94 protein-coding genes, 1 tRNA gene and 1 pseudogene (2 of these 96 running past the window's edge) are annotated in these 115,343 nt (G+C 52.6%); 40 read left to right on the top strand and 56 right to left on the bottom strand.

The features are described 5' to 3' along the window. Positions 1-256, top strand: partial view of a molybdopterin cofactor-binding domain-containing protein gene (locus ACT3TF_RS06700; protein ID WP_444671843.1) — the end only. It extends 2,018 nt beyond the left edge of the window; 256 of the gene's 2,274 nt are visible here — the last part of the coding sequence; its start codon lies off the left edge, out of view; the stop codon is at positions 254-256. A gap of 54 nt (positions 257-310) precedes the next feature. Here the strand turns inward: ACT3TF_RS06700 and katG are convergent, their stop codons facing one another. The 6 genes from katG to ACT3TF_RS06670 all read right to left on the bottom strand — a co-directional run bounded on the left by katG (position 311) and on the right by ACT3TF_RS06670 (position 9,771). Beyond that, entirely contained in the window at positions 311-2,464 is a 2,154-nt protein-coding gene (gene katG / locus ACT3TF_RS06695; RefSeq protein WP_444671842.1) for a catalase/peroxidase HPI, read from the bottom strand. Positions 2,465-2,694: 230 nt separating this feature from the next. Beyond that, positions 2,695-3,699 (bottom strand): aldo/keto reductase, encoded by a 1,005-nt coding sequence (locus ACT3TF_RS06690; protein ID WP_444671841.1) that lies wholly within the window; start codon positions 3,697-3,699, stop codon positions 2,695-2,697. A gap of 25 nt (positions 3,700-3,724) precedes the next feature. Further along, the gene (locus ACT3TF_RS06685; RefSeq protein WP_444671840.1) at positions 3,725-5,491 is read right to left on the bottom strand and encodes an ABC transporter transmembrane domain-containing protein; all 1,767 of its coding nucleotides are present in this window, start codon (positions 5,489-5,491) and stop codon (positions 3,725-3,727) included. Between the two features lie 154 nt (positions 5,492-5,645). After that, positions 5,646-7,088: an NAD(P)(+) transhydrogenase (Re/Si-specific) subunit beta gene (locus tag ACT3TF_RS06680; protein ID WP_096277346.1), complete on the bottom strand. Its 1,443-nt coding sequence runs from the start codon at positions 7,086-7,088 to the stop codon at positions 5,646-5,648. 16 nt (positions 7,089-7,104) lie between these two features. Continuing rightward, the gene (locus ACT3TF_RS06675; RefSeq protein WP_096277344.1) at positions 7,105-8,676 is read right to left on the bottom strand and encodes a Re/Si-specific NAD(P)(+) transhydrogenase subunit alpha; all 1,572 of its coding nucleotides are present in this window, start codon (positions 8,674-8,676) and stop codon (positions 7,105-7,107) included. Between the two features lie 156 nt (positions 8,677-8,832). Beyond that, on the bottom strand, positions 8,833-9,771 hold the full coding sequence (locus tag ACT3TF_RS06670; RefSeq protein WP_444671839.1) for a LysR family transcriptional regulator: 939 nt from the start codon (positions 9,769-9,771) through the stop codon (positions 8,833-8,835). A gap of 162 nt (positions 9,772-9,933) precedes the next feature. Between ACT3TF_RS06670 and speB the strand changes: the two genes are divergently transcribed. Beyond that, positions 9,934-10,836, top strand: a complete 903-nt coding sequence (gene speB, locus ACT3TF_RS06665) for an agmatinase (protein WP_444625061.1) — start codon at positions 9,934-9,936, stop codon at positions 10,834-10,836. 26 nt (positions 10,837-10,862) lie between these two features. On the opposite strand, the gene ACT3TF_RS06660 is transcribed toward speB, so the two are convergent. Genes ACT3TF_RS06660 through ACT3TF_RS06640 form a run of 5 tightly spaced genes read right to left on the bottom strand, consistent with a single transcriptional unit; the run spans position 10,863 to position 16,119 of the window. Continuing rightward, a complete protein-coding gene (locus ACT3TF_RS06660) occupies positions 10,863-11,870 on the bottom strand; it encodes a Csu type fimbrial protein (RefSeq protein WP_444671838.1) in 1,008 nt (335 codons plus the stop codon). Next, entirely contained in the window at positions 11,861-14,188 is a 2,328-nt protein-coding gene (locus ACT3TF_RS06655; RefSeq protein WP_192535799.1) for a fimbria/pilus outer membrane usher protein, read from the bottom strand. The genes ACT3TF_RS06660 and ACT3TF_RS06655 overlap by 10 nt, the downstream gene beginning before the upstream one ends. Positions 14,189-14,235: 47 nt before the next feature. Next, on the bottom strand, positions 14,236-14,994 hold the full coding sequence (locus ACT3TF_RS06650) for a fimbrial biogenesis chaperone (RefSeq protein ID WP_444625060.1): 759 nt from the start codon (positions 14,992-14,994) through the stop codon (positions 14,236-14,238). Between the two features lie 51 nt (positions 14,995-15,045). Continuing rightward, positions 15,046-15,567 (bottom strand): Csu type fimbrial protein, encoded by a 522-nt coding sequence (locus tag ACT3TF_RS06645; RefSeq protein ID WP_444671837.1) that lies wholly within the window; start codon positions 15,565-15,567, stop codon positions 15,046-15,048. Between the two features lie 6 nt (positions 15,568-15,573). After that, positions 15,574-16,119, bottom strand: coding sequence for a Csu type fimbrial protein (locus ACT3TF_RS06640; protein WP_096277334.1), 546 nt, complete (start codon positions 16,117-16,119; stop codon positions 15,574-15,576). 559 nt (positions 16,120-16,678) lie between these two features. Here ACT3TF_RS06640 and ACT3TF_RS06635 point away from each other — a divergent pair. The 3 genes from ACT3TF_RS06635 (at position 16,679) to ACT3TF_RS06625 (ending at position 20,585) form a co-directional block, all read left to right on the top strand. Further along, positions 16,679-17,665 (top strand): TAXI family TRAP transporter solute-binding subunit, encoded by a 987-nt coding sequence (locus ACT3TF_RS06635; protein ID WP_444671836.1) that lies wholly within the window; start codon positions 16,679-16,681, stop codon positions 17,663-17,665. Positions 17,666-17,852: 187 nt separating this feature from the next. Further along, positions 17,853-19,022: a M20 metallopeptidase family protein gene (locus ACT3TF_RS06630; protein ID WP_444671835.1), complete on the top strand. Its 1,170-nt coding sequence runs from the start codon at positions 17,853-17,855 to the stop codon at positions 19,020-19,022. Positions 19,023-19,079: 57 nt separating this feature from the next. Further along, complete coding sequence (locus ACT3TF_RS06625) at positions 19,080-20,585, top strand: AbgT family transporter (RefSeq protein ID WP_441685629.1); 1,506 nt, start codon at positions 19,080-19,082, stop codon at positions 20,583-20,585. Positions 20,586-20,597: 12 nt separating this feature from the next. Here ACT3TF_RS06625 and ACT3TF_RS06620 read toward each other — a convergent pair whose 3' ends face one another. After that, on the bottom strand, positions 20,598-21,494 hold the full coding sequence (locus ACT3TF_RS06620) for a LysR family transcriptional regulator (protein WP_441685630.1): 897 nt from the start codon (positions 21,492-21,494) through the stop codon (positions 20,598-20,600). Beyond that, the gene (locus ACT3TF_RS06615) at positions 21,478-21,729 is read right to left on the bottom strand and encodes a PAS domain S-box protein (RefSeq protein ID WP_441685631.1); all 252 of its coding nucleotides are present in this window, start codon (positions 21,727-21,729) and stop codon (positions 21,478-21,480) included. Before ACT3TF_RS06615 ends, ACT3TF_RS06620 begins: the two co-directional genes overlap by 17 nt. 162 nt (positions 21,730-21,891) lie before the next feature. Here ACT3TF_RS06615 and mapR point away from each other — a divergent pair, with 162 nt between their 5' ends. After that, positions 21,892-23,313 carry a GntR family transcriptional regulator MpaR gene (gene mapR / locus ACT3TF_RS06610; RefSeq protein ID WP_441685633.1) on the top strand — a complete coding sequence of 474 codons (1,422 nt, stop codon included), beginning with the start codon at positions 21,892-21,894 and terminating at the stop codon, positions 23,311-23,313. Between the two features lie 2 nt (positions 23,314-23,315). Here mapR and ACT3TF_RS06605 read toward each other — a convergent pair whose 3' ends face one another. The 4 genes from ACT3TF_RS06605 to ACT3TF_RS06590 form a co-directional block, all read right to left on the bottom strand. Beyond that, the gene (locus tag ACT3TF_RS06605; protein ID WP_444671834.1) at positions 23,316-23,954 is read right to left on the bottom strand and encodes a hypothetical protein; all 639 of its coding nucleotides are present in this window, start codon (positions 23,952-23,954) and stop codon (positions 23,316-23,318) included. Between the two features lie 528 nt (positions 23,955-24,482). Continuing rightward, positions 24,483-25,889: a Na+/H+ antiporter NhaC family protein gene (locus ACT3TF_RS06600; RefSeq protein ID WP_441685636.1), complete on the bottom strand. Its 1,407-nt coding sequence runs from the start codon at positions 25,887-25,889 to the stop codon at positions 24,483-24,485. Positions 25,890-25,922: 33 nt separating this feature from the next. Beyond that, complete coding sequence (locus ACT3TF_RS06595) at positions 25,923-27,212, bottom strand: NAD(P)/FAD-dependent oxidoreductase (protein WP_444671833.1); 1,290 nt, start codon at positions 27,210-27,212, stop codon at positions 25,923-25,925. Between the two features lie 6 nt (positions 27,213-27,218). Further along, positions 27,219-28,040 (bottom strand): IclR family transcriptional regulator, encoded by an 822-nt coding sequence (locus tag ACT3TF_RS06590; protein ID WP_444671832.1) that lies wholly within the window; start codon positions 28,038-28,040, stop codon positions 27,219-27,221. A gap of 236 nt (positions 28,041-28,276) precedes the next feature. On the opposite strand from ACT3TF_RS06590, the gene ACT3TF_RS06585 reads away from it, so the two are divergent. Together ACT3TF_RS06585 and ACT3TF_RS06580 are read left to right on the top strand one after the other, a co-directional pair. Then, positions 28,277-29,551, top strand: a complete 1,275-nt coding sequence (locus ACT3TF_RS06585) for an O-acetylhomoserine aminocarboxypropyltransferase/cysteine synthase family protein (RefSeq protein WP_444671831.1) — start codon at positions 28,277-28,279, stop codon at positions 29,549-29,551. 179 nt (positions 29,552-29,730) lie between these two features. Beyond that, positions 29,731-29,817 carry a hypothetical protein gene (locus ACT3TF_RS06580; RefSeq protein ID WP_441685660.1) on the top strand — a complete coding sequence of 29 codons (87 nt, stop codon included), beginning with the start codon at positions 29,731-29,733 and terminating at the stop codon, positions 29,815-29,817. A gap of 99 nt (positions 29,818-29,916) precedes the next feature. Here the strand turns inward: ACT3TF_RS06580 and ovoA are convergent, their stop codons facing one another. Further along, on the bottom strand, positions 29,917-32,064 hold the full coding sequence (gene ovoA, locus ACT3TF_RS06575; RefSeq protein WP_444671830.1) for a 5-histidylcysteine sulfoxide synthase: 2,148 nt from the start codon (positions 32,062-32,064) through the stop codon (positions 29,917-29,919). Between the two features lie 628 nt (positions 32,065-32,692). On the opposite strand from ovoA, the gene ACT3TF_RS06570 reads away from it, so the two are divergent. Together ACT3TF_RS06570 and ACT3TF_RS06565 are read left to right on the top strand one after the other, a co-directional pair. Further along, the gene (locus ACT3TF_RS06570) at positions 32,693-34,000 is read left to right on the top strand and encodes an ATP-grasp domain-containing protein (protein WP_096277309.1); all 1,308 of its coding nucleotides are present in this window, start codon (positions 32,693-32,695) and stop codon (positions 33,998-34,000) included. 219 nt (positions 34,001-34,219) lie between these two features. Further along, positions 34,220-35,842 carry a BCCT family transporter gene (locus ACT3TF_RS06565; RefSeq protein WP_444671829.1) on the top strand — a complete coding sequence of 541 codons (1,623 nt, stop codon included), beginning with the start codon at positions 34,220-34,222 and terminating at the stop codon, positions 35,840-35,842. A gap of 91 nt (positions 35,843-35,933) precedes the next feature. Here the strand turns inward: ACT3TF_RS06565 and ACT3TF_RS06560 are convergent, their stop codons facing one another. Next, positions 35,934-36,362, bottom strand: coding sequence for a helix-turn-helix domain-containing protein (locus tag ACT3TF_RS06560; RefSeq protein ID WP_444671828.1), 429 nt, complete (start codon positions 36,360-36,362; stop codon positions 35,934-35,936). A 4-nt stretch (positions 36,363-36,366) separates the two neighbouring features. After that, positions 36,367-36,654, bottom strand: coding sequence for a type II toxin-antitoxin system HigB family toxin (locus ACT3TF_RS06555; RefSeq protein WP_444671827.1), 288 nt, complete (start codon positions 36,652-36,654; stop codon positions 36,367-36,369). Positions 36,655-36,955: 301 nt separating this feature from the next. Between ACT3TF_RS06555 and ACT3TF_RS06550 the strand changes: the two are divergent. The 5 genes and pseudogenes from ACT3TF_RS06550 to ACT3TF_RS06530 form a co-directional block, all read left to right on the top strand. Beyond that, positions 36,956-37,066: pseudogene (locus ACT3TF_RS06550) on the top strand (transposase); the annotation flags it as partial. 167 nt (positions 37,067-37,233) lie between these two features. Continuing rightward, complete coding sequence (gene dndB, locus ACT3TF_RS06545; RefSeq protein ID WP_444671826.1) at positions 37,234-38,310, top strand: DNA sulfur modification protein DndB; 1,077 nt, start codon at positions 37,234-37,236, stop codon at positions 38,308-38,310. Continuing rightward, entirely contained in the window at positions 38,307-39,830 is a 1,524-nt protein-coding gene (gene dndC, locus ACT3TF_RS06540; protein WP_444671825.1) for a DNA phosphorothioation system sulfurtransferase DndC, read from the top strand. Before dndB ends, dndC begins: the two co-directional genes overlap by 4 nt. Beyond that, positions 39,830-41,830 (top strand): DNA sulfur modification protein DndD, encoded by a 2,001-nt coding sequence (dndD, locus tag ACT3TF_RS06535; protein WP_444671824.1) that lies wholly within the window; start codon positions 39,830-39,832, stop codon positions 41,828-41,830. Before dndC ends, dndD begins: the two co-directional genes overlap by 1 nt. Beyond that, entirely contained in the window at positions 41,827-42,189 is a 363-nt protein-coding gene (locus ACT3TF_RS06530; RefSeq protein ID WP_444671823.1) for a DndE family protein, read from the top strand. Before dndD ends, ACT3TF_RS06530 begins: the two co-directional genes overlap by 4 nt. Positions 42,190-42,395: 206 nt before the next feature. Here the strand turns inward: ACT3TF_RS06530 and ACT3TF_RS06525 are convergent, their stop codons facing one another. From ACT3TF_RS06525 to ACT3TF_RS06500, 6 genes are all read right to left on the bottom strand, one after another. Beyond that, a complete protein-coding gene (locus ACT3TF_RS06525; protein ID WP_444671822.1) occupies positions 42,396-43,547 on the bottom strand; it encodes a DGQHR domain-containing protein in 1,152 nt (383 codons plus the stop codon). 11 nt (positions 43,548-43,558) lie between these two features. Beyond that, a complete protein-coding gene (locus tag ACT3TF_RS06520; protein ID WP_444671821.1) occupies positions 43,559-44,143 on the bottom strand; it encodes a hypothetical protein in 585 nt (194 codons plus the stop codon). Continuing rightward, positions 44,140-49,251 carry a DNA phosphorothioation-dependent restriction protein DptH gene (dptH, locus tag ACT3TF_RS06515; RefSeq protein WP_444671820.1) on the bottom strand — a complete coding sequence of 1,704 codons (5,112 nt, stop codon included), beginning with the start codon at positions 49,249-49,251 and terminating at the stop codon, positions 44,140-44,142. Before dptH ends, ACT3TF_RS06520 begins: the two co-directional genes overlap by 4 nt. Continuing rightward, entirely contained in the window at positions 49,232-50,566 is a 1,335-nt protein-coding gene (dptG, locus tag ACT3TF_RS06510; RefSeq protein WP_444671819.1) for a DNA phosphorothioation-dependent restriction protein DptG, read from the bottom strand. Before dptG ends, dptH begins: the two co-directional genes overlap by 20 nt. Next, on the bottom strand, positions 50,563-52,161 hold the full coding sequence (gene dptF, locus ACT3TF_RS06505; RefSeq protein WP_444671818.1) for a DNA phosphorothioation-dependent restriction protein DptF: 1,599 nt from the start codon (positions 52,159-52,161) through the stop codon (positions 50,563-50,565). The genes dptG and dptF overlap by 4 nt, the downstream gene beginning before the upstream one ends. A gap of 277 nt (positions 52,162-52,438) precedes the next feature. Then, positions 52,439-52,515, bottom strand: a tRNA-Arg gene (locus ACT3TF_RS06500). A 143-nt stretch (positions 52,516-52,658) separates the two neighbouring features. Between ACT3TF_RS06500 and ACT3TF_RS06495 the strand changes: the two genes are divergently transcribed. After that, complete coding sequence (locus tag ACT3TF_RS06495; protein WP_444671817.1) at positions 52,659-53,657, top strand: TRAP transporter substrate-binding protein; 999 nt, start codon at positions 52,659-52,661, stop codon at positions 53,655-53,657. A 92-nt stretch (positions 53,658-53,749) separates the two neighbouring features. Here the strand turns inward: ACT3TF_RS06495 and ACT3TF_RS06490 are convergent, their stop codons facing one another. Both ACT3TF_RS06490 and ACT3TF_RS06485 read right to left on the bottom strand, forming a co-directional pair. Next, a complete protein-coding gene (locus ACT3TF_RS06490; protein WP_444671816.1) occupies positions 53,750-55,135 on the bottom strand; it encodes an FAD-binding oxidoreductase in 1,386 nt (461 codons plus the stop codon). A gap of 211 nt (positions 55,136-55,346) precedes the next feature. Further along, positions 55,347-55,868, bottom strand: coding sequence for a TetR family transcriptional regulator (locus ACT3TF_RS06485; RefSeq protein WP_176483354.1), 522 nt, complete (start codon positions 55,866-55,868; stop codon positions 55,347-55,349). Positions 55,869-55,977: 109 nt separating this feature from the next. On the opposite strand from ACT3TF_RS06485, the gene ACT3TF_RS06480 reads away from it, so the two are divergent. The 5 genes from ACT3TF_RS06480 to fdhD all read left to right on the top strand — a co-directional run bounded on the left by ACT3TF_RS06480 (position 55,978) and on the right by fdhD (position 60,390). Continuing rightward, a complete protein-coding gene (locus ACT3TF_RS06480) occupies positions 55,978-56,400 on the top strand; it encodes a PACE efflux transporter (protein ID WP_096277297.1) in 423 nt (140 codons plus the stop codon). 262 nt (positions 56,401-56,662) lie between these two features. Then, positions 56,663-57,661 carry a TRAP transporter substrate-binding protein gene (locus ACT3TF_RS06475; protein WP_441686784.1) on the top strand — a complete coding sequence of 333 codons (999 nt, stop codon included), beginning with the start codon at positions 56,663-56,665 and terminating at the stop codon, positions 57,659-57,661. Position 57,662: 1 nt separating this feature from the next. Continuing rightward, the gene (locus tag ACT3TF_RS06470; RefSeq protein ID WP_096277295.1) at positions 57,663-58,187 is read left to right on the top strand and encodes a TRAP transporter small permease; all 525 of its coding nucleotides are present in this window, start codon (positions 57,663-57,665) and stop codon (positions 58,185-58,187) included. Further along, positions 58,184-59,446: a TRAP transporter large permease gene (locus ACT3TF_RS06465; protein WP_096277293.1), complete on the top strand. Its 1,263-nt coding sequence runs from the start codon at positions 58,184-58,186 to the stop codon at positions 59,444-59,446. Before ACT3TF_RS06470 ends, ACT3TF_RS06465 begins: the two co-directional genes overlap by 4 nt. Before the next feature lie 152 nt (positions 59,447-59,598). After that, positions 59,599-60,390, top strand: a complete 792-nt coding sequence (gene fdhD, locus ACT3TF_RS06460) for a formate dehydrogenase accessory sulfurtransferase FdhD (RefSeq protein ID WP_096282243.1) — start codon at positions 59,599-59,601, stop codon at positions 60,388-60,390. Between the two features lie 246 nt (positions 60,391-60,636). Here fdhD and ureG read toward each other — a convergent pair whose 3' ends face one another. The 6 genes from ureG to ACT3TF_RS06430 form a co-directional block, all read right to left on the bottom strand. Then, positions 60,637-61,272: an urease accessory protein UreG gene (gene ureG, locus ACT3TF_RS06455; protein ID WP_096277291.1), complete on the bottom strand. Its 636-nt coding sequence runs from the start codon at positions 61,270-61,272 to the stop codon at positions 60,637-60,639. A gap of 62 nt (positions 61,273-61,334) precedes the next feature. Continuing rightward, a complete protein-coding gene (locus tag ACT3TF_RS06450; RefSeq protein WP_096277289.1) occupies positions 61,335-62,048 on the bottom strand; it encodes an urease accessory protein UreF in 714 nt (237 codons plus the stop codon). Continuing rightward, positions 62,038-62,553 carry an urease accessory protein UreE gene (ureE, locus tag ACT3TF_RS06445; protein ID WP_096277287.1) on the bottom strand — a complete coding sequence of 172 codons (516 nt, stop codon included), beginning with the start codon at positions 62,551-62,553 and terminating at the stop codon, positions 62,038-62,040. The genes ACT3TF_RS06450 and ureE overlap by 11 nt, the downstream gene beginning before the upstream one ends. Before the next feature lie 148 nt (positions 62,554-62,701). Beyond that, positions 62,702-64,417, bottom strand: a complete 1,716-nt coding sequence (ureC, locus tag ACT3TF_RS06440; protein ID WP_096277284.1) for an urease subunit alpha — start codon at positions 64,415-64,417, stop codon at positions 62,702-62,704. Further along, the gene (locus ACT3TF_RS06435) at positions 64,414-64,734 is read right to left on the bottom strand and encodes an urease subunit beta (protein ID WP_096277282.1); all 321 of its coding nucleotides are present in this window, start codon (positions 64,732-64,734) and stop codon (positions 64,414-64,416) included. The genes ureC and ACT3TF_RS06435 overlap by 4 nt, the downstream gene beginning before the upstream one ends. A 23-nt stretch (positions 64,735-64,757) precedes the next feature. After that, the gene (locus ACT3TF_RS06430; protein WP_096277280.1) at positions 64,758-65,060 is read right to left on the bottom strand and encodes an urease subunit gamma; all 303 of its coding nucleotides are present in this window, start codon (positions 65,058-65,060) and stop codon (positions 64,758-64,760) included. 282 nt (positions 65,061-65,342) lie between these two features. On the opposite strand from ACT3TF_RS06430, the gene ACT3TF_RS06425 reads away from it, so the two are divergent. Together ACT3TF_RS06425 and fauA are read left to right on the top strand one after the other, a co-directional pair. Further along, positions 65,343-66,275 carry a helix-turn-helix transcriptional regulator gene (locus ACT3TF_RS06425; protein WP_096277278.1) on the top strand — a complete coding sequence of 311 codons (933 nt, stop codon included), beginning with the start codon at positions 65,343-65,345 and terminating at the stop codon, positions 66,273-66,275. A gap of 129 nt (positions 66,276-66,404) precedes the next feature. Continuing rightward, positions 66,405-68,546, top strand: coding sequence for a TonB-dependent alcaligin siderophore receptor FauA (fauA, locus tag ACT3TF_RS06420; protein ID WP_096277276.1), 2,142 nt, complete (start codon positions 66,405-66,407; stop codon positions 68,544-68,546). Positions 68,547-68,579: 33 nt separating this feature from the next. Here the strand turns inward: fauA and ACT3TF_RS06415 are convergent, their stop codons facing one another. Together ACT3TF_RS06415 and ACT3TF_RS06410 are read right to left on the bottom strand one after the other, a co-directional pair. Then, complete coding sequence (locus ACT3TF_RS06415) at positions 68,580-69,464, bottom strand: urease accessory protein UreD (protein WP_096277274.1); 885 nt, start codon at positions 69,462-69,464, stop codon at positions 68,580-68,582. A gap of 464 nt (positions 69,465-69,928) precedes the next feature. Continuing rightward, positions 69,929-70,567 carry a TetR/AcrR family transcriptional regulator gene (locus tag ACT3TF_RS06410; protein WP_096277272.1) on the bottom strand — a complete coding sequence of 213 codons (639 nt, stop codon included), beginning with the start codon at positions 70,565-70,567 and terminating at the stop codon, positions 69,929-69,931. Between the two features lie 201 nt (positions 70,568-70,768). On the opposite strand from ACT3TF_RS06410, the gene ACT3TF_RS06405 reads away from it, so the two are divergent. The 9 genes from ACT3TF_RS06405 (at position 70,769) to ACT3TF_RS06365 (ending at position 82,540) form a co-directional block, all read left to right on the top strand. Next, the gene (locus tag ACT3TF_RS06405) at positions 70,769-72,571 is read left to right on the top strand and encodes an ABC transporter ATP-binding protein (RefSeq protein WP_444671815.1); all 1,803 of its coding nucleotides are present in this window, start codon (positions 70,769-70,771) and stop codon (positions 72,569-72,571) included. A gap of 2 nt (positions 72,572-72,573) precedes the next feature. Beyond that, complete coding sequence (locus tag ACT3TF_RS06400; protein ID WP_225734247.1) at positions 72,574-74,334, top strand: ABC transporter ATP-binding protein; 1,761 nt, start codon at positions 72,574-72,576, stop codon at positions 74,332-74,334. After that, on the top strand, positions 74,334-75,275 hold the full coding sequence (locus ACT3TF_RS06395) for an ABC transporter permease (protein ID WP_444672022.1): 942 nt from the start codon (positions 74,334-74,336) through the stop codon (positions 75,273-75,275). The genes ACT3TF_RS06400 and ACT3TF_RS06395 overlap by 1 nt, the downstream gene beginning before the upstream one ends. Then, positions 75,275-76,222 (top strand): iron chelate uptake ABC transporter family permease subunit, encoded by a 948-nt coding sequence (locus tag ACT3TF_RS06390; RefSeq protein ID WP_096277264.1) that lies wholly within the window; start codon positions 75,275-75,277, stop codon positions 76,220-76,222. The genes ACT3TF_RS06395 and ACT3TF_RS06390 overlap by 1 nt, the downstream gene beginning before the upstream one ends. Further along, the gene (locus ACT3TF_RS06385; RefSeq protein WP_096277262.1) at positions 76,219-76,995 is read left to right on the top strand and encodes an iron ABC transporter ATP-binding protein; all 777 of its coding nucleotides are present in this window, start codon (positions 76,219-76,221) and stop codon (positions 76,993-76,995) included. Before ACT3TF_RS06390 ends, ACT3TF_RS06385 begins: the two co-directional genes overlap by 4 nt. A gap of 47 nt (positions 76,996-77,042) precedes the next feature. Further along, positions 77,043-77,963, top strand: a complete 921-nt coding sequence (locus tag ACT3TF_RS06380) for a siderophore ABC transporter substrate-binding protein (protein WP_444672021.1) — start codon at positions 77,043-77,045, stop codon at positions 77,961-77,963. Between the two features lie 242 nt (positions 77,964-78,205). After that, positions 78,206-80,308, top strand: coding sequence for a TonB-dependent receptor (locus ACT3TF_RS06375; protein ID WP_275542730.1), 2,103 nt, complete (start codon positions 78,206-78,208; stop codon positions 80,306-80,308). A gap of 304 nt (positions 80,309-80,612) precedes the next feature. Beyond that, entirely contained in the window at positions 80,613-81,071 is a 459-nt protein-coding gene (locus tag ACT3TF_RS06370; RefSeq protein ID WP_427046900.1) for a hypothetical protein, read from the top strand. Between the two features lie 107 nt (positions 81,072-81,178). Beyond that, positions 81,179-82,540, top strand: a complete 1,362-nt coding sequence (locus ACT3TF_RS06365) for a PepSY-associated TM helix domain-containing protein (protein ID WP_444671814.1) — start codon at positions 81,179-81,181, stop codon at positions 82,538-82,540. A gap of 103 nt (positions 82,541-82,643) precedes the next feature. On the opposite strand, the gene ACT3TF_RS06360 is transcribed toward ACT3TF_RS06365, so the two are convergent. The 14 genes from ACT3TF_RS06360 to ACT3TF_RS06295 form a co-directional block, all read right to left on the bottom strand. Further along, positions 82,644-83,222 carry an SCO family protein gene (locus tag ACT3TF_RS06360; protein WP_096277252.1) on the bottom strand — a complete coding sequence of 193 codons (579 nt, stop codon included), beginning with the start codon at positions 83,220-83,222 and terminating at the stop codon, positions 82,644-82,646. A gap of 27 nt (positions 83,223-83,249) precedes the next feature. Continuing rightward, positions 83,250-83,690: a copper chaperone PCu(A)C gene (locus tag ACT3TF_RS06355; RefSeq protein ID WP_096277250.1), complete on the bottom strand. Its 441-nt coding sequence runs from the start codon at positions 83,688-83,690 to the stop codon at positions 83,250-83,252. A gap of 122 nt (positions 83,691-83,812) precedes the next feature. Then, positions 83,813-84,157, bottom strand: a complete 345-nt coding sequence (locus ACT3TF_RS06350) for a hypothetical protein (RefSeq protein WP_096277247.1) — start codon at positions 84,155-84,157, stop codon at positions 83,813-83,815. A 158-nt stretch (positions 84,158-84,315) separates the two neighbouring features. Next, entirely contained in the window at positions 84,316-85,026 is a 711-nt protein-coding gene (gene urtE / locus ACT3TF_RS06345) for an urea ABC transporter ATP-binding subunit UrtE (RefSeq protein ID WP_444671813.1), read from the bottom strand. Next, positions 85,026-85,862, bottom strand: coding sequence for an urea ABC transporter ATP-binding protein UrtD (gene urtD / locus ACT3TF_RS06340; RefSeq protein WP_444671812.1), 837 nt, complete (start codon positions 85,860-85,862; stop codon positions 85,026-85,028). The genes urtE and urtD overlap by 1 nt, the downstream gene beginning before the upstream one ends. Continuing rightward, complete coding sequence (urtC, locus tag ACT3TF_RS06335) at positions 85,859-87,022, bottom strand: urea ABC transporter permease subunit UrtC (protein ID WP_096277241.1); 1,164 nt, start codon at positions 87,020-87,022, stop codon at positions 85,859-85,861. The genes urtD and urtC overlap by 4 nt, the downstream gene beginning before the upstream one ends. Positions 87,023-87,025: 3 nt before the next feature. Then, positions 87,026-88,636, bottom strand: a complete 1,611-nt coding sequence (urtB, locus tag ACT3TF_RS06330; RefSeq protein ID WP_096277239.1) for an urea ABC transporter permease subunit UrtB — start codon at positions 88,634-88,636, stop codon at positions 87,026-87,028. An 87-nt stretch (positions 88,637-88,723) separates the two neighbouring features. Next, a complete protein-coding gene (gene urtA / locus ACT3TF_RS06325; RefSeq protein WP_444672020.1) occupies positions 88,724-90,013 on the bottom strand; it encodes an urea ABC transporter substrate-binding protein in 1,290 nt (429 codons plus the stop codon). Positions 90,014-90,520: 507 nt separating this feature from the next. Continuing rightward, on the bottom strand, positions 90,521-92,014 hold the full coding sequence (locus tag ACT3TF_RS06320; protein WP_444671811.1) for a tripartite tricarboxylate transporter permease: 1,494 nt from the start codon (positions 92,012-92,014) through the stop codon (positions 90,521-90,523). Positions 92,015-92,067: 53 nt separating this feature from the next. Then, complete coding sequence (locus tag ACT3TF_RS06315) at positions 92,068-92,550, bottom strand: tripartite tricarboxylate transporter TctB family protein (protein WP_441686699.1); 483 nt, start codon at positions 92,548-92,550, stop codon at positions 92,068-92,070. A 138-nt stretch (positions 92,551-92,688) separates the two neighbouring features. After that, on the bottom strand, positions 92,689-93,687 hold the full coding sequence (locus ACT3TF_RS06310) for a Bug family tripartite tricarboxylate transporter substrate binding protein (RefSeq protein WP_444671810.1): 999 nt from the start codon (positions 93,685-93,687) through the stop codon (positions 92,689-92,691). 273 nt (positions 93,688-93,960) lie between these two features. Next, positions 93,961-95,289, bottom strand: a complete 1,329-nt coding sequence (locus ACT3TF_RS06305; RefSeq protein ID WP_441686701.1) for a CitMHS family transporter — start codon at positions 95,287-95,289, stop codon at positions 93,961-93,963. A 478-nt stretch (positions 95,290-95,767) separates the two neighbouring features. After that, a complete protein-coding gene (locus ACT3TF_RS06300; protein ID WP_444671809.1) occupies positions 95,768-96,505 on the bottom strand; it encodes a response regulator in 738 nt (245 codons plus the stop codon). Positions 96,506-96,615: 110 nt separating this feature from the next. Next, a complete protein-coding gene (locus ACT3TF_RS06295; RefSeq protein ID WP_441686703.1) occupies positions 96,616-98,295 on the bottom strand; it encodes an ATP-binding protein in 1,680 nt (559 codons plus the stop codon). Positions 98,296-98,437: 142 nt separating this feature from the next. Here ACT3TF_RS06295 and ACT3TF_RS06290 point away from each other — a divergent pair, with 142 nt between their 5' ends. The 5 genes from ACT3TF_RS06290 to ACT3TF_RS06270 all read left to right on the top strand — a co-directional run bounded on the left by ACT3TF_RS06290 (position 98,438) and on the right by ACT3TF_RS06270 (position 105,308). After that, a complete protein-coding gene (locus ACT3TF_RS06290; RefSeq protein ID WP_444672019.1) occupies positions 98,438-99,166 on the top strand; it encodes a DUF481 domain-containing protein in 729 nt (242 codons plus the stop codon). Positions 99,167-99,350: 184 nt separating this feature from the next. Then, the gene (locus ACT3TF_RS06285; RefSeq protein WP_444671808.1) at positions 99,351-100,907 is read left to right on the top strand and encodes a BCCT family transporter; all 1,557 of its coding nucleotides are present in this window, start codon (positions 99,351-99,353) and stop codon (positions 100,905-100,907) included. Between the two features lie 398 nt (positions 100,908-101,305). Further along, complete coding sequence (locus ACT3TF_RS06280) at positions 101,306-102,301, top strand: TAXI family TRAP transporter solute-binding subunit (RefSeq protein ID WP_441686705.1); 996 nt, start codon at positions 101,306-101,308, stop codon at positions 102,299-102,301. A 158-nt stretch (positions 102,302-102,459) separates the two neighbouring features. Next, positions 102,460-104,316 (top strand): TRAP transporter permease, encoded by a 1,857-nt coding sequence (locus tag ACT3TF_RS06275; protein WP_444625058.1) that lies wholly within the window; start codon positions 102,460-102,462, stop codon positions 104,314-104,316. Positions 104,317-104,390: 74 nt separating this feature from the next. Then, positions 104,391-105,308 carry a LysR substrate-binding domain-containing protein gene (locus ACT3TF_RS06270; protein ID WP_444671807.1) on the top strand — a complete coding sequence of 306 codons (918 nt, stop codon included), beginning with the start codon at positions 104,391-104,393 and terminating at the stop codon, positions 105,306-105,308. Here the strand turns inward: ACT3TF_RS06270 and gcvA are convergent. Beyond that, on the bottom strand, positions 105,277-106,164 hold the full coding sequence (gcvA, locus tag ACT3TF_RS06265; protein WP_444671806.1) for a transcriptional regulator GcvA: 888 nt from the start codon (positions 106,162-106,164) through the stop codon (positions 105,277-105,279). The two genes, ACT3TF_RS06270 and gcvA, sit on opposite strands and share 32 nt — an antisense overlap. Positions 106,165-106,288: 124 nt before the next feature. Between gcvA and amaB the strand changes: the two genes are divergently transcribed. From amaB to amaA, 3 genes are all read left to right on the top strand, one after another. Continuing rightward, a complete protein-coding gene (gene amaB / locus ACT3TF_RS06260) occupies positions 106,289-107,782 on the top strand; it encodes an L-piperidine-6-carboxylate dehydrogenase (RefSeq protein ID WP_444671805.1) in 1,494 nt (497 codons plus the stop codon). Between the two features lie 68 nt (positions 107,783-107,850). Next, positions 107,851-108,306: a hypothetical protein gene (locus tag ACT3TF_RS06255; RefSeq protein ID WP_444671804.1), complete on the top strand. Its 456-nt coding sequence runs from the start codon at positions 107,851-107,853 to the stop codon at positions 108,304-108,306. Positions 108,307-108,434: 128 nt separating this feature from the next. Next, on the top strand, positions 108,435-109,727 hold the full coding sequence (amaA, locus tag ACT3TF_RS06250) for an L-pipecolate oxidase (RefSeq protein ID WP_444671803.1): 1,293 nt from the start codon (positions 108,435-108,437) through the stop codon (positions 109,725-109,727). Positions 109,728-110,197: 470 nt separating this feature from the next. Here the strand turns inward: amaA and ACT3TF_RS06245 are convergent, their stop codons facing one another. From ACT3TF_RS06245 to ACT3TF_RS06225, 5 genes are all read right to left on the bottom strand, one after another. Further along, a complete protein-coding gene (locus tag ACT3TF_RS06245) occupies positions 110,198-111,505 on the bottom strand; it encodes a TRAP transporter large permease (RefSeq protein WP_444672018.1) in 1,308 nt (435 codons plus the stop codon). Then, a complete protein-coding gene (locus ACT3TF_RS06240; protein WP_444671802.1) occupies positions 111,505-112,044 on the bottom strand; it encodes a TRAP transporter small permease in 540 nt (179 codons plus the stop codon). The genes ACT3TF_RS06245 and ACT3TF_RS06240 overlap by 1 nt, the downstream gene beginning before the upstream one ends. A 71-nt stretch (positions 112,045-112,115) precedes the next feature. After that, positions 112,116-113,096, bottom strand: coding sequence for a TRAP transporter substrate-binding protein (locus tag ACT3TF_RS06235; protein WP_444671801.1), 981 nt, complete (start codon positions 113,094-113,096; stop codon positions 112,116-112,118). Positions 113,097-113,184: 88 nt separating this feature from the next. Next, a complete protein-coding gene (locus ACT3TF_RS06230; RefSeq protein ID WP_444671800.1) occupies positions 113,185-114,717 on the bottom strand; it encodes a class I adenylate-forming enzyme family protein in 1,533 nt (510 codons plus the stop codon). Positions 114,718-114,794: 77 nt separating this feature from the next. Continuing rightward, positions 114,795-115,343: the 3' portion of an enoyl-CoA hydratase/isomerase family protein gene (locus ACT3TF_RS06225; RefSeq protein WP_444671799.1), read on the bottom strand. It continues 204 nt past the right edge of the window; the window shows 549 of its 753 coding nt (coding positions 205-753); its start codon lies off the right edge, out of view — the gene reads right to left on this strand; it ends in the stop codon at positions 114,795-114,797.

The raw sequence follows: 115,343 nt of genomic DNA, 5'->3' as shown, positions 1-115,343 counted from the left end.
TGAAGATAGCCTACCCACCAGCAGGGAATGGGGCGGATATCCAGTGCTGCGTTTTTCGGATCTTCCAGCAATTGATGTCATGCTGCTTGATCGCCCGGAACTGCCGTCATTAGGCGTAGGAGAATCCACATCACTACCCGGCGCTCCCGCGATTGCTAACGCGCTCTTCGATGCAACAGGCGTACGCTTTACTCACCCTCCTTTTACCCCTGACGCCGTTCGCGAGACGCTAAAATCGGCTTTACTGCCACACTAAAAAAGCCCGCATTCTAGATGCGGGCTTGGCAAAACGAATTAAACCTCGTCGTGATTAAGCAATATCAAATCGATCCGCATTCATCACTTTCGTCCAGGCTGCGACAAAATCTTTCACGAACTTCTCGCCGTTATCGTCCTGGGCATACACTTCTGCGTAGGAACGCAGAACCGAGTTAGCGCCAAACACTAGGTCAATGTGCGAAGCGGTCCACTTGAGGGCGTCCGTTTGACGGTCGCGAATCTCGTAGGCATTGTTACCTACTGGCTTCCAGGTATTGCCCATGTCAGTCAAGTTGACGAAGAAGTCATTGGTCAACTGGCCTTCACGGTGGGTAAATACACCTTGCTGGGTACCGCCGTAGTTGGTGCCCAGTACGCGCATTCCACCGATCAGCACGGTCATTTCGGGGCCTGTCAGCCCCATCAACTGGGCGCGGTCCAGCAGCAGCTCTTCCGGCTTCACTGCATAGTCTTTCTTCTGCCAGTTGCGGAACCCGTCTGCCAGCGGCTCTAGCGGCTCAAACGATTCACCGTCGGTCATCTCAGCAGAGGCATCGCCACGCCCTTTCAGGAAGGGAACGCGAACATCATAACCTGCTGCTTTAGCGGCTTTTTCAATCGCCACACTGCCGGCCAGAACAATCACGTCGGCAAGGCTCGCACCGGTGTCGGCAGCAATCTGCTTGTATACTGCCAGCACTTTGGTGAGACGCGCAGGTTCGTTGCCTTCCCAGTCTTTCTGGGGCGCTAAGCGAATGCGAGCACCGTTGGCACCGCCACGCATATCAGAGCCGCGATAGGTTCGCGCGCTATCCCACGCAGTGCTAACCATCTCGCTGATGCTCAGGCCACTCTCAGCGATTTTCTGCTTAACCACTTCTTCGCTGTAGTCAGTGCTGCCCGCCGGAATCGGATCTTGCCAGATCAGGTCTTGGGCAGGCACTTCCGGGCCGATATAACGCGCTTTCGGGCCTAGGTCACGGTGGGTCAGCTTGAACCACGCTTTGGCGAAGGTCTGTTTAAAGTACTCGGGGTCCGCCATGAATTTTTCACAAAGCGCCCGGTAAGTCGGATCCATCTTCATCGCCATGTCTGCATCGGTCATGATCGGGTTGCGACGAGCAGAGGGATCGCTGGCATCAACCGGCTTATCTTCTTCTTTGATATTCACGGGCTCCCACTGGTGGGCGCCTGCCGGGCTCTTCTTCAGTTCCCACTCATAGCCAAACAGCAGGTCGAAATAGCCCATATCGAACTGCGTAGGGTTGGTCGTCCAGGCGCCTTCAATACCAGAGCTCACGGCATTGCTTGCCTTGCCGCCCATGGCCGGATTACCCCAGCCAAACCCCTGGCTCTCAACCGATGATCCTTCGGGCACGGCACTGAGCGCCCCCGCATCACCATTGCCGTGACATTTACCTACGGTGTGACCGCCGGCGGTGAGCGCGGAGGTTTCTTCATCGTTCATAGCCATACGAGCGAAGGTTTCACGCACCTGCTGAGCCGTTTTAAGCGGATCGGGCACGCCGTTAACGCCTTCGGGATTTACATAGATAAGCCCCATTTGCACCGCCGCTAGGGGGTTTTCCATGGTTTCCGGCTTTTCAACGTCGCCGTAACGCTCATCAGAAGGCGCCAGCCACTCTTTCTCATTGCCCCAGTAAATATCTTTTTCCGGATGCCAGACGTCTTCACGGCCAAACGAAAAGCCGTAGGAAGGGAGGCCCATGGATTCATAAGCCACCGTGCCAGCCAGAATCATCAGGTCGGCCCAGCTAATTTTGTTGCCGTACTTTTTCTTGATTGGCCATAGTAGACGGCGCGCTTTATCAAGGCTGACGTTGTCCGGCCAGGAGTTGAGCGGTGCAAAACGTTGGCTGCCAGTACCACCGCCACCACGGCCGTCGGCAAGGCGATAGGTGCCCGCTGAATGCCATGCCATACGAATCATCAGGCCGCCGTAGTGGCCCCAGTCGGCTGGCCACCACGACTGGCTGTCGGTCATTAGCGCATGAACATCTTGCTTCAGCGCGTCAAAATCGAGTTTTCTAACTTCTTCCCGATAGTCAAAATCAGCATCCATCGGATTCGTTTTGCGGTCATGCTGGTGCAAAATATCCAGATTAATACCTTCAGGCCACCAGTCTTTATTCGACGTGCCCGTTGAGGTGTTACCACCATGCATGACAGGACATTTACCACTCATAGCTTTCTCCCTTATTGCTTGTGCCTTGGTGGCGCTCGTCTGACCGACGACCAAGTCAACTGACCGTGAGCTTGCTCACGCTAGTACTGTGCGTAAAAAATGTAATGCGCTTACCCAGCACTTTCACCTAGCTCTGTTTTAAAGCAGAACTTCCATAGTCACAATTTGCTTTTTATTAAAATGTTAATAGCTTTTAACTATTTGTCGTCATCAACTTTCGCTAACCGCCGCTACGCTGTGAATTCTTCGGTGTCGATATCGGCTTGCTGCGCTTCGCCGTAGCGGGCACCTGCCACTTGGTCTGGTGTCATCATGGCATCCAGCTGTGTCAGGGTGATGTCATCAAGGCGCAGCGTTTGTGCTGCTAAATTTTCGCGCATATGGGCAGGCGTGCGCGTGCCCGGAATAGGGATTATGTCGCTGCCTTTTGCCTGCAACCACGCCAGCGCCAGCTGCCCTGGCGTGACGCTTAATGCCTGCGCCAACGTCGCAAGGCGCTCAAACAGCGCGACATTGTGCGGATAGTTCTCGGTGCTAAAACGCGGCATATTACGACGCATATCGCCCTCTTCGAGGCGCGCGGGGTCGTTAATGGCCCCGGCTAAAAACCCCCGCCCCAGAGGACTAAACGCGACCATCGCCGTGCCTGTCTCACGGCACGCATCAATCAGAGCGATTTCAGGATTGCGCGTCCACAGCGAGTATTCTGACTGCACCGCGGCAATTGGGTATTCAGCCACCGCGCGGTGCAAGGTTAGCGCAGAAACTTCAGACAACCCCACGCCACCAATTTTGCCCTCTTCCATCAAGCGCCCTAGCGCGCCTACGCTCTCTTCAACGGGGACTTGGTGATCCAAGCGGTGCAGGTAGTAGAGATCTAAATGATCGGTACGCAGCCGCGCAAGGCTCGCTTCGCACTGTTTGCGCAATGTTGCCGGGCGGCCGTCAATCACCCGCTTGCCCGACTCAGGATCCATCGCCATCCCGCATTTACTGGCTAGAAACAGCTGATGTCGTTTGCCCTCCAGGGCGCGACCGACCAAACGCTCATTGGCTGTAGCGCCATACATAGTAGCGGTATCGAAGTGGCGATAGCCCATATCAAAGGCCTCATCCAAAGCACGCAGGGCAGCACTTTCAGGCACGACGCTGCCGTAACCGTGAGAGAGGTTCATACAACCCAGGCCAATCGAAGGGGCATTAACAGCATTAAGACGTTGGAAAAAACTCGACATAGGAACTCCCGGCTTTAAAACAGTTTTATAACGTTTCACCGCCAAACTGCAATGCGGCTAAATGACGATAGAGCGGGCTGTTGGTGATTAACTCAGCGTGCGTGCCCGCCGCAATAAGTCGCCCGCCATCCAACACCAGTAATCGATCTGCCGCGATGACCGTGGCGAGCCGGTGGGCGATCACGATGCTGGTGCGCCCCACCATCAGCCGATCCAGCGCCTGCTGTACCAGTCGTTCGCTTTCGGCATCCAAGGCGCTGGTGGCTTCATCCAGCAACAGCACGGCGGGATTTTTTAGTAGCGCTCGGGCAATAGCGAGCCGCTGACGCTGGCCACCGGAAAGCTGCACACCCCCCGGCCCCAACGGCGTATCAAAGCCCTGGGGTAGCGCCTCGATAAACGCAAGCGCGCTGGCATCCTGAGCGGCGACCCGTAATTTGCCAAGATCAGCCTCGGCGTCGCCATAGCGAAGATTGTCCGCTACCGAGCCGCTAAACAGCACCGGCTCTTGGGCCACTAGCCCGATGGCACTGCGCAAAGCACTCAGATCTAAGCGACGAATATCAAGTCCATCGAGGGAAACATGCCCTTGGCTAGGATCATAAAAACGCAGCAGCAGTGCCAGCAGCGTGCTTTTCCCCGCTCCCGAGGGGCCGACAATAGCCACTCGCTCTCCTGGCTGGATATGTAAATCAAACGCCTCGAGCGCTGGCGTCGTCCTACCGGGATAGACGAAGCTAACGTTCGCTAATCTAATCTCGCCACGCGGTGGATTGGGTAACGCGTGAGGGCTTATGGGCGACTGGATAGCGGGCGGCGTATCGAGCAGTTCCAGCAGCCGCTCAGCGGCCCCTGCTGCACGCTGCACATCGCCCGCCACTTCGGCAAGCGTGGCAATAGAACCCGCTGCCAGCACGGCGTAGAAAATAAACGCCGATAGCTCGCCGGCGCTCATGGTGCCTGCTAATACCGCTTGGCCACCCTGCCAGAGCATCAGCCCAACGGCCGTAAACACGACTAGCATGGCAATGCCCGTCAGCCAGGCGCGCTGCTGCGTACGCTCTACGGCGCTGCCAAACGCCTGCTCGACACGCTGGCCATAGTGGCGCTTATCCTCAGCTTCATGGGTAAAGGCCTGAAGCGTTTGGATACCGCTCAGCGCCTCCTCCGCATAGCGGCCAAGTTCGGCCACGCGGTCTTGGCTGGTACGCGATAGCCGCCGCACTCGACGGCCGTACCACACAATAGGCAAAAGCGTGGCAGGAATGCCAATCAGCACCAGCGCCGAAAGCCAAGGCTGAGTGATCAGCATTAATACCACCGCACCGATTAACATCACGGCATTACGTAGCGCCAGCGATACGGAGGAGCCAAACAAGCTCTGTAGCACGCTGGTATCCGCGGTCAGCCGAGAGGCTATTTCACCGGCGGCACGCCCTTCACTCGCGCTTTCAAAGAAGCTGGGCTCGAGGGAAAGCAAATGGTCAAACACGCGCCGGCGCAGGTCAGCAGCCAAGCGTTCGCCAATCCAGGTCACTTGGTAGTAACGCAGTGCAGACGCTAGTGCCAGTACGGCCACGACGACCAGCATCAAGACCAATGCCTGCGCAAGGGCCCGCTCATCGGCACCGATAAAACCGCGATCAATCACTAAGCGCAGCCCATTGCCCAGCAGCAGCACACTGCCAGAGGCCAGTATCAGCGCCAGGCCGGCCAATGCTAACCGTAGCCGGTATGGGCGAAGGAGTCCCAGCAAACGCAGCAGCACACGGGGGTTAGAACGTTGATTCATAATAGTGAGTGCTCAGCAGCCAAGGCGGCTAATGACCATAGCAGGAGTGGCAATGGCCTGCACAGCACAAAAAAGCCCGCGAATAATCGCGGGCTTACGTGCAGACTGACGCAGCTAACGACGGATTAACGCCGCTTCACGTCCTCGCCTGAACCTAATCAATCAACGGCAGCAGCGTATTGAGACTATCGCGTGCATCGCCATAGAACATCCGCGTGTTGTCTTTGAAGAACAGCGGATTTTCAATGCCGGAATAACCGGTACCCTGGCCGCGCTTGCTGACAAATACCTGCTTCGCCTCCCACACTTTAAGCACCGGCATACCGGCAATGGGGCTATTCGGGTCTTCTTCAGCCGCGGGGTTAACGATATCGTTGGAGCCAATCACGATCACCACATCTGTAGAGGCGAAGTCATCGTTAATTTCATCCATTTCTAGCACGATATCATAAGGCACTTTGGCTTCAGCCAGCAGCACGTTCATATGCCCTGGCAAGCGCCCGGCCACCGGGTGAATACCAAAGCGAACGGTTTTACCCGACGCGCGCAGCTTACGCACTAAATCACTCACCGCGCTTTGTGCTTGAGCCACGGCCATGCCGTAACCCGGCACAATAATGACGCTATCAGCATCATTCAAGGCACTCGCTACGCCGCCTGCATCAATGGCCACCTGCTCGCCTTCAATCTCCGCCGCGGGCCCTTGCTTACCGCCAAAACCGCCTAAGATCACATTAATGAACTTGCGGTTCATCGCTTTACACATGATGTAGGAGAGAATCGCACCCGATGAACCTACCAGCGCACCCGTCACAATCAGCAGGTCGTTGGAGAGCGTAAAGCCGATAGCCGCCGCCGCCCAGCCGGAGTAGCTGTTGAGCATCGACACCACCACCGGCATATCCGCCCCGCCAATCCCCATGATCAGGTGATAGCCGATAAAGAATGCCAGCGCTGCTAACAGTATCAGCGTCCAGAAGCCGGCACCGTTCAGGTAAAGAATGGCTAACAGCAGCGACAGCACCGCCGCGCCCGCATTGAGCAAATGCCCACCGGGCAGTTGACGGGGTTTGCCATCGATTTTGCCCGCCAGCTTACCAAACGCAATCACCGAGCCGGTAAAGGTCACTGCGCCGATAAAGATGCCCAGCACTACCTCAACCTGCAGAAACATCAGCTCGTCAGGGGCTTTGGTAGCGACCAGCGCCGCAAACGCGGAGAACTGATCCAGCGAGGCCTCAGCGGCCCGCGCGGCCATTACCCGACGGCGTTCTAAATCGGCGCCCCACGCCACGAGTACCGCAGCCAAGCCCACAAAACTATGCAGTGCGGCGACTAGCTGGGGCATTTCGGTCATCTCGACCTTGCCCGCGACATAAGCGCCAATCCCTGCGCCGATCAGCATCATCGGAATCAGCCACCAGTAGCCGCCAATGCCTGGCCCAAAGGCGGTGAAAAACACCGCCAATGCCATACCGACGATGCCGTACCACACGGCGCGTTTAGCTTTTTCTTGGTTACTTAAGCCGCCTAGCGACAAAATAAATAGTACGCTTGCCGCGATTGCCGCGGCAGATACGAATCCTTGACCCAACATATCGTCTCTCCGCCGCTTAGGATTTTTGGAACATGGCCAGCATCCGGCGTGTCACCAGGAAGCCACCCACGATGTTAATTGACGCGATAAGCACTGAGATTGCCGCCAATACGCTAACCACTGCGCTGCCGGAACCAATCTGCAGAATCGCCCCCAAAATAATGATGCCCGAAATCGCATTGGTCACCGCCATCAACGGCGTGTGCAGCGAGTGGCTTACTTTCCAAATCACCTGGAAACCGATAAAGCAGGCTAATACAAAGACAATAAAGTGCTGCATAAAGGAAACAGGCGCGACCTGACCGAGCAGCAGCATCAACGCGCCACCGATGGCCAACAGCCCCACTTGGCGCGTGGTTTGCGCTTTAAAGCCGGCAATCTCGGCGGCTTTTTTCTCTTCAGGCGTGGGCTCTTTCTCTTTTTTCTTCGGCTTAGCCGCACCAATCGCTTTCACTTTGGGCGGCGGCGGTGGGAAGGTGATTTCGCCCTGATGCGTCACCGTAGCGCCACGAATCACATCGTCATCCATATTGTGATTAATCACGCCCTCTTTCTCAGGCGTTAGATCCGTCAGCATATGGCGAATATTGGTGGCGTAGAGCAAGGATGATTGCGTTGCCATGCGCGATGGGAAATCGGTGTAGCCGATCACTATTACGCCGTTATCGCTGACCACGCGCTCGTCAGGCTTGGTGAGATCGCAGTTGCCGCCTTTTTCGGCGGCTAGATCAATAATCACCGAGCCTGGCTTCATGGCCGCGACCATATCGTCCAGCCAAAGCTTGGGCGCGGGCTTGCCGGGGATCAGTGCGGTAGTGATGACGATATCGACATCGAGAGCCTGCTCACGGAAGCATTCAAGCTGCTTTTCGCGGAACTCAGGGCTTGAAGGTGATGCGTAACCACCGCTTTCAGAACCGTCCTGGCTATCCTCAAAATCAAGGAACACGAACTCCGCGCCCATGGATTCGATCTGCTCAGACACTTCGGGGCGCACGTCAAACGCACGGACGACTGCGCCCAGACTGGTGGCTGTACCAATCGCGGCCAACCCCGCCACGCCCGCGCCAATCACAAGCACCTTAGCCGGTGGCACTTTGCCCGCGGCAGTCACTTGGCCGGTAAAGAAGCGGCCAAAGTTATTGCCCGCCTCAATCACCGCGCGATAGCCCGCGATATTGGCCATGGAAGAGAGCGCATCCATCTTCTGGGCACGAGAAATACGCGGCACCATATCCATCGCCACAACGGTCGCGCCCTGGGCCTTACACTTCTCTAGCAGCGCTTCATTTTGGGCCGGCCAGAAGAAGGCAATCAGTGTTTGACCTTCACGCAGGCGTTCGGCCTCTTCATCAGAGGGCTCGCGGACTTTAATGACCACCTCAGCATCACGCCAGAGCGCCTCAGGCCCGTCCACCACCGTCACACCAGCATCGCGATAAGTGTCGTCATTAAAGCCCGCAGCAAGGCCTGCGCCAGTTTCAACTAGGCACTCATGGCCTAGTTTCTGGATCTGCTTTGCGCTCTCAGGGGTTAGCGCTACACGCGCTTCTCCCCGGGCACTCTCCTTCGGTGCGCCTATTTTCACTGGCGTTCTCCTTTTATTAATTGTCTACAGCGCCCCTTAAATGAACGTAATGCAACGCACATTCCGCTCAAGGCATAGCATCATTACTGACGGCTAGTTTTCTTTCAACCGTCTTTAATCTTGTCAGGACAACATTAAAAGCTAATATTTCTTTTATTAAGCCGCAGAAGGCCGGTGGCTGAATGCCTGAGCAAACGTCATAAGCTGCTGATAAAGCCAGGCAATGGCCGGATCGCTGGCATAGAGCCCATGCTGGATCAGGGTCATTTTTAACGCTGGCAATTCCTGAGGTGGTTCCACTAAGCGTACCGGCAGCATATCGACAAACCGTTCAGCCATTTGCCGCGGGAGCGTCATGATCGCCTCTGTTAGCGCCACCACCCGCGCGGCGGCAATATAGTTGAGATTCTTAGAAATCACATGCCGCGTTAAGCCGTGCTGCACCAAACAGCTGTCAATGTTACTGGGGCGCAAGCCGCTGATATCGGTCAGTTCCACATGCCTTTCGCGGGCAAATTGCACGATATCTAACGCCTCCCCTATGCGCTTATTGTGAGTCGCTGCCAAACAGACCAGTTCCTCATCCATCCAGGGCGTTTGTATTACGCCGCTAGGCAGCGCGCTTTGGCTATCCAATCCTACCACCATGTCGACATGGCGTTGTTCAAGACCTTCACCTAATACATCAGGGGTAATCAGCTCGATTGAAAAGCTAATGCCCGGCGCATAGGCCAATAGCTGGCTAAGAAAAGGCGGGTACATCACCTCTTCAAAGTAGTCCGTGGTGGCAAGCGTAAAGCGCCGCGCGCTCTCGGCAGGCGCAAATAAGGCAGGCGGCGCAAGGCCCTCACGCAGTAGCGCCAGCGCCTGCTGCACGACGGGCAATAGCGCCAGTGCGCGTGGGGTTGGCTGCATACCGTTTTCTGTGCGCACAAACAGCGGGTCGCCCAGCGACTCACGCAGGCGCTTAAGCGCGTGGCTCAGCGCTGGCTGGCTGAGATAGAGCGCTTCTGCCGCCCGAGTAACGTGGCGCTCGCGCATCAGCGTCTCAAAGACCAGTAGCAGGTTAAGGTCGAAATGGCGGAACGATCGCATAAATGACTGCTATTCATTTTATGAATGATTAAATTCTAAACATTCATTTAAATTATTACCAATTATTCCTTATCGTCTGCCCCATTCGCGACTATCAGCGATTTCCTGACCACAAGGAGAAGCACACCGGTGACTCACCACCACGCAATGTCTGCACAAACGATGCCCAGCCTCTATGGCGATGTGATTTCTACCTTTATGGGCGTAGCAAAAGCGACGGACCCCAAGGCAACCGACGCCGATGTCGTGGTAAGTGGCGTACCTTTTGACCTTGCCTGTTCGGGCCGTGCCGGCACCCGCATGGGGCCAAATGCTATTCGTCAAAGCACCGCTAATTTAATCTGGGAAGGCAAACGCTGGCCGTGGGACTTTGCGCTAGAAGAACGCCTAAGCGTGTGCGATGCCGGCAACGTTGACTATGCGTATGGCGAGCCAGAAAGCCTGGTAGACAATCTGGAAAGTCATGCCCATCGCTGGCTAAGCGCGGGTAAAAAAATGCTGACACTTGGCGGCGATCATTACATTAGCCTGCCACTGCTGCGCGCCCATGCTCGGGTACACGGCCCGTTAGCACTGATTCATTTCGATGCTCACACTGACACTTACGAGCAAGGCACGCGCTTTGATCACGGCACCATTTTTCACCACGCCCTAAAAGAAGGCCTGGTCGTGCCTGAGCACTCGCTACAAATTGGCATTCGTACCAGCTACGACCGCCGCAACCATCCTTATGAAGTGCTGGATGCTGACTGGGTCAACGACCATGGCCCTGCTGCGGTGCTGGAACGTATACGCGCCCGCGTTGGCCATCACCCGGCCTACGTTAGTTTGGACATTGATGGTCTCGACCCCGCCTACGCCCCCGGCACCGGCACGCCCGTTTGCGGCGGCATGTCGACTGACTTAATGTTGAAAGTCATCCGCGGCATGGTCGGTATGGATTTAATCGGCATGGACGTGGTGGAGGTTAATCCCGCTTATGACCACGGCGACATTACTTCGCTCGCCGCCGCCACGCTGGGATTAGAGTTTTTGTACACGTTAGCGGCGTCTAAGGGCGCTTGATTGCGGGGCTCCTGGGCAAAAGCGACTTAGAACGCAACATCAACAATAATCATATCGGTATAGGTGCCAGCCGGTGGCGTGCTTTGTCCCGGCAGTATCTCGGCACGATAAGTAAAACCTTGAGAGCTGCCGCTCGGCGTGCCAGGGTTTGTATCGGCTGTCGACGAGGCGCGTCGTTCGCTGCCACCATTTCCCCAGCGGCTGTTACCAGTCGTTCCTTTGTAAAGCTGGTAATTAAGGTATTGGCCGCCGCCTTCCATTCGTCGCACGTTACCCGCGGCATGCTGCCCGTCGCTTAACCCAACTGAATAGTCACTGCCTTTCGTGCAGGTAATGTCAATCGTGCGAGAGACTGTGTCAAAACCCGCTACAAGCGGCGCACTGCCGAAATCCAGGTCGGGGGCTTGAATCGCGCAGTCAGGAGTGACCATGATACTAAGATTGATGGTAGTAGTTCCTGTACCCGTCCTTGCTAGGCAAATTCCTAACAATCCAATGTCGCAGATTCGCCAATTCCAATTGATGGTCAGTGTGTCCGTATACATGCCGGCTGCAACATTGGTAGTGGGTAAGGTTCTAAATTCCATGGGAATATTAATGTTTTGGCCACCAATCAGACCAAGTAGATCAATCAGCACAGGATTAAAATAGTTATAAGCCGTACCGAGGAACATTTGCTCATTCTGTGATGCCAGAGCAAAGATGCGATAAGGGATTGCGTCGTTATTCTCGATGTTAACCAGCCGTCCTTGGTTAGTGCTGTTAAGCGTGGCACGAATCCTCTGGTTGGAGGTAACGGCTAGCCCTAGCAAAGCGCCTTGGCAAACAGCACCTGCACTGGGTTGAGCCGAGGTATTTTGAGGCGAGCTTTCGATAACAAAAGAATTGACACTACCAAAGGCTGCGCTAACGCTTGGACTTATCGTGCAAGCCCAGGCGTTAGGACTAACAATCGCTAAGGCTAGCAGTACGCAACCATATAGCCCGCCGTATTTAGACCGTGTTGGCGTACCTTCACGCTTCCCTAACGACATAATTGGCTTCCTAGGTGGTGTATTTCATCAGAGAGTACGTCAATGGCCAGTCTTAGCTCGCAGCTATCGCCGCTGGGCAGCGTTACGTGAAGTTGATTAGCGCTTTCTAAGTTTTCTAAATAGGTCTGACCATCCCAGCCTATTAGCGAAACTGCACCGCTGTTGGTTATGACACGGGAACCGAGAGGTAAAGGGTCACCCTGCGAGTCGACTAATACTAGCGTTGCTGCAATGACGCGCTTAACCGGAAAATTAAGTAAATAGCCGCTTCTTGCATTGACAGCGACGCGCTGTTCAACGTGCGCCACACTCAGGTTAGCGGGCAGTACTAAAGGGTCTATCTCATACTTTCCTGCGTAGTAGGCGCGTGCCCACGGGACGAGTAGGTGGCCGCTGTCTCGGGTGCTGCCGACCAACTGATTCTCGTAGCGTACTGGAACACCGGGTTGGCCATCGGTGCTGACCACAACAAATCCGTCGCGTACGTAGTTGGCAGCAAACCATTGGCTATCCATGCGTACTAGTGAGCCCCTGGCATCAGCATAGTGCACGGCATTTTGTTGAGTACCGAAAGTACCACCTCGCAACTCAGTAGCGGCCCCGCGCCAAGCTAACTCAGCTTGACGATAGTCGTTTTCGGAGCTGCGTTGCTCATAGGCTAGGTTCCAACCCCAACCGCCCTGTATCGGCGCTGTTTGAGTATATTGAGTGCGAGTGGACATGCCCCCTTCAGCATCTCGGCGAACGCTAGCGCTCAGCGTGCCAGGGCGGCGACTGAGCGGTAGCGTGACTTGTGCCAGAGCACTCCAATCTCCACCAACTTCTCGGTTAGCCGATAGCGAGAGATGCATACGCTCCCATAAAGGGCGGCTGTAGGTCAGATTAAGTAGACGCGAACGGCTATCTTGATCTGTTTTAATATCGAAGTAGCCACCAGCCAAAGAGCCTAAACGCCCCAAACTGAGGCCGGTGGTGAGTTGAGAGATCTCTCGCTGTGCTCTATAGTTTGAGTTACGTTGAATGCTGTTGGCTAAGTCGACGAACTCCGCCTGCTCCACCTGATGACGCAGCCCTATATTGAAGCCGCGACTGCGGTAGCGGTATCCCGTCGTATATGATGCTCCTGTAATTCCTTCGCTATAACTCTGTCGATAGGCGGACTCCAGCGTGCCGAGCCGCCATAGTTTAAAAGCGCCGCCCGCACCTGCGGTAGAAACATCGCTGGCTGCCTCTGCCTGAAGCTCGAGTGTGAAATAGTCATTAATACCACGTCGATAGCTACCGGTAGCTGCAATATTGCGGTAAGCAAAATCGCGCTGGCCAAAGTCTTTGCGTAGGGCACCGACACTAGCACTGTAACTAGTTAGCCCCGGACTTAACAATTCACTAGAAATATAAAAGGGCAGATTAGTAGATACTCGGCGACCCTGGCTATCCGTAGTGACTATTATCGCCTCACCCGCACCGGTCACCATTGGCATATTAGTTAGAGTGAATGGACCAGGGGCCAATGCCGTGGAAGATTGGCGCGTTCCATCAATAAATAGATCAAGGGTAGTAGGAACCGCCGTTTCCCCCGAGAATTCGGGCAGAGGGTATGTCACGAGATCCGGCCGAAGAGCGAAATCACGGGAAATTTGAATGCCCCCTAAGCGCACTGCGTTGGTCCAGCCTAACGGCCGAGTTATCACGTCACCTGCGGTGTAGTGAACCATTGTCTCTTGGTCAGCGTACTCCCAGCGGGTATCGAAACGTCGATAGCCTTCGTTAATGCCGCTTTCACCCGTCAAAGCTTGTCGGTAAATCCCCGTAGTGGTGAATGTTCCCGTGGTGCCGAAAAGGCGTGCCTCATGACCAAGACTCGCCGTAGTGCCTCCTCGCCGAGCACTGCTAACGTAGGCATCGTAATTGAATAACGCGCCTGGGCTTGCTTGCAACGGATAACGACTATTCGTGCGTGCGCTGGCGTGATACTGGCGGGATAGCCAGTGAGGAGGAACATTGATGTAAAGCCTTTGGGTCGGGCTGTGATATTGAACCTCTACATCGCTCAAACGACTTAGATTGATGACCTCCTCCTGGCCTGCTAAGCGCTCAGCGGGCAACCCGATATCAATCAACAATTCACGCTTAATCAGCAGAGAGTCATCTTTCTGGATAACGGCAATAACCCTCTGGGTAGGGTATTGATTGAGAACGATCTCTAAATATAGCGTCTGAACGGTATCGGCATTATCCGCAGTAGGAGGCGCTGGAAGTGTTTGGCTAAGCGCCGGCATTGATGTGATAGCGGGTAGCAGAGCGCTACAACACAACAATAGGCATACCCGAAAAAGCCGATTAAGGCGACAATTCATACAGGTGGCTATTTAGGTAAAACGCGATGGCTTTCACCCAATATTTGCGCATGTAGCTCGCCCATAGGCCTGACTCCTTGGGGTAGTAGCCAGCGGCGCGTACCGCCGGGCAGTACATAGCCAAGTAGACCTGCGGAAACTTCCGCGCGTGTTTCACCTTGTTTGAAGGCCACTTGGCTCAGGCGCACATGGTGTTGGCCAGTATTCTGAATTTCCAACTGCGCCTGCTCGCCCTGTTGAATAACCCGCCAGCTTAGTCCTGGGTAAAACCCGCTATTACTATGATTAGCTACGCGTTCTGGTGGAATGCCTCCTTCACCGTAAACGAAAAGCGGTAATGAGTAACGCATCTGTAACTTAACCGCAGCGCGTGGCGTATTCTGCACCTCATTACCGGGTGCTAGCGCAGGAATTTCATCGATGATAATTCGGTAGGCCTGCTCTTGACCAACGGGCGGCACTGCCTGCCGAATCAGGCGTACCATCTGCCGCTCGCCGGGAGCGATTGTCATCATTGGCGGACTCCCTACCACTGACTGCTGGGTCTGATACTGGTCATCCCCTCTTTCTTGTGACCACGCAAATATGCGCAGCTGCATATTGGCTGGCTGACTGCCTTGATTTTCGAGCCAAAGAGCACTGGCTTGCTGGTCGCTCTCGATAACAGGGTAAATGGGCCAGATCAACAAAGAGCTAGCCATTGCGGAAATCGGGCTCGCCAGCAGGCTTAGCAAAGCGAGAACGCCAATGACGTAACTGAAACGCATTATTCGCACTAGGTATTCCCTTTCGTTACTTATTATCCCGCCAATGAGACGTCACCACTCCAATGTGACTAATAATTCATCACTGTAACTGCCTGCAGGCAAGTTACCCGGCAGCATCAGCCTGCCCCAAATGGGCAAGGTGATATTGTCTGGTGTGGTCGAAGTATCTATGGAGACTGGTTGACTGACCCCGATGGCGTTCTGAAGTGCGGCATCTTGATAAAGCTGATAGGCGAGCGTCTCGTTTCCATTTACACGCTTGAGCTGGCGCTCTACGTCCCATTGCTGACCGCCATCAACTCGAAGCGTTAGCGGCGTTCCAGGCGTACAGCTCAACGTAAAGGCGCTTGACGTGACTAGTGATGCACTGCGCATGTCTTGGGAAAGTGCTGATGCAGTACCAAAAGCCAAACTACCTATCATGCCAAGGAGTGTTCCGTTAGACGGAATTTCTTGGTTAACTAAACAGCCCGGAGTAATGGTGGCCGATACCATAAAGGTGTCGGTTGGCGAGGCTTGAGAAAGCCCCGCTACCATCACTGCGGAACTGACAAGTTGCCAGCCTTTAATCATTCAACGCTACCAAGCGAGCTGAACTTGTAGGGTGTCCTCGTAGGTACCAGCAGGCAGGTTGCCTGGGCTACCAAAAGCTCGGCCATAAAGCGAAATAGTTTGAGCCGTATTCGTGAATGGGTCTAGCACGATGTCTCCATTGAGAGCTAGCAGATCAGTGCGGGCTGCATCGGTATATAACGTGTAGCCCACAAAAGTGCCGCCTTCAGTATTCTGCATTGCATGAGTTGCGGGAGCTGCATCACCATCATTCCCCCCTTCCACTAATGTAAATGTGGGCGCAACGCCCGGCGAGCAGAGTACTGTGATACCGCTGCCACCCGCTACTTCAGTATCGACTTGATCGAATAGTGCCGAATGGCTGCCAAATGCTAGGCTGCCGAAGTCGACTCCCGTGCCTTCAATGCCACCAACTGAGCATGTGGCCTCTAATGTGATAGAGGCATCAATGGTGCCGGTAACGCTTTGAGCGTTGGCTAAAGTGGATGTAACGAAAAGCGTCGCGGCCAAAGTACTCAGGCTAGCAGTGCGAGAGAAGTTCAATACAAGCATGGTGAGCTCCTGGGAAGAGATATTCCGCTGAACAAAATTATCAAGGCACAACTAGCTATGGCTGTCGATAGACAGCTAACAATGCTAGTGGTTACGACTTTTTATCAATTTTTCTTTAATAAAAAATAACTATAAACTAATTTTTATTAATATCAAAACAAAATAAAAATAGCGCATCTCGACAGTCTTTATTAGCTGCTTTTCTTAGTAAAAAAGCAGCGGTTTATAAACAAAATGCTGACAAAATTTACTATACAGACAACTTAAATAATAATAAAAAACCATAAGTAACAAAAAGCATCAAATCATAGATAAATCATTCAAGGACTGAATGCCGGGCTTTCCCGATCCGCATGACACACCCGAGCCTCAAACGGAGGCCATCTCAGATGGCCTCTGAGCTGACGCCACCCTAACGCCCAGCGCCTATCGAAGAAAATTTCTTATCCAAGCGGCAACTTTTCTATTAGTCGAAACGACAATTGCCATTGTGTGACATTAGAACGTTACTATGCCTTATGATGGCTCAGGCCAATACCACAACAAGGGCATAGTACTAATGAAAATTCAGCGTCCACAATCGTTTCGAGTCTTTGGACAACCATTAGCGGCAGCAATACTCTTAGCAGGCTTTTCGGCGCAAGCGATGGCTAGCGAATCCGTTAGCATTGGCGTGGCTCCAACGGCTTCAGGCTGGTATTTCGGCTATTCCGAGCTTTCCAGGCTTATTAGCAGCGACTCCCCTTTAGAAATTTCTGTTCGTGAAACAGGGGGCTCTCAAGAAAATACCATTCGTTTAGGTCGTGGTGAGATCGATTTTGCACTCGTAGATGCCCCCGGCGCCTACGAGGCTTATCATGGCGAAGGTCGCTATCAGAACAAAGCCATCGACGATATCAGAATGGTACTTTGGGTTGCCCCTTCCACCATGCATTGGGCAGTGCGTCAGGACAGCGGTATCGAAACGTTTGAAGACCTGGACGGCCAGCGCTTTAACCCCAGTAGCATTGGTGGCGGAGGCGAGTACATCACCGAACGCGTCTTCGATGCGCTTGAAATCACTCCCGACTATCAGCGTATGAGCATGTCGGATGCCTCCGATGCCGTTGTGGATGGCCGCATCATTGGATTCAGTTATAACGGCATTCCCCCCATTCCAGCCTTTACGGAGGTTCACTCGGCACGACCTTTGCGCGTGCTATCAATGGGTGATGAACAAGTAGCGACCGCAACGGAAAAATTGCCCTTCTTGTCTGCAGCGACTATTCCAGCAGGCACTTATCGGGACATGCCAGAAACGACCACGCTGGGCACCTATATCGGCGTCGCAAGCAGCGCTGATCTATCCGAAGATGCAGTTTACGAGTTCACACGTGCTTATTGGGAAAATATCGAGCGGTTAAGCCAGACCTTTGCTCCCGCCCAAGGGATGACGCCAGCCATCTCTGTTGAAAATACTACCTCCCCGCTTCATGCAGGCGCCGTGCGCTACTATCAGGAAATTGGCCTAGACGTACCCGCCGAGCTTCTACCGCCAGAGATGTAATAAACATCACCCCCCCTAGATTCATTTAACCTAGGGGGGGGTGATGTGTGGCCTGCTGAACGTAAAGCACTACCCACTGTTGCTCAAAAAGCAACGAACTTGTCACGCTAGCCTCTCCTTCCTGTCTGCTAAGTCGCTTAATTTATAGCCTCTAAAATAATGACGCTAATAACGGCAGGAACAGGCAATGCTTTCAAAACACGTTTTTTCAGAAAAACAGCTGCAAGATGCCACCGCGCTGCGGCATAGGCTTCATCAAAACCCTGAGCTTAAATTCCAAGAAACCGACACTGCCACGCTAGTTGCAAAGCAACTTCGTGCGCTTGGTTACACAGTTACAGAAGGCATTGCTATCACGGGTGTGATGGCTGAACTGGACACCGGGCGAGACGGCCCTGTGATTGCTTTCCGAGCCGATATGGATGCTCTTCCTATTCTGGAAGCTAACGCTTTTGATCACTGCTCCCAGCAGGAAGGCTTGATGCACGCCTGCGGCCACGACGGGCACACCGCCACGCTACTGCTTGCCGCCGAGGCCATTATGGCGATGCGTGATGAGCTATGCGGCTATATAAAGCTGCTGTTCCAGCCAGGAGAGGAAGGCGGCAACGGTGCAGACTTAATGGTCAAGGCAGGCGTGCTGGAAAAACCTAACGTATCCGCCGTATTTGGCTACCATAACCGCCCTGGCTTTCCAGCCGGCCAGCTATTCGTCAAATCCGGTTCGGCCATGGGCGGTAACGACACTTACAAAGTCATCATTAAGGGCGTTTCCGGGCATGCTGCAATGCCGCACTTGGCGGTTGATCCTATTTACGTAGGCGCATCACTGGTACAGCAGCTACAGGGATTGGTGGCTCGCCATAAGTCTCCGCTCGAAGCTGGCGTGATTACGGTAGCGTCTTTTCACGCCGGAGATGCCGCCAATGTTATTCCCGGCCATGCTGAGCTGCTGATCAATATTCGCAGTGACCGCCCCTCTTCACGTGAGGCGCTGACCGGCAAATTAGAGCAGGTGATACAGGGCCTATGTACAGCCCACGGCGCGCACTTCCAGATTGAGCATCTTCATCAAATTCCGCCGCTAGTTAACGATCCAGAATGGTCAGAAAGAGTGCTGGCAATAGCCGCGGAGCATGCGGTTAGCGACGATATCCAGCAGCTAGATTACATGCCTACCATGGGCGCAGAGGACTTTGCATTTTATCTACAAGAAGTGCCCGGCTGCTTTTTCTTTGTCGGTAACGGTGACAGCGCTTATCTACACAATGAAAAGTATGATTTCAATGACCAGATCTTACCGGTCGCTGCAGGCATGTTTGTGGCCCTGGCAAAAAGCGTGTTATCCCAGCGTTAGTGGCCTCTCGACACCCCATTAGATTAAAAATAATGTTTAATAATAAGGGCTAAAACGATGCAAGGCGTACTTTCTTCTATTGAGCGGGTGGGCAATAAACTCCCCCATCCGTTTATTCTGTTTGCCATTCTGGCCGCCGTGGTGGTGGTTATCTCCGCCATTCTCGCGATGTTTGGTGTTTCTGCCATCAACCCGCAAACGGGCGACAGCGTCGCCGTTCGCAACCTGCTTTCTGCAGACGGGATCGAATTCATGCTGACCAGCGTGGTCAGTAACTTTGTAAATTTTCCACCGCTGGGGCTCATTTTGGTGGTCATGTTCGGCATCGGCCTTGCGGATAAAGTAGGCCTAATGTCGACACTGATGCAGGCGAGTGTGGCCAAAGCTCCGCCTTCTCTGCTTACCTTCTGCGTATTTCTGGCAGGCATTTGTGGCAGCGTTGCATCCGATGCTAACTATCTAATTCTGATCCCCCTGGCGGCCATGCTGTACTACTCAGTGGGCCGTCATCCTATTGCCGGAGCCGCTGCGGCTTACGCTGCCGCAGGTGCTGGCTTTGATGCCAGTTTGTTCATCACGGTGGGAGACGCACTGTTTGCGGGCATTACCACCGACGCGGCGCGCCTGATCGATCCCGACGCCTATATTTCGCCGGTCGACAACTACTACTTCGTTGCCTGCTCGGTATTCGTGCTAGCTATCGTTGGCACGCTCATCATCGACAAAATAGTGGAACCAAGGCTTCAGCGCACCCTGCCGATGGACAAAAATTTTAAAACGGACATCGTTAAACCAGAGCTAAGCGCTACGGAAAAAAAGGGGCTTAAACGTGTCGGTTTTGCCACCTTGATTTATCTGGCCCTGGTGCTTATTGCAGTGATTCCTGAGGCGTCGCCGCTACGCAATGCAGAAGGTGGTCTCATTCCATCGCCTTTCTTGCGCTCGCTAGTGCCACTGATGTTTATCTATTTTGTAACGATTGGCTTGGTCTACGGCATCACCACCGGCAAAATTACCAGTAGCCGCGACGTGCCCCAGCGGATGGCAGAATCCGCCAGTGATCTTGCGCCGACGCTGGTACTGTTTTTTGCAATATCGCAATTTATTGCCTACTTCCGCTGGTCAGAACTTGGTCAATATATTGCCATTGAGGGCTCTAATATTCTGCAAAGCACCGGCTTTACCGGCCTGCCTTTAGTCGGGGCATTTATTGCTATGAGTGCGATACTCAACGTCTTTATGACCAGCGGCTCGGCTCAATGGGCATTAATGGCACCGGTTTTCGTTCCAATGCTGATGATGATCGACTTTGACCCAGCCTTTGTATTGGCGATGTTCCGTATTGGCGATTCGAGCACCAACATTATTTCCCCAATGAGCCCGTACTTTTCGGTCGCGCTGGTCTATATGCAGCGTTACAAGCCAGATATGGGGCTGGGAACACTGATTGCCACGATGCTACCGATGGCACTCGGCTTTTTGATTGCTTGGTCGGCGTTCCTGATGTTCTGGCTTGCCATGGGATGGCCGATTGGCCCTGGTGTTTACATGATGGCAAGCTAACGCCTCGCGACATTATTGCATCGTCATCATCAGCTTCCACAAATAGTCGGCAGCGGGCGAAAGCCTTCTGCCGGCTCGACGCACGAGATTTCCCTGGCTGCTGGCAGCTAGAGAGTGCGTAATGGGGATCGCTTTCAATAACCCCGCCTCTATCTCATTTCGGGCGGCGGCGGCAGTCATAAACGATACGCCAATGCCCGCGCTTGCCATGCGCCGTGAGACGGAGTGTAGATTACAGCGGTAGGCAGGCGTTGCTCTTTGCCCAGCGGCGCCAAGCACCGCGCTAACAAACTGCTGAGATCCTGATACATCCGGCAAGAAGATCAACTTGTGCTGCAACAGCTCAGCCACGGTGACACCCGTCTGGCAAGCCAGTGGGTGGAAAGGCGCCACCAGTGCACATAGCGGCCCACGCTCAAAGGAGTGAACCACTAGCCTAGGGTCGGAAATCGGGCCATAGGTAATGGCAATATCTACCTCATCTGTCGCTACCATTTCATGCGGCTCGCGAGGATAGTAGATGCCCGTTTTAATTTCGATTAGCACCTCGGGATATTGCTCGGAAACACGCCGCATTACGTGGTTAATAAAGCTATCGACAAAGCCGTCGCCCACCGACACTACGACTTTACCCGTCTGCAAATTGCGTAAGCGGGAAAGCGTATCACTCAGTTCAGCATTCAAGCGCCGCTGGGCCAGAAAGCTTTCCAGCACTAGCCGGCCCGCTTCCGTCAGCATTACATGACGCCCCTGCCTTTCCAGCAACGCCATGCCAAGCTCTTGTTCTAAGCCCCGCACCTGACGGCTCACCACGGACGGGTTGATATTCATATGCTCAGCCGCTGCGCGGATACCGCCACAGCTGCTGACCTCTAGCAAATAGAAAGCGCGTTTATCCAGTATGTTCATAGCATGCACGTGTTGTAACGCCGGCAGCAGTTATGCAAGAAGCGATATAAGTGTCATACATAATTTGAGAGGCTTTGCTGAGTAAAACAAATCGATCCGCACCTAACAGTTCATCCGATGAATAACCGTACTGTTTTTCTATATAGCGATTAATATAGACAATACGTCGCTTATCATCGGTGACCATGCATTTCACCGGAAAATTATCGAGAGGAAATAGATCGACTGTATACATGGTTTGCCTGCAATAAGGTCTCAATGATTCACACGTAACTGTCTTTATGGCCTTGGATAATACCCCAGTTTTTATTTTTATAACGTAACCATTTGATACAATTAAGAGCACAGAAAGCAACCCTGTATTTAAACAAGTAATAAAACGACGGTGACCTGCCCCATGAAACGCTATGAGCAATTTGCCGATGAGATAGCCGCGCTGATACGCGAGGGCGTAATAAGCCCTGGGGAGCGAATACCTTCAGTTCGCCAGGCCAGCCGCCATCATGGCATTAGCCCATCTACGGTATTTCAGGCCTATTACTTACTGGAAAACCAAGGGCTGATCACTGCTCGCGCACGTTCAGGCTATTTTGTCCGCGAGCATGCGCAGCGCCTGCGGGATGAACCACGCGTCACGCTGCAACACGCAGACCCGGCGGAAGTAAAAGTGAGCGAGCTGGCATTCTCCGTGCTCGATTCACTGCAGGATACACAAACGGTACCCTTTGGGTCCGCGTTCCCCAGCCCCGAGCTTTTTCCACTGACTCGGTTAAGCACCAGCATGACTCGCGGCTTACGCGCTCTTTCGCCACAGCAGCTGGTGGCTGATATGACTGCAGGGCATACCGGCTTACGGCGGCAAATTGCCTTGCGCTACATGCTGGGTGGCATTCAACGACCTATCGAAGAGCTAGTTATTACCAATGGTGCCATGGAGGCGCTCAATTTAGCCCTGCAGTGCGTGACCCAGCCGGGCGATCTTGTCGCGGTCGAATCGCCCGCCTTTTATGCCACCCTGCAAGTGTTAGAGCGGCTGAAATTAAGAGCGGTGGAGATTCCGGTACATCCTCAAAACGGCATCGACCTTGAGGTGTTGGCAGAGCGACTGGCGTCACTCCCTATTAAAGCCTGCTGGTTTATGAGCCATCTGCAAAATCCACTCGGCGCCAGCCTTAGCAAAGAGCGCAAGCGGATTCTTTACCAGCTGTTAAAGCAGCACCAAGTACCGATGTTAGAAGATGATGTCTATGCGGAGCTTTATTTCGGCAGTGCGCCCCCCGTCCCCGTAAAAGCCTTTGATGACGAGGGACTGGTCATCCACTGCAGCTCTTTTTCAAAGTGTTTGGCACCGGGCTATCGCGTCGGCTGGGCAGCGGGTGGCCGCTATGCCAAGGCCATTTCACGGCTGAAGCTAATGACGACCATTTCGCCGTCTATTCCAGCACAAGCGGCTCTTGCCGATTATTTGCAGCACGGCGGGTTTGATCGCCATTTGCGTAAGCTCCGCCACGCTCTAGAAGCTCAGCAAGCCAGTATGCTGGCCGCTGCAAACCGCTATTTTCCTGCCCAAACCCGCATAACGCGGCCTGCAGGGGGCTACTTTTTATGGGTCGAGTTCCCGGAACATATTGATTCACTGCGTCTATTCACCATGGCGCTTGATCACGGCGTTAGCATAGCGCCTGGCCCTATTTTCTCGGCGACGCAGCAGTTTCGCCACTGCATACGCCTGAGCTACGGCCACCCCTGGACTGCCTATAGCGAGCACGGCATGGAAACTCTCGGAAAGTTATTACACAGCCAACGGCGTTTGGAGTGACATTAAACGCTCACTCCACCCTCGCCTGAGTTCACATACCGACTTAGCTTACCGATTTGATAAATATCGTTCATATACATATCAAACCTTGAAATACAGAACGTCATAAAGATTAATACATAAATAATAATCATTAAATAAAACGGCTCATTAATCCATAAAAGTGCGGACGCCGAAAACTTATAGTGAATGGTATAGATACTCATCCCGCCTAAAAGCTGTGCCAAAAAGCAGTTAATAATAACAAGCGTTATTAGCAGGCCACGCACGTCAAACGTAGGCAGTTTCGTTACCCAAAACGATAGATGCTTTACTTTAATATCGCCGTTATAAACCAACTTTTCTCTGCGCCTTAGTAGAGGAATGGCATAGCGCCCCTCTTCCTCATCATTAAATGCCGTCAAGGCCATTTTCCGCGTAATACCAGGGCCAAAAACAGCAGCAGCGGCTTGGCCAAACTCTGCCTCTGAATGCTCGTTTGAAGACGTTTTTGCTTTGGCAGAGAGCTCTGCTAAGCGGGCTTTATCCGCTCGCGATAATTTCTTTTCATTGCCGACATTTATATTATGGTTAACGTCATACACTTGGTACAAAGCGGCCGTTACGCCCACAAGGATTATGACAAAAATAATATAGATCAAAGAACGTCCTCCACTTGCTGCTTACCCATCAAGAGCCGTCGAAAAACTGACCGCTATTTGCCTTCATTACATCGACATCATGCTATCTATGCATGAGAACTATGCCTATACACCCTTGATCTGTACAGGCTCAGAAAGCCACTATAAAGACAGATCAGATCAGCGCGGCTAAATGAGCTGATCGGCACCCTGATCACTGGCTACATGCATCCAGATGATCTCGCGGCCAGCCACAGCTCCATTCAACGTGTTATGAGCGGTCAGCCTTATATCGATTTTCGCAATCGTGCATATCCTATGGTCTGCTCGCTGGTATGAAGAAGAAAGAGTGCGTGTTGGCGTGGCGCGGGTGATCGTGTGCTTTGCACGATGGCCACCATGCTGACACTCTGCTCAGCTATGCAGATGCGCATATGTATCGGATTAAAAAGCACCGCTGGATCGCTAAATAAGCACCGCAGGGGGTGCTTATAATTACTCTTTTGCGCCTATGCCCTGCGGAGCGCTAACTCCGGCATCAAACAAGCCTCACAACATGAGGCCGATCAATAGATACGCGACCAGAGTCACCAGGGCGACAGCGAGCGCAAAGGGAATTTGCGTCTTGATATGGTCAATGTGGTCGGAAGCGGCGCCGGTAGAAGCAAGTACCGATGTGTCCGATAGCGGCGAGCAGTGGTCCCCAAACACACCGCCGCCCGCGACTGCAGCGACGGTGGCATAGAGCAATGGCGTAATGGCATCTGCGCTGAAATTGAAGGCGAGAGGCACGGCTAACGGCATCATAATGGCAAAGGTGCCCCATGATGTGCCGGTGGAAAAGGCAATGACGGCGGCAATCAAAAACGTCATGGCGGGTAGTAACGCAGGCGTCAGCCAACCGGCGGTTGCTTCAACAATGTAGTTGGCCGTGCCCATATCTTTTGACAGCTGATTCAGCGAATAGGCCAGCGCCAGGATGATGATCGCGGGCATGACACCCTTCATGCCGGAGAGTGAGGTTTTCATAATATCGTTGAAAGGAATGCCCTGCAGTCGCATGACAATCCCTAAGAACACCGACGCCGCCAGGAAGGCTTCCATGGTCTTGGCCGAATCCATCACAATAAACGTCCCTACCGCCACACCGATCACCACCATGACCGGGGCGAAGAAGTTCCAAAATAGGCTGGTGCGCACACCTTCATAAGGTGGAATATCGGTTAGCTCCTCTCCCACCAGCGGCTCAGCACCATCACGCAATACCTTGCCTTCTTCTTGGGCCCGACGCTCAGCTTCACGCATTGGTCCGAAAAGCGGAATAACGCCAACAATCACCAGCCCCACCACCAGCACAGAAAGAAATGCATAAAGGTTGAAGGGGATGGCATAGAGAAACACACTCATTGCCTGCGCCGCATTCTCAATAGGGCCCATTCCGATCAGCAGCCCAGAGATAAATACCGCCCAGCCGGTGATAGGGATCAGAACGCTCACGGGGGCTGAGGTTGAATCCGCGATGTAAGCGAGTTTTTCACGGGAAACACGGTAGCGGTCCGTCAGGCCACGCATCGTGCTACCGACAAACAGCGGGCTGAAATAGTCACTGAAGAAAACAAACATCCCCATGACCCAGGCAATCAGTTGAACCTTCACACGCGATAAGGCGCGGCGCTCCACCCAGGCAGTAAAGTTTTGAATAGCCCCCGTCCGCTGGAAAAAAGCGATCACCGTACCGATGAATAGCTCGAGCAACAATATCCAGGAGAAGCTCGTCGTGCCCAGCGTTTCCTTTAACAGCGTCGGAAACCCCATCAACCCATTGCCCAGGGTGATTACCCCAACAAAACAAGCAACGGCCAATGAAAAAACGGTATTACGCGTGACGAATGCCAGCACAATCGCAAGTGCCGCCGGCAGGATAGACAACAGCCCAATATGCTCTTGAGGATTCATTGTAATCTCTCTTTTTTATAATAAAGGTTGGGATCAGGTTTCGGATTTCGCTTTGAGGCGCTCTACTTGGCTGGTTAGATAAAACCCTAACCGGCGCACAGGGTCAGGCGGCATCCAACTAGCGGTGCCAAACAGCGACGCAATATCCTCAACGGGCTGTCCCAACGCTTTGCGCGCCAGCGCATCGCCTAGGAAGGTGCCCTTGACGATCCCGCCACCATTACACCCTGCCGATACATACAAATTGGGCTGAATCTCACCCCAGAATGGCGCGCCGTTATAGGTAAGCCCGGTGGTGCCTCCCCACATCTGGTCAAAGCGCACGGGGGCGATGTTGGGATAGCGAGCTTCAAGGCTTGCTCTTAATCCGTCTTCGACACGCGCGTTATCGGCTTCGCGCTCATAGCTGTAGCCTGAACGAATCATCAATCGCCCGTCGGCCGTGGTGCGCAGCGTACAACCCAGCCGGTGCGCAGGCAGCAGCCCCCAGGTTATAGCAGCAATACGCTGACGATCATGCTCCGCTAATGGCTCGGTAATAGCGGCATAGGTATAAATAGCCGTTAGCCGCGAAGAGTCGGCACCGAAAGCCCTCGAAAAAGCGTTATTGGCGAGAATCACTCGCCCAGCCAATACTTCACCTTCCGAGGTCGAAACACGCCACTTTTTGCCGTCAGGCACAATCTGCGTGGCGGGCGAATATTCGTGCAGCTCTATTCCGGGTTCCAACGAATCTGCCAAGCCCGTAATCAATGCGGCTGGCTGGACCAGATAACAGTCCGGCGAATAAAGGCCATGCGAGTAATAATGGGTACCAATTTTTTCAGCGAGCTGGCCCCCACTTAAGGTCTGATAGGACAGTCCAGCAGCGTTAAGAAAGTCTTCGTACTGTTTAAGTGAACGCTGGCCTATCGCGCTTCTGGCCGCTCGGTAGGTGCCGCTATGCGCTAACTGGCAGTCGATACCTAGACGCTCAACACGCTCACGTAGCAGCGCCATCGTTTGCCGGCTCAACGCGTTTAACTGCCCCATGCGCTCAAGCTCTTCGGGCCGAGCGTCGTTCGCTAAGGCAATTTCCAACATGAAGCCAGAATTGCGCCCCGGGCTACCTTCACCGACTCGATCAGCCTCAAGAATTTTGATGCGATCATCCGGCTGCGCTTGCTGCCAGGCAGTGGCCGCCGCAAAGCCGGTATAACCCGCGCCGATGATGACCACCTCTGCCTCAGACTGACCGTTTAACGCTGGGCGCACCTTTCGCGAAGGTAGCCATGAATTCCAGCCGCACGGGCGCTGATGGGAAGGGTGTGTGAGGAGTTTCATGATGATTCAATCCAAATACAAAAGGCCGTGGGCCTTGTTAACCATGGCAGCCACTTCATCCTGCATGCCTTTGAGAACGTCCGCCTTGTGGTCAGCTGTCATACGCGATTTCAGCATCGAGCAGCTCATCGCACCCAAAGGATGACCACTGTGATCAAGGATAGGAATGGCCAAGCCGCTGTACTCGGGCAGCAGAGATCCCTCCACGCCGTGAGCATAGCCATGAGTGAGTAGATAGTGTATTTCCGCTTCAACATCAGCAACGGCGATCGCGTATTCGCTAAGCAGTCGTGCGGCGTTATGGCTGAGTATATCGCTGCGCTCGTCAGCTTCCAGATAGGCAAGCAAGGCGATAGATGCTTGGCCAACACCTAACGGCAGGCGGCCGCCCGTAGCGCTAACGAAACTGCCCACAGGGTAGGCGCCGTTCTGTACTTCCAAGCAAACAGCATTAAAACCATCGCGCGCAAAGAGATAAAAACTATCGCCACAACGATGGGCTAAAGCCAGCAACCTTGGCCGAACCAGGTCACGCAGCCCGGCGCCATTGCCCGCCTGAGCGCCGAGCACCAGCAGTTCATACCCTAATAGATAGCGCCCACGAACAGGAGAAGAGCGCAAAAACCCTTGCTGCTTGAGCCCTTTTAATAATCGATAAAGCGTTGGGCGACTGAATTCGAGCGCATCGAGATAATCATTGATGCTGGCACCACGGTGCCCGCAACGTGCCGTGATCTGCAGCACCTGCATGGCATGAACCAACGTCGAGGGAGTCTGTTGCGTATTTCTACCGGGTGAAGGCATGTGTGCAGGCATGTGTGCAGGCATGGCGCGCGTCATTTTTTGTTGGTGTGGTTTAGAACATAGCAAGACAATTTTACTATTTCATCTCACCAAATGAGACACGGCAATCTTGACAGCCGCCTGCCGAACAGGCCATCGCCGATACATAGTGACCTCACTCGGCCTTCGATTGAGGCAGGGCATCCGACTAAACGACGTTGGCTCACCCGCGTCGACTTCTCTAAGATCAGGGCTACTCCTCTCTTTCACGAGCTGCCTTTATGAAACCTGAAACGATCGCCCTCCATCATGGTTACTCACCGGATTCGCAAAATGCTGTTGCGGTTCCGATTCACCAGACCACGTCATTTTCCTTTGACAGCGCACAACACGCGGCGGATCTGTTTGATCTGAAAGTGGAAGGCAATATTTATTCTCGCATCATGAACCCGACCTGCGCCGTGCTAGAGCAACGAGTAGCCGCGCTGGAAGGCGGTATTGCGGGCCTAGCGGTAGCATCAGGAATGGCAGCGATCACCTACACCATTCAAACCATTGCAGAAGCGGGCGACAACATCGTCTCGATTAGCGAGCTGTATGGCGGCACCTACAACCTGTTCGCTCACACTTTGCCGCGCCAGGGCATTCAGGTGCGCTTTGCCGACAAAGACGACATTGCCGGCATCGAAGCGCTAATTGATGAGCGCACGAAAGCAGTATTTTGCGAAAGTATCGGCAATCCCTCTGGCGGGATCGTCGACCTGCGGGCGCTTGCAGATGCCGCGCATCGTCACGGAGTCCCGGTGATTGTGGATAACACCACGGCCTCACCGTTTTTATGCCGGCCCATTGAACACGGGGCGGATATTGTCGTCCATTCGGCCACCAAATACATTGGCGGCCACGGCACCACGGTGGGTGGCGTTATTGTAGACTCTGGCAACTTCCCGTGGGCGGAACATGCCAACCGGTTTCCGCTGCTGAACGAGCCGGATGTCTCCTATCACGGCATTTGCTATACCCGCGATGTCGGCGATGCAGCCTTTATTACCCGCGCACGCGTAGTGCCGCTGCGCAATATGGGCGCGGCGCTGTCTGCTCAAGCAGCCTGGAATCTTCTGCAGGGGCTGGAAACACTGTCACTACGAATTGAGCGGATCTGCGCTAATGCGCTAACGGTTGCTAAGCATTTAGAAGGTCACTCCCAAGTGGCATGGGTGCACTATGCCGGGCTGGAAAGCCATCCCGATCACGCATTAGCCCAGCGCTATATGCATGGCCACGCTTCGGGCATTCTTAGCTTCGGGATTAAGGGTGGCCAAGCCGCTGGCGAGCGCTTCTACGATGCGCTTTCGCTTATTTTGCGGCTGGTTAATATTGGCGATGCCAAGAGCTGCTCCTCTATTCCGGCCTCGACCACGCACCGCCAGTTGAATGACCAAGAGCTACAAAAAGCCGGCGTCACCCCGGACATGGTGCGCCTGTCGATTGGCATCGAGCATATCGACGACCTGCTGGCCGATATTGACCAAGCGCTCGCCACCTCCCAAGGCTAGCGGTGCCCCAAGCGCGCTGGGACAGTTAAACTAATCGCTTCCAGTGCGCTTGTATTAGCTGATTATTTAAAGAACGGCGTAGCAAACTTCGTTGGCGCGAACTAACGTTGGCTTCTATGATAAAGTCATAATCAGCGTTAACTCAGGATGAGCTAACGAGATACACAAAGGAGAAGAGCATGTTGAAATTTTTAGCTAGCACCGTCGGTATCATCTTTATGATCGGCCTGATAGTGGTTATTGGCCTTCTAATGCTGATCTTCTAGCAAGGCCTGTCAACACTATAAAGACCCAGTTAACCGAACACGTGTCGATTAACCGGGCCATTGGGCACTTAGTTTACCCCCAAAGTGCTGAATGCCTCGTTAGGAACGACGTTCCCATAGCGTGACTTCCGAGAGGCTGTGCTGGTATTTATGCATGGTCTCTCTAATCACAAAGGGGACTTTTTCGGGATCGCTAATCATCCGGAAATGAGGTTCAAGCAGCGCCTTAAGGCCATCCAAGGTGCTGACATTTTCGCCGTTTTTCTTGATTCCTCCAATCCACTCCTCCTTCGGCGTATATTCCTCCAGCCACGTGTAGGGCGAGGCGATCATGAGGATGCCGCCCACGTTGATCCGCTCATGCACGGTCTGCAGAAACTGTGCAGGCTTATACAGCCGATCAATCAGATTAGCGGCCACTACTAAATCGTAACCGCTGAATTGTGGTTTGAGGTTGCACGCATCGCCTTGCTGAAAGCTTATGCGTTCGACCACGTCTTCCAGCCCAAGGCTTGCCAGCGTACGTTCCTGGTAGGTGACGAGTTCGCCCTCTTCTGCACGGGTATAACGCAGCACTTTCTGCTCCGCCATTTCGACACCCTGGCGAATAAAGTTGGCGGAAAAGTCCACTCCATCTACCTGTTCAAACTCACGGGCCAGCTCGAAGCTGCAGCGCCCGCTGGCGCATCCCAGGTCCAGCGCGCGTTTCTTGGGTCGGCCAGCCATACTGGCTAATGCCCTGTTTGCCAGTGCCTGCGGGAAGTTGGCAACGCCAAACCACTCATCGCCGTAATGGAATTCTGCGTACTCCGACATGCGCGCATCACTTTCGTAATAAGCGCTGGGTAGCGTGACTTCGGCGTCGGACACAACATAGCGAAAGCCCGCATGCTGGAAGAAATGCCGCCGAAACGCATAGCGAGCGTTAAGCCGCGTTTCATTACCGCAGGAGATCCAGGAACCGCCCTTGATCAGGTTATGCTGGTTATCAAACGTCGGCGTGGTGAAATCATCGTACAGCGGGTGCACATCAAAGCCTGGGAACGGGTAGGTGGGCGTTTCCACCCACTGCCACACATTGCCCACCACATCGAACCACTGGCCATGCTGGAAGCGCGTTACAGAGCACGAAGAAGCGCCGTGATCTAAATGCAGGTTGGCATTGGCAGGCGCGTCATTTTCCAGCTCGGACACACCCGCTTCATCCGCCAAACGATGCCACTCATCTTCCGTAGGCATACGCACGGGCTGACCCGTCTGTTCGCTTTTCCAACCACAAAAGGCTTTAGCCTCGTGGAAGTTGACTTCAACCGGCCAATCCCAAGGCATTGTCACCTCTTCGGTCATCAAGCGCAGATGCCATTCGTTTTTCCACACCCAGAAGGTGGGATGGGTCGCTTTGGCAAAATTGCGCCAGCCTAACCCCTCTTCCGACCAGAAGGAGTCGGTCAAATAACCACCGGCTTCAATAAACTCCAGAAACTCGTTATTACTGACCAGGAATTGGCTCGCTTTAAACTCTTCAACGTCGGCACGGTGATGACCGTACTCGTTATCCCAGCCGTACCATGGGTCATCAAACGACTTGCCTAACGTCACCTCACCTTGAGGCACCGTGATCAACGTGTTCTCCGGCGGCTCACCGGCGGTGCGAATAGGCGCCCACTCAGGCTGTGGTGACACCAGATCGAGTGACTGCTGGCGAATCAACACCGAAGACGTTTCAAGGTGGATACGCTCGTGCTCGATCCCCATGACGATAGGCCAGAAGGGGCTATCCCAACCAATGGGCAGCGAAACGGGCAGCTCACGAATCAAAGCGAGCACCGCGGCGCGAACCTTCGCGCGATAAGCCATCACCTCACTGACCAACGGCCACTGATAGTGGGCATCATTGAGGTCATCCCAGCTCATTTCATCGACGCCAACCGCAAAAATAGACTCCATGTTCGCGTCTATTCGAGCAGGTAAGAGCTTAGCCAACACCAGCTTATTAACGAAGAATGTCGCGGTATGTCCGAGGTAGAACATTAGCGGATGCCGAAGAGATATCGACTTACGCCGGTAGGCCTCTTCGCTGGCAAGCGTTGTAAACAGTGACTCATATCGATCGAAGGTGGCAGTGAAGCAGGCCTCAATGCTGCGGCGCGTTGCTTCCGGATCATTACCGGCCAACATGACAGTACGAGGAAATAGATCAGGCGACATCGATGCTTCTCGCCCAGTAGAGGAACGTGTAGAGGTCATATTTTTAAGCGCCTTTATCGTTAAGTGACGATGACAACACTCACAAATGTCGATAGCCACCACTCTTTTGGTAATCGTCGTGTCTCCGCTGCAGCAACTGACACTAGGTGTACAGGTAAACATAATAAGGCATTAAAAACCAAAAACTCCTACAAAATCTACCTCTGGTTGTACAACAACTTTCTATACATCAAAAGGCATCTCATAGCAGGCCTTTAAAAGAGTGATTCGAAACGCTGATTTCCAGTAGGCAGGGGGCACAGACGAGTGCACGCTATCGGACTTCAAAGGTTTGATAAGGAAGTATTTTTCTAAATAAATGGGATTCAAATGCAGAGTAGTGATGGGCTGCAAAGCGTAACGCAACGGCGTATGTCATACCGTTCTCTTTAGACAATAATCCTCTCCTCAGCAGCGAGAAAACCTCTACATTAATTCCACAGATACTCTACAACCTAATTGCTAACTGTAACGATCTCAACTAACTTTGTTACCACGGGTGCGCTAAAACTTTTCTAATGCTGGTTTACTCACTCGCTTCTGAACATGACTGACTGCGACTGCGCCTATTTGGTGCGCTCCAACCGCCGCGCAGTCAGCCTGGGTCAACCAGCACGGAGGACATTGAATGTCGATAACATCAGAAAAGCAGTTGCCCGAATCAGTAGTGGCTTGGCGTGATCCAGAAATGGACTCGGTTAAAGGCACCGAGACGCCCAAAGATCCCAATAAAGGCTATATCGCCCTGCTTGGCTGGAGTATTAATGCCATTAAAGCGGCGCAAAAATTTGACCGCCGTTATATCGTGATTGCCCCCGAGTGGGCGGCGGATTTTTGCACCGCCAACAATATCCCTTTTATCTCTTGGGATTTTATCCGGTTGAATGATCGGTCCATGGAAATCGCCGAGAGGTTGAAGGAAGAAGGCGTCGATATCGCCATTCCGCTGTTTGAAGAGACCGTTGAGTGGTCCGGTGCGATCAACTCCGTCCTCCTTGATAGCCCTCGCATGTTTGGTCAATCCATTCTGTTCCGCGACAAGGCCTTAATGAAGCGTCGCGCGCAGCTTGGCGGTATCCGTGTCGGTATCTTCGAAGAGGCCCACGAGAAAGAAGACATCGTTCGCTTCATGAAGCGCGTGAACCAAACGCTGCTCAAACTTGATGGCGACCCGAACGACCCGATTCACGTTAAGGCGTTCGACAAAGCCGGCTGCCTCGGTCACCGAATGATCCGCACGCTCGAAGAAATCGACAACATTCCGGCCGAAGAATATCCCTTATTGATGGAAAGCCATCTGGATGGTTGGGAGTTCGCCGTTGAGGCCTGGATTCATGATGGTAAAATCCAGTTCCTGAACATTTCTGAATACGTAACGTTGGGCTATTCGGTATTCGTACCGGCGACGGCAGAGCTTGAAAGCTGGCGTAATGCGATCACCAAGCAGATTGAGCTGTTGATTAAAACGTTTGATATCAAGTTTGGCTTGATTCACCCCGAGTACTTCGTCACCGCTGATGGTGAAATGTACTTTGGCGAGGTGGCCTACCGCCCACCCGGGTTTAAGGCGTTTGAACTGATCGAAAAAGCCTACGGCTTCAATGCCTATCAGGCGTCCATGCTAGTGTTCGATCCGAAAAGCACGAAAGAGGAAGTAGCAGCTTTCTTCCCCAAAGAAGTGGTCGATGCGAAGGGTTACGCAGGCTGCTTTGGTGTCTACCCGCGCCGTCGTGTTGTCAGCAAACTGGAAATGCCTACAGAGTGCGTTGATCACCCCTATTTCGAGTCACATGAGCTAGTAGCGCCTACGGAAGAGACGGTGCCTGACCGGTCTGCTTTCGGCACGCACTGGGGCCTGGTCTTCTTCTTTGGTGATGACCCCATCAAGATGCGCGATCTGCTCAAAGCGCAAGAGGACCTCGACTTCTACGTGTAGAGAGTCGTTAAAACAGCACGCGCCTCTATAGACGCGCTATTGGCATCAGAAAGCGATGCTGACAGCGCGTATTTTTTTGCCGGCGTGGCGTAATCGCCCTATAGCTCCTACGTTGTTTTAAGGGCGTGTTTTAAAGGCCGGTTTGAAAACCAGCGTCGTAAAGAAAGTCATAAAAGAAAGTCGTAAAAGAAAGTCGTAAAGACATAGGGAGCTATAACAATGGATGCACTTGCGCGAAAGCTGGGCCTCAGGACAGATCCCACCATATTTTTCACATCGGCCGGAATCATGATCCTGTTTTTAGTGGCGCTGTTAATTGCGCCAGACGCCATAGGCGCAGCCTTCGGCGCGGGGCGTGAATGGATCGTCACCAACCTCGGTTGGTTTTTTATTTTAGGGGTAACCACCTGGGTAGCATTTCTGCTGTGGGTGGCGATGAGCCGTTATGGTGCGATTCGTTTAGGCGGAAATGATGCGAAACCGACGTATACCAACGTTTCCTGGTTCGCCATGCTGTTTGCGGGCGGTATCGGTACGGTGCTGATGTTTTGGGGCGTCGCCGAACCGATTTCTCATTTTGCCAATCCTCCAAGGTCGGATGTCGAGCCATTCTCTGTAACAGCCGCTGACGATGCTATGAGCTTTGCGATTTATCACCTGGGGCTACATACCTGGGCAATTTTCGCCATGCCGGGACTGGCGTTTGCTTACTTTATCTATCGTTACAACCTACCAATGCGTTTCAGCTCGGTCTTCTATCCGTTCTTAGGTGAACGTATCTACGGCCCCATCGGTAAATCGCTCGATATCTTTGCCATTCTCGGCACGCTCTTTGGCGTAGCCGTTTCTATCGGGCTGGGCACCCAACAGATCAATGCGGGGCTAACGGAACTGTGGGGGGTTCCGGATGCGGTGATAACAAAAGTGCTGATCATCGCTGTGCTTACCACCGTGGCCGTAGGGTCAATCGTGGCGGGGCTGGATTCAGGCGTGAAACTGCTCTCCAATATCAATATTGGTATGGCCGTTGGCCTGCTGCTGTTTGTGCTCTTTACCGGCTCGACCGTTTTTCTTTTGCGCGCCGTGGTCGAAACCTTTGGCCTCTACATAACCAACCTGCTGCCCATGGCGTTCTGGAATGACACACTGGCACGCTATTCCAGTGAAGGCGGCGCCTGGGGCTGGCAAGGCAGCTGGACGGTGTTCTACTGGGCCTGGACAGTCACCTGGTCACCGTTCATCGGTATCTTCGTGGCGCGGATTTCTCGCGGGCGGACGATCCGCGAGTTCGTGCTTGGCGTGCTGTTCGCCCCCTCTATCTTTACGCTGGTCTGGTTTGCGATCTTTGGCTGGTCGGCAATGGAGATTGACGGCATTGGGCCCGCTGCCCGAGCGGCATTGGGGGATCAAGCGGGCATATTGTCAGCGGCTGTCGCCGAAAGCATCCCGCTCGCCATGTTCGCGTTTTTTGATAACTTCCCGGCCGCGACATTGATTAAAGGCTTAGCGGTGGTGATCGTCGCGATCTTCTTCGCTACTTCATCGGACTCAGCGTCACTGGTCGTCGATATGCTGTGTACCGGCAGCGCCGACCCTGGCCCTTGGCATCAACGTGTTTTCTGGGGTGTCTCTGAGGGGATGCTGGCTGCCATGCTCATTGTACTGGCAGGCGATGCCGGGCTGACTGCACTCCAGCAGGTCATCACCGTTGTCGGCCTACCGATGTTTATTCTGGTCTTTATCATGATGTTCTCGCTTTACCGCGGCCTCTCTCAGGAGGATCTCAGCGAAGTACGGGTAGGGAGCCCACCTAGGCAGGCAGAGTTGAAGCAGAGAGAGTAAGCCACACCAGAATTGGCAAAAGTAAGTTACAAAAAAGGGGCATGCGATTACTCGCAGCCCTTTCTTGCAACTAAGAAAGCTCTAATCAACGTTAGCTAATATCCCTAGCTATTTTACCCTGCTTGAAAACATCCGTTGGAATACTAAAGCGGTCGGAAAGGCCACAAATTTGGCGCCAGTTAAGATGGCGCTTACCGGACAAAATGGACGAAACAACAGACTGAGCACCAATTTCCGGCAAATTGCTTTGGGTAATGCCCCGCTCTTCCATGAGATAGCGCAGCACGTCAGTATCCCCAGCGACGGGCATGGGGCGTACTCGCTCATCATATGCCTCTAGAAGATCACCGAGGCGCGCCGCAAGGCTGGATAGAAAATGAGTTTCATCATCGCCAATCAAGCTTAGAATTTCATCAAGCGCCTCTACTTTCGCGTCATACTCATCCTCTGACTCAGGCGCAGAGAGAAGAGGCGCAATGTACTGCCAGTGAGTAGCCGCTTGATCGAGAACAGCATTCATATTTTCACTCCTTCCACTTACCCTTGTCATATTCTGGATGATCTAGAATATGGCGGATAAAAACGCGCTTAGCGCGATAATGCACGGTGGCTATCAGTCGAATCTTATTCCCACCAATGTCAAAAACATGGAGGCTTCCGACCTTATCGGTTGCCGGGAAAATCTCTTTCATCTCAGCAAAGCTCTGAGGTTCGCTACCCTTCATGATACGAAACCATGCATATAAAGCGCTGGCCGACTGCGGCCATTTGCCTTTCGCTTCCCAAATACGTTTTTGCGTGACCACGTGCATTCGTAACCCCTTTCGCTCGGCCACATTATAATAGCAAATTGCTATTTATAGCAATTTGCTATTATTTTTAAACTTGATGTGCTTGCCGTAACGTGGCCCCCGGTGAAGATCTAACCGAAGTCTTGGTAGGTAGCCAGCAGAGCTAAAGCCGGAAATCTTTATAACGATTGGCTTCATATTGCGTGATTGGATGAGAAGGTAAAACGTTGAATATGATGCTTAAGAACCTCGGTCATCCCCCCGCAAAACCAGGGTGCTCAAAAGTAGAATTTTCCGTAAGCTAAACGCAGGGAGATTCTGCATGAAAAAATCACATTTTCCTGACAGCCAAATACTGCCGATTCTCAAGCAAGCTGAAGGCGGTGCACCCGTTCCAGAGCTATGTCGTGAACATGGCATGAGCAGTGCAACTAAATTTATAAATTAAATTCTTCAAAAAATAATGCTCATAGCCTGTAAATAAACAGTGGAGTCATAGTGTCTGTCGTTGGATAGAGATACCATCGCATTGACCTGGAAGTTTGTATTTAGTAAATTAACTTCCACTTAAATTTTAACTTCCAGGCATCGAGGACCTTCATGGCCGAGTTCTCTCATACTTTTCCCGCTGCTCGCGGCATTCAGTCTGGACGGCCATGTTACGTAGCAATGTGCCCTCTTCGATTAGTACCTAAAATTTTTATTTTTGATGGGCAGGAAGTCCCTCCTGAGCTGAGAGCCCAGCGGGTGTTGAACCGTACTCGCATTCCCGACATAGTGAGCTACCTAGTAGATAACCCATCTGACTACACACTTTCTGGCATCACTGCATCTGTAGATGGTCAGGTGTCTTTTGAGCCTAGTACTGACACTGGATTGGGACAAAACCTCGGACTGCTATCTATTCCGATGGACGCTAAGATCCTAATTAACGACGGCCAACACCGCCGCGAGGCTATCGTACAAGCGATAGAACAAAATCCGGAACTTGGGTATGACAATATCCCAGTGCTTTTCTTCATCGACGACGGCCTTAAACGCAGTCAACAAATGTTCGCCGACCTCAACAAGCACGCAGTACGCCCAAGCGACTCAATTAGCACACTCTATGATCATCGAGACGCTTTATCTGAACTTGCTAGAAATGTGGTTCGAGAAGTAAAAGTTTTTTCGAGACTAACTGAAATGGAGAGATCAAGTATCTCTAATCGAAGCAGCAAATTTTTCACCTTGTCAGCAATAAAAAATGCATCCAAAGCTTTGCTGATGAAGGGAAAGAATGCCCCCATCACTGAAGAGGAACAGGAACTAGCGATTCAGTTCTGGAACGAAGTAGCTGAAAACATGAGGGACTGGCAGCTAGCCCTAGAAAAGAAAGTAGCCACTTGTGACCTGCGAGAACAATATGTTCATGCTCACGGTGTTATGTTGCAGGCCATGGGACAACTAGGCGCTGATCTCATTTGCAAACCCAAATCGCAGTGGAGTGGAATCCTACAAGGCCTACAAAAAATTGATTGGGCTCGCGCGAATAGTGATTGGGAAGGTCGCGCCATGCATCATGGTCGTATCAGCAAAGCAAGAAGCAGCGTAGTTCTCAGCGGCAACTACATCAAACAACAGCTCGGTGTTCCGCTTACCCCTACAGAGCAGGAATACGAGGAGTCGTTCAAATGATGGCATCAGAAGAGAAATTTATTTTCTCAGACCACCTTTCCATGATTCAAGATTACACAATTGGTGGCCGTCCACTCGTGGATTTAGTACGAGAAATTCAGACCATTTACTGCTCCGATGACCGTCCTTGGATCATTGGCTTTAGCGGTGGCAAAGACTCCACCTGCATTTTATCGCTTATCTACATGGCGCTACTTCAGCTACCAATAGAGAAGCGCAAAAAACATGTTTATGTCGTTTCATCTGACACATTGGTAGAAACCCCTGTCGTTGTTGACATGATTAAGCGAGTAATAGCCACTATCAATGAGTCCGCACCCCGTGAAAGCTTACCTATGAGCGCTCACAGCGTGGTGCCGAAAACCGATCAAACTTTTTGGGTAAATTTACTGGGCCGTGGCTACCCAGCGCCGAACCAATCTTTCCGTTGGTGTACGGAGCGTATGAAGATTGACCCTGTTAGCGAGTTCATACTGAATAAAGTCGCTGAGTTTGGTGAGGCCGTTGTTGTATTAGGCTCCCGTAGCCAGGAAAGTGCTTCACGAGCCCAGGTAATCTCTAAGCACAAGATCGACGGCTCTGCTTTAAGCCGCCATAGCTCATTGCCTAATGCATACACATACATGCCAATCGAAAGCTGGTCGGCAGATGAAGTATGGATGTATCTAATGAGCGCCCCTTGCCCCTGGGGCGGCTCTAACAGAGAGTTGCTAGAACTTTACAAAGGGTCTAACCAGGGTGAATGCCCCATTGTTATTGACAAAAGCACTCCCTCTTGTGGCAACAGTCGCTTTGGCTGCTGGACTTGCACCGTTGTTACTGAAGACAAAGCGCTTCATGGATTGATCGAGTCAGGAGCCAATTGGATGAAGCCTCTGCTGGCTTTCAGGAATATGCTCTACCAATCTCGGCAACCTGAAAATTCCGAGGAGTATCGCAACTTCCGTCGCCGGACTGGTCGTGTGTCATACAACTCAGGAGATATCAGCGATGACAGCATTCACGAAATTCGCCACATACCTGGCCCTTATTGGCTATCAAAGCGCCAAGAATTTCTTCGTGAACTTCTGACCATTGAGAAAGAAATTAACGAGAGCGGAGAGTCCATCGAACTGATCACGCGACCTGAATTGCATTTGATCAGAAGAGAGTGGCTGCGAGATCCAAACGAACCTGATTGGGAAGACTCCCTACCCCATATATACCGTGACGTATATGGTGAAGACCTTGAGTGGGTGGAAGACGATGCTGGCGCCTTCACGCGCGCTGATTCGGAAACATTGGAAAATCTTTCCGAAACATACGGCGTTCCGTCTGCGTTAATCCGGAAGATGCTTGAAGCAGAGCTTCAGGTGTCGGGCCTTGGAAAACGTAGAGGTATTTTAAATAGCTTAGAAAGCATCCTTCAGCGCGATTGGGAAGAGCTTGAGGCTATCAACGAACGTAATCAGTCCTTTCGCAAGCGTGGCAAGTTGTACGTTGAGGAAGTAAAAGACGAATTTTCAGAGTTTTTGCATTAATGCTTATCAAAGAGCTGACGCTGACCGATTTCCGAGTTTATGCAGGCACCAATCATTTTAATTTAGCTCCCGAAAAACATTTCGGAAAAACCCGACCCATCATTCTCTTTGGAGGGCTAAATGGCGCAGGTAAAACAAGTATTCTTCTAGGCGTCAGGCTTGCCCTATACGGGCGCTTATGTCTTGGCTCTACCGTTTCTCAGAAACGGTACGATGAGTTTCTCCTGGACGCCCTACATCACTCAAAAGAGACTGACCGCTCTGCGAACCAGGCATCTGTTGAGCTAACGTTCACGTATGCCAAGCTTGGCACGGAAAACCAATATCATATTCTACGTGAATGGCAACGGAAGGGAAGCAGTGTCAAAGAAACTCTGACAATCCTTGAGGACGGCACCCCTATTAAAGGTCTCAATTACGACCAAGCACAAAATTTTCTTAATGAACTTATTCCTGCTGGCGTATCTGACTTGTTCTTTTTCGATGGTGAAAAGATAGCTCAACTAGCGGATGACACAGGAGGAGCCGCTTTAGAGCAATCCATTAAGAAGCTTCTGGGACTGGACGTAGTTGAAAGGCTTTCCGGCGATTTGACGGTTCTCAACCGCAACCTGACCAAACGATCATCAGCTCAAGAGATTCAAGCTCAAATAGGTTCCGAACAATCTAACCTTCAGGATTGCCGTACTCGTGTCGAGTCGATTCGACAAGAGATCACTACGACTCGCGCTCAACGTGCTGAGATTCAGGATCGAGCTAATAAGATCCAAAAAGGGATTGATGATCGAGGTGGACACTTTTCTGCCTCTCGAACACAGCTCGTAGATGAATTGTCAGAACTGCAGGATAAGCGGGAACATCTAGTTTCTCAGATTAATAGCCTAGTATCTGATGCGGCGCCTATCGCACTTGCAGAGGAGTTCTGTGTAAGGACGGAGACCCAAATAGAGAGCGACCTAAACCTTCACAGTCTTCTTCAGGAGCATAGAATTCATGAAGAGTATCGTACAAAACTAATTGAGTCGCTTGATTCAAAGTTAACGGATGATACTTTAAGCATTGTTCTCAATGAATTAGATACGCTTGATCTATCTTCAAAAGATCGGAGCCTCGATCAGCCAATACATGATTTGACACCTTCGCAAGCAGGTCACCTTTTCACTACATTTAATCAGGCTCGAAAGCAGCGAAAAGAAGTATCAACCTTATTCACTTCTTTAGAAGAAATTGAAGCGGCTCTTGATGAGATAGGTGCTTCACTAGCGCGCGCACCAGATGACTCACTGATCGCGACGGATTTCGAGAATCTTCAGCAGCTACAGCAAAAGCTTGGCAGGCTAGACGCTGAAATCGATACCCTTCGAAAACAAGGTAAAGAGACTGCGAATGAAGCTGTTGATGTTGCCCGACGACTTGATCGACTTTACGAAACTGCTGCGAAATTAAGTGACCAAAAACGTGTACTCGACTACATAAACAATGCCAATGGCCTTCTAAACGACTATGTAGACCAGACAGCTAAAGCAAAAATTCAAGACCTTGAAGTACAGTTCACGGAATGCTTTGCAAAGCTTGCACGTAAGGAAGACTTGGAACTACAGATCCGCATCGATCCCAAAACTTTTCATGTAAGTCTTCTCTCTGGTAAAGGTCGAGGAATTGCAAAAGATGAGCTTTCAGCCGGAGAAAAGCAGATTTTTGCGATCGCAGTGCTCGAAGCATTGGCAAAGACCTCAGGACGCCAACTGCCGATGATCGTTGATACCCCTCTAGGGCGGCTAGACTCGGAGCATCGAACAAAGCTAATCGAAGGTTATTTTCCAACCGCGAGTCATCAAATGATTGTTCTTTCGACAGATACGGAAGTCGACGAAGCATTTTATGCAGCTCTATCACCAGATATTTCGCGTGCCTATAAGCTCGAATATGACCCGAGAGCAGGAGCTACTCAGGTTCGTGAAGGCTATTTCTGGCAAAAGCAGGAGTCGGAGCTAATATGATTCCTTTTCGCATCCAGTTGAGTAAGAAAACCTGGGATCGTTTGCAATATATGCAAACAAGAACGCGTCTAACACCGAACATTATTGCACGTATGGCGATTTCGCTAGCGTTGCGTGATATTCATACAGCTGCGATTAATGAGAGTAAACCTGAGCAAGTTCACGTAATTAATCGTGACGTGCTATTTGGTGATCAGGAAAAAATATATGAAGCCTTAATCCGGCAGTTCTGTGCTGAACAAGGAATCGACTCTAATATCCAAGACATTCTACGTTCACTAATTGACAGCGGTTTGCATAAGATGGGGCACGTAAAAAGCCTACTCGACATACATACTTTTTTCGCTAAAAATCTTTAATATTATATACTTTTTAAGACCATGTCATATATGCCCGACTACTTTAGCGGGCATCTACATTAACCATATAAGCAACCATTTATAACACCCTTAAAATATCAGCCTGCGCTTAACATAGACAGAGTCTCCACAACTTCTATTTATTTTAATGACTTAAAATTAACCTAATAACATTTAACCATCAACAAGAAATTCAAAATCACCTATCAATCAAGAAATTCAGATATTGAATCATAAATAACTTTAGCCGACCTACTTGTAGGCTCTAAATCTATAAAGAATTGGTCACTCAAATCACACTTAGAAAATGCTTTTGAGAAGCTGTCAACACTAATAACCGCATCCCATTCAAAACTCGGGTTTTCCAATCTATATAGATCTTTAAATATCCGAACCAGGGCATTGAAGCCGATAGCTTTATTTAAAGAAGATTTTTTTTCACTTTTTGACCAAGCTTTCGGCCATTTGCTATTAACAGCATTAAAAAAATTTAATAAATTTGATGCTATCACTTCATCACGGTCTTCGACGAAAGCCTTTCTAAAAAAATATTTTTTAAGACTTTCTTTATCCAAGTGTGACAGTTCTTTCTTCTTATTCCAAAACCTTGATTCTGATAAAAAATAATCCCTATCTTCTTTAGGGCTTGGAGATATGAGTTTTACAACATTCTCAACAAAAGCTGCCTGTGTCAGAAATTCTCCTTTTACTCCAGGAGTAGCAACACCTAACCTTTTAATCGATCTATAAAAAGGGCTTTTGGGTTCTTTGTTGAGTATCACAGCGATATCGTGGCAAGTTCGCTCAGGGCTTCTAGCCTCAGCTAGTGCCTGCAAATCATAAACCAAACTTTTATTAACTTTAGTTTGGGCAAGATTTACAGTAGCAAATATCCCTGCTTGAGTCGAAATATCAGCTCCAACAAAAATGGTAACTAAAAGCTGAAAAGGAGATTTAGAGCCATCTGGGTTTTCAAACTCAAAGTTGCTTGTATTAAATCCAGCCAACCGATGTTGACCATCTAATATTGAAGCTATTTTTTTCCCTTCCCCTTCATCTGAAGTTAAAGTTATCACCTTTAGCTCTTCATTCCAACTAACGTTATCCTCATTTACTGAAAGTATAATAGAGCTAGGGAAAGTTGCATCAATACCTTTTACATAAGAACTAATTTGTTTTACTCGATCAAGCTTAAGCTCTCTCTGAATTCCTAAATATTTACCAACATCATCTTCTTTGATTCTTCTAACATCAGCTTCTGCAATTTTTGATACATCGGCAGCATTCATAACTCCGCAATAAAAATCCCCAACAGGTTGGCTAATTTTAATTGCGTCAAAAACTATAGAATATTTCATTTTCGCCAACCTCAATTATCAAAAATTTTATCGTTTAAGCTTGCTTGAGCAGAAGTAACTTTATTGTTATATTGGTTTTCAGGCGAAGGGGGCGTTTCATGATAAGCAGCATAATACCAGACTATTAAAGATATGACATATATCAACAAACCTACAAGCGTAAGATCATAACTAAACAGATCAACTAAGTACTCATTATCATCTTCACTTAAATTCGTTTCTCCTGAACTTATTATTGTGCCTATTCTAAAATAGGAAAAGCTTAACACCCCTCCAATCAATGAGAACAAAGAAAAGAAAAAGAACCAAGAAAACATTTTGAACCTAACGTTCACTCGACCTGTAACCTTTTTAATTAGCAATAGAAAAAAGGGAGTAATCATCGCTGTTGTTAAAATAAAAACCTCGCCTCCTCTTATATTTCCTAAAAATGCAGTCGAGTAGCTTATTGAAAATATCCAGCACTTTATAGCTGAATCGACTAAAATAGGAAGAAACGAACCCAGAAGCATCCAAAAACAAGCAATTAATGTTTGAGAATGAGTATTATCTAAAATCTCATTATATTTTCTTACTATTTTTTTCCGAAAACTCATTGACCTAGCTCCCAAAAAGCCAAATCTTTCATCTTAGCTACTTTCTTCTTTCCATCCACAAATAAACTATAATGCTTTTCCAATTTCCGGATTTGCATCATAAAGTACTCTTCATCACTCTTAGCTTGAGTATTAAAAATGGCTTTAATCTCTTGTGATTTTATATTAACCACTTGGTGAATCACCCAAGAAAGAATCAAAGTAGAATAATCATTATCACTTGTTTTGAAGTGTGTCAGCTCTTGTGTTGAGAGAATGGTACCAACCCCGAACTCCCGACCTTCTTTCAGAATTTTCTTGAGGCTATCAAAATCCTGTGACATAAAGTTGTCAGCCTCGTCGACTAAAATCATCTTGGATATCTGGCGGAAATTACCATCCAACTTTGAGCTACCCTGCTGATGCATCTGGGTATAGAACAAATCCAAAGTCAGAGCGACAACCAGGTTCTGGATACTGGGATCATAACCCGATAGGTTAATCACAGTTACGCCGTCTACTAAATCATAGAGTGACTGAGTTTTATTGGTATCTGGCTCAAAGATTTTAAAACCAATCAAATCGTCTAGGGCAGCGTAGAGGGAGTCCTGCTCAACCTTCTCCTGCGCCTGAAACTCTGCCCAAACATCTGCAAGTGTTGGAGCTGACCTGCCCCAGGTAGAAGGATCTTCCGGAGATATACCAGCTGCTTCATACGCATCCATCACGAGAGTACGCACTTTGTTCTGTTGCTTTGGGCCAAGTCCAAATGCTTTAGCTACGGTGGTGCGGAATAGGTTGGCCGTATGCATCGGCTGCATTGGCCGGTTACCAAATACTGCGAACGGATTGAATGGTAAATGGAACAGGTCGTATACCTTGGCATTGGTGGCCTCTACAAACTCATCCTTAATATAGTCAGCTTTGTAGTCGAAGATTAGAATGCCAATGTCAGTACCACCCACATTGTTTTGTTGATTACGCACCAGCTGGGTAATCATCGATTTGGTGAACTGAGTTTTACCGGTGCCCATCGTGCCAATAATTCCGGTATTCGTATTGAAGAGCTTTTCGGTATTCGTAGGCTCCCAATAGATTACATCACCGCTTTGAACATTCTTGCCAAACTCGACCTTGAGTGGCTCGGCGGGTGTCGCAGGTACGGAATTGCCTACCCTCTCTTCGGAAGGATCATCAGCCACAGCAGGGAAGACACCACTATCATGCTTTGAAAACGGGTACATAACCGTTTCCGACTGATTAGAGCCAGACTCCTTCGCTGTATCTTCTTTCACGTCTGCAAGCTCTTGTTCAGTGAAAGGCTGCAGAAAATATTCCTTGGGCACGTGAAGAAGTGAGGAATTGTCGATTTTCTCCTTGAGTTCTTGGTAAGGGGTTCTTACCAGCTTATCGAGAAGCCCCATCGGTATTTCAGCCTGTAAAATACCCTCCGTGAGTTCGTACTTCTCTTCAAAACAGGATTCATTATTGATATGGGCAACGACCATGGCGCTGGGATAATTCGGCAGCTGACCAATTCCATACTGCCCTTCTAGCCACTCTTCGCGATGGTTAAGGAAGTCCGTAAAATGGCTACCCTCGAACACTTGATACAACTGATACTTCTCGATTTGAAGAAGCACCTGGCGAATGAATAGTCCGCGATAGAGACGCGACGCAAGCGTATCCGGCCCCAGGAGGTCTTCTTCCATGTATCGCTTCAACTCAAGCGCCTGCTCTCTCGCTTTGGAGAAATCAGGGCGGCCCCCAGCTTTTACCTCCACAGGTAAAAGGTAGAGCTGTCCTTCCTTAAAACCTGCGAACAAGATGTCGTCAGAAATTGCACCTTTTTTAATCTTGCGATTGTGGCGCGAGAAATCACTATCGGTCATCGCAAGGCCAATATTGCCAGCCACTCTTATCATCTCGGCGACAGAGATAGGAATCCACGTGACATCTGATTCGGCCAAAAGGGCACTAACGATTTTATAGGCACCGATAATGCCTTCTTTCGCAATTTTTTCTTTCGAGGGATCGGTAATCAGTCTGAGCAACCATTCACCATTGAACGCATTGAACTCTCGAATTAATTCATTGCCAGCATTGCCCAAGACGTTCTTATAAAGATCAACTTGTTTGGTTACGGTGATCGCGTCATAACCCGACGAACTTGTGTATTGATCGGAGTAATGAATCAAGATCACGCCTTCGGTGGCTTCAAAGAACTTCAGCGTGACCTTTGGATCTATGATGGTCGTCCATACAGAACTATCGTAAGAGCGTTCCAATAAGGACATAAACTCCTGACTCACTGCTAGGCTAGTAGCCGAATGGTCATGATAGACATCATTCTTCGACTGAGAGGGACGCCAAAGCGTTCCTATTAACTTAGCCAGCTTCAGGTGAGGTAAAGAGCTGTAATCAACACCTTTCAAGCCAAATGCCGTGAAGTATTGGTCGCCCTCGCTCCTCGAAGACTCACCTGATAATATTCCAGCACAAGCGACACCCGAGAGGTGTTCATCAATGTTATTGTCAACAGCTTCCACTTTCTGATCATTCTTGAAGAATGTCAGATGAGCATAAGCTTGCTCTTCCACATGGTTATGCTGAAACTTGCTAAACGTTAGCCTTGTCCGCAGCAAATCAATTACCGCATCGGCGTTACGACGTGCAGCTCCCCGATCGAGCCCGTACCGTTCTTTGATTTCGTCATACATCCCCAGCTCAGCGAAAAGATCAAACTCAGTCTCGACCAGCTCCTCGTCGTATAGATTGACGTGTATGTGACAACCGCCGAGTAAGTTCGCCTGATAGTAGGACACCAGTCCTCTAAACAACTCTGCGTTTTCTGTGTTGTTGACGGAGTTAATCAGCAGCGGGGCATCATCGACCTGACAGAATAGCTGCTCAAATGTAGACGTGAACTCCTCAATCTTGTGCTTTACAAGGTTTATCACAAAATCGAAGCTTGTATCCTGATGTGCCACTACCTCCAACCATAGAGGATTCTCTGGTACTGCCTGTGTATAGCTATAACGATTATCTTTGTCGAAAAGATGAGGGATCAATCCCCGTGCATTTAATCGTCCTTTAGTAACCTCTGGTAGTTCACGAAAGCTACGCGCCTCGCCATCTTCAACAATTTCTTCAACCAAATTTAGATAGTAGGCCATCACCAGCGGATGGAACGGAGTAAAAAATCGGCGCTCCTCTACTGTTGCCAGCCCGATACGAATCACAAGCCGTTCAGAGCTGTTGAGCGGCTTGCCCTTCTGAATTTGATCCAAGTAATCAACGCAAGCCTGAATATACTCTTTACCTAGGGAAACGAGTTCAGGTCCCCAGCTAGCCAACGAAGGCAACGTTTTGCGCTCTTGGAAGTAAGTAATAAGGGCCCTGTAGGCTTGATATATTCTGTCGTCTGCAAATGAAAGACTTGAAAGTGGGGTTCCTTTCCGTCGATCATTGTCCCACTCAATACACTCTTCATTAACGAAGGACGACTCAGCCTGAAGCAAGGCTTTTCGGAAGAATACTGGCCCCGATTCTTGATTATCGAAGACAACCGTCTCTTTTCCTGGCCGGTACACACCATTAAAATTATCGTCTTTAAAAAGCCTGGCAAACCGGCTTGTGTCAAAAATCACTGGTAGTCGAAGTGCTTCTTTGCTCGGTTCACCTTCGACGAGTACAAAGAGTGATCTGTCACCATTCGCCAGGGTGAAATTAACTTCGTCAGACTCATCATAGAGCTGATCGAAATCGACCTTTCCCACCGAATTTATATCAATTGTTTCACCACTGTCGGATAACACCGCTTCGGTGGTTAGGTCAGGATTAACGTCAAGGCAATGCTGGTCTGCCTGAAGTACGAGCGCTCTCCTCTTTCTATCGATGAGAAAGCGATTCTCAAAGGCAGACAGATGAAAGTCTCCCTGTTGGACGACCAGGCAATGGAAGCTGTATTTTTCGTTCGAAGAATCTCGATTGAGTCTAAGGCTAAAAAATCCAGGTTCAACACTGCATGATCCCGAGATAGTGAATGTCGACTTATCGCCTCTAGAAGAGAAATCAATGTCAATAACCTCAGACATTGCCTTCGGCGTTATCAAAAGCTCCTTTTTTTCTAGTCGCTGACCAATAAACCTGATCTTGAAACTGAATAGGTACTGACCACTAGGAACTTCAATAATGAGATGTTTATCTCGCCTACCAGCCGAGGTATCTCTCTTGTCTCGCACGTCAATTTCGCAGCCATTAAATTCGATACCTGCATAGTCGAGAGTCAGTTTTTTCTGGTGCTCCTCTTCGTCTCTAAAGTCCTGGTAGTTGAGTTCCGTCCATGGAATTTCTGCTCCTTCTCCAAAATGTTCTTGTATGAATTTTGATCCAAACTTCGTCAGCTTATCTTCCAAGTCATTCGGAAAATGTTCAACAGCAAACTCTATCTCTTCCCTTAGCTGCCGATTTGACTCCAGTCGGCGCGGTACCTGCTTCTCGCTTGAATTGCTTAACACCTGAGGGTCATTGAACAACCCTAGCTCCTGGAAACGTAAGTCTCCGTCCAGTAACGCGTCATGGAGATGCCGAAACCCGAACACACTGGAGCCTTCTTCTGTGATTATTCGAGCCTGGTGTTCCAAGAGACACCGAGAGGCAATTTGGTTCTGATGTCCATCAGATATCAATAGATCCAGTTTATTTTTTGTTTGACGAGGTGACCAAACAGCATCGCCCTGAGCCAGATCGAAAGCGCTATTAATCAGGGTATCAAGTAGGCTGTTGTGAACGATTAGCAGAGCACATCGCTCGAAAGGAGGCATCTGGGCTGCCACGGTATCCCGAAGGTTTGAAATGTAGTTTTCTGTGTAACACCCGTTCTGGATATCAGGCTGCTCCAAATGCCCTGCCACCAGCAAACGCACGTCATTAACTTCGAGATATGAGAGTTCATGCTCGCCATAACGTAGTTGACCATCGCTCCGCGTTAGTAACTCAGAGACAAGGCCAGTCGTGTTTTCTGGATCTGGTGACTTGAACTGATACCGGGCGCCAGCTTCTATACGGGACTGAAGCCAATGACGTAGATTGCTTACCAAGAAGGCTTCAAAGTGTTTTTCGGACATAAACCGCATCTCCGCTATCGCTCATTCTCTCGACGTTACCAATTCGTTCCAAAAATCGGATAATCGCCTGCTCTGACTGCCTATCGAACCACACCCCACGTTTCTTGAACTCATTTAATAACTCTTGAAACTGAACTTGCTTTTTCCTGCCAATTGCTAGGTTTGTAAGTAACAAAAGGTAATCTTGGGAAATGGTTAATACTCTGCCAGAGCGCCCTCTAACTTGGATAAAGTCCGACGCAATTTCGTTCTCAAAGGTATTCACAAACTTGGTATTAACATCATATTGACTCGTACCTTTATTTTGGAAAATTTCCTTTGCTGTCCGACTGAGCAACCCAAACAACCCTTTTATATTTTCAGGGTATTCTTGAATTTCAGGAAGTTCTCGTCTTTTGCGATATCTTTGGCAGAGTTCTGCCAAAGATTTTCCAACCTCAGCCCTCTCTGAATAACTCATATTATCGATATCTAAAAAAACCTTCCAAAGGGGGAATTTATTGGCTCTTTTATCCTGAGGGTTATTTAGATATTCCAGCATAGAGAGTAATGGAAATAAATCTAAAGCCTTAGATTTAAGAAGAGGAAACGACTCTCTAACGTACTTTCTCTCAAGGCTGGCTTTCTCAGAATCCAATATAAAGAAAAGAGGCTTACTTTCAGGTACTTCTGTCCAGCTATTGATATTCAACGCCAGCTGGGAACTGTATAAAAACGTATAGAGATTAAAAAACAGTCTGAGATTTTCTAGAAAGTAGCCTGGGTGCTCCAAAAGGAAGCTTAGATCTTGAGTAAAATATTCTGCGACGAATGGCAAGTATGGATACTCGACGGGTGCTTCACTGAGGTCAACTAATCGCTTTTGAAACTCTTCTAAAAGCTCTTGCTCAAGGAAGTTCACTTCACTGCTGAGCTTTCGAAAGCGATCACTCGAATTGCCAATAAAACCTATAAGTATCTGGGCCACATGCTTGTTTGTCGAAGCCTCAGCTTGGGCGGCTTTAAATATTAGAAACTCTGGTGAAACTTTGAAAAGTCCAGAGGCATCATTATTGAAATACATTTTCTCGATGAGCGGTTCGAACTCTTGATCTGTAAGTTTCCTTCGCAAGCGCTCAAAAACTGCCGATTTGTAACTCTCTAATGTAGAATCTTTACCAAGTCGCTTTCGAAAAGCTGTGGCAAGAACATTTCCAGCTATCGCTTCGAAATCAAGACCAGAAGACTGGGATCGAAATGGCAGAAAATTTTTGACAAAGTTTTTATTTTGGATGACCTGGTCATCCAGCTTTAGTAAATTCTTGGAAACGCTCATTCGCTACCCCCCACAAGAAATTCGTCATCTTCCACTTCGTTTGTGAGGGAAAATTGATTGCGCCCATCAGAAAAATTAATTTTGCCTGAACGGAGTATTACTTTCGTTACGTCATCAATAACCTCTTCCAATATCACAATCGTATTTTTGTCGTGTTTATTAGGCCTATAGCCGTCATTTATTTTAGAAACCAGTTCTAGAAAGCTTAAGTTCACATTGAATTTTCGAAGTGGCTTGTCACCAACTTTAAGACAAACCGGAAACTCGTGTATATTAACTATACTCTCACCTTCAATTCTTTTTAAATCTGGCTTAATATCCGCAGCCGCAGAAACGAAAACTCCATTTCTTGAGCATAAAAACAAGTGCTGCTTTGTTGTTAACGAGGGGTCCAACCTGTTCCCAAATCTAAACAATGCGGACACAAGTTCGTCCTTATAGAAGCTCCGAAGCGTATGGCGCTGCACAGCGCTCCCATCGTAATTCTTGTGCAAACGCCAAATTTCGATATATCTATCGTAAAGCGGCTGCTGAAAATCGATTTGGAAGGTCTTATGGAAGTTATTTCCAATATCGACATCCCGGAAAAGGTAGAAAAATCTAAGCCAACCTACGGAATTAATATTCGAAACGCCGAAGCTTTCAAAGACGGATTTTTGGAACTCGTCGAAGGCTGCCTCTCTAATCCCTAGCGGGTGCTGTATTAGGAACTGGTCGATCAGGCGGGATCTAACCGAACACGGGTCAAAGTGACTGATCACATCGCTCAAATCATTATGGCCAGCGACGAATAGGTTATCGAAAAGTAAACCTGGGCCGGTGATCAAATGATGGACAAAATCAAGAAGTGCCCGAGCAGAAAGAAAGTGATCGAACTTTAGCCGCGCCGAAAGGAGCAGGTGGACAATTTGCTTGCGCACCTGCTCATACTGAAGCAACTCATAGTTGATAGTCAGTTTACTAGGGCTCGTTTGGGCCGCATCCAGATATGCTCGGTATAGCGGGTTGCTGTCGGACTGAGCAACTACTACTTTAGCAATCAGTTCGCTGATAAAGCTAGATCCAGTCTTGCCATCCTCAATACTGAATTTTGGGTACTTCTCAAAGTTCAGGAACTTGTATGAGGATACAGTCTGATTCCCATTTTGCAGGTAGGATTCAATTGCGTTCTTGATTTCCTCGTGTCGTGCAGCCCCTTGCGACGAGAAATTGAACAGCATCCCAACATTGATGCCGATAACCAATGGCTTCGCAGATTGATAATGCTCATCGAACAGTTGATCAAGAGCATCAATCGCATTTTGATCTGGCTTAAAGGCATGCGTCGCGTCTAAATGAAACCTGAACTTGTTCGAGTAACTTTCGTAATAGCGCTTGAGGATCTCCGACTTGCCATCACCGGATGAGCCGCATAGGAAAATCACGGTATCCTGTGTCGGGTTGGACTCCAGCAATCTTCTGAAATCTTTCTCGATTTCAGTTTCAACGTAGAGGTAGTTTTTTAGCTCATCTTGTTCTTTTTGTCCCTGTCCCAGCGTGGTGACCGCTTGAGCCGATGACCTAGCAAGAGTGTCTAGCAACCGTTTGAACTGCACGTTGTTTTCTCATCTCTAGTTTGATGATCACGATGAATGGCACTATGTCCAGCACACTTCAAAGGCCGAAGGTCATTTCAGGCTACCATAGTGCTTAATTTTAGTGAATCTAAGAGAACTTACACATGTGACCATACTAGTGGCAAGAAAAAGCCAAAGGTCATAAACGAATAGACATATCAGGCATGTAATGAAGAGACTGTGGCCACGATCTGGTCACAGGGTGGTCACAGACAAAAAATAAGGGCCTACGCGTTAACGTAAGCCCTTGAAATTATGGCGCGCCCGGCAGGATTTGAACCTGCGACCCTCGGCTTCGGAGGCCGATACTCTATCCAACTGAGCTACGGGCGCTTGTGGGTGCGTATCGTAACCGTGCGGGCGCGATGTGTCCAGCCGTATGCCGCTTGAGTCCTTTGGTCAATTGACCCTTTTCCTTTCTCTGGTGCATGCTTCGTAGGCACTTTCTCACCTTCGTACACTGGGAACATAATAAAATGAAAATATTTGCACGCAGCACGCTGGCATTGGGCATCTCACTGGCGTTAGTTAGCGCCGCGAACGCCGCTGATTTTGCGGATATGGACCCCGTTACCCTGCGCTTGGCCCACGTGGTCAATGAGCAGGATGGTTTCCACATCGCCGCCACTAAGTTTGAAGAGCTGGTGGAAGAGCGCACCGAGGGCAAGGTGGATATTGAGATCTACCCCAATGCTTCGCTGGGCGACGAGCGCACGCTGTTAGAAGGAATGCAGATCGGCACCGTGGACATGGGCGTGATCACTAACGGGCCGGTGGCCAACTTTGTTGAAGAAATGGCGGTGTTTGAACTGCCGTTCCTGTTTCCCTCGCCAGAAGCCGCTTATGAAGTGCTTGATGGCCCGATTGGCCAGGAGCTGCTGGATAAGCTATCAGACGTCAACCTGAAAGGCTTGGCCTACGCCGAGCGCGGCTTTCGTAACCTGACCAACAGCGAGCGGGCGATTAACGCGCCAGAAGATCTTGATGGCCTGCGTATTCGCGTGATGGAAAACCCGGTGTATACCGACACTTTCCGTGAGCTAGGCGCCAATGCTATTCCCATGGCCTGGACCGAAGCCCTCACCGCGATGCAGCAGGGCACGATCGACGGGCAGGAAAACCCCGTGAACGTGATCCATTCGTTCAAGCTCGATGAAACCCAAAATTACATGACGCTTTCGCGCCATACCTACGCACCGGCTATTTTTGTGATGGGCATGCCGGTCTGGAATCAGCTACCCGAGCCCGTGCAGGTGGTGTTGAAAGAGTCGGCGCAGGAAGCGGCGGAGTATGAGCGCCAGGTCAACGCTGAGATGGAAGCCGAGCAACTAGCAGCGCTGCGCGAAGCAGGCATGGAGATCAACGAAACGCCGGATATTGAAGCGTTCCAAGCCGCCGTTGCGCCTGTTTATGAAAAATACGGCCAGGAGTTTGGCGATTACCTACCGCGTATTCGCGAAGCGCTGAGCGAGTAAGCAGCACCTTAGGAATCAATTGATCCATTAACGCCAAAGGCCACCGTTTGGTGGCCTTTGGCTTAGATTAAAGCAGCTATTACATATCGCGCTCAGGCTAAAATTTTGCCTGGATTGAGCAGGTTCTTAGGGTCTAGCGCCAGTTTCATGCGCTTCATTAGCGCGATTTCTTCTGGCGAGCGTGAAAGCGCCAGGTAGTCGCGTTTTTCAAGCCCCACCCCGTGCTCGGCGGAAATCGAGCCGTTGTATTTTACTAGCGAACCGTACACCAGCTCTTCCACTTCGCGGCGGCTGTGCGGGCTGGCATCGCGCACCGTAATCATAATGTGCAGGTTGCCATCGCCCAAATGGCCAAACACGACCATCGTGCCGGTTTCCGGCCACTGCGCGTTTAGCTTGCCCTCTAATGCCGTTACGTATTCATTCATGTGCGTGATCGGCAGGCTGATATCGTAGGAGAACATGGGATTAAGCTCATGCACCAGCGTTTCGATATCCTCGCGCACATCCCAAATACCTTGACGCTGCGTACTGGAGTTAGCCAGCACGGCATCGGTGATTAACCCAGCTTCCAGCGCTTTTTCTAGCACGCGGGCGAACGCCTCGGCTTCTTGTTTTTCATCCGAACCCAGGGTTTCGATGATGGCATAGAACGGTGAGTCGGTTGCCAACAGCGGCGTATGTTTGGTGGTTGCAGAGGTCATCAACGCGTAGTGATTGTTCCACAGCGCTTCAAAGGCGCTCAGGCTGTTCGCAAGCTCTTTAGATGCGAGCTTCAGCAGCGATGTCAGCGCGTCAAACGAGGGCACAGCGACCAGGGCCGTTTGCTCGCTGGGCATATTGGGATGCAGGCGCAGCACGGCGCGCGTAACGATCCCTAGCGTACCTTCGCTGCCGATGAACATCTGTTTAAGATCATAGCCGGCGTTATTCTTCAGCATGGTATTCATCGAACTCACCACGGTGCCGTCACTCAATACCACTTCTAGCCCCAGCACCTGCTGGCGCATCATACCGTAGCGTATAACCCGGATACCGCCTGCATTGGTAGCGATGTTGCCGCCAATGGTGCAAGAACCACGCGCACCCAGGTCGAGTGCAAACTGCATATCGATCTCTTGGGCAGCTTCCTGGACACGCTGAAGCGTCACGCCTGCCTGTACCTGCATCGTCGAACCGATCGCATCGATAGTCTCAATCTGATTCATCAGCTCTAGCGATACCACCAGCTCATTGGGGCTGGCCACGGCGCCGTGCACGATGCCGGTTAATCCGCCGTGCGTCACCACCGGCTGCTTGGCGGCATGGCATTTCGCCATGACTTGGCTGAGCTGCTCGGTCGATTGCGGTCTGATGATCGCTTTCGCTTCGCAAGGCGCTTTGGTGAACCAGTCGACGCTTCGCAGCGCGATATCGTCGCCTAGCAGCACACCTGTTTTGCCTACGATGTTTAAAAGATCGTTAATCAGCGTGTCCATTATCTGTTCCTATTATGGCCAGTCGGCGCAGTGAGCAATCTGGCGAGTTACGGGTTTTTCCGGGCTGAATAAAGACCATTGTCATTTCTTGCTTCTTTGCCCAAGCAGCCAGGGTGGCACTGATGTATTCCGGGCCAAATTCACTATGTCATTACACTTCGACGATGATAGGTATGCAAGGCGGCTAGGACATAATGGAAGCGAAACTGCTTCAGCCGACCATCTCTTCGATGTCGCGAAAGATTAACGCCCACTTATCGTCGTCTATCTCCAAACCAACGAGGTTGCGTAGAAGAAATGCGCCCTCTGCCGCCAAATAGGCAAGTCTGCGCTGTCGACTCTCCCAATCATTTGCGTCCAGATCGTCTATGCGAACCCGGTACCAGCTCTGCATTTCTGAGCTGGCGTAGCCGCTGCTTGCTAGTGTGGCGAGCATCGCGGAGACGGTCCTGCCTACGTGACTCTCTTCTCGTTGTGTAGACTGGAGGTGGGCTTTCAAACGGGCATCAGCAGTTCTGTTATCCCCGAGAATGGCTTGGTACTCCTCAGCCTCGCGGACCATCCACCTCGCCAGTAACGCCTCGACCATCGCCTCGCGGGTGCCGAAGACTGTCTGCACACTTGCCTTCGACAAGGAAGCTGCTTTAGCTAATGATCCGAACGACAACGAAGCGGCGCCTCCGCTGGCAATCACACCTTCCGCCAAATCGAGCAACTGTTCACGATCGATCAATCTCGGCCTAGCCATACTATTTCCCTTTTCACCCTGTTAAAATACGGTCGTATTTATATACTGACATACCTAATGTCGCAAGTTTTCAATCAAGCAGGATCGAATGTAAATGACTCTCTCTCCACTCGCTCGCCGGGCCACCTACGTGGTAGTTTTTGAAACATTCGCAATCGCTCTTGCGACATTACTTCTCATGGCTCTCAACGGGGGTGAAGCACACAGTTCGCTACCAGTTGCAGCTGCAAGCTCCCTTGCCGCAGTGGTCTGGAATTTTATCTATAACACGCTCTTCGAACGGTGGGAGATGAGCCGCAGTATTCAGGCCCGTTCCCTTGGCCTTCGTGTTGCCCATGCCGTTGGTTTTGAAGGTGGCCTGGTCATCATTTTAATCCCTCTGTTCATGTGGTGGTACCAAGTGGGGCCGCTCGATGCACTTAAAATGGAAGTGGCGCTACTGGTTTTCTTCCTGGTCTTCACCTTCGTGTTCACGTGGATTTTCGATCACTTAGTGCCGATCAAGCGCGAGGCTTGATCAGCAAACTTTCTCCTGCCAAAAACATCCACTTTTGACCGATCTTTGCCTATCGCGTTTCTGGTGTCGATAGGATTACCTCTTGAGCCCGCGTTCTAGCACTTTTTTTCTTTCTATGATGAATCACAGGAGTAGAATCATTTATTTGTGCGCTAAAACCAATATGCTATAGATGATGCCCCTGTCACAGATAGCCCCTTGTCTCACTATAAAAAACTGCCCACTCCAAGGAGATCACGTGGATAACGCCACACGTTCCAATATGCCTTACCAACTGCTTCAGCGCGCGACGCTAGCCATGGTTTGCACCAGTCTTCTGGGGCTTTCGCTGGCCACTCATGCTGACACGCTACCCGCCACCACGCTGCGCTTGGCGCACGTTGTTAATAGCGATGACACTTATCACATTGCGGCAACGCGCTTTCAGGAACTGCTCAGCGAAAAGAGCGACGGCGCGATTAGCATCGAAATTTTCCCCAATGCTTCGCTAGGCGATGAGCGTACGCTGCTGGAAGGTATGCAGATTGGTACCGTCGATATGGGCGTTATTACCAACGGGCCGGTGGCTAACTTCGTTGATGAGTTTTCCGTTTTTGAGCTGCCGTTTCTGTTCCCATCTGCCGAAGCCGCCTACTCGGTGTTAGATGGTGACATCGGCCAGGAGATCCTCGACAAGCTGGAAGGCGTCAATCTCAAAGGGCTGGCTTACGCCGAGCGCGGTTTTCGTAACATCACCAATAGCCGCAACGCGATTAATACCCCTGACGACCTTGATGGTTTAAGGCTGCGCGTAATCGAGAATGAAGTGTATGTGGATACCTTCCGCACGCTGGGTGCTAACGCCGTGCCGATGGCCTGGACCGAAGCACTGACCGCCCTACAGCAAGGCACCATTGATGGGCAGGAAAACCCCATCAATGCGATCTATGCGTTCAACCTGGCGGAAACTCAGGATTACCTGACCATGACCCGCCACATTTACGCACCGGCGCTGTTTATTATGAGCCTGCCCAAGTGGAATTCACTGCCCGAAGACGTGCAGACCTTAGTGCTTGAGGCATCACGTGAGGCATCGGCCTACGCACGTGAACAAAATGCGGAAATGGAAGCCGAGCAGTTAGCCGCCCTTGAAGCCGCCGGTATGGAAATCAACGACTCGCCGGATATTGAAGCGTTTCAGGCCGCGGTAGCCCCGGTCTACGAAAAATACGGCAGTCAGTTCGGTGACTACCTCCCCCGTATCCAGGAGGCGCTGCAGTAACGTGGCCACTTTGTCGCAATCGTTATTATCACTATTAAGAGGCATTGAGCGCGGGCTGGATAAGATTCTCCAGCCTATCGTGTTCCTTGGCATGGCTGCCCTGATTGGCGTGATCACGCTACAAATTGTCTCTCGGGTGCTATTTAGCGCCGTCGGCTGGACCGAAGAAGTCGCCCGTTTTCTACTGGTATGGATCACCTTTTTGGCCGGCACCCTGGCGTTTCAGCGCGGGCGGCATATTGCCGTGACCTTTGCGGTGGATGCCCTACCCGGCCGTCTGCGCCAAGCGGCACGGGTTATCGCCCTGCTCATCGTGCTGGCCTTTATGATCACGCTGATTGTGATTGGCTACCGTTATATGCAGGTGCAGAGCTTTCAGAAATCCGCCTCGCTGCGCCTGTCGATGACCTATGTGTATGCGGTGATGCCGATCTGCGCGGCCATTATGGCATGGTATGCGCTGGTCGATATTCTAGAGCTGCTGCTTAACGGTGAGACCTCCCATCACCAGGAGGAACCGCTATGACGCTGCTGCTATTTGGGCTTTTCTTCCTGTTTATGCTGCTGGGCGTGCCGATCGCTTTTGCGATTGGTGCCAGCGCGCTTTATGCCCTGTACCAGTCGGGCGTACCGCTGATGGTCGTCACCCAGCAGATGTTCCAGGGCATTAACTCCTTTGCGCTGGTCGCGATCCCGATGTTTATTCTGGCCGGTGATTTAATGGCCCAGGGTAAGGTGAGCGAAAAACTGGTCAGCTTTGCCGATTCGCTAGTGGGCTTTATGCGCGGCGGGCTGTCAGTGGTTTCCGTGATGGCGGGCATGTTCTTTGCGGCGATTTCCGGCTCAGGGGCCGCGACCACGGCAGCCGTAGGCTCAAGCCTAGTACCAGAGCTTAAACGCAAGGGCTACGACCCGGCCTCGGCGGCTAGCCTGATCGCGGCGAGCGGCACCATTGGCGTGGTCATTCCGCCCTCGGTGCCGATGATTATCTATGCGGTCATCGCCCAACAGTCGGTATCCAAGCTGTTTTTAAACGGCTTTTTGCCAGGGCTCGCGATGGGATTAGGGCTAATGGCCATCGCCATTGCGCAGGCCTATAAGCGCCAATACCCTAAAGGTACGCCGCTATCACTAGCCACTATTCTGCGCACCTTTAAAGATGCCAGCTGGGGGCTGATGACGCCGGTGATCATCCTGGGCGGTATTTTCACGGGGCTATTCACACCGTCAGAAGCAGCGGTCGTCGCGGTCAATTACGCCATGCTGGTATCGCTGCTTGTGTATCGTGACCTAACGCTGGTGCAGGTTTATAAGCTGTTGATTCGCTCTGCGATGACCACGGCGGTGATTATGCTGGTGATTGCGATGTCAGCGGTGCTGAGCTGGACGCTCTCCAGCTGGCAGGTGCCGGGCGCCATTGCCCAAGCCGTGCTGTCGCTCTCGACCAACCCCTACGTGATTATGCTGCTGGTGGTCGGCGTTATTTTGCTCACCGGGGTGTTTATTGAAACGGCCAGCGCGCTGATTATTCTCACGCCGGTACTGCTGCCGCTGGTGCTTCAGCTGGGGATTGATCCTATTCACTTTGGTTTGATCATTGTGGTGGGGCTTTCCATTGGAATGATTACCCCGCCGGTGGCGATTAACCTTTACGTGGCGTCATCGATCACGCAGCTGCCGCTTGAGCGCATCACCCGCGCCATCGTGCCGTACTTATTGGGGCTGATTGGCGTGCTGCTGCTGGTCGTTTACGTGCCGATACTCATGGGCTGGTCAGGGCGTTAGCAGCGTTGGAATTTACTGACCGCAGCCCTTCCCCTTCAATGCCTTTGACCAAGCCCAGGATGGCTTGGTCGGGCTTAGCAGGAGACACCATGAACGCACAGCGCCCAAAAAGCTCGTCATCTCCACCAGAGGCCGCCTTGGCGTATCAGCCAATGGAGGTACGCCACGATGCCAGCGGCTGGCATGCCAACGCTCAGGAGGACATGCTGGCACTGGAAGTACCGGTGGCGCTGGTCTACAACGGTATCTCCCACGCGGTGATGATGGCCAGCCCTACCGACCTGGAAGACCTGGCGCTGGGGTTCAGCCTTTCTGAAGGTATCCTTGCCCATCCGCACGAGTGCTACGACATGGAACTACGTGAGGAAGAGCATGGGCTGGCCGTTCAACTGACAATTTCGACCCAAAGACTGGTGGAACTCAAACAGCGCCGCCGCAACCTGACCGGCCGCACCGGCTGCGGTCTATGCGGCACCGAATCCCTGGAACAAGCGATTAGCCCGATTCCCCATGTGATTGCGCCAGCGCTGAGCGACGCGGCTATTCAGCATGCCCTGGGCGAATTACTCGCTCACCAGCCGTTACAGGCGGTGACTGGCGCCAGCCACGGTGCTGCTTGGTGCGATTTAAATGGACGAATTCAACGGTTACGCGAGGATGTTGGCCGCCACAATGCGCTAGACAAGCTGATCGGCTCCTTGGCCGGCGATGGGGTGCTGCTTGATGAAGGCTTTGTGCTGGTCTCAAGTAGGGCTAGCTACGAGATGGTGCACAAGTGTGCCAGCGCAGGCATTGGTGCACTGGTCGCTGTCTCTGCGGCCACGGCGCTGGCGGTGGAACAGGCCCGCGAGGCGGGTTTACTGCTGGCTGGCTTTGCACGCCCAGGTCGTCATTTGATCTATCACCGCCCTCTTACAACAGCTGCCTATGCACAGGATGGCTAACGCGAAAGCCCCTAAACTGAAGGCCTTATATGTGCCATTTTTGCCCACTTTAGGTATTTTTCTACTGTGTAAGCAGTTATTTAGCTAACAATTGTAGGTTTCATAACATGGGTTAAGGTGTGCATTACCTTAGTCGTCCAATCTACTTAGGTGGTGGCCAAGGATGGCCCGTTTTTAGCAAGCAGCTAACCACATTCTTCAGTTGCCCTGACCACTTAAACCGCCTGGTCAGGGCGGCTTTTTTGTTTATAGGGCTGCCGCAACATCAGGCCGACGCTCGTCAAGCATTCCTTTATCGAGAATAAAGCGGATGATCTCCTCAAGCCCCACCCCATCATAAAGATTGGTAAATACAAAGGGGCGCTCGCCGCGCATCTTTTTAGAATCTCGCGCCATAATGTCTAACGAAGCGTGCACCTGTTCCGCGATATCCATTTTATTGATAATCAGCAAATCGGACTTGGTGATCCCTGGCCCGCCCTTGCGTGGAATTTTGTCGCCGGCAGAAACGTCGATCACGTAAAGCGTTAGATCGGAAAGCTCAGGGCTAAAGGTCGCTGAAAGATTATCGCCCCCCGACTCCACCATCACCAGCTCAAGCTTAGGATGACGCGCCTGTAGCTCATCAATGGCGGCAAGGTTCATCGAAGCATCTTCACGAATAGCCGTATGCGGGCAGCCGCCGGTTTCCACGCCCAAAATGCGATCGGCAGGCAGGGCATCGTGTTTGAGCAAAAAATCGGCATCTTCGCGGGTATAGATATCATTAGTGACCACGGCAATATCGTAATAATCGCGCAGCGCTAAGCAAAGCTGCTTGAGCAGCGCCGTTTTACCGGAACCCACCGGGCCGCCTACTCCAATACGTAAACAGTGCGTCATAACATGTCCTCAATAAGCGGATTAACTGCTGAGCTATCTAACGTCTACAAAACGTGAATCTGTTAGCTTCTAAACAGGCGTGAATATTGCGTTTCGTGTAATGCGCTGGCGAGCGCCAACCCAGGCAGCACAGGGCCTAGCTCGTCGTCATATAACGTCAGCGCATGATCAACGGCATCAACCAAAGCGGGGCGCAGCTGCTCAATAATACGCTGCGCAGCGGTGTGACCAAGCGGTAGCGCTTTGCAGGCCACGGCTAGCTGATTTTCCAGCCACGCCCAGGCAAAGCCGAGCAACATTTGCCGAATAGACGCGCCACGCAAGTGGGCCGCAAAGGCAAATAGCGTCACATAGCCTGGGTGGGCCGGTAACAAGGGCGGTAGTAAGTCTTCACTCGGCATCAGATTTAAGCTGCCCAACAAGCGCTTTAACGATGCGCCCAGGCGGCTATCTTCAGCGGCTAACTCCGCCGTTTCCCGCGTGGCGGCCAGCCACTCATCCCACTGCGCGATTGAATCACGGTCTGCGTCATCAATGGCCTTGTGCAGCCGTGCCAGTACCGGTAGTTCGCAGCGTGTTATGCCATCTTCCAAGACGCCGCACAGCCATTCAGTCAGGCTGGCCTCATCCCGTACCCAATCAAGCTCAAATGCGCTTTCCAAGCCTTGCGAGAAAGCAAATGCCCCGATGGGCAACGCCGGGCTAACCAGTTGCATCAGCCCCAACAGCGCTAAATCGTCGTGCTGCCCGGCGGATGCGGTTTGCTCAGTGGGCATGGTGGTGATCGTGATCGTGCACATGGTCGTGGCCGTGCGCATGGCCATGGGAGTGCCCACCGCCTACTTGGCTATAGGCGCCCGGCTCTGGGTCGAAGGTCGCGTCATGGTGCTCCAGCGTGGCGCCTAACAGCACGGCTAGTTCCTCCAGCACGTGATCTGGCGGGAAGCGCACCCAGCTGCCTTTTTCATCGTCACCTAAGGCTAACTGAACGTGGCGATTACCCAGATGATAGGCCAGTCGCGCTAGCGGTAAGCCAGTACTCACTCGCGCGGTAACCACCGGTTCTATGGCGGCGCAGATGCGTACCACTTCGCCGCTTTCGGCTTTTAGGCCTTCGCCGCTACGCAGTACCGGCCCGCGATCTAAAAACAACCCAAGCTCACGGCCACTGTCGCTTTTGGCTTTCAGGCGTCCACGAATTCGCAGCTCAAAGGGCAGCGTTAGTGTATCGCTAGCAGCGCTCTCGTTTATCGGCCCTAAACGTTCTATCAGTTTTAGCATGACTAGCGTCCTTTCTCGCTCGGTGCGGCTGTGCCGGGGGTAGGCAGTAGAGAGGGTCTTTTGCCATGGATGGCAAAAGTAGCGTACACGGACGTATTCACAGCGCCCTCTCGTAGGCCTATCCCCGGCGCCCCGGATAATAGTTCAATCAAAACAAGTGATAGCGCTGGGCCAGCGGCAGTTCGGTGGCCGGCTCGCAGGTTAAAATTTCGCCGTCACAGCGCACTTCATAGGTTTGCGGGTCCACGGTTAATTCAGGACACGCATCGTTCAACTTCATATCTTTTTTACGCACGCCGCGCACGTTTTTACACGCAGCCAGCGTACTTTGCAGGCCCAGGCGCTCCTTAATACCGGCATCTAGCGCGGCCTGGCTAACGAAGTTGAGTCGAATTTGACTGGTGGCACGGCCGAAAGCGCCAAACATGGGCCGGTAGTGAACCGGCTGGGGTGTGGGGATTGACGCATTGGGATCGCCCATGGGCGCGCCCACAATCATGCCGCCTTTTAAAATCAGTGCCGGTTTAACGCCGAAGAAAGCAGGCTTCCACAGCACTAAGTCAGCCAGTTTACCCACTTCCACCGACCCCACTTCATGAGCAATACCGTGCGTGATCGCGGGGTTGATGGTGTATTTAGCGATATAGCGCTTAGCGCGAAAGTTATCGGCGCCCAGCGCTTCATCTTCTGGCAGTAAGCCGCGCTGTACTCTCATTTTATGCGCGGTTTGCCAAGTACGGCAGACCACCTCGCCTACGCGCCCCATGGCTTGGGAGTCTGAGGCAATCATCGAGATCACGCCAAGGTCATGCAGAATGTCTTCAGCGGCAATGGTTTCGCGGCGAATACGCGAATCGGCAAACGCCACGTCTTCAGGAATATTAGGGTCGAGGTGATGACACACCATCAGCATATCGAGATGCTCGTCGATGGTATTGATCGTGTAGGGCCGTGTCGGGTTGGTGGATGACGGCAGCACATACTCTTTCGAACAGGCGGTCAGAATATCCGGCGCGTGGCCGCCGCCCGCCCCTTCCGTGTGATAGGTGTGAATACCGCGCTCTTTAAAGGCTGCCAGGGTGTCTTCGACAAAACCCGACTCGTTTAGCGTGTCAGTATGAATAGCAATCTGCACATCATACTTTTCCGCCACGGTTAAGCAGTTATCAATGGAGGCCGGCGTGGTACCCCAGTCTTCGTGGAGCTTTAGGCCCATGGCACCCGCTTCTAGCTGGGCCTCAAGCGCTTCGGGCAGGCTGGCATTGCCTTTCCCCAGCAGGCCGATATTCATCGGCAGGTCATCAACGGCTTGCAGCATTTTACCAATATGCCATGCGCCGGGCGTACAGGTCGTGGCGTTGGTACCGGTAGCCGGCCCGGTGCCGCCGCCTAGCATCGTGGTGATGCCACTCATCAATGCTTCTTCGACCTGCTGGGGGCAAATAAAGTGAATATGCGAGTCGATGCCGCCAGCGGTAAGAATTTTGCCTTCGCCTGAAATAATTTCAGTACCGGGACCAATCACGATATCAACATCGGGCTGTACGTCCGGGTTGCCAGATTTGCCAATCGCAGCGATACGGCCATTTTGCAGCCCTACATCGGCTTTAACGATGCCCCACCAGTCTAAAATCAGCGCGTTGGTGATGACGGTATCCATCACCGAGTCATCAACACGCTGGCTTTGGCCCATACCATCGCGAATCACTTTGCCACCGCCGAACTTCACTTCATCACCGTAGTGAGTGGCGTCTTTTTCGACTTCAATCCACAGCTCGGTATCGCCTAAGCGAACCCGGTCGCCCACCGTAGGGCCGTACATATCGGCGTAGGCTCGCCGACTGATCTTGTTGGTCGGTTTCATTGTTTACCTCCGTCGAGCGCGCCCATGACTTCGCCACGAAAGCCATAAATTTCGCGCTTGCCGACAAACGGAATTAGCGTGACTTCACGGGTCTGGCCAGGCTCAAAGCGAATCGCCGTGCCTGCTGCCACGTCTAAACGAAAGCCGCGGGTTTTGACGCGATCGAAAATGAGCGCGGGATTGGCTTCTGCAAAATGATAGTGAGAGCCTAGCTGGATGGGGCGGTCACCGGTATTCGCAACGTCTACCGTAATGCGCTCACGCCCCACGCACAGCTCGATATCGCCCTCTTTTAACTGATACTCACCAGGAATCATCGTATCTTCTCCAAGAGGGGCGCTTAGTTGATGGGGGTATGCACAGTGACCAGCTTGGTGCCATCCGGAAACGTGGCTTCTACCTGGACTTCGTCAACCATCTCGGCAACGCCTTCCATTACGTCTTCACGGCTAAGTATTTCACGGCCATAGCTCATTAAATCCGCCACGCTGCGGCCATCCCGAGCACCTTCCATAATCTCGAAGCTGATAAGCGCCACCGCTTCCGGGTAATTGAGTTTTAAACCACGTGCCTTGCGGCGCTCCGCCAATTGGGCGGCTGAGAACAGCAGCAGCTTGTCTTTGTCTCTCGGGGTTAGTTCCATGAGGTGTCTCCGTTACATAGGTTAGGCGGGACTGTAGTAACATAGCGCAACCCATGTACCAAAATGGTGAATAAAAGGAAAAGAAATTAAAATTCAAAAACTTATAATTAATCACTGGGCTTAGCCGAACGCTTTAAATGCACCAAATCAATCAACCCACCCCGCCCAGGCACCAAAATAGTGCATTTTGGCGTTACCAAGAATTTAAGCATATGCCGTCTTCAAAAAATAAATAAAAACCATTATCATTTAAGGACCTATTCATAGCGGTATTCCCATAACGTGACGGTCTCTCGACGCTACACCATCAATCACTTTCTGGACTATGGCCGTCGCTATTGCATCGACTATCGCTTCCCCGACGTGAATGCCGCCCCCACTTACCTGCCTCATGCAGCCGTTGCTATTGGCCGCGTAGAAGAACATGACTTGATGGACGGGATGGGGCTATTCATTTCCGATCTCGACATTAAGCGCCCCTACCGATCTTGCTCACAGGGCAGTGAAACGTTATTGATTGTCGTGCTGCTAGAAGGCCGGGTCCATTTTGATATTTCAGGCCAGCGCCGCTGGCTAACCGAAGGCGAGGCATGCTGTTTGCGACTGACGGAGGAGCGGACTCTCAGCGCTCTTCACCCCGCCAATCAACGGCTGCGCACGCTATGCCTTTCATTGCAGAAACCGGCGATCAATAGCTGGTGTGGCGCATCTTCTGCTAAAACCATGTCTCATACGTGGCGATTGAGTGCCGGCTTACGCCTCGCTCTTGAAGAAGGATGCGACCGTGTTGGCTCAGAGCTTGCTCAGCGCACACAGCTTCAAGGACTAGCGTTACAGGTATTAGCGCAAAGCATGTCGGCTCAGCCCCAGCAATGCATAGCACCACCCCTATGCGCTTACCAGGAGCGCCTTGAACAAGTTCGTCGCTGGCTGGATGAAGAACCGCTGCTGAATCATTCATTAGCCCGTTTGGCCGAGCACGCAGCGATGAGCCCAAGCACCCTGTTACGCCACTTTAAGCTGGCCTACGGATTAGCCCCCATCGACTATTTGCGAAAGCGCCGCTTAGCGCTAGCCAAGGAGCTGCTCATGCGTGGTCATAGCGTGCAACAGGCTGCTCACCTAAGTGGCTATCGTCACGCCAGTAATTTCATTACGGCTTTTCGTAAGCTGTATGGCATCTCACCCGGCGGTTTATGCCATCAGGCGGGCTGAATGAAAGTTCCCGCATTTGACGCGATCTGACGATTGCGCATAACGCATGGCTGAGATGGCATAACTATTCCCACTCCATTAATGGAATAATTCTCAATTGTTAAAAAATTCACTTGAGAAGAATAACCGATGCCATCTTTTCCCCGTCTAACGCTCACTGCTTTATTACTGGCATATCCCCTTCACGCATTGGCGGATGCAAAGGAGACGCTCAACAATCTTGTCGTTACCGGAGAGCGGCTTGCCGATAATAGCGAAAGCACGCAGCGATACACGGTGCCGGCTAGCCGTAGTGCAACGGGCTTGTCGCTGACGCCTCGTGAAACGCCGCAATCCGTTAGCATCATTACCCGCCAGCAGATTGATGACCGAGCATTACAAACCAGCGGTGACGTGCTCGCTCAGGTACCTGGCGTTTCACCCAGTCGTGCCGATAGTAACCGTATGAGCTATTCCGCACGCGGCTTCACGATTCGCAGCTTTCAGTTCGATGGGCTGAGCATTCCCATCAACAATTTCTGGAATTTTGGGGATACAGATTGGGATGCTGCTATCTATGACCGTGTGGAAGTAGTACGCGGCGCGACGGGGCTTTTGACGGGTGCAGGCGACCCCTCTGCGAGCGTGAATTTTATCCGCAAACGCCCGCTGCCTGACGCGGCAATCTCGCTTTCTACCAGCATAGGGCGATGGGATCGACGCCGGATAAGCGCTGATGTCTCGACACCGTTAACCAGCGATGGCACGACGGGCATCCGCTTTGTCGCTGCCAAAGATCGCAATGACAGCTTTATTAGCCACCAGGGAGATGATCACGACACGTTATATGGCGTGATCAGCAGTGAACTGTCGTCTGCGACGCAGTTAACGGCAGGCGTTGAATACCAGCGCAATGACTCTGATGGCATGGGCTCTGGCGTGCCCGTTTTTTACGCCGATGGCGACCGCACCGACTTTGATCGCAGTGCCTCTAACAATACCGCCTGGTCAACGTTCTATAACGAAACCACGCGCGCGTTTGCAGACCTCAGCCACACGCTGGATAACGGCTGGACCTTGCGGGCGGCCTACAGCCATAACGACGGTAACTACGGCATGCAGTACCTATACCGTGGCGGCTACCCCGACCGAGATACCGGCCTTGGCATGTCGAGTTCTTACTTGAACTACCGCGGCAACCGTACTCAGCAAACGGTCAATCTCTCCGCAGAGGGCAATTTTGGCCTCTTGGGGCGCCAGCATGAGCTGGGCATAGGCTGGATGTATAACGAGGACGATTTCGATATTTTGACCGCGTCACCCGCGGGTGCAGCGCCGGATGCCGGTAGCTTCTTCAACTGGCGCGACAGCGTGGTTGCCAAGCCCGCATGGGGAGATTTTGCTAACGCTGATAGCATGCGCGTCACTCAAAGCGGCGGCTATGTGGTCTCACGCTTTTCACTCAGTGACCCGCTGAGCCTGATTGTCGGCGCACGCCTGAGTGACTGGGAGCTGGATCAAAACTACTTCGGCGATGAGCGGCAATATCGCTATAGCAACGAGCTAACGCCCTATGCAGGCCTTGTTTATGACGTGACCGAGCATACCTCGCTATACGCGAGCGCTACGGAAATTTTTCAGACTCAGAACGCTCGCTTTGAAGACGGCTCACTGCTGGATCCTCTGCAGGGGCGTAGCTATGAGATCGGCGCTAAAACCAGCTTGCTGCGAGACCAGCTGGATGCCAGTGTCGCCGTGTTCAGAACAGAGCAAAATAACGCCGCTGAAGCGATCCCGGGCGTAGAGGTTATCGGCCAGCCCGGTACACAGGCAAACCGAAGCATTGATGGTAATCAAGTTAACGGGCTGGAGCTGGAACTCATCGGTGAGGTGCAGCCTGGCTGGAACCTGAGCGCGAGCTACACCTTAGCGCAGGCAGAAACGGCCCAGGGAGAACGCACCAATACGTCCCACCCGCGCCAGCAGCTTAAGCTGTTTACCGCCTACCAGTTGCCGGGCACATGGCACGACCTGACCGTGGGCGGTGGCGTGCGCTGGCAAAGTGATATCTCGCGCGCTGCCTCTAGCCCGAACGGTAGTGTGCAGGTCGGCCAGGATGCTTATGCTGTTGCCGACCTGATGGCCAGATACCGCTTCAATGACAATCTGAACGCTCAGCTAAACGTCAATAATCTCTTCGACAAGGATTACTACGAGCAAATTGGCTTTTATAGCCAGTACTGGCTGGGCGAACCGCGTAGTGCCACCGTTTCATTGAACTGGGATTGGTAAGAACCGGCCGTTAGGGTTGTGTCCACCACAGCCCTAGGTTAACCAGATACGCGGCGTATGCGCTTCACGCTCAATCCAACGCGGACGCAGTAGCCGCCAGGCCTGCTCGCACAGCGACCAGGCTTCATTGCGTGAATGACCCAAGTAGCGCAGCAGCAGTACGCCGTAACGCACGGTGACGGCCCAACGAGGGTTATCCGGCAACGCCTCGCGCAGGGCATCAATAGCGGCAGGTGCATCAGCAATACCTACCGCCCAGAGGGTAGCTTGTACGGTCGCACCACCTTGCCCCCAGCGCCCCGCAAAGCGTGGGTGTAGCGGGTCTAACGGCTGGCGCTCTAACCACAGCGGTTTGCCATCTAGCGTGAGCCGAAAGTGTTGTTCAATGCGCCCCGAAACGTAGGGCAAATTGCTTGCCGGGCGCCCCAGCGCCATCATTTCCCAACCTAAGCAGCGAGCACTGCCGTGTAGGGCAATATGCGTGCGCTGCTCACCTTTCGAGCCATCAAAGGCGATGGTTTCTTGGGGCAGCCATTCCAGAATCGCGTTATCTTCCACGCTTAGCTGGGTATGTTGAGTCCAGGCAACGCCTTGGCTGTCGGCTTTATAGAGTTTATTGGCAGCCGGAGTCGTCAGCAGCGCATGGGCACCGCTCTCTACATGAGCACTAATGGTAAGCGCATCGCCACTCACCAGTCCGCCCGGTGGGTGAAGCACGTACACATGGCACGCCTCACTTCGGCCTTCTGGGTAAAACGGCCGTTGCACCCGCAGCGGGCCTTGGTGGCGCGCCTGTACCATGCGGGTAACGCCGTCGCGCTGGGCAAAACGTAAGTCCAACGAAGCCGCCCAGTGGCGGCCTTGATCAAAGCGGTGGCCAGAGGCAAGGGGAGATTTTGCGATATCGCATAGCATCATAATTAGCTATCGCTTCCTTTCAGTAAGCCGTTAGCTAAGTAGTGCAATTAATGCGCCAAAATGGTGAAAAATTATTTTCCAGCTCTAAGACAATGACTTAAACAATTTCTCCCTACACCTAAAAATTTTCAATGCACCACAAAAGATCAAAAAAATAACAATTTGCACCAAACAAGAACGTACAGGCGCTGCTTATGCTGCCAACGGGGCTGCATAAGCAGGTAAATATATCGATTAAAGGGGATAACGCGGCTAGACAACCGCTCTGCCGCAAGGGAGTGAAGGAGCCAGGTATTGGAGAGAGGTGTGGGCAACGTATTAGACATCACCTTGCAAACGTGACATTAGGCTCTGTACGAAAACTGCCTTCGCTCGCCGACTTTTCGTACAAAGCCTAGCCCGCAGGACGCGGCTCTACTTGGCGACTCTGCTTAGCGACTCTGGCCTAACCATTTTACCGGCTCTCAAAGGGCGGAATGGTGAGCTTCCTCAAGTGAGTTTTCGGTCAGTATAACTAGCGCGCCGGTAATCAGCGCCTGCATACCTTGCGCTAGATCAATCTCCATTTCCGCCTCTTCTTCAGCACGATCTACCGCGTCATCAGGCGCCTGTCCTATCACCGAGTAAATCGTGTCTGCCACGGCAAAACAGTGAAAGGCGACCGTCGCAAGCAGCCAACGCGCCTGGGCCTGGGAAATCTCATAGACCTCCGCAATATGCGCTTGGTGCGCATGGATTTTTTCAATCATGGGCTGGGTCGCCGCCAAGCGACGGATTACGTAGGGCGTTAGGCCTGGGTGCGCTTTGACAAACTCGGCTATCGACATGGCAAAGGTGAACAGATACGCCTGAAGCGCTTGGGATTCCTCTCGACGAGCGCGCGGAATGCTCCAGCGTCGAAAAATCTCTTCGGCCACCAACCTCTTCAGCGCCTTGAGATTCGTCACGTGCTTATACAGCGCCATATGGCTGATGCCTAGCGCGCTGGCCACCCCAACAAAGGTGATGTTGGGCAGACCGATTTCGATACCCGCATTGGCAATACGCTCAAGCGTGATGGTAGGCGGCCGCCCGCGTGCTTTAACTGGCTGTTGCGTTGTCATATTGCATCCTTGATCGCTGACGTCCCCTATCTAGCCACTCACTCACCTTAGGGTCAATTAGTTGATTGACATGCAATTATATTAATTAGTTTATTGCCATGAAACTAATTATCTATTAGCCTAACTAAACGCGACTAATTCTCGTTACAGATTGCTGCTATGCAGGTTCGATAACCCCCTATGGCCGAGTACTAACGCTTCATGAGCACGCACGATACATCGAAATCCCAAGGTAAGAGCCCCATCAGCCAAGTGCTGGCCCCTATACGCACACGGCTTTTTGCCGCGGCAATGCTGGCGGGCATCGGCACGATATTAACGATGGTGCCGCTTGCCGGTATGGCACATATCGCCAAGATTCTTGTGTCTGACCCAGGCGCCGCCTGGACGTTATCAACCGCCAGCATGCGTGAAATCGGCTGGGTGGTAGCCGCCAGCGTCGCGAGCCTTTTCGTCGGCATGGGGTGCATGTTCCTGGGCGAGCTGGTCGCGCATCTGGCGGATAACCAACTCACCTACCAGTTACGCTTGGCTGTTATGCGGCGCTTGTCCCAAGCACCGCTTGGCTGGTTTACCAGCCGTGCATCCGGCGATGTAAAACAGGCGATGCAAGACGATATTGCGACGCTGCACAGCCTGACCGCGCACTTTTACACGGCGGTAGGACGCGTGCTTGGCGCCTTACTGATCTCGGTGATCTACCTGCTCGCGCTGGATTGGAAAATCGCCGTGATTACGTTACTGCCGCTGCCCGGTTTCTTTCTTTTCCTGCGCCGGCTGATGCAAGCCGGCAAAGCCAATATGGGTGAGTTTATTGCCCAGCTTGAGCGCATGAATAACGCCATCAATGAATTTGTCTGTGGCATTCCCGTCGTCAAGGCCTTCGGTACCACCGGACAAGCCTATCGTGGCTACCAAGCCGCCGTGGATAGTTTTGCTCATGCCTTTGAGCAATTTACCCGCCCTCTGGTCGCTTCTATGGCGCATGTCCATGCGATGGTGACAACGGGGACGATATTGGGTCTGACGCTCACGTTTGGCATATTTTGCGTCGCCAATGGCTGGTCAGAACCGGTCGATCTGGTGCCCTTCATTCTGGTAGCACCCGGCATCTGCGCTCCGTTACTGCTACTGCATACTTTGCTGCACGACTTAGGCAGTGCCGTTGGCGCCGCCCAGCGCGTCATGGCACTGCTTGAAACGCCGGTGCTGTCATCAATCCCCCCTGATGAGCGCCAGCTCCCAAACAACCATGAAGTACGCTTTGAAAACGTCAGTTACGTCTATGACAACGCTCAAAACGGGCTATCTAACCTTCACTTTACGCTTGCACCTGGCAGCGTGACGGCAATTGTTGGCCCATCTGGTGCGGGCAAGTCCACCCTGGCACGGCTGATGCTGCGCTTTTTTGACCCCACCCATGGGCGCATTACGTTAGGCGGGGTGGATCTGCGCCATCTTGAGATGTCAACGCTCTACCAGCGTATTGGTTTTGTTCTGCAAGACGTGCGTCTTATCCATGCCAGCATTGGTGACAACATTGCGTTGGGCCGACCTTCGGCCAGCCAACAGGAAATCGAGGATGCCGCTCGCGCGGCGAATATTCACGAACGTATTGCAGCGCTCCCTCAAGGCTATCGCTCGATTGTTGGCGAGGATATTCAACTGTCAGGTGGCGAGCAGCAGCGTGTCAGTATCGCCCGCGCCATATTACTTGATCCGCCTCTATTGGTGCTGGACGAGGCGACAGCAGCCGTTGACGCCAGCAACGAACTGGCCATTCAGCAGGCACTTTCGCGTTTAACCCAGGGGCGCACGCTTGTGATTATTTCGCATCACCTAAATTCGATTATGCACGCCGACCACATTCTGGTACTCGATGACGGCAAGGTCGCTGAGCAAGGCGATCACGACCAACTGCTAGCCAGCAAGGGTCTTTATGCTCGCCTTTGGGCACTGGAAGAGATAACAAACTCACTGGAATCGAAGGTGGCAGCGTGCTGAAAATGCTCAATCAACTGCTTGGCGACGACACCGCGCTTTTACGTCGCTATCTCGGGCTGGCCATTGTCTATGGTGTGCTAAGCGGTCTGACCATCTTGGCCCTTATTCCGCTTCTCAATTACCTCCTGATCGGCCAACTCAGCGTGGCCACCGCATGGCTGGCAGCGCTGCTTTTCGGCATCCTGGTCTGTTGGGGCGTGCGATGGCACGTGGAGCAGGCAGGCGTCCGTGTCGGCGTCGCCATCTTGCAGTCGGGTCGCCATCGCCTTGGCGAACACGTCGCGCACCTGCCGGTCGGCTGGTTTACCGCGACGAACACCGCGCGACTTAGCCATGCCACCACGCAGGGTATGATGGCGGTGGCTCAGCTTCCTGCCCACGTCTTTACACCGGTAATCAGCGGGCTTGTCACGCCTATCGTCCTGCTTGCCGCGCTGTTGGTGTTGCATACACCGCTGGGCATTGCAGCGCTGGTCGCACTGCCGCTGCTGTTGGGGGTTTTATTACTCACCGCTAAGCTTGCCCGGCATGCCGACAGAGCCTTCCAGCAACACTTTGCCGATACCAGTCAGCGCATGGTTGAGTTCGCCAGTGCCCAGGCCGTCTTACGCGCCTTTAGTGGCAACAACCACAGCACGCGCTTCTTGGAACAGGCCATGCAACAACAGCAGCGTTCGGGAACCAGGCTGGCTTGCCTCTCGGCACTTTCGGCGCTGCTCAATGCCTGGGCAGTACAGACAGTCTTTGCCGTACTGCTGATCGTCACGACCCTGTGGATCAATACGCTTCTAGAAGGATCGCTGACGGCAGCGAGCATCATCAGTGTCATCATTGCGCTGGTACTGGTAAGCCGGTTCGTCGAGCCGCTGCTGGATGTCGCTCAACATAGCGACATTTTGCGCAGTGCAAGAGGGCAACTCGAAGAGATCCAGTCGATTTTCGACGCGCCCCCCTTAGCCGAGCCCACCGCCCCTCAGCCGCCGCGTGACGCCTCCATCGAATTGAGAGCTGTCCGCTTTCGCTATGCGCCGCATGAGCCCGATGTGCTCAACGGGGTTAGCCTATCTATCACGCCCGGTAGCATGACCGCATTGATCGGCGAGTCAGGTTCAGGCAAGACCACCCTGGCACGACTGGTAGCGCGGTTTTTCGATGCAGATCACGGTAGTGTGCTCGTCGGCGGCGTAGACGTGCGCGATATGTCGAGCACCCAGCTGGCGAACCAAGTCAGTCAGATCTTTCAGGAGAGCTACCTGTTTGCTGGCAGCATTGCTGACAATATTCGCTTTGGATGCCCCGAAGCCAGCGATGCCGCACTGATGGAAGCCGCGCGTCTAGCCGGTGTCATCGAGATCGTCGAACGCCTGCCCCAAGGATTGGACACCCCGGTGGGCGAAGCAGGCACCCGCCTTTCCGGCGGCGAGCGGCAGCGTATCGCCATCGCCCGTGCCCTCATTAAGAATGCGCCCATTCTGCTGGTGGATGAAGCGACAGCCGCACTGGATGCGGAAAATCAGGCCATCATTACCCAGGCGCTGGTGCGACTGAGAGGCCAACGTACGCTCTTGGTGATCGCCCACCAACTCTCTACTGTGAGCATGGCTGACCAGATCATCGTGCTAGATGAGGGGCGTATCATTGAGCAAGGCGCGCCCGATGAACTGCTCGCTCAGCAGGGGCGATACGCCACGTTCCTTGGCCAACGCCAAACCGCCAAAGGATGGCGCATCACCCCGGATAAAACGCGAGAAACCTCACAGTGATGCGCGTGTATTTGCCTCTCCTGTTTGTATTGCTGTGCGGGATATCATTACTGGTCGGCGCGCGGCAGATAAGCGGTTACCAACTCATCACCCTGTCGGATGATGCTTGGTTGACGCTGACGGCCAGCCGGCTGCCACGCCTGATTACGGTGTCATTGACCGGAGTGGGCCTCGCGATTTGCGGTGTGATTCTGCAGCATATCGTGCGCAATAAGTTCGTGGAGCCCGCCACCTCGGGTGGGCTTGATGCCGCCAAACTGGGCATTCTCGTATCGCTGCCACTAATGCCTACGGCTGGCGTTGGATCACGAATGCTTGCCGCCCTGCTCTTCTGCTTCGCTGCGAATGTTATCTTTATCGCTATCGTTCGCCGCATCAAGTTCATCAACACGGTGCTGATTCCCGTCATCGGTTTGATGTACGGCGGCGTACTAAGCGCCCTCGCCGAGTTCTACGCCTACCGCCATAACATCCTGCAAAGCATGCAGGGCTGGCTGCTGGGAGATTTTTCGAAGATCGTCCAGGGTCATTACGAAATTATCTACCTTATTCTGCCGGTCGTTATACTCGCCTACGTCTACGCTCATCGCTTCACGGTACTGGGCATGGGCGAAGAGATGGCGACGAGTTTAGGCGTGAACTATCTCGTCACCTCTGCCATTGGACTGATGCTGGTGGCCATTACTGTCTCGGTCACGGTCATCGCCGTGGGTGCCATCCCCTTTGTCGGATTAGTGATTCCCAATCTGGTGGCGCTGTACTACGGCGATAACCTGGCTCGCACTCTACCCGCCGTAGCACTGTCGGGGGCAACCCTGCTGCTGGCCTGCGACATTGCGGGACGCCTGCTGATCTATCCCTTTGAAGTGCCCATCGGCTTAACGTCGGCTTGTGTCGGAGGAGTGCTGTTTCTGATCCTGATTGTCAGGAGGGCACAGTGATGACTATCAAAGCTAGCCACACCGTTTGGGCGGCAGTGATCGCTCTTGCGCTCGCTTTTGTCTTCGTACGCTCCGGTTTCGACTTCGAGTATGTGATCCCGAAACGACTTGAACGCTTGGCCACCATGGTGATCGGTGGCATCTGTGTCGCCTGGTCCGCCATTACGTTTCAGAGCCTTACCGGTAACCGGATATTAACGCCTGCCATCATGGGCTATGAGGCCGTCTATCTGCTGTTTCAGACCTTGTTGATGCTGATGCTGGGCACTCACAGCCTGATGGTACTCGGCGAGCACGGCAACGCCGCACTCTCGATCCTGCTGATGCTTGGCTACTCCTGGACGCTGCATCGCTGGCTGTTTAGAGACGACAGAGACAATGTCTATTTCCTGCTGTTGGTAGGACTGGTACTGACAATGGTCATTACCACGTTCACCCAGTTCGTTCAGCTTAAGATGAGCCCAGGTGAGTTTTCCATTCTGATGGGTTACAGCCAAGCCACTTTCGGTAACGCCAACGCCACACAACTGCTCTACGCCACGCTGATCGTGGCCACGATTTGCCTGGTGGGCCTGAAAAGCCTCCCAATGCTCGATGTGCTCTTGCTGGGCAGAGAGCAGGCCATATCGCTTGGCATCGATTATCGACGCTGCGTGCAGCGCCAGCTCTTTCTGATCGCCGCGCTGGTGGCTGTATCGACCAGCTTGCTTGGCCCTACGGCGTTCATGGGCATTTTCGTGGCCAATACCGCCTATGCGCTTGCCGGGACTTACCGTCATCGGGTCACGCTGCCGTTGGGTTGTGCCATCGCCATTGCCCTTTTCATCCTCGCCCAACTGCTGGTCGAACATCTCTTCAACTACACAACCACCGTCGGCATCCTCGTCAACCTTGTGTGTGGGGCTTACTTCCTTTCGCTGATGGTGCGTAAGCGGGGCGCAGCATGATCACGGTTCAAGACCTTCATAAAACCTACGGCGACCGTTCGGTGCTATCGGCGGTCAATCTCTGCTTTCCATCAGGACAGTTAACGTCCTTGGTGGGCCCTAATGGTGCGGGCAAGACGACGCTGCTGATGATGCTCGCGAGACTGCTTAAGCCCACTCGTGGGGATATTCGACTCGACGGCTCCCAGGTAACGCGCATTCCCATCAGTGAGTATGCCAAGCAGGTGGCCACACTGCGCCAGACGCCTGAGTTCAATCTACGCCTGACCGTCGAGGAGTTGGTGGCCTTTGGCCGCTTTCCCTATAGCCGTGGCACGCTCACTCGGCATGACCATCGTGTGATTGACGACGCCCTGTCGTTTCTATCGCTGACGACACTACGCGGTGCTTATCTGCATGAGCTCAGCGGCGGCCAGCGCCAGATGGCGTTCCTGGCCATGACCATTGCACAGCAGACCGATTACCTACTGCTCGACGAGCCACTGAATAACCTCGATATCAAACATGCCGTTCAGATCATGCAGGCGCTTCGCCGCCTCTGCGATGAGCATGGACGAACGGTCATCCTGGTCGTTCATGACATCAACTTCGCCGCCAACTATTCCGATTACATCGTCGCCATGAAGGACGGGGCCGTGCACTGCGATGGCAACGTCTCCGATGTCATCACCGAACGGCGCTTGAGTGAGCTTTACGGCCTGAAGTTCGACATCGCCCATAACGAACGCGGCTATCTATGTAATTACTTCAAGCCCTCAGGAAACCTGGAATGAAACAATCTCTCAACAACCGCTTGGCACGCTTTCTCCCACTCGCCTTGGTGGCGTTGCTACAAGGGTGCGATCAACCCTCAGCCAATGACATGCCCGCACAGGAGGCCATGACACCGCTCACGATTCACCACGCGCTGGGCAGCACTGTGATCAATCACCGTCCACAACGGGTAGCGGCATTGGACATGAATGAAGTCGACTTTCTGGATCAGTTGGACGTTCCGGTGGTGGGCATGCCAAAGGACTTTATTCCCCATTTTCTGGAGAAGTACCGGGACGACCCGACGATTGAAGACCTGGGCGCTATCGTACGCCCTAACCTTGAGCGAGTGCATCGAGCTAACCCTGACCTCATTCTTATGACGTCATTACAGGCCAACGATTATGACGAGCTGACGCAGATCACCCCCACGCTGCACTTCGACGTGGATTACCGCAACAGCCAGACCAACCACATTGACGTTGTCATGGATCATCTCATGGATCTTGGGCAGATCTTTGGTAAACAGGCGTTGGCCCGTCAGCGAGTTGCCGAGCTGGCTCATACCGTCGAGGAAGTCAGACGTGTTACCCAGGGCCGCCCTGAGAAAGCCCTTATCCTGCTGCACAATAATGGTGCCTTCCACTCCTTTGGCATGCAGTCACGCTACGGCTTCATCTTCACCGAACTAGGCGTTGCACCCGCCGCACCTGACATTGATACCGGCCTGCACGGCCAGCCGGTCTCTAGCGAATTCATCCAGCAGGCTAACCCCGACATCATCTATGTCGTAGATCGTACTGCCGTGATGGAGCACCGGCCCACCATGAGTGCCGACAGCCTGGCAAACCCCCTGTTACGCCAAACTAACGCCTGGCGAAAGGACCGGGTGGTCTTTGTCGACCCCGAAGCCTGGTATGTCACCGCAGCCAGCGTCAGCTCTCTGGCGATCATCGCGGATGACATTATCGACGGATACCGGAACTAGCGGCTCGTCGTCCCAGAGCACCTAAAAAAAAACGTTTTCATCGACTGCTTCATTGAGCCTTTTAACAGTTGCTCAATTGAAGCGGTGTAGTTCCTCTGTCTTTAAAAATGGAGATCGACATGCCCTTACGTTGCCACCACCGCCCCCTACAGCCGACGAGAGCGCCACATTGCGCCTCTTGCTCAAGCCCTTTATCGCTCGTCAGGAGCGCCTTTCCGCTGGCGCTGAGCGCGAGTGCTGCCATGCTGCTTTCCTCACAAGCTCTAGCACAGGCCCAGGAGACCGAGACCCGCAGTAGTACTGCCCTAGCCCCTATCACCGTACACGGAGAAGCGACATCCGTTAACGATACGTATTCCGGCGGCCAAGTCACCTACAGCAATAGGGCTGGTTTTCTGGGTAATAAAGACTTTATGGAGACGCCTTTCAATACCATCAGCTATACGGACCGCTTCATCCAGGATCAACAAGCTCAGAATATTACCGATGTGATTGCAGCGACTGATCCGAGTGTCTTCAGCAACGGCGTCACCAGTGCCTGGAGCGAAACCTACTCGATCCGTGGTTTTGACGTCAGCACACGTGACGTAACGTTCGGCGGTCTGGCCGGTATGGCCCCTTACTACCGCACGTCCCCAGAAATGTTCGAGCGCATCGAGGTGCTCAAGGGGCCTTCGGCACTACTCAGCGGGATGCCACCAGGTGGCTCCGTTGGTGGAGCCATTAACCTGGTTCCCAAGCGGGCTGGCGATGAACCGCTGACGCGTTTCACCACCACGTATATGTCCGACGCTCAGCTTGGCGGGCACCTTGATGTCGGCCGACGCCTGGGTGACGATCAGCAGTTTGGCGTTCGCTTTAACGGCGTATACCGCGACGGCGAGGGTGCTGTGGACAACCAGAAACCAAGGGTTCAAATGGGCTCTCTAGGGCTGGACTGGCGCGGTGAGCAAGCTCGACTGTCAGCTGACTTGTACAGTGCTGACGACCATATTGATGGCCCCGCTCGAGGTATCAACCTGGCCCCAGGCCTGGCAGTTCCGACGCCTCCCGACTCCGATACATTGATCAATCCGGACTGGGCCTTTGCCGACACACGAGACAAGGGCGCCATATTGCGTGGCGAATTCGACTTTACCGACGAGATCATGGGGTACGCGTCAATGGGTCGAAGCGAAACGAACTACACCTACAACGGTGCCATGTTAGCCCAGGTGCTTGATGATCAAGGCAACTATCGCACAAGCATTGGTCAGCTCGCCTTCGATGTCGAGAAAACATCGGCGGAAGTTGGGCTTCGCGGCCATTTCCAGACCGGCGCCGTCAGCCACGCAATTAGCGTCAATGCCACCCATTACGAGCATGAGCAGCACGACTACGGCCGCAGAATTGTCCCCGGTGCGGACTGGGTCACCAACCTATACGATCCGCAGTGGGGCGCCGCTGCCGAATTCATCACGCCGCACATCATGCATACAGAGCTACGCTTAAACAGCTACGGCTTGGCAGACACGCTCTCGTTTGCCGATGATCGTATACAACTGACGCTCGGCGCCCGACGCCAGGAGGTAGTGAGCGATGCCTACAGCGTGGCAACCGGCGAACGTATCTCCCGCTATGATGAAAGCGCGGTCACCCCCGCCGCAGCACTACTCTTCAGAGCCACCGACCAGGTATCGCTCTACGCCAACTATATTGAGGGACTCAGTCAGGGGGCCACAGCACCTATGAGTGCCGCTAACGCGGGTGAGGTGTTTGAGCCTTACACGACTAAACAGAACGAGGTTGGCGTGAAGCTTGATCTGGGTGATTTTTCACACACGCTTAGCCTGTATGAAATAAAGCGGCCCAGCAGCTACACCGATCTGGTCACCAATACCTTCTCGGTTGGGGGCGAGCAGCGGAACCGTGGAGTAGAGTGGAGCTTCTTCGGCACTCCTATCAGCAACCTGCGCCTGATGGGTGGCATCGCCTATGTCGATCCTGAAATCACCCGCGCCGCGAGCGATGAAGAGCAAGGTAATCAGGCAACCGGCGTACCGAACCTGCAAGCCAAGCTAGGCACTGAATGGGATCTGCGCGCAGCACCAGGGCTGACACTGACCGCTAATGCCACCGCAATGTCAGAGCAGTACATTAATAGTGACAACTCCCTATCAGTCCCCGGACACACTATTTATGACGTTGGCGCACGCTACGCCTCTAACCTTTCCGGCTATCCACTCACACTGCGTGCCACTGTTAACAATGTGACCGATAAAACGTACTGGGCAATGCCTCAACTCTCAAGCCTCGCATTAGGCGCCCCCCGCACCTTTATGTTTTCGGCCTCACTGGACTTCTAGACAGCTTTAACAAGCGATGCTGATGCCATAACAGCTACTGTTGTCCACTACTGATTTTCACTACTAACCTCGTAAAACATCCCCCCTACGCCCGTCGAGCGGGCGTAGGGGGATAACTTCAACCGTCATTGTGCCCCATGACGCAGGTGCACTGCAGGCAACTCCGAACCCGGCCCAATAGTTCCCTACCTGGCAATGGTTATCACAACGTGGCAATTGACCGCACAACTGTCACTCTCTCATCAGCTAAAATCCTAGAATCTATATAAAAAACACAACACGGCCAACAAAGCGTATCGAGTAAATGTATTTATCACGTTCAGTAGGGACTCTTTGGTATCGCATGGCGCTTTTTATGGCGTTTGTGGCGATGCATCTCCTATTGGGCGGGCCGCTGATTTCGCAGTACCAAGCCGGTGGTCAACATCACGCTAATCACGGCACTCACCACCCACCTAGCCACCCATCTAGTCACCATGGCGGGGGCCATCATCAACACGCGGCGCCGCAAGCAAGCACTGACCACCACCATCATGCGGGCCAGGCTGAAACAGTAGAGCCAATATTTAACTGGTTTCATCAGTGTGGCTACTGCGCTGTCTGGCAGCAGTTTCCGACCACCCAAGCCTTGCTTCCCGCGATCGGCCAGCAAGCGTTCATCACCCATGAACGGCTGCTGTCGCAACCGGCTCAGGGCACGCAGTCCTGTGATACCTACCCTCACGCACTTACTCGCGCACCGCCGTTCTCGCAACCTGTATAGCCCATTTCTCTTCGTCCTATCAGCCTAAAGATCGCTTTTGGCTGACGGCTGCTTATGCAAATTCAATTGGCGCTTAGCGAAACAAGCTAACGCGTCAGGAAACGATGATGTCGACGACTACCTCTTCCCCACAGGCTGGGCGCAAAGCCTCATTAGACCTGTACCGCGCCGTCTGGCGCTGGCATTTTTATGCCGGTCTTTTAGTGTTGCCCTTTATGATTATCCTGGCGATCACCGGCGGGCTATATCTTTTCAAAGACGAACTGGATGCACTGATACACGCTGACGTGAAGCGCGTGGCCGTTCAAGAGGCGACGCTCCCTCCCTCTTCGCTGGTAAGTGCGGCCCTGACAGCACACCCCGGCACCGCTGTAAAATTCACTGATCCCGCGACGCCGGAAAGCTCGGCAGAAATCACGGTTAATACAACCGCGGGCGAGCGATTAGCGGTTTACGTCGACCCGTATACTGCCCATGTGCTGGGTGCGCTGGATGATCGCGGCACGGTAATGTGGACCGTTCGCTATTTGCACAGTTTGAAATACTTTGGCCCTACGGCGCGCAAACTGATTGAAATAGCCGGCGGCTGGTCAATTCTGCTGGTGCTCACCGGCATTTACCTTTGGTGGCCACGGCGTAAAGGCGCGGGCGGTGTGATTAGCGTGCGCGGCAAGCCCCAAAAACGCGTGTTCTGGCGCGATCTGCATGCCGTGCTGGGTATTTTTGTGGGCGGGTTTATCGTCTTTCTAGCCATTACCGGCATGCCCTGGTCAGGCGTATGGGGCGCGCAGGTTAATCAGTGGGCTAACGGTAACAATTTCGGCTATCCAGCCGGTGTACGGGTGGAAGTGCCCATGTCCGAGGCACGTTTAAACGAGCAAAGTCTGACGAGCTGGTCACTCGAACAGGCACAAATTCCAACATCCACGCAGTGGCCAAGCCAGACAACGAGCATTGGCCTTGACGGTGCTGTCACCATCTTCGATGAATTGGGATTGCATCACGGCTATGCGGTCAGCCTGCCGGCCACGGAAACCGGGGTGTACTCCGGCTCGGTCTACCCCAATGATCTTAGCCAACAGCGCGTAGTGCATCTGGACCAGTACACTGGCGAGCGCTTGATCGACATGAGCTACGCCGACTACGGGCCCATGGGTCGCTGGCTGGAATTTGGCATTAACGTGCATATGGGCCAGCAGTTTGGGTTATTTAATCAGCTGCTGTTTCTGGCCGTCTGTATGGCGATTATCTTGCTGGCGGTATCGGCTGGCGTGATGTGGTGGAAGCGCCGTCCCTCGCGCGCGATGGGCGTACCGCCACTACCGGCTGATAAACGCGTTTTCCGGGGGTTGATTGCCATTTTGGCAATCGGTGGTCTGCTATTTCCGCTTGTCGGCGCGTCGCTGATCGTTATGCTGCTGCTTGATTGGCTAATTGTGCGTCCAAGACAGGAAAAACGACTAGGCTAAGCTCAATAACGCTCCGGCCCTTATGCTATCACTAGCATAAGGGCCGGAAGGTATTTCAACATGTGCCTTAGCAACCACGTCTGGCGTGGTTAAAAACGCATTATCAGGAGCCTGAAGCCAAGTTCTTAAGGTCAGCAACAATAGACGTCATCGAATCACTGTCGCGGATCATGAATTTTGCTTTACCGTGGCGATCAAACGCAAAAACGGCGCTGGAGTGAGTGACCTCATAGTTGCCGTGCTCATCCTTTTCGCCGTATTCGTAGGCAATACGATATCGGTTAGCGACCGCGTCTATATCCGCTCTGTCGCCGGTCAGGCCGATAAACTCGGGCCCAAACGCATCGGTATATGTTTGCAGCACGCTGGGCGTGTCACGCTCAGGATCAACCGAAATAAACAACACCTGTAGATTGTCCCGATCACCCTCCTCCAATTGCCGTATGGCTGATGCAACGGTTGCTAGCATGATAGGGCAAACATCAGGGCAGTTCGTAAAGCCAAAGTAAACCAGCGTGGCTTTATCGGCATAGGCTGTTTCATCGACGGCCTCGCTATCTTCATTGACTAAATCAAAATCAAGTTCCGGCAGCATGTCGGAGACGTCGTTAGTGCGCCAACTTTCGTCGCTACATCCTACTAGCAACAATAGCCCGATAAACAAACATAGCCTTTTAATCATCGCTAAACATCCATCACAAGAACTGTCTTACATTGATCCGGGAGCAACGACGGTGAAGGTAACCGGCAGCTCTGGCTGATTTTCAAAGTGAAGCAGCACATCCACTTCATCGCCTTGCTCCAACGGTTCAGCTCTGTGCATGAACATAAGATGATAACCTTTGGGAGCAAAGGCAAAACTCTCACCAGGCGCGACGTCGACTTTTTCAACAGACTCCATGCGTGCCATATCATTTTCAGTGGTGCTAACGTGCATTTCGGTCATATGAAACGCAGCGCTTTCTGCGCCCACCAAGGTGAGCGGTTCATCACTTGTATTGGTAATATTAAAGTAGCCAGCACCAGGTGAGTCGCCGGGCAATAGACTCAGCCTCGCATCGGTGACTTCAGGTTCAGCAGCCTGCACACTGCCTGCCGACAGCGCTAACGCTAAGAGTCCCCACACCGCTTTAGTACGCATGTTTAGCATTTTAACTTCCCCTTATTGTTAACGTTAAGTTGTGGACAGCAAAGTATTAGCCTGATTAGACACTCGTTGACAACTCAGCGGATGCCGTCATGGTCTAACCAAGCGTTAGTCAATAAGCGCTATTAACACAGAGAGCCAAGGCTACAGTTCGACTTATATCGACGCGAATTAATATCGAGCACGAGGTCGTGGTTAGTCGTGTCATAAAAGAAGGGCGCAAAACCTTTTTCTGCTGACGGCGTTTTGTACAGGCCGCACACACCGTAACCATAGTTAACACTCTGCAAATACTGAAGCTCCACGTCATCAGGCGTTTCAAGCGCTGTCGCCGTCGCTAATGCTCGCTGAATATCACCTTCTTGGTTTTGATCAGACATCGCCTGACTGCCAAAGATGAGCCCGCCCAAAATGACAATGGCGGTAAGGGGAATGGCGACAAGCAGTATGAAGGGACGGTTTTTACGCATAAGTGGGCTTTTAAACAGTAGTCCGCATTGAGGTTAACGTCATTGACAATGACTCTAGCGGTTGCAGGCCTATTTATCCATTGAGAGTGGCCAATTGCGCCAATCTGCCACACCCAATGGAGCGCTACTAGACTATTTCAAAGGCCTCGTTCAGCATGTTATACCGTCAAATGCTGTTTAATCAGCGCGTTAGAAAGCTCACTGATCTCGCCTTTGGCGACCGGCCGACCGCGGTCCATGATCACGAAACGGTCGGCGTACTTGCGGGCGAAGGGCAGCTTCTGTTCGACCAGTAGCACCGTCAAACCATCCTCATTGATCAACTGACGAATAACCTGGCCAATTTGCGCGACGATATTGGGCTGAATGCCCTCCCCCGGCTCATCCAAAATGAGCAGTTGGGGTGCAATCACCAGCGCGCGGCCGATGGCGAGCTGCTGCTGTTGGCCACCGGAAAGGTCGCCGCCACGCCGGTGTTTCATTTCTTTCAGCACGGGGAACAGCTCGTATATCCGTTCGGGGATTTTCTTCAGCCCGTCCCGACGCGCCGCTAAGCCGGTGCGCAGGTTCTCTTCCACGGTCAGTAGCGGAAAAATCTGCCGTCCCTGGGGCACATAGCCAATCCCCAGGCGCGAACGCGCTTCCACGGCTTTTTGGGTTAGCTCGATCTCACCCGCCTCTCCGCTTGTGTAGCGTAACGCACCGCTTTTCACCGCGACTTCGCCCATCACTGCTTTCAATAACGTGGTTTTACCCACGCCGTTGCGGCCCATCACGCAAGTACACTGGCCGGCGGGCACATCAAGGTCTAAATCCCAAAGGGTGTGGCTTTCGCCATAAAACTGGTTGAGCTTTTCAATGGCTAGCATCAGGCGGGCTCCTCATCATCAGCACCCAAATACACTTCGATCACTTTGGGGTCACTGGATACCTGGTCCATGGTGCCTTCCGCCAGCACGCTGCCCTGATGCAATACGGTGACTTGGCGGGCAATCGAGCGCACAAACCCCATATCATGTTCCACGACGACCACGGACTGCTTGCCAGCAAGCCCCGTGAGCAGTTCGGCGGTGCGCTCCATCTCCTGCTCGGTCATGCCGGCGACTGGCTCGTCCACCAGCAGTAAGCGCGGGCGCTGCATTAATAGCATGCCGATCTCTAACCACTGCTTCTGGCCGTGGGAAAGGATACCCGCGGGCTGGTGGCGTAGCGCCGTCAAGCCGATGGTTTCCAGCACTTCATCGATGCGGTCTTTAATCTCACCGGTCATGCGGGCGGTGAGCGTGGGAAAAATGCGCTTGTCCGCCGACATGGCAAGCTCCAGGTTTTCAAACACCGAGAGCGCTTCAAACACCGTGGGCTTTTGAAACTTGCGCCCAATGCCTAAGCTTGCGATATCTGGCTCGTTCATATTAAGCAGGTTATGGCGGCTGCCAAACCAAACGCTGCCGCTATTAGGGCGAGTTTTACCGGTAATAATATCCATCATGGTGGTTTTACCTGCGCCGTTAGGGCCGATAATGCAGCGCAGCTCGCCATCATCAATGGTCAAATTGAGGTTATTGATCGCTTTAAAGCCATCGAAGCTAACGGTGACATCCTCCATATACAGGATAGGACCATGGCGCACATCCACCGGTGAATCCTGCGGCGCCATAAAGTCGAACACCCGATCACGCTGAGTTAGCGATTGCAGCAAGCTCATGCGGAAGCCTCCTTGGGCGCGGTGGGTTTGGCGCTATTATCGTCGCGCTTACGCCGCTTGATATGGCGAAACAGCCCCGCCACACCCTTGGGCAGAAATACCGTGACCAATACAAACATCGCCCCTAGCGCAAACAGCCACGCATCCGGCATGACGCCGGTAAAAAACGTTTTGGCGTAGTTGACTAAAATAGCGCCGATCACCGCGCCATAAAGCGTAGCGCGACCGCCTAGGGCCACCCACAGCACAATTTCGATAGAGAAAATGGGTGAAAACTCGCTGGGATTAATGATCCCTACCTGCGGCACATAGAGTGCCCCCGCCAAGCCTGCCAACATCGCCGACACCACAAACACAAACAGCTGAAAGCGCTCGACTCGGTAGCCAAGAAAGCGCGTACGTGCTTCGGCATCACGCGTAGCGATACTGACCCGGCCCAGTTTGCTGGTCACTATGGCACGGCACAGAATATAGCCCAGCGCCAGCGCAACCCCGGTGGCGATAAACAGGCCCAGGCGCGTATCGTTGTTGCGCAGGTTGTATCCCAGCAGCTCGCGGAAGTCGGTTAAGCCATTGTTACCGCCAAACCCCATCTCATTGCGAAAGAACGCCAGCATTAAGGCAAACGTTAACGCCTGGGTAATGATCGACAGGTAAACGCCGGTCACTCGCGAGCGAAACGCCAAGAAGCCAAACACTAACGCCAGCAGCCCGGGGGCCAAGAGCACCATGGCAAAGGCAAACCAGGCCATGTCGAAGCCCTGCCAGAACCACGGCAGGCTGTCCCAGTTTAAAAACACCATAAAGTCCGGCAGCACCGGGTGGCCGTAGGTACCCCGATCACCTATTTGGCGCATCAGGTACATGCCCATGGCGTAGCCGCCAATAGCAAAAAACGCACCGTGCCCCAGGCTCAAAATACCCAGATAGCCCCACACTAAATCTACTGCCACCGCTAGCAGCGCATAGCTTAGGTACTTGCCGAACAAATTGACCGTATACGCGCCAATATGCAGCGGGTTTTCCGGCGGTATCGCCACATGTAGCAGCGTGACTAACGCCAGCGCAGCGACCAGCACGCCTAAAAAAATCTGCGTAGAGCGCTCGCTGAACGGACGTGTTAGCCAAAAATTGGTCGATGATTCGGTCGTCAATGACATCGTTTAGCCCTCCGCAGCCCGGCCCTTCTGCGGGAAGAGTCCACGCGGGCGTTTTTGAATGAATAGGATGATAAAGACCAAGACGATAATTTTGGCCAGCACTGCGCCCGCCCAAGGTTCTAATACCTGATTAATAATCCCCAGCGAGAGGCCCGCCACCAGCGTTCCCCACAGATTGCCGACGCCGCCAAACACCACCACCATAAAGGAGTCGATGATGTAGTTTTGCCCCAGGTTAGGGCCGACGTTGGTCAACTGGGAAAGCGCGACACCTGCCAAACCGGCCACGCCCGAACCCAGTGCGAAGGTCATAATATCGACACGGGTAGCGCGAATGCCCATCGAGCGGGCCATGGCCCTATTTTGCGTCACGGCGCGCACATCAAGCCCTAGCCGTGTGCGGCGCATAATCAGCATCAGCGCCGCAAACACCACCAGCGCAAAACCGAGCACCACCATACGGTTAAGCGTGAGAGACAGCGCATCATTGATCACTAAAGAGCCGCTCATCCACTCAGGGGTAATCACCGTACGGTTAAGCGGTGAAATAACGGTGCGCACCAGTTGCTGTAGAATCAAGCTGATACCGAAGGTCGCCAGCAAGGTTTCCAGCGGGCGGCCTTTTAAAAACTGAATAACGCCGCGCTCGATGGCAATACCCGCCAGCGCTGCGACCATAAAGCCCGCAGGAATAGCAAGAATCAGCGCCAGCCCCGGCTGGCCGGGCAGCAGCTGCTGCATTCCCCAGGTGGTATAAGCGCCCAGCATCATCAGCTCACCGTGGGCCATATTGATCACGCCCATGACGCCAAAGGTAATCGCCAGGCCTATCGCTGCCAGCACTAGTACCGAGCCGAGACTTAAACCGAAGTAGAGCGTTTCCAAGCCACGATTAATCTTGAGATTTTGTTCAATGCTGCCCAAAGCGCTCGCCGCTGCGTCTGCCACAATGGGGTCATCTCCGTTCACGGCGCGGCTTAGCGCGACTCGGGCGCGAGGATGCAGACTGCCACGCAGCGCTTCAACGCCCGCCAGCTCACCGCTTTCCACTTGGTAGATCGCTAACGCTTGGGAAAGCCTGCGGACAACCTGGCTATCCTGCTCGCCGGCAATCAGCTCACTGAGCGGCTCGGCCAGCGTTTCATCCACTTCGCCCAATAGCCGTTCTGCCGAGTGGCGACGACGCTCAATGTTAGGCGAGTAAAGGTCAACCACGGCGATGGCGCTACGCAGCTGATTGCGCAGCGCGTTATTTATGCCGATACGATCTAAGTCGCGGCGCGACATCTGGCCCAGCGCTTCGCCCGTTAGTACATCGGCAACCGGCCACTCGCGGCCGCTGTTGTCGAGCACCAGCACTATTCTGCCATCGTCGGTACTCTGTAAGCGGCCATCCAATAGCGCCTGCAGCCAATCGCGGGCGCGCTCATCATCGCTTTGCAAAATAGCGGTGATGGCGTCGCCTTTAGCGCTATATGATTTAACGTTCAGCGCTTCTAGCAGCTCAAGGGCGGCGGCGTCAGCGTTAGCTGTAGAACTCGTTTGGGCTTGCGAGGTGACTGTGATGCTCAACAACAGCAGGCACAGTAGCCCTAAGGAAAGGAAACGCCTCATGGGGTTCTTCCTTTGGTTATCTGAGAGGGAAAGGTAGCGTGCTCCTCTACGCCTCACTTTTCAGTCAGGCGTAGAGGGAAATCATCGTTATTCTGCGAGGGCCGCTTCGGCTTCTTCTACGGCGGTACTGCCGCCGCACGAGCCGTTAACGACGTTAAAGTTGCCGCATTCCATCGGCTTGCGCCAATCGGCAATCAGATCACGCGAACCGGGTAGGTAATCCGACCAAGCATCGCCTGCCACGGTAGACGGCGTCTGCCAGACAATATCAAACTGGCCGTTGTCTTGAATTTCACCAATCAGCACCGGCTTGGTGATGTGATGGTTGGGCATCATCGCCGCGTAGCCACCGGATAGATTCGGCACCGTCACGCCAATAATCGCATCTTTTACGCTGTCGACATCGGTGGTGCCTGCTTTACGAACCGCTTCTGCCCACATATTAAACCCAATGTAGTGTGCTTCCATCGGGTCATTCGTCACTGCCTCTTCGTCGCCGGTGTAGTCGATCCAGGCATCGATAAAGTCATAGTTGTCATCATTATCGACGCTCATGAAGTAGTTCCAAGCGGCTAAATGACCCACTAGCGGGCCCGTATCGATACCGGTAAGCTCCTGTTCGCCCACGGAGAAGGCGATGACCGGAATATCGGCGGCATCGATGCCCTGGTTAGCAAGCTCGGTGTAGAACGGCACGTTGGCATCGCCATTAATCGTTGAGATGACGGCGGTACGCTTACCCTCTTCGCCAAAACGGCTCAGCTCAGACACGATATTCTGCCAATCGGAATGACCGAATGGCGTGTAATTGACCATGATGTCTTCGTCGGCGATGCCATACTCATCTTTGAGAAACGCCTCAAGAATCCGGTTAGTCGTGCGCGGATACACGTAGTCGGTGCCGATCAGCGCGAAGCGTTCGATACCCACTTCGTTGATCAGATACTCAACGGCAGGAATCGCCTGCTGGTTAGGCGCCGCGCCGGTGTAGAAGACATTTTCTGAGGACTCCTCACCTTCGTACTGCACCGGGTAGAAAAGCAGGCCGTTGAGTTCTTCCACGACGGGCAGCACCGCTTTACGGGAAACCGAGGTCCAGTTACCGAAAATAACGTCAACTTCTTCCTGAGCCAGCAGCTCACGGGCGCGTTCAGCAAACAGCGGCCAGTTAGAAGCGGGGTCGACGACAACGGCCTCTAGCTGGCGACCCAGCAGGCCACCCGCTTCGTTCTGCTGTTCAATCAACATTTCGACGGTGTCTTTAAGAACGGTCTCACTGATCGCCATAGTGCCGGAGAGCGAATGTAGAATGCCGACCTTAATCGGATCTTCGCTCTGATCAGCATCTTGAGCGATGGCCTGAGCACTGGCCCCCATCACGACAGCGGCTAGCAAGGCGAGCGCAAAGCGACCCGGCGAGCGGGTTGCGCTCAGGTGTGTCGAGCGAGCGCTTGTGTTGTATGGCAATGTGATCACTTGAACCTCCTTGCACCCCTTATGTGTGGGGCTTGTTAATTGGCGTCGCATTTAGGGCTGCGATGTTAGTTCCCCCAATACGTCCACTAGCCATTAACACCTGCAAGGGGTGCGCCAGATTGGCACAACACTTATTTACAGCCATTTATTCAATGACTTATTGATATTATAAAAAACCATAGTCTAGCCGAATGCACCAACATTAAGCACGACGCCTGAGCTTAAGCACGCTATCAATGCACCAATAAAACCCTGTGCACCAATCGGGTAATTGTCGGGCGTCGACACACAACAGCAATGCTAAGCTCACCATTTGATTACAAAACCGACAAAAGCGTGAGATACAAAAAAGGAGCCTGGGTATCCCCAAGACTCCTTATTAATCATCCAAAACACCCCACTAATGAGTTACATAGCGGTACGTTTCTTGCGGCGTTTTTTCAGTAGCGGTAAGCCAAGCGATAGTAAGGCAACCAGCAGCAGCCCCAGCGCAATCGGCTTATCGACGAACGTTGTCCAATCGCCACCCGAGATTTGCAGCGCACGACGCATGGACTCTTCCATGATATTACCCAAAATCAGCGCCAGGATTAGCGGCGCCGCCGGGAAACCAAACAGACGCATTCCCAGGCCAACCAAGCCAAAGCCCAACAGCAGCAGCAGATCAAACACGCTGAAGCTCATGCCGTAAACGCCGATCATGCAGAAGATTAGGATGAGCGATAACAGCAATGGGCGGGGCATATCGAGAATTTTGGCGATATAGGGAATCAGCGGCAGGTTAAGCGCCAGCAGGAAGATATTGCCAATATACATACTGGCAACCACGCTCCAGAACACGTCCGGGCGCTGCTCAAGCATCATGGGGCCAGGGTTCACGCCCATTACCAGCAGCGCACCCAGTAGCACCGCGGTAGTACCCGAGCCCGGCACGCCTAGCGTTAATAGCGGTACAAAGGAGCCGGTACAAGCAGCGTTATTGGCGGCTTCTGGTGCCGCAACGCCCTTGATATTGCCCTGTCCAAAGGTGTGGCCATCTTTAGCAATACGCTTTTCCATACTGTAGCCCAAAAATGAGCCGATGGTTGCGCCCGCACCTGGCAGTACGCCGGTAAAGAAACCCAGTACCGAGCTACGGCCAATGGGGCCAGCGATCTCTTTTACTTCACTGCGAGTCAACTTCAGCGAGCCAATCGCATTGCGCGGCACTTCTTTGCCACCGCCGCCGCGCAGCAGCATATAAAACACCTCGGCAAGCGCGAAAATACCCAGCGCTACGACAAGGAAATCAATGCCATCGAGAAGCTGAATGGAGCCAAACGTATAGCGCTCGGTGCCGGTCTGCATATCGATACCCACAATCGAGATAATCACCCCAACCACGGCGGCAATGAGCCCTTTGACCAGAGACTTATCCGACAGCGAGACCACGGCGGTTAAGCCCAGCACCATCAGTGCAAAGTACTCAGAAGGGCCAAAGCTGACGGCCACTTTCGACAACAGCGGTGCGATCAGCATTAAGAAAATAACGGAAACAGTGCCGCCGATAAAGGAAGCGTAGGCGGCAATCGCCAGCGCTTTGCCCGCTTGCCCTTTTTTAGCCATCGGGTAGCCATCAAAAGAGGTCGCCACCGTGCCCGCCACGCCGGGGGCGTTGAGCAGTATCGAAGACGTAGAGCCGCCGAAGATGGCGCCGTAATAAACCCCCGCCATTAAAATTAAACCTGACGAAGGCTCCATGGCAAAGGTAATAGGAATCATAAGGGCAAGTGCGCTGATAGGGCCTAAGCCCGGCAGCATGCCGATAATAGTGCCGGCGAATACGCCAGCAAACACGTAAGCGATATTGATCGGCTCAAGCGCGATGCCAAAGCCGTACATCAGATTATTGAAGGCATCCATGGGAATTACTCTCTTAAAGACCTGCTAGCTTAATTTCGACTAAAACGGCTGGTTTAGAAAGGCAGCACGCCAGTGGGTAGATAGACGTCCATCACTCGCGTCATGGTGAGATAAAGCGCTAACACCACCCCCAGTGACGTAGCGAGGTTAACCGTATGGCGGCGGTAGCCGTAGTAAGCCGTTAAACCCACGCAAAGCAGCGTCGAGGCGAGCACGAAGCCAATCGGTACCAGTAAAAATGCATAGGCGGCAATTGCCAGCGAGGTCACGATGACTCGTGCCCAGGGCGTTAATAGCAGCGGCCCTTGTTGTGCCTCTTGATCAATTTCGTCAGCACCGGCAATCGGCGTAGGCTTCTCAAAGAACAGAAAGCCCGACAGGATCAATAAAGAAAATCCTAATACTTTGGGAAACAGGTCTGAATCGACCGGCCGCGGTAGCGGGAAAGTCGGGATTTGCCATGCCATCGCGATGTAGGCGACAGCCAATAGCGCCAATATCAGCGCTAACCACTGATTGGTATTTAAACGAGTCATAGGAATCTCTCCGAAGGAGCCAACGCACCGACTGTCGTTAACAACCCGTTTTAGTCACGGTTTTTTAAGAAAAAACAAGTGGTTAACAACAGGGGTGCCCCAGCCGCACTTAGGCGGCTGGGTTATACAGGAGTAGGATTACTGGCGCAGCAAACCAAGCTCACTCAGCACACCGCTGAACTGCTCTTGCTGCTGATCCAGGAAGGCACCAAATTCTTCGCTGTTTTGGTAGGCGTCGATCCAGCCCAGCTGGTCGCTCGCTTCACGCCAGGCGTCGGTTTCAAGCATTTCAGCGAACAGATCTTCGTAGTAAGCCACAGCTTCTTCAGGCATATCCGGCGTGCCCATGATGCCGCGCCAGATATCGAAGGTGTAGTCGTAGCCTTGTTCCTGGTAGGTAGGTACGTCGGCTAAGCCGCCACCCAAGCGCTCTTCAGAGGAAACACCCAGCGCGCGGAGCTGGCTACCTTCACCCAATTGGCCAACTGACTCGCCAGCACCGGTGATGACCGCTTCAATATGGCCACCCATCAGGTTAGTCATGGCATCGCCGCCGCCCGAAAACGGAATATAGTTGATGTCCGCAGCATCAATACCCGCCGCTGAGGCCAAACCTGCCACAGAGATATGATCCATCGAACCCGGTGCACTACCACCGCCAACACTCAAACGGGGGTTCTCTTTAAGAGCCGCAAACAGATCTTCCAGCGTTTGATACTCAGAGTCTGCCGCGACCAGAATGATCGAGTAGTCGGTATTAATTCTAGCGACCGGGGTAAAGTCTGTGTGGTCATAGCGTGAGGCGCCTGCCAGCGGCACCAAAATCATCGGTGGGCTGGTCGCAAATAGCTTGTGCGGATTGCCGGCGTCGCGCGCCACTTGTGCCCAGGCGACGGCACCGCCACCGCCGGGTACGTTGATCGCGGCGAAGCTTTCATCGGCCAGACCTTCTTGCTGGATCACCCGCGACATGGTGCGGGCAAGCGTGTCCCAACCACCGCCCGGATTAGCTGGCGCGACGAATTCAATAGAGCGGCTTGGTGTCCACTCTTGCGCCTGTGCGGCGGTCGTCATTCCAGCAAATGCGGCTAGTGGTAGAGCAAATACAGATAAGCGCTTAAGAGTAAGCGAGGTCATGATGGCGTTCTCCAGATCTCAGTGTTGTTGTATGGTTATTTGTATAAATATTGGTCTTATTATGTGATGACACGTCGCGAACGTTAGAAGACCGTGCCCCTGACCGACAAGCTTATGCGCATAAAAGACAAAAAGTTCTTTATGGGCATTTTGTTCATTGTGCTCACTCGCCTTAACCGCGCATTAACGTTGTGACGGCGCATCTTCCATAATGCGCCGCCTTCCATTGCTACCGGCTTCCCAAATTCAGCTTAGCCGTGAAGCATCCTTGGATCAAACGGCTATCACGCCGAGTAAAACAGCACACATCAATAGTACAATACTCAACCCCCACATCCAGAAGAACGAGTAGCGCAAGTGCTTGTGCATCTCTAGACCGGAGAGCCCTAGCGCCAGCCACACGGCGGGAGCCAAGGGAGATACGAAGGTGCCCACGATGTTACCAATGACCATGGCATAGGCTGTTGAATACGAGTCGATATCAAAGGAGAGACCGATTTGTTCTACCACAGGGAACAGAGCGAAGTAGTAGGCATCCGTACTAAGCAGCAAGTCCAACGGCACACCCAGCACCCCAATAATAATATGCAGATAGTCGGAGAAGGCGCTCGGTAGCACCGTCACCACATCATTGGCGATGGCATTTAACATGCCCGTACCGTTCAAGACTCCCAGGAACAGGCCAGCGGAGATAATGATAGAGGCCATTGTTAAGGCACTCGGCGCATGCGCTTGAATGCGCGCCATTTGCTCTTTAGGCGTACGATAGTTCACCAGCAGCGCCACAGCGACACCCAGTAAGAACGCCAACCCCGCAGGCAATATACCGGCAACCAGAATCGTGATGACGGCAATAGCGATGATGGCATTAACCCAGATCAGCTTTGGTCGCAGCAGGCTGACATCAACATCATTTGAGAACACGCCTTGGGTTAGTGAGCCTTCGTCATGCTCCTGGCCCGGCTGAAGCGTGCCGTAGGTTCTTAAAATCCGGCGCTTTTCCAGAATTCCCATAAAAACCGCCAGCGCCAGCATTAACACTACGCCGATGGCCTGAATCTGAATTAGTGGATACCATAATTCGGTGACATCTACATCAAGTACCGATGCCACTCGCCCCAATGGCCCGCCCCACGGCACCATATTCACAATGGAGGCAGAGCCTGCAATAAGCAGCAATAGTAAGTAAGGATTCATGCGTAGCCGCAGATAGAGCGGCAATAGTGCCGGTATAGTGATCAGGAATGTGGATGCGCCGGAGCCATCTAACTGAGCCACCATGGCAATGAGCACGGTAATCAGAGCGACGGTAATAATATTGCCTCTCGATAGCGCGATCATCTTATTGATCACCGGCTCAAACAGCCCCGTGTCCTGCATGATTCCAAAGAAAATAATGGCGAAAATGAACATTACTGCGACGTTCATCACGGAGCTTAGCCCCGCACTAAAAAACTCGCCTAGATCCGTCGCATCAAAGCCTGCCGCAAAAGCTGCGATTACCGGCGGAATAACCATTGCCACCAGAGGAGAAACGCGCCCACTAATAAGGAGGCCGACGATAACGATGATGGTGATAAAACCAATGACACTTAAGCTCATTCGTCATTAACCTTTTCTTTAATTCTTAAGCTTAATCATCCCTAGCAACGCAGAACACGCGCCCGCCTTAAGTCTCAATAGACTTATTGACGAGCCACATCGCGCTCAGCCACACCAGGTGCATAGCAACAGGCGTCGGTTGGCTAATAACTGAGTCGGGGTATTCTCCCCGCCCTAGGAATTGACTAGCGTTAGAAATTGGCTGAAATGGGAAGGATCCTGCGCATTCACCTCGGGGGTGACACTAGGTCCAGTCAGGAACATCTGAGGCAGTCCAGACCCTTTAAAACGCCTTAATGTCAGGGATTCTGACGATCATGGCGCTCTTCTTGTGAAGAAATCATTACTAAGCTGGCGTGCTGAACGCACATTAAAGGATTGGCACAACGCCTCTCAACGTTATGAACATAATGAACAAAAAGTTCATTTTGAGCGTTGTGTGCATTTTGTTCACGCGGCCCCGTCTTCTCTTGCGACGCTACTCCTCTTCACACCAAGGCAAGGCGTCACCGACCAAACGATAGCGGCGCTCGGGCCTGCCGACATCGCCGTAGCCCAGCTCGGCGTTTACCAGCTGCACCGAAACCAAAAACTCTAAATAGCGGCGCGCCGTGGAGCGGCTAGTGCCCATCTCCCGCGCTACCTGCATCGCAGCCTGAGGCTGAGATGATGCCTGAAGCGCAGCCACCACCGCACGCAGGGTTAGGCGATCAATACCTTTGGGAAGCACGCGTGTTTTCTGCGACGAACGTCCCGCACCACTGGGTTGTAATCGGGCCAGTACGTGATCCAATTCATCCTGGCTCAGCTCTGCGTAGTTGGCCAACACTTCGCGCTCACGGCGAAAACGAATGAGCATCTGGCTCATCCGGGCGGCTTCAATCGGCTTAATCAAATAATCAAAAACCCCACCGCGCAGCGCCTCGCTAATCGTTTCCACCTCACGAGCTGCCGTAACCATCACGATATCCACATGCACGTAGTCGCGCCGGATAGCCCATAAAAGCTCCAGCCCTTCTACATCGGGTAAGTAGGCATCCAGCAAAATCAGATGAATATCATCGGCATACTGGGCCATCAGCGCTTTAGCCTCACTGCCATTTCGCGCCATACCGACGACGTAAAAACCGTCGCTTTGCTCAATAAAGGCTTTATGAATATCGGCAATGCGAAAATCATCTTCGATGACCAAAATACCGTATTGCTTGGCAGACATGCATTTTCCCCTAGCAATGTTTCATCATTGTTGTAGTGGCAATGTGTAGTGGCGGTGGTAACAGGCGCCGGTGTTGCTCATTTGTGTCGATTAGACCCAAAGCGCTGCGTTCATACGGTGCGGGAAGCGGCGCACAGCGAGCGGTCTAGCACGGCGATAAAGCACGCGCCCTCAAGCTCACTTTCCTCTAGCGTCACTGCTCCTCCGTTTTGACGACACAGCCTTGCGACGAGCGCTAAGCCAATGCCCTGGTGCTTGCCGTTTTTGGTTGAAAAGCCATCTTGGAAAATCGACTCTGCGAGTTCAGCGGGAACGCCTAGGCCGTTATCTTCCACCTCAATCAACAGCTGCTCGCCTAGGTCGGTGAAAAACAGGCGCACTTTAGGCTCCTTACTCGGCCCGTTAAGCGCGGCATGGCAGGCGTTATCTAGCAGGTTGCCAACCACACTCATCATGACTTCTTGCCCGGTAGGCGTGAGCGGGCAAGAAAGCGAGCTTTGCGAGTCGATTTCCAGTACCACGCCAAGCTCCCGCGCCCGAGTGAGTTTACCCAGTAGCGTGCCACTAAGCACGGCGTCAGCCACATGGCGCATTAAAAAGCTCATCTGTGCCTGGGCGAGCTCCGTTTCTTGGTGGATCAGCGCCAGCGCCTCGTCAGTGCGCTTTAGCTGCAGCAAGCCCGAAATAGTGTAAAGCTTATTAGAAAACTCATGCGCCTGAGCGCGCAGCATATCCACGTCGCGGCTTGCCTGGGTCAGTGCTTGAGACAGATCAATGATCTCGCGGCGGCTACGAAAGGTCGCCACCGCGCCCTCGATCTCGCCCTCATGCAGAATCGGTACTCGGTTCACCACCACTGGGTGATCGCCTAGCCACATCTCCTGATCAAACTCCCGCTCGCCGTGCTTGAGGACTTCTAAAAGCCGAGAATTCGGTACCACCCCGCGGATGGGCTGCCCGAGCAGCACATGCGCATCGTCTAGATTAAGAAAGCGCCGCGCCTGCTGATTAACCAGGGTGATATGACCCTCACGATTAACCGCCAGCACGCCCTCGTGAATCGATTGCAAAATGGCCTCTTTTTCCATCGCTAAGCGGGCAATTTCATAGGGTTCAAGCCCCAGAATCACGCGTTTAAGATGCTGTGACAGCCCGTAAGCTCCGGCAAACCCTAAGCAAATCATTAATCCGACCAGCCACCAGCCGAAGCTGGTGTATCTTCCGACGTCCATGGCGACGCGATCCATCATAAAGCCGACGGAAACAACGCCAATGATATTACCCTCCTCATCCCAAATGGGGGCTTTTCCTCGCATGGCGGTACCCAACGAGCCGGTCGCCTCTGAGACATAAAATTGACCATAAATCAGCGCTTGGTCGTTGTCTCCTCCCACCATTTTCTCACCAATCCGCTCCTGCACCGGATGCGAGTAGCGCCTGCTTTGCGCATCACCAACCACCACGTAGCGCGCCCCCGTTTCATGGCGAATGCGCTCTGCTAGCGGCTGAATAATGAAAGACGGGTCGGGAATAGCAAACGCGTTGATAATTTGCGGCATTGACGCCACCGTTTTAGCTACCGCCAGCGCCCGCTCGCCCATCTGCTGGCTAATAATTTCCGACTTACGATGATTGAGATACGTACCCTGTGCCAGTAGCATGCCGGCTAGCAGTAGCCCGACTAACAGCATTACCTGAAGGCGAAAACTGCGTTTATACCAGCTGCGTCTGGCGCGAGTACGGCGCCAGCGCTGTAGGTCAGCTAAGGTGCGGGGACGAGAAATGGTCATAGATACGCTCAAAATACGTGACAGCGTCATTATGACACGCGCCGGCAAACGACGTTGAACGTCGCCACTTTCTGTCATCGTTCGCTGATATAATGGCTGAATGCCTTACTCAAGGAGGGACGTTGTGGCGATCACTCGATGGATGCTCTTGCTGGCCTGCTGGCCATTGTGGCTAACAGCAGCGTATGCCAGCCCGTTCTATGCACCACCAGCGCCGAAAGAAGACGCCCCGGTGTTCAGTGGCGATGCTGAACTCGGCTTTACCCGCCTTTCAGGCAACACCGACAGCCAAACGCTTATTGGCAAAACGCTGTTAACGTGGCTAACGGGTAACTTTACCTATTCGCTGCGCGGTGAAGTCCGCAACGTGACAAAGGATGACGAAACCAGCGCTGAGCAATATTTGGTGGCCGGACGCGAGCGCTATGACTTAGAGGGCCCACACTATTTGTTTGGATTCGCCCGCTGGGAAAAAGACCGCTTTGCCGGCTATGACCAGCAGCTCTCCGTCGTTGGCGGCTATGGCCGACAGATTTTTGAGACCGATGCTCATACGCTGTCGCTAGAAGCAGGCCCGGGCTACCGACACGACCGCTTGCGAGATGACGACAACGATCGACTGGCAGTGGCCTACACCGCACTCGACTACCGCTGGGGATTTTCTGACTATGCAGATCTTCAGCAGGAAATGTCATTGGAGTATACCGAGCAAAATATCACTTCCCGCTCGCTAACAGCGCTTACCGCACGACTCAACTCAAAGCTTTCGTTACGCCTGTCACACGAAATCAAGCACAACTCCGAGCCGCCTGCCGATGCCAGTGAGCGTACCGACAGCACCGTGAGTGCGTCACTTCTTTACCGCTGGTGAGCCAAAAGCGTGCAGGCTGATTTTTTTACGCACCAAAATAAAACGAGTTAGACGTTGGTCTATATTAGAGATATACTGTCTCCAGTTTCCTGTCCTCGCGCCATTCATTGAATGGCGCTTTTTTTTTGCTGCGCTTTCCGCATTTGCGCTGTTTCTTCATGTTCCACCCAAGGTGTTCTTATTGATGAACCAACCGACTCCAAGTGCTGAAAGCCATACGCGACACTCGCTTGGCGATCCGACCGTACTCACACTAAGTATTGGATTTATTGTCGCTTTCCTAGGCCTATCCTTTTACGACATTAACTTAGTGGCGGGTGCCATCAGCACCAGCTTCAGTTGGACGGCGTTGGTCTTTGGAAGCTACTTCCAACTACTACTGCTGCTCACGTTCTTTATTGCCATGGGGATTGCCGTCACCCCGGCGGCAAAAGCCAAAATTGGCAATTTGGATGCACCAGAAATGAGCACATTCAAGTGGCTATCGATCATTCTGTGCACGCTTTTGGCAGGTGGTGGAGTGTTTTTTGCTGCCGGTGAGCCGATTTCTCACTTTTTGGTCACGCCACCCGCGTTTGACACTGAGCCAGGCACGCCCGACGCCGTTGCAGGTGCTCTGGCGCAGGCCTTCACGCACTGGGGGTTTATTGGCTGGGCGGTACTTGGCTCGTTGTCCGCTATCGTGCTGGCGCATGCCCACTATGTAAAAGGCCAGCCGCTGCAGCCACGCACGCTGCTTTATCCTCTGTTGGGTGAACGGCTTTTGCGCGGCCCGCTGGGCGGCATCATTGATGCCTGCTGTGTGATTGCCGTTGTGGCCGGTACGGTCGGGCCGATTGGCTTTCTGGCGACCCAAGTAAGCTTTGGGCTACATGAAGTGTTTGATATTCCCGATAACTACACCAGCAAGCTGATTATTCTCGCCGTCCTGGGCACGATGTATGTGCTGTCGGCCGTCAGTGGTGTGCATAAGGGCATGCAGATACTCAGCCGCTTCAACGTCTTTCTAGCCCTGGCGGTTGGTGCGGTGATTTTCGTGTTTGGCCCCACGCTGTTTCTTTTTAACAGCTACGTTGCAGGAATGGGCACTTACATCAGTGATTTTTTCCCGATGGCAACGATGACCGCTGAAACTGCTCCCGCTTGGTGGATGCAGTGGTGGACGGTATTTTTCTTTGCCTGGTTTATCGGCTTTGGCCCGCTAGTGGCTATTTTTGTGGCGCGTATTTCCCGCGGTCGCAGCATCCGCGAGATGATTATTGCTGTGGCGATACTGGCGCCTATCGCCACCACGGTGTGGTTCACCCTGCTGGGTGGTACAGGTATCTACTACCAGATGACCGGCGTGTTTGATTTAACCGAGCCGCTAAGCAACTTCCAGTTTGATGTGGCCACCTTAGCCGTTGCCCAGTCGCTACCGGGCGGCTCCATTATGACCATGGCCATTTTGCTGCTTACAACCATCTTTGTGGCCACCACCGGCGACTCAATGAGCTACGCCATTGCCGTCGTGGGTGCAGGCCACGATGACCCAAGCGCAGTCATGCGTGCCTTCTGGGGGATCGCCATGGCGATCATGGCGGGCGTGCTTTTACATATGGGATCAGGGCAGATCGCTGCGCTTCAGCAGTTTATTGTGGTCACTGCCATTCCGGTCTCATTCATCCTGCTGCCTTCGTTATGGGATGGCCCTAAAGCGGCCTATGCCATGGCGCGTGAGCAAGGGATTATTGACCGTTAATCAAACCCGCTGCTATTAATCACGGCAGTGACGTTTGGCATAGCCTCATTAGAGGCTATGCATTCCCTCACCGAATACACTATCGTAATAAGAACCTTGGGTAGCCCTACCACCTCAAAAAAAATAACTATCTGATTAATAAGAACTTTAGCCATCAAAGCTAGCGTATATGATCAGTTTCTGAAGCGATTATAAAACAGCGTCCAATAGAATCATGAGAATTCGGAATGCATACGCAACTTAATTTCTTTTGTCTGCCGCCCTTCGTACGTGAACAATAGCCAGTCAATTCTCCGCTCGCGCTTTCGTTTAGCCGCCTTTGGTCAATGCACCGAAGGCTCGGCACCGCAATGAGCGGCACTGAACCATTACAAATAATCTTACTAGCAGGAGTTAACATGAAGCTTTCCCTGTCCAAGGTCTTCTGTGGCTTAAGTGCCAGCATTTTCCTCGCGGGATGTAGTAGCGAAAGCAAGCCTAATATTGCGGTTGGGCCTCCTGCCAGCACAACGCAAAGCGTTTCTCAGCTGCTTTTTGATGCTTACGGCATTGGCAGCGACAAATACAAGACATATCAGGAAGGCTTTGGCGCCGCGCTCGACGGTGTACAAGATGGCAATATTGATATTTCGATCGGCATTCTGGGCTTGCCTTCAGGCAGCATTGAAAACCTGCAGGCATCTAGTGGCGATGTCCGCTTGATGAGCCTAAGCGACGATGCAATTGATTACATCGAAGCGAATAGCGCCTATAAGCGGTTTACAATTCCGGCCAAAAGTTACGACTTCCAGGATGCTGACGTTGAAACTATCACGGCCTATGCCATTTTGGTGGGTAACACTCAGACCATCGACGAGGAGCTGGGCTATCAGCTAGCGCGCTTGATGCACGAGCATGCTGAAGAGAACACTCACGCTCAATCAGCGTTTATAACGTTGGAAAATGCCCTGAATGGCTCTGAAGGTCTGCCTATTCATCCTGGTGCCAAACGCTATTACGAAGAACAGGGATTGACTGTCGATAACCCTGTCGCTGAACTGGGTGATATCGAGCCTAAAGGTGAGTTCATTCTGGGCACCGGTAGCCAGGGCGGCACTTACTATCCGCTGGGTGGCGAAATGGCGACTATCTGGAATCGCTACCTAGACGGTCAAAATTTCACCAACATTGAAACCGGCGCCTCTATCGAGAACCTGGTAAGCATCCGCGACAATACGATGGATTTGGGCATGACCGTTCACGCGCCCGCCCAAGAAGCTGTTGAAGGCCGCGGTGAGTTCGAAGGTGGCCCCATCGGCAACGTTGCCTTTATCGGCCACATTTACCCAGAAATTATCCAAATTGTTACTCGCGAACGCTCCAAGATTGAAAGCCTAAGCGATCTGGCTGATTAACAACTCCTTATATCGCCGCTGGGTAAACCAGCGGCGTCATCCGCATGAGGCTTAACCGTGGATAAAAAAAAACATCTGATGAAGCATCTCTCTTAGAGAAATATGACCGCGAATATCAGGTTCGCTCGCCGTTACAATTAGGCAAATGGGCATGGCTCATCACGTTAATGGGCGTGTCACTTACCTGCTTCCATCTCTACACCGCTTACTTCGGTACGCTACCCTCACAGCAGCAGGGTGCCGTTCACTTGGGCATGGCGCTAGGGATGATATTTATTATCTTTCCGGCTACCCGCGGTGCTGGCCCTCGCCAGGGCGTTCCTTGGTACGATATTGTGTTGGCCTTCACGGCAACGTTCGCTGCCTATTATAAAATTATCTTTTATGAAGAAGTGCTGCGTGCCCGTATTACCGGCTACTCTACGTTTGATCTCATTATTGCCGTACTCGGGGTGCTGTTTGTTCTAGAAGCCACTCGCCGTACAGTGGGTATGCCCATCGTGATCATGGCAGCCTTAGCCATTGCTTATGCGCTGTTTGGGAATCTAATTCCCAGCCCCTTGCTGTCTCATCCAGGCTTTTCGCTTGAGCAAGTCTCACCCTATTTATGGTTTAGAGAAAGTGGCGTGTTTGGTACGCCCTTGCAAATATCGGCGCGCTTTATCTTCCTGTTTTTGTTCTTCGGCGTTGTGCTTATGCACACCGGCGTTGGCCGTTTCTTTAATGATTTAGCCTTTGCCGTTACGGGCCGCTTTACCGGCGGTGCGGGCAAGGCGGCGGTTATGGCAAGCTCTTTACAGGGTATGATTTCAGGCAGTTCTATCGGTAATACCGTGGCCTCTGGCTCGTTCACCATTCCTATGATGAAAAATGCGCGCTTCAAGCCTGAAGTGGCTGGTGCCATTGAAGCTTCCGCATCTACGGGCGGGCAGATTATGCCACCACTGATGGGGGCGGCCGCGTTTATCATGGTGGAATACGTGGGCGTCTCTTATCGCGAGATCATGTTCGCCGCGCTTATCCCTGCGATTCTTTATTTCGCCAGTATTTTTATTGGCGTCCATTTTGAAGCTAAGCGCCATCGTATTCTGGGCCTTCCTAAAGACCAACTGCCTAGCAAACGTAAACTGCTGCTGGAAAAAGGCTACATGCTGCTGCCGCTGCTGGTCATCATTGCTACGATCAGCGTCGGATTCACGGCTCAGCGTGCCGCCCTTTTGGGGATCGCCTGTGCCTTTGCCGTAAGTTTGGTGCGTAAAGAGACTCGCCCATCGCTCAAAGACATACTCAATATTTTTGAGCAAGGTGCTCGGGTAGCCTTGCCCGTCATTGCGGCAGTGGCCTGTGCGGGCATTATTGCGGGCGTTGTCGGCATGACCGGTATGGGCTCGAAATTTGCTTCCGGTATCATTAGCCTGGCTGATGGCGTGTTAATACTGGCACTACTGTTCACAATGATTGCCTGCATTGTGCTGGGCATGGGATTGCCAACAACCGCCAACTATGTGGTAACAGCGACGATTGCCGCACCAGCGCTGATCAATGAATTCGGTCTGCCGCCGATGGCCGTTCATCTGTTTGTATTCTATTTCGGCATTATTGCCGATATTACGCCGCCCGTTTGCCTAGCCGCCTTTGCCGGTGCCGGTATCGCCCAGGCGAATCCGATGAAAACCGGCTTTACCGCGGTTAAGCTGGCCATTGGCGCCTTCATTATTCCTTATGCGTTTATTTACAATCCGATGCTGGTAATGGTCGACCCCACTCCTCTGGGATTAATCACCGCGCTGGGGTTCTCGCTGCTGGGGATTATGGGCGTGAGCAGCGCATTGCTCGGCTACTTTGTGCGTGACTCTCACTTCTGGGAGCGCTTGGTAATCTTGGCAGCAGGACTTGCTATGGTTGTTCCTGAGCTACTGACCAGCGGGCTGGGCTTGATAGCCATGGCGGCAGTTGGCTGGTGGCAGTCGCGCCGCCCGGATGCTTTTCAGGACGCGAAGCCGCACGCCTCATGAGCTATGATCAACCTATTACATCACTCCGGTGCTCAGGCACCGGGGCGATTCATAGGTTTTCAGGAGCTCCTCGCTTGGCATCACGTAATCTTCCTTCAACCGCCGCCATGCAGTGTTTTGAGGCTGCGGCGCGTCATATGAGTTTTACCCGGGCAGCCGATGAGCTGAGCCTGACGCAAAGTGCGGTAAGCAAGCAGGTCGCGCATCTTGAGTCGATCTTGCAACATAAGCTGTTTCGTCGGGTTAGACGCAGCCTTCTGCTCACGCCAGAAGGCGCTATCTTTCTGAGCGACGTACGCAAAGTGCTTGCACAGCTTGAGATGTCGACCCATACCATCATGACCTACAGTGGCAATAGTGAGGTACTCAAAGTCGCCACGCTGCCAAGCTTTGGCAGCCGCTGGCTAGCCGATAAGCTGCCGGCCTTTTTAGCCGCGAACCCGGGTATTAGTTTGGAGTTTCATGACCGCGTGGAGGACTTTGATTTAGAGCAGCAAGATATCGATATCGCGCTGTTTTACGGTCACGGCAGCTGGCCTAATCTTGCCTGCCATAAACTGGTAGATGAAGAGATGGTCGCCGTTGCCGCGCCTACTCTTCTGGCGCAGCATCCCGTTGAGGCTGCCAACGACTTAGCTCAACTGCCGCTACTGCACCTTTCCACTCGCCCTGATGCCTGGCACCACTGGTTTGCCGGTCAGGAGATTGCGACTGACCGCAGCTATCACGGCACCCGCTTTGAAACTTTCCCGATGCTGGTGCGTACCGCCATGGCCGGCGGCGGTGTCGCGTTGGTTCCACACTTTGTCGTTGATGAAGAGCTGGCCGCCAACCGGCTTATGCTGGCCTGGCCGCATCGTTTGCATAGCGAAAGCGCGTATTATTTGGTCTATCCCGAGCACTTAGGCGAGCTGGCTAAAGTTCGCCGTTTTGTCGAGTATATAACAGCAAATACCAGCGTTAATCCAGGCGCTTGCGAATCCACTCGATAAACACACGCACCTTATAAAGCTCGACCATATGTTCTGGATACGCCATATAGTAGGCATCTTTGCTCTTTAGCAAGAACGGCCAAGGGATCACCAACTTTCCTTCATCAATCTCTTCCTGGGCTAAGAATTGTGGCACTAGCGCCACGCCGCAGCCAGCGCGGGCAGCACACAGCGCCATATAAAACGTATCAAACCGCGGCCCGTGATAACTGTGCTCGGTATATAGCGATTGCGCGTCAAACCATTCGTGCCATGCCTCGGGCCGGGTGGATACCTGTAATAACACTAAATCAGCCAATGCTAGGGGGGTATCCATCCTTTGCTGTTTAAGCATCGAAGGGGCACAAACCGGCACCAACTTCTCATCCAATAGTTTAAGGCACTCTGCTCTCGGCCATACTCCGTGACCAAAAAAGAACGCTATCTCAATACGCTCTTTTTGCATATCAAACGGCTCTGCTCGGTTCGAAATATTCAGATTGATAGAGGGGTGTTTATGGCGAAACCCATTCAAACGAGGAATCAGCCAGCGCGCACCAAAAGTTGGCAGGGTTGCCACATTGAGTACATCTGACTCCACGCCGTAAGACTGCATGTAGCGTGTTGACATCTCCACCTGCGCAAGAATTTTGCGCGCTTCACCTAAATATACAGCCCCTTCCGGCGTTAAATGCAGACGCTTTCTTACCCGACGAAATAAGGGGTGTAACAAGGTCGTTTCAAGCTGAGCGACCTGCTTACTCACGGCACTTTGCGTTAGGCTCAGCTCATCCGCTGCACGGGTAAAACTCAGATGCCTTGCGGCTGCCTCAAAACAATGCAAAGCCGTTAAGGATGGTAGATGGTTGCGACGCATATTAACCCCACTTGATGAAAAAAAAGAATGATGTTTGTCTCAATCATCGTTTGAACGTTTACCCAATGCCTAGCAATACTGACTCCACATCAAGACAATTCAAAACATAATACGAGGTGGAAGAATGATTCATTCTCTAATGGAAAAAATGGGCGTAGCAAGTGACCTGTATCAAGGCGGTGATCTTGTAGTAACTACGCCGATAGATAGCAGTGAAATCGGACGCCTTAAGGTCGCTTCACAAAGCGAGGTAGACACAGCAATTGCCAACGCGGAAAAAGCCTTTCTTACTTGGAAAAGCATCCCTGCTCCACGTCGCGGCGAATTAGTTCGTTTATTTGGCGACCAACTACGCCAGCACAAAGAGACACTGGGTGAATTAGTGACTTGGGAGTGCGGCAAGATATTGCAAGAAGGGCTTGGCGAAGTGCAGGAAATGATCGATATTTGCGATCTGGCCGTTGGTCAGTCACGTCAGCTGTTCGGTCTGACTATCGCTTCCGAGCGTCCAGGCCACCACATGCGCGAAAGCTGGCATCCTCTAGGTCCTATTGGGCTGATTACAGCCTTCAACTTCCCGGTAGCTCCTTGGGCATGGAATGCGGCCCTCGCTCTGGTATGCGGTAACAGCCTGCTGTGGAAACCGTCAGAAAAAACTCCGTTAACCGCCTTGGCCTGCCAAGCACTGCTGGATCGTGCCATTGAGCAGTTTGGCGATGAGGCCCCCGAGCATTTAAGCCAAGTGATTATTGGCGAGCGCGCGATGGGCGAGCAGTTGGTTAATGATTCACGTGTTGCTCTTATTAGCGCCACTGGCAGCACACGCATGGGCCGGGAAGTGGGCCCCAAAGTGGCTGCGCGTTTTGGTCGTAGCATTCTTGAGCTGGGCGGTAATAACGCGATGATACTCGCGCCAAGCGCAGACCTAGATATGGCGACTCGCGCGATTCTATTCTCGGCAGTGGGCACTGCTGGCCAGCGCTGTACCACTCTGCGCCGCCTGGTTGTGCACGAATCCATTAAGGATGAAGTGCTGTCCCGCTTGAAGAAATCCTATAGCGCAGTGACTATTGGAAATCCGCTGGAAGGCAATCTGGTCGGGCCGCTGATTGATCATCAAGCCTTTGATGCCATGCAGAGTGTGCTGGCCAAAGCACGAGAGCATGGGGCTGAGGTGTTTGGTGGCGATCGCGTCAACATCCCAAGTAACGATGGGGGCTACTACGTTACCCCAGCGATCGTTGAGATGACCGAGCAAAACTCGCTGGTAAAGCATGAGACCTTTGCCCCCATTCTCTATGTGCTCACCTACAAAGATCTGAATGAGGCTATTGCCACGAATAACGATGTCCCTCAAGGCTTATCATCGTGCATTTTTACTACCGATTTACGCGAAGCTGAAACCTTTGTATCAGCGACAGGCAGTGACTGCGGCATCGCTAACGTCAACATCGGCCCTAGCGGTGCTGAGATTGGCGGTGCGTTTGGCGGCGAGAAGGAAACCGGTGGTGGTCGCGAGTCCGGCTCCGACGTTTGGAAGAGCTATATGCGTCGCCAAACTAACACCGTGAACTATTCTCGTGAACTCCCATTGGCCCAAGGCATTAAGTTCGACTAACCCTTCCTCGTATCAGGGCCCTTACCTGCAGGGCCCTTGCTAAAATCATAAAAAAAAGAAGGTGATTTATGCGTGACGATGTCCAAATCGGCCCGACGCCGGGCCTCGCGATGGCGCTATTACCACTTCTGGCTACTACCGCCATTCTTATTGTGCAGTTTTTTATTTTTTCTGACTTTACTCCCCATATTCCATTGGCTTTCGGCATTATGATTTGTGCCTTATGTGCGCGTATACGGGGCGTCCCCTGGGGAAAAATGGAAGCCTCCATGCTGGAGGTGGTCAAGTTAGGAATGCCAGCTATTTTTATTCTATTAGCGGTCGGCATGGTAATTGGAACATGGATCCTATCCGGCACTGTGCCCACACTAATGTATTACGGTTTTCAGTTGGTTTCGCCCTCCTATTTTCTCGTAGCGACATGTGTCATTAGTTCTCTGGTATCGCTCGCCACAGGCACTTCTTGGGGCACGCCCTTTATTCGTCTTGCTGTGGGCGCTAACCGGCCGTCTCATTCCTCGTAAATCCCCCGAGGCCATGGCTGAAAAATCACCCTATACGCCTCAAACCAACGACTCCTCCCAACCTACTTCATAGCCATACAAGGTCGGCCTATGGCCGGCCTGCGCTTCTTTTCAGGAGATACTATAAGATGCAAACGACCCTCTCCGAGCGCTGCCTTTGGCTGCAAACGAGCGCGGAAGTCCCTGTACACTATCCTGCGTTAGCGAACCAGGAAGAGACCGAGGTCTGTGTTGTTGGTGGCGGTATTACGGGCCTGTCCACCGCGTTACATTTGGCCGAAAAAGGCATCAAGGTAATTTTGCTGGAGGCGGGAGATATCCCCACGGGTGGCTCAGGCCGCAATGTTGGCCTGGTTAATGCCGGGCTTTGGATTCCACCCGACGACATCGTGGCCGCGCTAGGTGAAGAAAAAGGTGAACGCGTTAATACTATTTTGGGCGGCGCCCCATCAAAAGTATTCGACATTATTGAGCGCTATGCCATTGAATGCGATGCAACGCGTACAGGCACCCTGCACCTTGGCCATAACACCAAAGGCTGCCAAGAGCTCGCACGCCGCTGCGACCAGTTACAAAACCGTGGGGCACCGGTGACCTTATTGGAAGGCGAAGCATGCGAGCGGATGACGGGAACCTCTCAGATACATACCGCGCTGCTTGATAAGCGCGCGGGCACTATCAACCCCTGCACCTATACGCGTGGTCTCGCGCGTGCGGCAGCAAATCTTGGGGCTATTCTCTACTGCCAAAGCCCAGTAACAGGCATCGAACGACAGGAAGACCGCTGGCGCGTGTTAACTCACAACGGCAGCGTGATCGCGAACAAAGTAGTAATGGCGACCAATGCGTATACAGAAGACGACTGGAATCACGTTCGACAACACTTTTTTACCGGCCATTATTATCAATTGGCATCAGAACCCCTTACCGGTGAAGCCGCCGATGCGATACTGCCAGAGGAGCAAGGCGCCTGGGATACTCGGACGGTGCTTAGCAGCATTCGTCGAGATAAGGCGGGGCGCTTACTGTTGGGCAGTCTGGGTAAAGGTGAAGGCAAGCCGCTGGCTTACTTAACTCGCTGGGCCGATATTATAAAAAATCATTACTTCCCTGGGCTTGGCAACGTTCGCTGGGAATACACCTGGACCGGCAAGATCGCTTTCACACCGGATCACACCTTACGTATTTTCGAACCAGCCCCAGGCATATTGTCAGCCACTGGCTATAACGGGCGCGGCATTACTACCGGCACGGTGGTCGGTCAAGGTTTTGCCCATTATATTGCAAACGAGGATGACAGCCTGCTGCCTCTTCCGTTGTCACAGCCCAAGCCTATCAAAGCACGCTCACTGTGGAGCTGCGCCTATGAGAGTGGTTTCTCACTGTATCATGCGGGTCAGTGTCTACGGGTGCTTATCTAATAACGCTGTTAATCATCAATAGACTTTAAATAAAAACGTGCGCTACAAGTCCATCGCAAGCGCACGTTTGTATAATTTAAATTACTGCCTAAAAAAATTTATTTAAAACAAATAACATGCAGCATAATCCTGTGCTGCATATTGATTATAAACGATGAAATAGCCCTTTAAACTTGCCAACACCTTCGCTTTAAAAGCGTTTTCGCGCCCTGCATAGAGCGATTGCTCAGCTGTTGACTGGGTATCCAGCGCCTCTTAAAATTTTGACTATCAGTCTCCAACTGGCTATTTAATGACACTCTCACATAAACTAATAATAATTTTTTTCTAACATCTCCGCTCTATACCGACTAAATCACAACTAACTTAATTGGATTAAAAAATTAACAAAACAAGCCAATTGATGCAGGCCCCGGCAGCCTGCATCAATACCATTTCACACCAAATCACTACCACTACATATCAATTCTTCATATCTTGGCTTCGTTCATATAGCTAGGTAGAAAGGTTGCAAGCTCAGGAAGGACAATCAGCAATAGCGCCATAAAAACCATAATTAAAAACATTGGAGCGGCTGCTTTGGCAATAAAGCTGAGGCTATGATTTGTTAGGCCTTTCATTACAAACAGATTAAAGCCCACGGGTGGAGTAATCTGAGCCATTTCTACCATGACTAGCACAAATATACCGAACCAAATCAAGTCGATGCCTGCATCGTTCAGCATGGGAGTGACTACAGCCATGGTCAGCACTACGGCTGAAATACCATCCAGGAAGCATCCCAACACAATATAAACAACCATTAATGCCATCAGAAGCATAAAAGGCGTTAGATCGAGTGTGCCCACCCATTCAGCCAAACCTCTAGGTAACCCCGTGTATCCCATTGCTAGGGTTAGAAACGAAGCCCCAGCCAAAATAAGTGCAATCATGCAAGAGGTTTTAGCGGCTCCAATTAGGCTTTCCAACAGCGAGGAAAAGGTCAGGCTGCGTTGTATTGCCGCAAGTAACAAAGCGCCGACAACCCCGAGAGCGGCTGCTTCGGTTGCAGTAGCAAGACCGGAGTACATCGAACCAATCACGATAAGTATCAGTAACGCAACTGGTATCAGTAAACGCGACTCATAGAGACGCTGCTTCATTGTCATGGCTGGTTCTTGGTCAATATTAGGCTTTTTCAGGATTCCCCATGCAGCGACATACCCCATAAATAACATGGCCAGTATCAGACCGGGGAGTATGCCCGCGATAAATAGTATGGGTATAGATTGATTGGTAATCACGCCATAGACGATCATAGTTAGCGAGGGTGGAATCATAAGGCCTAGGGTAGAAGCACCGGCCAGAGTCCCCACACTCATGAAATCCGAATAGCCACGCTTTTTAAGCTCCGGCAAAGACATCTTGCCTACCGTCGTCAGGGTGGCAGCAGAAGAGCCGGAGACCGCTGCAAACAGCGTACAACCAATGACATTAGTATGCATTAGCCCACCCGGCAGCCAGCTAAGCCAAGGGCTCAGTCCGCGAAAAAGGCTTTCGGAAAGCCGCGTGCGGTACAGAATTTCGCCCATCCAGATAAATAGAGGGAGAGCCGTTAGCGTCCAGCTCGTCGAAGATGTCCACAGTGTGCTGTACATTGAGGCCCCGATAGGACGGCCAGTGAAAAATGCGATGCATAGGATGGCCACCCCAACCAAGGATAGGGCCACCCAGACACCTGAACCCAGCAGAAGGAAAAGGATAAACAGCAGCGCAACGGCCAGTTCGGTGAAATCCATCATAGACTCCTCATGGGATGGGTTTCTTGGTGGTTGGCGCCCGCGGAACGAAACAGCGTGGCCAGTGTACGCACGAAATGGTCAAGAATTGAAATCGTGAATGCTGTAGAACCGATTGCGAGCAGCGACTGTGGGATCCAAAGCGCCGTCGCATCCTGTCCTGATGAGACGTCACCAAACCGGTAGGACCAGTAGGCCGCGTCGAAAGCGTGCCACGTGATAAAACCAGCAATGCCGCTTGCGATTAACAGGCACCACAGCTCGCCAATGGGGCGAAAGCGTCCGAGTCGTTCCACTAGGAGACCAACACGGATATGACCGCCTTCGTGAAAGGTATACGCCGCAGCAAGGAATGTGCTGGCACCCATCAGGTAGCCAGCGTAATTTGTGGCGCCAGGCAGAGTCGTGCCACTCCAACGCAGCACCACCTGAGCGACAATCACTAACAGCATGATAAAAATGCATAGCGCGGCAAGATAGCTGAAGACGCGATAGAGCGTTTCCAGGCATCTGGCTGCACGAGAAGAGAAGGTGTTCATAGGAGCAGCCCCTAGTTCAACCAGCTAAGCGAAGTCCCCCATTCTTCGGAATGAGGACGTGAATCATACCGTTATTGCATGGCACGATATTCCTCTACCAATTGCCGGCCTTGCGGGCCCGCCTTCTCTAGCCACTCCTCCTGCATAACTTCACCAATACGGCTAAATTCCGCTTGCAGGTCTGCGTTGGGTTGGTTGATCGCAACACCCTTATCATCCAGTCGGCTCTTGAGCTCATCGGTGAGCTCTCTGGCCTGCTCTTCGCCGCGCTGCTCGGCTTCTATGGCAATGGCCAGAACATCTTGTTTCATTTCCTCGTCAAGAGCTTCCCAGCGATCCTTGTTGACGAAGACGTGGCTAAGCACGAGCCACGCCTTGGCATCGTAGAAGTGAGGGAGATAATCCCATAGCTGGTGGTTGTAGACGGGGTCGCCGGAAGAGATCAGTGATTGCACCATGCCGGTAGCAGCAGCCTGTGAAAGCTCGGCTTCTTCGATCAAGGTTGGCGTCATGCCCATCAGTTCGGCAAAGCGCGCCGTCGCTGTATTATAAGCCCGGAAATTAAGCCCCTCTGCATCCTCGGACGATTCGATCTCGCGGTCAAAAAAGATGCCTTGAGGAGGCCAAGGAATGTGGTAGAGCAGTTGAAGATTCTGCTCCGCCATCAACTCGTCCAGTGCCGGCTTAGTCACTTCCCAGAGCTGTGCGGACTCTTCGAAGGAATTTGCCAAGAAAGGCACTGAGTCGATACCATAAAGAATATTCTCGTTCTGATGGGCGGAAAGTACGTGAACACCCATCTGAGCCTGATCACGCTGGACAGCGCGTTTGATCTGATCGCCAGGAAATAGCGATCCACTCGGGTGAACGCGTATATCTAACTCCCCATTGGTGACTTCGCGTACTTGATCGGCAAACCAGCTTACGTTCTCGGTGATGTAATTGTCCGCCGGCTGCGGGGAAGGTAAATCCCAGACTTCGGCGTAGGCAATGCCGCTGGCTGCTAGAGATAACGTCGTAATAGCAGCAGTCTTGTGAAGTATATGGACCATGCTGTTAGTCTCCCTTGTTCTAGTTGTAGGAACGGCAGTTAGGGCTTTTCTCTTGTCGTTATTGTTCATTTTTTCCTCTGGATCACGTTTAGTGAAGACGCCGACTATCCCAGGCTTCATGTAGGGTCTTGGGTAGGCAATGTTTGACGATGCGGTGGCTGGGAGTTCGCTCGAACTCTTCCACGACAGCAAGGTACCTAGGGCACTGGTAGGAGGCTAAACGCTCGTTCAGCCATAGATGAAGTTCACGAGGCTTGATGTCACAACCAGCCTTCGGTTTCAGGAAAAGCTTGATTTCCTGTTCACCAATCTCAGCAGCAACTCCTATCATCGCGCACTCCTCAACATCGGGGTGCTGCTGAGCGACCGACTCCACCTCCCAAGCCGAGACATTCTCACCTCGGCAGCGCACGCTATCGGTGATACGTCCAAGAAAGTAGAGAAACCCGTCCTCATCGAGCCAGCCGCGATCGCCAGTTTGCAGCATGCCTTTCGTTAGCGTCTTCTCAGTAGCCTCAGCATTGTGGAAGTAACCATCGAACAGCACACCTGGCTGCGTTTCACGAACCACGATCTGGCCCGGCTCGCCTGTCGCTAGCAGACCTCCTCTATCATCGTGAATAGAGACGTCCAGCCAGGGAACGACATGGCCCACTGACCCTGGCTTTCCTACCGCATTGAAGGTGGTTAGGCTTGAGGCTTCCGTCATTCCGTAGCACTCACGGATCTCGAAGCCGAAACGACTCTGGAGGGTCGACCAGATGTCGCTTGGACATCCCCCACCCCAGGCGATACGTACATTGTGGGTGGACTCTAGTTTACTAGGCGGCTGCTTCAGCAGGATCTGCAGAACTCCACCCAGATAATGAATATGAGTCGCACCGCTTGCATGAACCTGCTCCCAGAAACGACTAGCGCTGAAGCGCTCGGTCAGGCTGAGTCGCACCTCGAAGACCAGCGGCAGCAACAACATTTGGGCGCCGCCGATGTGATAGAAGGGCTCCCACTGGAAGAAGATGTCGTCCGGCTTGATCGAGCAGAGCAGCTCAACGCTCTTCAGGGCATATGCCATCATCGCATGCGTAACGCGTACTCCCTTTGGCTTTCCCGTCGTGCCGGAGGTGTACATTAAGGCGTATGGTTCCCACATGGCAGGCGCCGGTGCGTCCAGTCTTTCTCTGCCTTCCAAGTGCTTTGATACTGTGTCTTTAGCGCCTCCTAGCAGCAATGTCTTGCCCGTAAAGGCCGCCCCGCTATCGACAACAATAGGCCAAAGATCAGCATCGATGAACAGGGCCGCCGGGGCGCAATGCTCGATAATATATTTCAAGCCATTGCCGCGTTGACGGGCATTGACCGGCACCCAAATGATGCCTGCTTTGGCCAGGGCGAACAGGATGGCTATGGCCTCCGGTCCGTTTTTCATCATAACCGCGGCACGCTCGCCAGGATGAATGCCCAGCTCTCGGCGTAGGTGGGCGGCGAGAGCCTCGGCCTGACGATCGAGCTCTCCAAATGTCAAGGGACGTTGATCGAAGTGCCCGAATAAGCGTTCCGGCTCACGCGTTGCGATATCGCGCAGCGCGAGAATAAAACTGGGATCGTTGAGGTTGAATATCATAGCAATCCGAATGCCCTTTGCGTCTCACGCGTCACGTCGCTCCAGCGACAGTTGTCCAACCTATGTCTTCTACCGTCTCAACGCTTGAGGAAGAGTTCCATCATGCGTGCTGGCTCTCCCGAGGCGTAGGCCTCCCCCTGGATGCGAACCCCCGCCTCGAGACAGTCGCGGAAACCGGGCTCGGTGATCTCTTGAAAACGCTGACGATCCAGGCGCATTGCAACAGGGGGCTTGTCGGCGAGCTCTTCACCCAACGCCAGCGCTTCAGTCAGAACCTGATCGGCTGCAACCACCCGGTTGATCAAGCCAAGGGCGTGAGACTCCTCGGCATTCATCAAACGACCGCTTAGGGTCAGGTCGATGGTTCGAGCTAGCCCCAGGTGTTCGCGCATGATCCAGGGGCCGGTGGTGCTAGCGATTCCCGAATTAATTTCAGGTTGCCCCATACGGACGCCGACATGGGCGATGCGGAAGTCGCACAGTAGGGCTACTTGAAAGGCCGAACCAGCCGCAACTCCGTTGAGGGCAGCAATGATAGGCTTAGGGCTGCTACGCAGCTTGTCGTAGAGCATCTCCCACTCGCCAACCCAGCTTTTAGCCCGTTCGGCGTCGAAGGAACGGGTCTC

Origin of the sequence: Halomonas sp. AOP25-F1-15 (assembly GCF_052378675.1) — a bacterium.
GTDB lineage: Bacteria > Pseudomonadota > Gammaproteobacteria > Pseudomonadales > Halomonadaceae > Vreelandella > Vreelandella casei.
This window is presented reverse-complemented; position numbering and strand designations above follow the sequence as displayed.

Excerpts from the sequence above, each read along its gene's own strand:
- katG (WP_444671842.1), bottom strand. The coding sequence starts at position 2,464 with ATGAGTGGTAAATGTCCTGTCATGCATGGTGGTAACACCTCAACGGGC.
- ACT3TF_RS06690 (WP_444671841.1), bottom strand. The coding sequence starts at position 3,699 with ATGTCGAGTTTTTTCCAACGTCTTAATGCTGTTAATGCCCCTTCGATT.
- ACT3TF_RS06685 (WP_444671840.1), bottom strand. The coding sequence starts at position 5,491 with ATGAATCAACGTTCTAACCCCCGTGTGCTGCTGCGTTTGCTGGGACTC.
- ACT3TF_RS06680 (WP_096277346.1), bottom strand. The coding sequence starts at position 7,088 with ATGTTGGGTCAAGGATTCGTATCTGCCGCGGCAATCGCGGCAAGCGTA.
- ACT3TF_RS06670 (WP_444671839.1), bottom strand. The coding sequence starts at position 9,771 with ATGCGATCGTTCCGCCATTTCGACCTTAACCTGCTACTGGTCTTTGAG.
- speB (WP_444625061.1), top strand. The coding sequence starts at position 9,934 with ATGCCCAGCCTCTATGGCGATGTGATTTCTACCTTTATGGGCGTAGCA.
- ACT3TF_RS06660 (WP_444671838.1), bottom strand. The coding sequence starts at position 11,870 with ATGTCGTTAGGGAAGCGTGAAGGTACGCCAACACGGTCTAAATACGGC.
- ACT3TF_RS06650 (WP_444625060.1), bottom strand. The coding sequence starts at position 14,994 with ATGCGTTTCAGTTACGTCATTGGCGTTCTCGCTTTGCTAAGCCTGCTG.
- ACT3TF_RS06645 (WP_444671837.1), bottom strand. The coding sequence starts at position 15,567 with ATGATTAAAGGCTGGCAACTTGTCAGTTCCGCAGTGATGGTAGCGGGG.
- ACT3TF_RS06640 (WP_096277334.1), bottom strand. The coding sequence starts at position 16,119 with ATGCTTGTATTGAACTTCTCTCGCACTGCTAGCCTGAGTACTTTGGCC.
- ACT3TF_RS06635 (WP_444671836.1), top strand. The coding sequence starts at position 16,679 with ATGAAAATTCAGCGTCCACAATCGTTTCGAGTCTTTGGACAACCATTA.
- ACT3TF_RS06630 (WP_444671835.1), top strand. The coding sequence starts at position 17,853 with ATGCTTTCAAAACACGTTTTTTCAGAAAAACAGCTGCAAGATGCCACC.
- ACT3TF_RS06625 (WP_441685629.1), top strand. The coding sequence starts at position 19,080 with ATGCAAGGCGTACTTTCTTCTATTGAGCGGGTGGGCAATAAACTCCCC.
- ACT3TF_RS06620 (WP_441685630.1), bottom strand. The coding sequence starts at position 21,494 with ATGAACATACTGGATAAACGCGCTTTCTATTTGCTAGAGGTCAGCAGC.
- ACT3TF_RS06615 (WP_441685631.1), bottom strand. The coding sequence starts at position 21,729 with ATGTATACAGTCGATCTATTTCCTCTCGATAATTTTCCGGTGAAATGC.
- mapR (WP_441685633.1), top strand. The coding sequence starts at position 21,892 with ATGAAACGCTATGAGCAATTTGCCGATGAGATAGCCGCGCTGATACGC.
- ACT3TF_RS06600 (WP_441685636.1), bottom strand. The coding sequence starts at position 25,889 with ATGAATCCTCAAGAGCATATTGGGCTGTTGTCTATCCTGCCGGCGGCA.
- ACT3TF_RS06595 (WP_444671833.1), bottom strand. The coding sequence starts at position 27,212 with ATGAAACTCCTCACACACCCTTCCCATCAGCGCCCGTGCGGCTGGAAT.
- ACT3TF_RS06590 (WP_444671832.1), bottom strand. The coding sequence starts at position 28,040 with ATGCCTGCACACATGCCTGCACACATGCCTTCACCCGGTAGAAATACG.
- ACT3TF_RS06585 (WP_444671831.1), top strand. The coding sequence starts at position 28,277 with ATGAAACCTGAAACGATCGCCCTCCATCATGGTTACTCACCGGATTCG.
- ACT3TF_RS06580 (WP_441685660.1), top strand. The coding sequence starts at position 29,731 with ATGTTGAAATTTTTAGCTAGCACCGTCGGTATCATCTTTATGATCGGC.
- ovoA (WP_444671830.1), bottom strand. The coding sequence starts at position 32,064 with ATGACCTCTACACGTTCCTCTACTGGGCGAGAAGCATCGATGTCGCCT.
- ACT3TF_RS06570 (WP_096277309.1), top strand. The coding sequence starts at position 32,693 with ATGTCGATAACATCAGAAAAGCAGTTGCCCGAATCAGTAGTGGCTTGG.
- ACT3TF_RS06565 (WP_444671829.1), top strand. The coding sequence starts at position 34,220 with ATGGATGCACTTGCGCGAAAGCTGGGCCTCAGGACAGATCCCACCATA.
- ACT3TF_RS06560 (WP_444671828.1), bottom strand. The coding sequence starts at position 36,362 with ATGAATGCTGTTCTCGATCAAGCGGCTACTCACTGGCAGTACATTGCG.
- ACT3TF_RS06555 (WP_444671827.1), bottom strand. The coding sequence starts at position 36,654 with ATGCACGTGGTCACGCAAAAACGTATTTGGGAAGCGAAAGGCAAATGG.
- dndB (WP_444671826.1), top strand. The coding sequence starts at position 37,234 with ATGGCCGAGTTCTCTCATACTTTTCCCGCTGCTCGCGGCATTCAGTCT.
- dndC (WP_444671825.1), top strand. The coding sequence starts at position 38,307 with ATGATGGCATCAGAAGAGAAATTTATTTTCTCAGACCACCTTTCCATG.
- dndD (WP_444671824.1), top strand. The coding sequence starts at position 39,830 with ATGCTTATCAAAGAGCTGACGCTGACCGATTTCCGAGTTTATGCAGGC.
- ACT3TF_RS06530 (WP_444671823.1), top strand. The coding sequence starts at position 41,827 with ATGATTCCTTTTCGCATCCAGTTGAGTAAGAAAACCTGGGATCGTTTG.
- ACT3TF_RS06525 (WP_444671822.1), bottom strand. The coding sequence starts at position 43,547 with ATGAAATATTCTATAGTTTTTGACGCAATTAAAATTAGCCAACCTGTT.
- ACT3TF_RS06520 (WP_444671821.1), bottom strand. The coding sequence starts at position 44,143 with ATGAGTTTTCGGAAAAAAATAGTAAGAAAATATAATGAGATTTTAGAT.
- dptH (WP_444671820.1), bottom strand. The coding sequence starts at position 49,251 with ATGTCCGAAAAACACTTTGAAGCCTTCTTGGTAAGCAATCTACGTCAT.
- dptG (WP_444671819.1), bottom strand. The coding sequence starts at position 50,566 with ATGAGCGTTTCCAAGAATTTACTAAAGCTGGATGACCAGGTCATCCAA.
- ACT3TF_RS06495 (WP_444671817.1), top strand. The coding sequence starts at position 52,659 with ATGAAAATATTTGCACGCAGCACGCTGGCATTGGGCATCTCACTGGCG.
- ACT3TF_RS06490 (WP_444671816.1), bottom strand. The coding sequence starts at position 55,135 with ATGGACACGCTGATTAACGATCTTTTAAACATCGTAGGCAAAACAGGT.
- ACT3TF_RS06480 (WP_096277297.1), top strand. The coding sequence starts at position 55,978 with ATGACTCTCTCTCCACTCGCTCGCCGGGCCACCTACGTGGTAGTTTTT.
- ACT3TF_RS06475 (WP_441686784.1), top strand. The coding sequence starts at position 56,663 with ATGCCTTACCAACTGCTTCAGCGCGCGACGCTAGCCATGGTTTGCACC.
- ACT3TF_RS06465 (WP_096277293.1), top strand. The coding sequence starts at position 58,184 with ATGACGCTGCTGCTATTTGGGCTTTTCTTCCTGTTTATGCTGCTGGGC.
- fdhD (WP_096282243.1), top strand. The coding sequence starts at position 59,599 with ATGGAGGTACGCCACGATGCCAGCGGCTGGCATGCCAACGCTCAGGAG.
- ureG (WP_096277291.1), bottom strand. The coding sequence starts at position 61,272 with ATGACGCACTGTTTACGTATTGGAGTAGGCGGCCCGGTGGGTTCCGGT.
- ACT3TF_RS06450 (WP_096277289.1), bottom strand. The coding sequence starts at position 62,048 with ATGCCCACTGAGCAAACCGCATCCGCCGGGCAGCACGACGATTTAGCG.
- ureE (WP_096277287.1), bottom strand. The coding sequence starts at position 62,553 with ATGCTAAAACTGATAGAACGTTTAGGGCCGATAAACGAGAGCGCTGCT.
- ureC (WP_096277284.1), bottom strand. The coding sequence starts at position 64,417 with ATGAAACCGACCAACAAGATCAGTCGGCGAGCCTACGCCGATATGTAC.
- ACT3TF_RS06435 (WP_096277282.1), bottom strand. The coding sequence starts at position 64,734 with ATGATTCCTGGTGAGTATCAGTTAAAAGAGGGCGATATCGAGCTGTGC.
- ACT3TF_RS06430 (WP_096277280.1), bottom strand. The coding sequence starts at position 65,060 with ATGGAACTAACCCCGAGAGACAAAGACAAGCTGCTGCTGTTCTCAGCC.
- fauA (WP_096277276.1), top strand. The coding sequence starts at position 66,405 with ATGCCATCTTTTCCCCGTCTAACGCTCACTGCTTTATTACTGGCATAT.
- ACT3TF_RS06415 (WP_096277274.1), bottom strand. The coding sequence starts at position 69,464 with ATGATGCTATGCGATATCGCAAAATCTCCCCTTGCCTCTGGCCACCGC.
- ACT3TF_RS06410 (WP_096277272.1), bottom strand. The coding sequence starts at position 70,567 with ATGACAACGCAACAGCCAGTTAAAGCACGCGGGCGGCCGCCTACCATC.
- ACT3TF_RS06405 (WP_444671815.1), top strand. The coding sequence starts at position 70,769 with ATGAGCACGCACGATACATCGAAATCCCAAGGTAAGAGCCCCATCAGC.
- ACT3TF_RS06400 (WP_225734247.1), top strand. The coding sequence starts at position 72,574 with ATGCTCAATCAACTGCTTGGCGACGACACCGCGCTTTTACGTCGCTAT.
- ACT3TF_RS06395 (WP_444672022.1), top strand. The coding sequence starts at position 74,334 with ATGCGCGTGTATTTGCCTCTCCTGTTTGTATTGCTGTGCGGGATATCA.
- ACT3TF_RS06390 (WP_096277264.1), top strand. The coding sequence starts at position 75,275 with ATGACTATCAAAGCTAGCCACACCGTTTGGGCGGCAGTGATCGCTCTT.
- ACT3TF_RS06385 (WP_096277262.1), top strand. The coding sequence starts at position 76,219 with ATGATCACGGTTCAAGACCTTCATAAAACCTACGGCGACCGTTCGGTG.
- ACT3TF_RS06375 (WP_275542730.1), top strand. The coding sequence starts at position 78,206 with ATGCTGCTTTCCTCACAAGCTCTAGCACAGGCCCAGGAGACCGAGACC.
- ACT3TF_RS06370 (WP_427046900.1), top strand. The coding sequence starts at position 80,613 with ATGTATTTATCACGTTCAGTAGGGACTCTTTGGTATCGCATGGCGCTT.
- ACT3TF_RS06365 (WP_444671814.1), top strand. The coding sequence starts at position 81,179 with ATGTCGACGACTACCTCTTCCCCACAGGCTGGGCGCAAAGCCTCATTA.
- ACT3TF_RS06360 (WP_096277252.1), bottom strand. The coding sequence starts at position 83,222 with ATGATTAAAAGGCTATGTTTGTTTATCGGGCTATTGTTGCTAGTAGGA.
- ACT3TF_RS06355 (WP_096277250.1), bottom strand. The coding sequence starts at position 83,690 with ATGCTAAACATGCGTACTAAAGCGGTGTGGGGACTCTTAGCGTTAGCG.
- ACT3TF_RS06350 (WP_096277247.1), bottom strand. The coding sequence starts at position 84,157 with ATGCGTAAAAACCGTCCCTTCATACTGCTTGTCGCCATTCCCCTTACC.
- urtE (WP_444671813.1), bottom strand. The coding sequence starts at position 85,026 with ATGCTAGCCATTGAAAAGCTCAACCAGTTTTATGGCGAAAGCCACACC.
- urtD (WP_444671812.1), bottom strand. The coding sequence starts at position 85,862 with ATGAGCTTGCTGCAATCGCTAACTCAGCGTGATCGGGTGTTCGACTTT.
- urtC (WP_096277241.1), bottom strand. The coding sequence starts at position 87,022 with ATGTCATTGACGACCGAATCATCGACCAATTTTTGGCTAACACGTCCG.
- urtB (WP_096277239.1), bottom strand. The coding sequence starts at position 88,636 with ATGAGGCGTTTCCTTTCCTTAGGGCTACTGTGCCTGCTGTTGTTGAGC.
- urtA (WP_444672020.1), bottom strand. The coding sequence starts at position 90,013 with ATGGGGGCCAGTGCTCAGGCCATCGCTCAAGATGCTGATCAGAGCGAA.
- ACT3TF_RS06320 (WP_444671811.1), bottom strand. The coding sequence starts at position 92,014 with ATGGATGCCTTCAATAATCTGATGTACGGCTTTGGCATCGCGCTTGAG.
- ACT3TF_RS06315 (WP_441686699.1), bottom strand. The coding sequence starts at position 92,550 with ATGACTCGTTTAAATACCAATCAGTGGTTAGCGCTGATATTGGCGCTA.
- ACT3TF_RS06310 (WP_444671810.1), bottom strand. The coding sequence starts at position 93,687 with ATGACCTCGCTTACTCTTAAGCGCTTATCTGTATTTGCTCTACCACTA.
- ACT3TF_RS06305 (WP_441686701.1), bottom strand. The coding sequence starts at position 95,289 with ATGAGCTTAAGTGTCATTGGTTTTATCACCATCATCGTTATCGTCGGC.
- ACT3TF_RS06300 (WP_444671809.1), bottom strand. The coding sequence starts at position 96,505 with ATGTCTGCCAAGCAATACGGTATTTTGGTCATCGAAGATGATTTTCGC.
- ACT3TF_RS06295 (WP_441686703.1), bottom strand. The coding sequence starts at position 98,295 with ATGACCATTTCTCGTCCCCGCACCTTAGCTGACCTACAGCGCTGGCGC.
- ACT3TF_RS06290 (WP_444672019.1), top strand. The coding sequence starts at position 98,438 with ATGCTCTTGCTGGCCTGCTGGCCATTGTGGCTAACAGCAGCGTATGCC.
- ACT3TF_RS06285 (WP_444671808.1), top strand. The coding sequence starts at position 99,351 with ATGAACCAACCGACTCCAAGTGCTGAAAGCCATACGCGACACTCGCTT.
- ACT3TF_RS06280 (WP_441686705.1), top strand. The coding sequence starts at position 101,306 with ATGAAGCTTTCCCTGTCCAAGGTCTTCTGTGGCTTAAGTGCCAGCATT.
- gcvA (WP_444671806.1), bottom strand. The coding sequence starts at position 106,164 with ATGCGTCGCAACCATCTACCATCCTTAACGGCTTTGCATTGTTTTGAG.
- amaB (WP_444671805.1), top strand. The coding sequence starts at position 106,289 with ATGATTCATTCTCTAATGGAAAAAATGGGCGTAGCAAGTGACCTGTAT.
- ACT3TF_RS06255 (WP_444671804.1), top strand. The coding sequence starts at position 107,851 with ATGCGTGACGATGTCCAAATCGGCCCGACGCCGGGCCTCGCGATGGCG.
- amaA (WP_444671803.1), top strand. The coding sequence starts at position 108,435 with ATGCAAACGACCCTCTCCGAGCGCTGCCTTTGGCTGCAAACGAGCGCG.
- ACT3TF_RS06245 (WP_444672018.1), bottom strand. The coding sequence starts at position 111,505 with ATGGATTTCACCGAACTGGCCGTTGCGCTGCTGTTTATCCTTTTCCTT.
- ACT3TF_RS06240 (WP_444671802.1), bottom strand. The coding sequence starts at position 112,044 with ATGAACACCTTCTCTTCTCGTGCAGCCAGATGCCTGGAAACGCTCTAT.
- ACT3TF_RS06235 (WP_444671801.1), bottom strand. The coding sequence starts at position 113,096 with ATGGTCCATATACTTCACAAGACTGCTGCTATTACGACGTTATCTCTA.
- ACT3TF_RS06230 (WP_444671800.1), bottom strand. The coding sequence starts at position 114,717 with ATGATATTCAACCTCAACGATCCCAGTTTTATTCTCGCGCTGCGCGAT.